This window comes from Burkholderia sp. 10_S31 (assembly GCF_056930375.1).
In genome coordinates, this window is the sequence record NZ_JBXOWK010000001.1 from 850,440 (window position 1) to 963,211 (window position 112,772).

Sequence of the window (112,772 nt, forward strand, 5' to 3'; positions counted from 1 at the left end):
GTCGAGCACGACATCGTGCGTGCGCAGGCCCGCTGCGCGTACCGCCGCGTCGAGCGCGGCGGCGATCGCCGGATCGGTATCGGCGAGCACGTGCGCGACCGTGCAGCCGGCAACGGGCGCTGCCGCACGCGCCGGATCGAAGTCCGGTGCGATGGCGGCCATCACGGCCGCGAGCGTGCGGACGTCGCGCGCGAACGGCCCGACGCAATCGAGCGTGGTGTCGGCAGGCGCGACGCCGCTCCGCGATACGCGGCCGAACGTCGGCTTCAGCCCGACCACGCCGCAGCAGGCGGCCGGCCCGCGAATCGAGCCGCCGGTGTCGGTGCCGAGCGCGGCGTCGACGACGCCGAGCCCGACGAGCGACGCCGACCCGCTCGACGAGCCGCCCGGAATGCGCGTCGGGTCCTGCGGATTGACCGGCGTACCGGTGGTGTCGTTGATGCCGGTCATGCCGAACGCGAGCTCGTGCATGTTCGCCTTGCCGGCGATCTGCCAGCCGGCGTCGAGCAGCAGGCGGACCACGTCCGCGTGCTGCGCGGCGGGCGGCGCGTCGGCGAGCGCGCGGCTGGCCGCGCGGGTCGGATGGCCGGCGATGTCGATCGTGTCCTTGATCGCGATCGTCGGGCCCGGGCCGCCCAGCGTGAAGGTATCGATGAAGCCTGTCATGGTGCGATGGCGTGCGAGCGGAGTGAAAGGGTTCAGGATTGCGGCGCGGCGGCGAGCGGCCACGGGCCGTCGAGCACGCGCTCGGTGCGGAAATGACGGATCAGCCAGGTCGTGCCGTCGTCGGCTGGCGCGAAGTCGACGGTCAGCCGCGCGGCGATCAGCTCGGCCGCGCCGTCCGCGTAGCGCGATGCTTGCAGCATGATCCAGCGGCCGCATGCGCTCGCATGATCGGCGCCGACGTCGATCGACTCCGACGTCAGGAAATGCAGGTTCGCCGCGAAATGCGGATCGGGCGGCAGATAGCGGCGCAGCATCGCGACGATCGCCTCCGTGCCCTCGAGGCGGCCGAACTTGCGCGCGTACTGCGGGCCGATGCCTTCCCACACCGCGTCGGCCGTGAACAGCGCAGCGAGCGCCGGGCCGTCGCCGGCATCCTCGGGCACGTCGCACAGCGCCATGTAGCGCGTGATCGTCGCGCGCACCGCGCGTTCGGCGTCGAGCGTCGCCACGCGCCGCTCAAGCGCTTCGAGCGCCGTGATCAAGCGCGAAGAATCGGGGCCGGTCATCGCGCGCCTCACGCTGCGGGCTTCGCGGCCGGCGGCACGGTCAGCGCGCGGCCGACCCGCGCCTCGATCTTGCCGTAGCGCCACAGGTTGTATTCGCCGACGGGCGTCGTGCGGTACAGATTGCAGACCGCGACCGTCGTGTCGAAGTCGGCGACGTCGGCCATGATGTAGAACGTCCACGGCGCGCCGTCGGCCTGGCCGACGACGAGGCGGTCGTCATCCATCACGCCGAGCACGCGCACGCCGGGCATCGCCTCGACGGCGGCGAGCATCGCGCCGTACGCTTGCCACACTTCGCCGATCTTCTCGCGCGGCAGGTCGAAGAAGTTTTGCGACACGCCGCAGCAGAACAGCACGCGCAGCGGCAGCGGATTCGAATCGGACATGACAGGTTCTCCTGAAGAATGCGTTGAGCGGCGTCGAAGCGAATCGACGCGGATTACAGATAGCCGGGAAACGGCGTGACGCCGGTAAACACCGCGCCCGCGCCGTCGAAGTTGCCTTCGCCGAGAAACGCGTGCTGCGTGACGACCATCGCGTCGCGCAAGAGGCGCTGCAGCGGATGCGTGCGATAGATCGCGGCCGTGCCGCCGAGGCGGTACGCGCGCTCGACGACGCTCGCGCCTTCGCGCGCGATATGCGTGGCGGCGAGCCTCAGCAGGCTGACCTGCTCGGGCGTCACGGGGTTCCCGGCGAGGATCGATTGCCAGACCGAGTCGGTCGCGTCGTAGAAGAACGCGCGCGCCGAGCGCAGCTGCGCCTCGGCCTTCGCGAGCTCGATGCGGAAATACGCGCGATCGGCGAGGCGCGGTGCGCCGGTAGTCGTCTGGCGGCCGCCCGACATCCGGTTCGCGGCGTCGAGCGCCGCGCGGGCCAGCCCGAGGTTGACCACGGCGAGCACCTGCGCCGCATACGCGACGGTCGGATAGCGGTACAGCGGCTCGTCGACGGTCGCCTCGCCGCCGCGCACGAAGGTCCACGCCTCGGGCACGAAGCGGTCGTCGACGCGCAGGTCGTGGCTGCCCGTGCCCTGCATGCCGACCACGCTCCAGTTCTCGACGATCTCGACGTCAGCGGCACGGAACACGGCCGTGCGCGGCTTGTTCGGCGCGGCATCCTGCGCGCCGGGCACCGCGATGCCGACGCCGAGCCAGTCGGCGCCCTTGCAGCCGCTCGCGAACTTCCACGTGCCGGTCACGCGCCAGCCGCCGGGTGCCGCCTGCGCCGGCTGCACGGGGAACAGCCCGCCCGCGAACACCTGGTCGGGGCCGCTCGCGTACAGTTCGGCCTGCGTGGCGAGCGGCAGCGCGGCGAGATAGGCGTTGGCCGAGCCGAAGCTCGCGACCCACGCGGCCGACCCGTCGGCGGTCGCGATCCGCTCGATCATGTCGAGGAACGCAGTCGGCGCGAGCGCATCGCCGCCGAACCGGCGCGGCGTGCCCGCGCGATAGATGCCGGCTTCCTTGAACAGCGCGATCACGTCGCGCGGCACGTGCGACAGGCGGTCGAATTCGTCGCGGCGCGCGGCGACGGTCTCGATCACCGCGTCGAGGGGCGACACCCGCGCGGCCACGTCGCGGACCGCATGCGGCGAGGGGGGCGCGGCGTCGATGGCGAGGGCGGCGTTGGGCATGGCTGTCTCCTGGGGATGGGGTTCGATTGCGGGAATGGACACTGCATGGACCTAGTCTAGAAACGCCGAAAACACGCAGCAATTGGTGCGTAGGGCCGTGCGACTGGTGACGTTCCGTGCCGGACTAAAGAAATCTTCAGATGCGGGCGGCGCGCGCCGGTGCTATGTTGGGTTTCCGGCCGCGCGATGCCGCGCGACCTTATCCGAAGACGATCATGAGTTTTCCCGACGAAGACGATTTCCACCGGCTGCTCGACGCGTTGACCACCTGCGTGCTGCTGCACGACGCGCATACCAAGGCGATCGTGTGGGCGAACCGCGCCGCGTGCATCGCGCTCGGCTTTTCCGTCGAGGAGCTGCTGCCGCTGAAGGCGCCGGACATGACGCGTCCCGAACCGAAATACCGCCGCGAAATCGCGGTGAGCGCGTGGGATCGCGCGCTCGTCGACGGGCCGCAGGTGTACGAGTGGTGCTACCGCTCGCGCACGGGCGTCGACATGCTGTCGGAGGCGACCGCCACCTATGTGCCGCTGCGCGGGCGCGACGTCGTGATGGTGCAGTTCCGCGACATCAGCGCGGAAGAGGCGGTGCGCCAGCAACTGCGCCGCTACGAGGCACGGCTGCGCGAGTTCATGCAGGATCTCGACGAAGGGATCGCGGTCGTGACGCCGCACGGCGGCGTGCAGTTCATCAGCGAGTCGGGCCGTCGCGTGCTCGGGCTCGCGCCGGACGAAGCGCTCGGCGAGGTGCTCGACTATTGCAGCGCGGCCGACCGCGACCGGCTCGTCGCGCAACTGCGCGATGCGCCGTCCGCGTGCCCGTCCGAGCCGCAGCGTTACCGGATCGTGCGGCGCGACGGTTCGACGTGCTGGCTGCGCATCCTGTGCCGGCAGGTCGAGATCGAAGGTGATCTCGACGGGCTGCTCGTGCAGTTTCGCGACGTGAGCGACGAAGTCGCGATCGAGGATGCGCGACAAGCGCAGGCGCGGATGCTCGAATACGCGGGCCGCTACAACGCGATGGGCGAGATGGCGAGCGTGATCGCGCACGAGTTGAGCCAGCCGCTCGCGGCCGTGCGCAACTTCATCGAGGGCGCGGTGCAGCGGTTGAATGGGCGCGGCGCCGTCGACGATGCGATCTGGGGGCTGCGCAGCGCGGACCGGCAGGCCGAGCATGCGGCGCTGATCATCAAGAGCGTGCGCGAGTTCATCGTGAAGCGCGAGCCGGTCGTCGCGCTCGCCGACCTGCGCGAGATCCTCGCCGACGTCGCATATTTCATCGAGCTGCGCGCGAAGGAGGCGGGCGTGACGGTCGCGATCGTGCAGGCCGATGCGCCGCTGCCGATCCGCTGCGAGCGCGTGCTGATCGGGCAGGTGATGCTCAACCTCGCCTTCAACGCGATCGAGGCATTCGCCGGCTGCGAGCGCGCGCCATGCACGCTGACGCTCGGCACCGCGAATGTCGACGGGCACGCGGAACTGCGCGCGATCGACAACGGCCCCGGTATCGCCGAAGGTGCGCATGACCGGCTGTTCGACGGCTTTTCGTCGTCGAAGGCGGGCGGCAACGGGATCGGGCTGTCGCTGTGCAAGAGCATCGTCACGCGCCACGGCGGCCGTATCGGCGCGAGCCCGGCCGAAGGCGGCGGGCTCGACTGCCGCGTGACGCTGCCGCTCGCCGGCGCAGCGCACGCATAGCCGCTGCGTTGCGTCGCGGCCGCCAGGGGCATCACTGACATCACGGCAGGGCGGCGGCGCACGATGGAGCGACGCCCGGCCCATGATCAGCGCCCCAGCGCCCGCGCGGTCTGGCCGCCGATCCCGAAATCGGTGTTCGGGATGTCCTTGATGATCACGCGCGTCGCCTGCAACGGCGCATCGAGCACGGTCGCGGCGGCGTCGGAAAGTGCCGCGATCAACGCGCGCTTCTGCTCGTCGGTGCGGCCGGCGATCAGGATCGCGACGATCACCGGCAGCGACGGCGGTGCACCATCGGCCGCCGTGCGGCCGCCGAGACCGATATGCGTCGCCGGCAATTCGGTGAGCAGCACGCGCACCGATTCGATCGGCGCGCCGATCGCGTCGACGGTCGCGTGGCTGAGCCGTGCGATCAGTTCGGCCTTGCGTGCGGCGTCATGGCCGGCCGGCAGGAAAACTTCGAGTGTGGGCATGGTCGTCGGGAAAGGTGAAGGTGACCGGCTCACCGTTGCGCCGGCGACGGTGAACCGGTGACTGCTTACAGGTGAAGGTGACCGGCTCACCGTTGCGCCGGCGACGGCGAACCGGTGGCCGCTTACAGGTGAAGGTGACTGGTTCACCGTTCCGCTGGCGGCGGCGAACCGGCGATCGCTTACAGCAGGAAGCCGATCGCGCTGAGCGCTTCGGTCGAGTCGATCAGGCGCACGACCTTCTCGGCGATCCGCATCTCGCCTTCGGCATCGACGTGCAGCTTGTGCGTGACGTCGGCCGCGAACAGCGTCGCGACGCCGCGTTTGTATGCGACGACGACCTGCGCGGATTTCAGCTCGACGGTGCCGGCACTGCCGCTTTCCAGCGTGAAGCGCGACACGGTGCGCACCGTGCGCGCCGCGTCGGTCGCCGACGCCGAGTAGCCGGACACCATCCGCTGCACGCGCTTCTCGCGCATGTCCCGATCGTCGAACACGTAGTTCAGCGTCGCGGCGAAATCGGTCGCATCGGGATCGATCGGCACCACGTAGTGACCGGCCGGTTCCCACAGGTCGAGCCACCCGCGATAGTCGCGGCGGTCGAGCATCTCGGCTTCGCGCCACACGAATTCGACCGCGCGGGCGAAGGTCTGCTCGGAAAAAAGGGCGTTGCGGTCGTCCATCACTGTTGCTCCATCACTTTTCGCCATTGCTGGTAGGCCTCGCGCATGCCCGTCTCGTCGGTCGCATGCGCGGTCTTTTCGCCGTTCGCGGCGGTCGTCTCGCGGTTCAGCCCGCGATTCACGAGGATCGGCACGTCGGGGCCCGCATGCGCGCCGCGCTGCACGCGCTCCCATGCTTCCGCGTCGTCGGGGCTGCCGAAGCCGAACGGGCCCTGGAAGTGCTCGTGGATGCGCAGCCGCTCGCGATTCGCTTCGTCCGGGCCGCCGTCCATCGCGAGCGCGACGTGGCGAATCTCGGTTTCGTTCGCGGAGATCGGCCGCAGCACGCGGAAGAACGCCATCGACAGCGCGAGGTTCGGGAACAGGTTCAGGTTGAAGCCGACACCCATCAGCGAACGCACGATGCGGCGCACTTCTTCCGGCGTGTGGCGCTCGGCGAGCTTCGCCGCGAGCGGCGCGAAGCGCTCGGGCAGCGGCGCGCCGTCGTCTTCATCGAGATCGATCAGTTCGGGCATCAGCACCGCGAGGCTGTGGCCGTTGCCGAGCCCGCGGCAGAACGCGTCCTCGCTCGTCATGAAGCTCGTGATCGCGGCGGCCGTCTCGTCGTCGATCGACTTCATCCACGACTTGTGCACGACCGGGAAGTGATAGAGGTCGGTCGTGTTCTCGAGCTGGATCTTCCAGTTGCCCTTGAACTTGAACTTGTGCTCGCCGTTCGCCTTGATCGGGTAGCCGGCGCCCTGTTTCATGAACAGGTCGATCCACGGCTTCGCGCCGCCGAGGAAATCCTCGAGCGGTTCGATGGCGTCGTTGAAGCTTGCGAAGATCAGCCCCTGGTACACGCCGACGCGCAGCTTCACGAGCGGCAGGTCGCCTTTCTCGCACACGCCTTCGTAGCCGTCGCCGTACGGCAGCGCGCGCAGCGTGCCGTCGAGCGCGTACGACCAGCTGTGATACGGGCACGTGAAGCCCTTCGCGTTGCCCTTGTGCGATTCGCACACGGTCGCGCCACGATGGCGGCAGCGGTTCTGCAGCACGTTGATCTCGCCGGTCTTGTCGCGCACGACGATCACCGGCTGGCGGCCGATCGTCGTCGTGATGAAGTCGCCCGGGTTCGGCAGCTCGCTTTCGTGCGCGACCCAGATCCAGGTGCGGTAGAAGATGCGGTCGAGCTCGGCCTCGAACAGCGCGGGGTCGTGATACATCGCGGGCGCGATGCGGTCGGGCTGCGCGAAGCCGTGCAACGCGCGGGTGTCGATCGTCTGGTAGGGAATGTCGCTCATCGTCGTCGTGGGGAAAGAGTCGCGAAATCGGGCCGCGCCGTGCGCAGCGTCGGAAGACCAGTCTCGTCTTTCGCTACATATTCGTCAAATTGATCTAAAATTGATGGTCAAATAAATATGGCAAATGATGGAGGTCACGATGACATCGGTCGATCATCTCGATCTGAACCTGTTGCGCGTATTCCAGGCGATCGTCGAGGAACGCAGCCTGACGAAGGCCGGCGAGCGGCTCGCGCTGTCGCAGCCGGCCGTCAGCTATTCGCTCGGGCGGCTGCGCACGCTGTTCGACGATCCGCTGTTCGTGCGCACGCGCGCGGGCATGCAGCCGACGCCGGTCGCGCTCGAACTCGCGGGCATCGTCGGCAAGGCGCTCGACATGGTGCGCGTGGCGCTGCGTTACGCGGAGCGCTTCGATCCGGCCACCAGCACGCGCACGTTCCGGTTGTCGCTGTCGGATGCGGGCGAGATGGCGTACTTGCCGGCGATCTGCCAGGCGCTGCGCGAGCGTGCACCGCGCGTGACGCTGAGCGTGCAGCCGCTGCCGGTGGAGGAGATCGAGGAAGCGTTGCGCGCGAGCCGGCTGGATTTCGCGATCGGCAACCTGCCCGAGCTGATGCCGCGCACGCGCCACCAGGTGCTGTTCGAGGAAACCTACGTGTGCATGACGGGCCGCCGGCGCGGGCTGCCGAGCGGCGCCGCGCTGAGCCTCGACCAGTTCGTGCGCGCCGCGCACGTCAACGTGAAATCGGTCGAGCACAGTCACCACGCGCTCGACGATGCGTTGCGCGCGCAGGGCGTTGGCCGCAACATCGCGCTCGAAGTGCCGCACTTCGTCGCGCTGCCGAGCGTGCTGTCGGTCACCGATCTCTATGCGACGCTGCCGAAGCGGCTCGCGCAGATTCTGAACCGCGATAACGGGTTCCGGCTTTACGACCTGCCCGTCACGCTGCCGCCCGCGCCGGTGACGATGCACTGGCACGAGCATTTCCACGAAGACGAGGGCAACGCGTGGATGCGCGCGCTGCTCGCCGAGATCGTCGAGCGGTTCGACGCGTGACGGCTGCGCGGTGCGCGGCGCGTGGCGGGCGGCGGGCGCGTGGCGGGCGCGCGTGCCGGAATGTCAGTACATCGATGCATCCGGCGTATCGACGCATCGGCGTATCGACACATCGACACATCGACACATCGACACATCGACACATCGACACATTGACACATCCGACACATCCGACACATCCGACACATCCGACACATCCGACACATCAAAGATCGAGGACGAGCACCGCCGAGCGCGCACGCGACACGCAGCAGCAGATCACCGTGTTGCTCGCACGCTCGGCTTTGCTGAGGCAGTGATCGCGATGATCGGGCTCGCCGTCGAGCACCGGCACCATGCAGGTGCCGCACACGCCTTCGCCGCATGACGTATCGACCTCGATGCCGATTTGCGCGAGCGCATCGACGATCGACGTGTCGGGCGCGACGCGCACCGATTGGCCGCTGCGCTGCAGGCGCACTTCGAAGCCTTCCGCCGGGGCGGCATCCGCGGCGGCGTCGGCCGCGGCCGGTTCCGCCGCGAAGCGTTCGAGATGAATCGCGTCCTCGGGAATCCGAGTTGCCGCCGCGGCGACGACGGCATCCATGAACGGACCGGGGCCGCACGTATAGACGTGCGCTTTCGAGTCGATCGCCTCGACGCAGCGGCCGAGTTCGGCCGCAAGCGCATCGGGGTCGATCCCGTAATGAAACGTCACGTGCGACGCGAACGGTTCTGCAGACAGCTCGTCGACGAAGGCCGCATGTTCACGGCTGCGCGCGAAGTAGTGCAACCGATAGCGCGCGCCGCGCTGCTCGAGCGCATACGCCATCGACAGCAGCGGCGTGATGCCGATCCCGGCTGCGACCAGCACATGCTCGCTCGCCTCATCCGTCAGACGAAACAGGTTGCGCGGCGCGCCGATCGACAGCTCGGCGCCGACGCGCACGTCGTCGTGCAGCGAGCGCGAGCCGCCGCGCGACTGCGCTTCCTTCTTCACCGCGAACAGATAGCTGCCGCGCTCGTCGGGGCGGCCGCACAGCGAGTATTGCCGCGTGACGCCGGATGGCGCGGTGACGTCGATATGGGCGCCCGGTTCGTACGCATCGAACGGCTGGCCGTCGACGCGCGAGACCCGGAAACAGCGGATGTCCTGCGCCGCGTCGATCAGCGCGTCGATCCGGACCTGGTGGCGGTTCGCTTGCATGGGGTGTTCCGTGGGGTAGGGAGAAAACCGGCGCGGCTGATGCCGCGCCGTCATGCAACCGAGAATAGGGATGGGCATCGCATAAATCAAATCGATTAAAAAGCGATGCTTGAATCAGTGGGATGGATGATGGTCGAGCGACCGATTACGCTCGATGTTCAGCGGACGGCGATCGCGTTGCCTGCCTCGGCCGCCTGCGGCGCGGCTACCGACGCATGGCCACGTTCGCGATCGAGGCTGTAGCGATAGTGCCGGCATCCGACCGCCAGCAGCAGCGCGGCGAGCGTGGCTGCCGCGACGTTGACGATCGACATCGAATGACCGACCGCCGCCGGCACGCCGAACACGCGATCGGTAAGCAGCGCGACGACGGTCGTGCCGATGCCGAGCGCGATGAGGTTCGACACGAGCAGGAACAGCGCGGAGATCTGCGCGCGCATCTGGTTCGGCGCGAGCGTCTGCATCGCGGCGGTCGACGTCGGCATCGGGAACGACGCGAAGAACATCGCGACGACGAGCATCGCGAGCGACGCCGGCAGGCTGTCGAGCTGCGTGAACAGCGTCGCGGGAATCACCATGCACGCGGCGCCGATCGCGCCGGCACGCATCGGCGCATCGGTGCGGCCGCGGCGCAGCAGCCAGTCGTTGAGCCAGCCGCCGCAGAACACGCCGGCCGTATTCGCGACGAGCAGCACGATGCCAAGCGTGTAGCCGGCTTCGACGGCGGTCATCCCGAAGCGGCGGATATAGAACGCGGGCGTCCAGCTCAGCAGGCAGTACAGCGTCATCGCATAGAACGAGAAGCCGAGGTAGTGGCACGCGAAGGTCGCGCGATGCGTGCCGACGAAGCGCAACGAGTCGCGCATCGACACGCGCCGCACGGTGCCCGAGCGATCCTGCGCGAGCCCCTTGCGCTGCGGGTCGCGCACGGTCGCCGCGAACAGCAGCGCGACGAGAATCCCCGGCAGCCCGACGATCAGGAACGTGACCTGCCAGGCGTGCACCTGCCCGACGACCGGCAGCGTGAATGCGCTCGCATGCTTGAGCAGCGCGATCACGTAGCCGCCGATCAGGAACGCGACACCGCCGCCGATGAACGAGCCGAGCGAATACACGGCAATCGCGCGGCCGAGCTTCTCCTTCGGGAAGTAGTCGGCGAGCATCGAATACGCGCCGGGCGACAGCGCGGCCTCGCCGACGCCGACGCCCATCCGCGCGATGAACATCTGCACGAACTGCTGGCTGAGCCCGCACGCGGCGGTCGCGACGCTCCACAGCGCGATGCCGAGCGAGATGATGCGCGGGCGGGCGTAGCGGTCGGCGAGATACGCGACGGGCAGCCCCATCACCGCGTAGAACAGCGAGAACGCGAAGCCGTTGAGCAGGCTGAACTGCGTGTCGGTGAGATGCAGGTCGCGCTTGATCGGTTCGATCATCAGGACGAGCACCTGGCGATCGACGAACGAAAAGACATACGCGAGCATGCAGATGACGACGACATACCATTCGTACGTATAGCGCTTGCCGTCGGCAGCGCGGGCCGTGGGTGCGGACATGCGGATTCTCCAGGAGCGGGCGGTGAAAAAGCGCGGCGTGGGCCTCGCGGGCCGGGCGCCGTCGCGGCGCGAAAGCGTGCGGGTGACACGATCGGAGATGCAGCGTAGTCGGCCAAATTCGGCCGCCATAGCCGGAGTGACAGCCGCGCCACACGGACATTTACCGACCCGGATAAAGAAAACACCGAGGCCGTGCGCACGGGCCGCCGCGCAACGTGCGTGCGGCGGGGCGCGCGCGCATCATGCGGCACATCTATAAGCGTTATAGAGCGGATTGCGTCGACGTCCGAAATTGTCGTTCCTAGACTCGGCCAGTTTTTGATCGGCAGCGTTCGCACGGGATGGCGAACGCGCTTCACATCAAGCGGCGCGATGCCGACAGGCGCCGCAATCTCTACGGGACGACCAAGATGAACCATCCGAACGGGCGGGCCGACCGGCTTGCCGCACCGCTTGCCACGCTGGCTGCCGCGGTTCTTGCGTGCGCATCGCTGCCGGCTGCCGCGCAATCGAGCGTGACGCTCTACGGCCGCGTCGATACCGCGATCGAGTACGCGAACGCCGGGCCGAACCATGTGACGCGCATGGGCAGCGGCAACCTGTGGGCATCGCAGTGGGGGTTGAAGGGCGTCGAGGATCTCGGCGGCGGCTACGCGACGATCTTCAAGCTCGAGGACGGCTTCAACGCGGCGAGCGGCGCGCTGTCGAACAGCAGCGCGCTGTTCGGCCGCGAGGCGTGGGTCGGCATCACCGGGCCATTCGGCGGCGTGCAGTTCGGCGAGCTCTACACGATCGTGCACACCACGCTCGTCACGTACAGCCTGCCGGGCCTCGGCGCGGGCCTCGCATGGGGCAACGCGACGAACAACTTCGTCGGGCCCGCGTTCCTGCGCGTGCGCAACTCGATGCGCTACACGTCGCCGCGTTATGCGGGCTTCATGCTGCGTGCGATGGCCGCGCGCGGCACCAACGGCGCGGCCGGCCAGCCGGCGACGCTCGGCGACACGTATGGCGCGGGGCTCAACTATGTACGCGGCGGGTTGTCGGTCGACGTCGACTACATGCAGCAGAAGTTCAGCCCGGTCGCCGCGTCCGCGCTCGGCGACACGAGCCCGGCCGCGAACGGCAACTACACGGTCGGCGCGATCTCGTACGACTTCAACGTCGTGAAGGTCGCCGCGCTGTACATGCGGCATCGCGGCGGCCCGGACGTCGCGGCGGCGATCGACAGCCAGAGCGCGTATCCGCACAGCGACACGATGGAACTCAGCGCGACGGTGCCGATCGGACGCGCATCGCTGCTGCTGAGCATCGGCCATTACCGGAAGGTCGCCGACAGCGACGGCAACGCCGATTCGTACGGCATCCGCTTCGACTATCCGCTGTCGAAACGCACGGTGCTGTACACGGGCGCCGCGATGGTGCGCAACGGCGCGCATGCGCGCTTCGTCGTCAACGGCGCGGCGGGTGGCGGCGTCGCGGTCGCCAAACCCGGCGCGACCGCCAGCTCGATCGTCGCGGGCATCCTCACGTCGTTCTGATCGCCGACGGTTGCCCCTGTCCGCCCGCGCCGCTACGCGCAGGCGGGCGGTTGTGGCGCGAGCCATGCGTCGAACGGCGCCTGCCGGCCGATATCGAACAACTCCAGCAGCAGCGCACGCAACCACCGGTGGCCCGGGTCCGCATCGAAGCGCCGGTGCCAGTACGCATTGACCGCCCATTCGCCGGCACCGGCGATCTCGTACAGTGCACACGGCTGCCGCGCGGCGAACGTGATCGCGATCGTTTCCGGCAGGATCAGCGCGTAATCGCCTTGTTCGAGCAAGGCCGGCACCACCATGAAGTCGGGCAGCGCCGCACGCACGCGCGGCATCAGCCCGTGCCGCGCCAGCAATTGCATCGACTGCGGATGCGCCGTCACCGCAACGAAGCGCAACGTGTCCGGCGCGTCGCTGTCGAGCACGAAATCGTCGGGCAGCGCGATGCGCTGCGCGGTGCGGCGCGGCATCAGCAGCACGCAGCGCTCGTGCAGCAGCGCGGTGCGCTGGAAATGGCTCGACGCGTCCGCGAAATGCCCGAGCGCGAAATCGATGCGGCCCGATTCGAGCGCGACGTTGAGCTGGCATTCGTCGACGTGCAGCGTCTCGATCACCGCGCCCGGTGCGCGCCGGTCGAATGCCGCGAGCAACGTCGGCAGGAACGCGCTCGCCGCGAAGTCGCTCATGTGCAGCCGGAACACGCGCTGCGTGCTGTCCGGCGCGAACCGCGAGCCTTCGTCGAGCACGTCCTGCAGGATCGCGAGGGCCTTGTCGACCGACACGGCGAGCCGCTGCGCGCGCGGCGTCGGCTCGACGCCGGTGCCGGTGCGCACGAACAGCGCGTCGCGGAACATCAGCCGCAATCGGCCGAGCGCGTAGCTGACCGACGGCTGCGTGACACCGAGCCGCAACGCCGCTCGGCCGACATGCCGTTCCGTATAGACCGCGCGAAACGTCTTCAACAGGTTCAGGTCGAGGTCCTGCACGCGCAGGCCGTCGGGTGCGTCCGCGTCGTGCGGCGCGGCTTCGTTGCGGGCCGGCGGCCGGCCGGTGGCGGAGTGCGTCATCGTGCTTGCCTCGCGGTGACGGAAGGCGCGTGGCCGTAACGCCGCGCGTAGGCCTTCGCGAAATGGCCGAAGCCGTGAATGCCGTGCGCGATCAGCACGTCGGTCACGCTGCGTGCGTCGCCGCGTTGCAGCGCGGCGTGCACCGCGGCCAGCCGGCGCTCGCGCACGTAGGCGGCCGGCGTGGTGTTCAGGAACGCGCGAAACGCGTGCTGCAGCGTGCGCGGCGCGACGCCCGCGACGGCCGCCAGCGCGGCGAGCGCGAGCGGGTCACCCAGATGCGCGTCGACGTGGTCGCATGCACGGCGCACGTGCGCCGGCAGCGGTGGCGTGCCGCGCGCGAGCGCATCGCTGTACGAATGCGGCAGGTGCGTGAGCAGCAGCGACATCAGCCATGCCGTGAGATCGGCGCCGAACGTCGTCGCCGACGCGCCGATGTGCGGCTGCGCGCCGAGCCGGCACAGGTATTCGAAGGTCGGCTGCACGAGCGCGGTGCCCGCGCCGTTGCCGCCGGCGGCGAGATCGAAGTGCAGCGGCCGCGTGAGCGTCGCGTGCAGCATGTCCTGCAGCTTGCGTTCGAGTGCGCCGCGTTCGAGCCGCAGCACCAGGTTGCGGCAATCGGGACTCGTGCTCAGGCGGCTCGCGAGCGCCGGCGACGATACGGTCAGTTCCCCGGGGCCCGCACGCGCGACCCCATGGCCGGCCCGCAGCTCGCACGCACCCGACAGCGTCAGCCGGAACAGGAAATGATCGGCATCGTCGCCGAAATCGATGCGCGTTTCGCGGCCGTAGCAGAGCTCGAGCAGCGCGCCGCGATGCAGCGGCACCTCGTACAGCTCCGCGTGAAACGGATCGCGGCCGCGCGCGGCCATCCGGTGCGGCCCGAGCCGGTGCGCGACCGCGCGTTCGACTTCGTCGGGCGCATGCAGCGTGCCGAGCCGGTTCGGCGCATGTCGGGAGAGCGCGATATCCATGGGGTGGCCTCGTGTCGGATGCGTGGGCGCGGCGCGATGCGTGTCGCCGCGATTGCGTTGCGCGAACGGGCGTGCCGTTGCGCGTTTCGAAGCGACGCGATGCGCGCCGCCCCGTAATCTCGGAACCACTCACTCACCAGGAGACAACGATGAAGGTATGTGTACTGGGCGGCGGCCACGGCTGCCATGCGGCCGCGATCGACCTGTTCGAGAAGGGCCACGACGTGACGTGGTGGCGGCGCGACCGCGAACCGCATGCGCGGCTGCGCGAGCTCGGCGCGTTGGACGTGACCGACTATCGCGGCAAGCGCACGGTGCCGCTCGGCGACGCGCCCGGCGCGGTCCGCCTGACCGACGATCTCGCGGCCGCGCTGCGCGGCGCGCGGCTCGTCGTGGTGCCGCTGCCGGCCGTTTCGCACGACGCGCTCGCCGCGCAGGTCGCGCCGCTGCTCGAGGACGGCCAGGTCGTGTTCCTGCCGCCCGGCACGTTCGGCAGCTTCGTGTTCGCGCGCGCGGCGGCCGACGCCGGCAACCGTGCGCGCGTCGCGTACGCCGAGACGGGCACGCTGCCGTACCTGGTGCGCAAGCATGGCGAGAACGCGGTCGTGATCAGCGCGTATGCGACGCGTCTGCCGACCGGTGTGTTTCCCGCGAACGCTGCCGGCTGGGCGTTCGACGTGCTGCGCGCGGGCTATCCGTCGGTCGAGCCAGTCGAGGACGCACTGTCCGGCGCGCTGATGAATGCGGGCCCGGTGATCCACCCGCCGCTGATCCTGATGAACGCCGGGCCGCTCGAACACTTCGACGCGTGGGACATCCACAACGAGGGCACGCAACCGTCGATCCGCCGCGTGACGAACGCGCTCGACGCCGAACGCATCGCCGTGCGCGAAGCGCTCGGCTACCGCGCGCCGCATTTTCCGCTCGCGGACCACTACGCGACCGACGGCGACGAATGGATGTACGGGCGCGGCGCACACGGCAAGCTGACCGACAGCGGCGACTGGCGCGAGAAGATCGATTTGCGCACGCATCGCTACATGCTCGAGGACACCCGGCTCGGGCTGTCGTTCATCGTGTCGTGCGGACGTTGGGCGAACGTGCCGACGCCCGTTGCGCAGGGGCTGCTGAGCGTTGCGTCGGCGGTGACCGGCCGTGATCTGTATGCGCAAGGGCGCACGCTGGACGGGCTCGGCCTTGCCGCCTTGTCGCGCGAGGCGATGCGCACGCTGCTCGATGCGGGGTACGCAGCATGACGTCCGCCATCGACGTGACGCGCGTGCACGTGCTCGGCGCAGGACGCATGGGGCAGGGGATCGCGCTCGTCTTTGCATTCGCGGGCCTCGACGTGACGCTGATCGACTTCAAGCCGCGCGACGCACAAGGATGGCGTGCGTTCGAGGATCGCACGCGCGGAGAGATCCTGCGGCCGCTGCATGCGCAGGTCGCGCTCGGGCGTATCGACGGCGCGCAGGCCGAGGCCGTCGTCGCGCGTATCGCGCTGGTCGCGCGCGACGGTGCGGCGGACGCCGTGCGCGACGCCGGCATCGTGTTCGAAGCGCTGCCCGAAGTGCTCGATGCGAAGGCCGACGCGTTGCGCTGGCTGGGCGCGCATGTAGATGCGTGCGCAACTATCTCGTCGACGACATCGACGTTTGTCATTACCGAGCTGCAGCGCCACGTCGCGCATCCTGAACGGATGCTGAACGCGCACTGGCTGAACCCGGCGCTGCTGATGCCGCTCGTCGAGATCAGCCGCAGCGATGCGACCGATCAGCGGGTCGTCGATGCACTGGCCGCGCTGCTCGAACGCGTCGGCAAGAAGCCGGTGATCTGCGGGCCCGCGCCCGGCTACATCGTGCCGCGCATCCAGGCGCTCGCGATGAACGAGGCCGCGCGCATGGTGGAAGAGGGCGTCGCGAGCGCCGAGGATATCGACACCGCGATCCGCACCGGCTTTGGCCCGCGCTTCGCGGTGCTCGGGCTGCTCGAGTTCATCGACTGGGGCGGTTGCGACATCCTGTACTACGCGTCGACGTATCTCGCCGGCGAGATCGGCCCGCGCTTTGCGCCCGCCGACAGCGTCGTGCGCAACATGGAGGCCGGGCGCGACGGCGTGCGCACGGGGGCCGGCTTCCACGACTATGCGGATGTCGACGTCGCCGCGTACATGCGGCAGCGGCTCGGCGAGTTCGGGCGCCTGCTCGATCATCTGGGGCTGGCGCCGGTATTCGACGGCGCGCGGGAGCGGGCATCGGGTATGTAGCCGTCGCGGCAGGGCCGCGCGGGCGCCGGCCGGTGCGGGCAGGGTGAGGATGCCCGCGCCGCACGGCGCGCTGCTGCATCGGCCACAGCAGGCGGGCGGACGTGGCCCGACCTGCGTGCGGGCGCGCCGCACGCTCACGCCCCGTCGCCGTGCGAATCGCCAGCCCGCACGATGCGCGTTTCGCGCATCGCGCATAGCGTCGCGACCGTCACGAGGCCGAGCGCAACGAGGAACAGCGACACTGGCCACGACGCGTTGTAGTGCGCGAGCAGCGCGGTCGCGATCAGCGGCGACATCCCGCCCGCGAAGATCGACGCGACTTCATGACCGAGCGCGACGCCCGAATAGCGCACCTCGGTGCTGAACAGCTCGCCGACCAGCGCGGGCAGCGTGCCGATCATCGCGCCGTGGCTCACCGCGGTGCCGACCGTCAGCGCGAGCCACACGAGCGGCGTCGCGCGCGTGTCGAGCAGCCAGAAGAACGGGAATGCACACGCGACGAGGCTCAGCGCGCCGATCAGGTACACGGGCTTGCGGCCGATCCGGTCGGACAGCCGGCCCCACGCGAGCATCGCACCCATTTCGACGATCATCGCGATCATCACGCCGGTCAGCATCACGCCGTTCGGGATGCCGACGTATTTGCCGTAGACGAGCGAGAACGCGAGGAAGATGTAGGCGCCGCCGTTTTCGGCGACGCGCAGCCCCATCGCGAGCAGGATCTCTTTCGGATGGCGGCGGATGCATTCGACGATCGGCAGATGCGTATGCGCACCGCGCTTGCCGGCCTGCTCGAAGTCGCGGCTTTCCGGCAGATGGCGACGGATATAGATGCCGATCGCGAAGATGAGGATGCTCGCGAGGAACGGCAGCCGCCAGCCCCAGGTGCGGAACGCGTCGTCCGGCAGCGCCTGCGCGGCGAGAAACGCGGCCGACGACAGCACGAAGCCGCCGCCCACACCAAGCTGGCTCCACGCCGCGTAGTAGCCGCGCTGCTCCGGCGGCGCGTTCTCGCTGATCATCAGCACGCCGCCGCCCCATTCGCCGCCGGACGCGATGCCCTGCAGCAGCCGCAGCACGACGAGCGCCGCCGGTGCCCACAGGCCGACCTGCGCGTAGGTCGGCAGCAGGCCGATCGCGAACGTCGACGCACCCATGATCAGCAGTGTCCACACGAGCGACGCCTTGCGCCCGTAGCGGTCGCCGACATGGCCGAACACGATCCCGCCGAGCGGCCGCGCGACGAAGCCGAGTGCGAACGCCGCGAACGCGGCGAGACTGCCCGCGAGCGGCGATGCGCCGGGCGGGAAGAACACGTGGCCGAACACGAGCGCGGCGGCCGTGCCGTACACGAAGAAGTCGTACCACTCCATCGCGTTGCCGGCGACGGAGGCGATGACGATCCGGCGAAGCTGCCGGTCGGCGAGCGGCCGGGCGGCGCTCGGGGATTGCACGGTGTCGGTCGGGTACATGGCGGACTCTGAAGGGGGGGCGGGCGCGTGCCGTCTTCGTCGCTACGCATGCGGCACTGCGGGCTAGTGTTGTCGGTGCAGCCGGCCCCGGTCAAATCCGCAGAAAAAGGGGAGTGTCATCACTCCCGTTGATGATGGGTGCGTACCCGCCTCACGATCAAGATCGGAAAAATCGTATTCATCCCATAGGCGACGCTGCATTTCCGCGTTATCAATCTCGTTCCACGTGAGATGCGAGATCACTGATGAAGAATGGACAAGGCCATGAAATGGTCCGCCTGGGGGACCAAACCGACCACGACGGCGAAGTCATCGAATGCGCGAACGACCTGAAACATCTTGGAATCGGCGTGGCGCTGGACGGCCATGGCGTTCGTTATCCGAAATGTGGTGGCGTTTTTCCGCTGTTGGCGAGCGGTCCAAGCACGCACCGTGGCCGCCTGGTCGGATATCGCGGCGACAAAACCGGCTGCGGTGCAATCGTCATTGGCCAGCGAACGGCGAGGGCAGAGTAAATGGAGATTTTTACCCAGGCCCGAACGCTGTCCATCTCCGGCGCGGCGTTACCCACCTACGGCATGGATGCGCTGTCGGTCTTTGTTCCAGTTCGGTTGCAAGGCATCGAAACCATTGGCCGTCTCGATGCATGCCGTTACCTCGTCACGTTGCGCACCGACGACGCCTATGCGTTCTCGCCGAGTCGCACGGCCGATCTCGATCTGGACAAGATGGTCGGCACGGAAGTGACGGTGTCGATCCAGCTAGAAGGCAAAGGGCGGTTCATTTCGGGGCTGGCCGGCGCCGCCGGACTTGGCAACATCGGCGCGGGCACGCGCGAGATCACCGGGCTGGTCGAAGCGGCCCGGATCGCCGGTCAGGATCGCGACTCGATTCTGTACGAACTGGAACTGCGGCCGTGGCTCTATCGCGCGACACTGACGCAGGACTGTCGCCTGTTTCAGGACATGACCGTCGTTGAAATCACCGACGCGGTGCTCTCGAAATATCCCTATCCCGTCGATCAGCGTCTCGGTGCATTTCGGGGTGTGTACCCGAAACGCGACGTGCAGCGGCAGGCGTTTGAATCGGACTGGGCGTTCCTGCAACGCCTTTGGGAAGAATGGGGAATCTGGTGGTGGTTCGAGCACGACGGTGGCCATCATCGTCTGGTTCTGTGCGACACGATGGGTGGCCATCATCCGCACGGTGCGGCGTACGAGACGCTGCGCTATCTGCCGCCCGATGGTCAGCATATCGACGAGGAACACATTCACACGCTGTCCGTGACCAGCCGCCTGACGCCCGGACGCGTGACCGTGACGGATTACGACTACACGCGCCCGCGCGCCGATCTGGCGACCACGGCGGAAAACCCTCGCCCGACCGCCAGCGCCGACGGCGAGCTATACGGTTGGGGCGATTACAGTCAGCCGCTCGCGGGTGCGCAAGGGCTCACGGGCCAGCCGAACGATACGGCTCGTGAATCGCACCACTTCGCAAACGTTCAACTTGAGGCGCAGCGTTGCTCGGGGCGGCGCGCGAACGGGAAAGGGAATCTGCGTGGCCTGACGGTCGGATACACCTTTACGTTGACCGGCTATCCGCAGCAGGCGGCAAACCGTGAATACCTCGTTGTTTCGTGTGCGCTCGATATCGAGGAAGTCGCGGGGCGGACCGGCGGCGCGCAGACGTATCGCGTCGATGCGCAGTTCGAACTGTTGCCGACGAACGAACCGTTCCGACTGGTACGCAGCGTCCGCAAGCCCGTCCTGAGCGGGCCTGAGAAAGCAACGGTCGTCGGCCCCGCCGGGCAGGAAATCTGGACCGACCAATACGGTCGCGTGAAGGTGCAGTTCGAATGGGATCGGCAGGGCCGGCACGACGAGCATTCGGGTATCTGGCTGCGCGTGCTGTCGCCGTGCCAAGGCGTGGACATGGGCGCGACGTTCCTGCCGCGTATCGGCCATGAAGTGGCCGTGTCGCATTACTACGGCGACCCGGATTTGCCGGTGATTATCGGCAGTGCCGTCAACGCGTTCCGCCAGCCCGTGCTGGACCTGCCGCACAATCATGCGCTGTCGGTGCTGCGCGGCAAGGAGCTTCACGGCACTGCATCCGGCCATCTCGCGATCGACGATACGCGGGAACAAATCCAGACGCAGATTGCGAGCGATGCCGGTACGTCGCAACTCAGTCTCGGCAACATCCGGCGCATTACGCGAAAAAAGGGGCGTGCGGATGCACGCGGCAAAGGCTTCGACCTTCGCACCGACGATTGGGGCGTGGTGCGAGCGTTGAAGGGTTTGCTTGTGTCGACGGACGGTCAACCGGGCGGTCCTGGCCACGCGAAGGACGCCAAAGAGGCCGTCGGCCGGCTGACGCAGGCGCGCGAACTGCAGGAAAGCCTGACGAATTTGGCGCAACAGCACGACGCACAACAACGTGATGCGGACCAGAGCGACGTCACCCGTGCGATCAAGGCGCGTAACGATGCGATTCGGGGAACACCGTCCGGCGGCGCGGATGACTTCCCGGAGCTGACGGAACCGGACATTGTGATGGCCGGGCCGGCGGGGATCAGTTTCGCGGCCGAGCGTAGCGCCCATATCGCGAGCGGAGAGGATGTGGCGGTCACGAGCGGCCGGCATGTCGGGATCGCCGTGGGGCGTTCGCTGTTCGCGAGCGTGTCGAATGCGTTCTCGCTGTTTGTGCACAAGGCAGGCATGGCACTCGTTGCCGCCGCGGGGAAAGTACGGATCGAGGCGCAGACCGATGGTATGGACGTGACCGCCAAGAGGGCAATCCATATCACAAGCATGACTGACAGTATCCACCTGCATGCGGCAGAGGAAATCGTGCTGCACGCCGGCAGTACGGAGGTTCGCATCAGCGATCAGGGTTACGTGGTGCGGACGGCCGGCGAACATACGATCTTTGCAGGCAGTCACCAGACAGACGAAGCGCAGGTGCGACCGATGCGCCTGCCGGTCACGCCCGACAATCCGGGGCAGTATGCGGCGCACTTCGTGCTGTTGGAGCATGACAGCGGGTTTGCACTGCCGAACCAGCCGTACCGGATCACGCTCGACAACGGACGCGTGATAGAGGGCGTGAGCAACGAGCTGGGCGAAACGGATGTGGTGACGAGCCATGACATCGCGTTCGGCACGGTGGAGCTGCTGGCGGCGAGCGATCCGGACAAGGTGATTGCGGTGAACCGGGCCGCCATCGTGCGCGATAACACGACGCCATACACCGCCAGGGCGCCGAACGCCGACAAACGCACCACAACGATCAAGGGCAAGAAGGTCAGCACGCCGGAACAGGGGGCGACGTCCGCGAGTCAGCCGGCCGCGTTCGCGAGCTGCGACCCGCTCAACTTCGGATTGCGCTTCCATCACTTCATCGACGGGGCTAAACACGGCGATACGCCTCCGGACATGCCGGTGCGCCGGGATGTCGAGTATCCGGTGACAAAGGCCTATGCGGCGGCGATTAAGAAGGCACTCACTGGGATCGAGTGGGGCAAGTTCAATACGTTGAGCGGCGAGATATCGGACGAGGCAAAAGAGAGTATCGCTCTCGCGGTTGGCAATGTATTGAATACCGCCCTTGCGGCGGGGCCGTTTGGATTGCCACGAGGTTCTTCAGGTGACCGGATGAGATCAAATGCTGCGACTCCCACGATCGATATTGTTAATGCAACGGAAGGCGCAGCCAGATACAACATGCGCCCGGATGTCAGTGCGTCATTTGTTGGCAGATACTGGGTAATAGCTATCCAGGAGAGAGAAGTCGCGAAAATCGTTACATCATCGAATAATGCGACTGCCTTGGACGGCACCCTGAAGGCCTTCGCGGACCTGCTTTATCACGAAGCGCGACATTGCCAGCAAACATTCTGGATGATGGCCTTGCTTCAACAACATCCGAGCGACTATGTAATCTTCTCTCAGGCAATAAAAGTATATAAGGCTGACTCTCCAAAGGAGATTTTTGAGGTCTCAGAGAAGGCGAAAATTCCCGATGATGTACGGGTTGCCGCCGGACTTCATCGTATGTTGGTTTTCCATTATTACTGGATGATTTCGTACATGCAAAATCAGACGGGCGGAGCCTATGTGAAACCCGATGTGCCAATTGCACAGGCCGAGGTGTGCAAGCTGTTGAGAGTGTCGCCAGAAATGGCGACCAAGATGGTGAATTTCGAAGATGGATACCGGAGCCAGTTACATGAAGAAGATGCTTATGCGTGTGCGGAAGTGGTGCAAGCCTATTGGGACCGTCCTGATCGTGCTTTCGTGCGCAACCCCGGTACATGCACAGGAGGATACGATGCTTCACTTCAAGCCATTGGGGGAGGGATTTGAAATGCAGACGACCGACGAAGAGCAGCGTATCATGCTGCGCACCATCCTTAAAACAGCAATGGCGATCCTGCGCGATGATGCACCATACGATCCTGAGCATATTGTCTTCGGAACAAATTACACAACATGGACGCACCATCCGGCAAAAGGGTTTCTTTATAAATACAAAAATCGTGCGCTGCGCGGGACGAAGATTGAATTTTCCACTGGCGACGATCCAGAGGACTACAGTGATGATCGCGATAAGGTGAAAATTGTTCCGGCTGGGGTAAGAATTGTCGTTGACACAAGGGTTGCCAATCTACCTGACACGGAAATCAAGTCGCTTCTCCAGTTAGAGGACTATTGGGTTGACTCTCGAGGGAATCGCGAATATGGAAATGAAATGAGGGGGCGCACCCCCAGTGCTCCCAATTTGCAGTCCTTTCGCTATCGCTCGAAAGACGTTCCAGGGAGTAAGTTTCCAATCGATGTCGATCTTGGTTACATAAATCCGGTGGATGGATCACTTCCGCAGCAATTGTGGATAGTCGAGATAAGCCGCATATACAAGATTTTGACACCGGAGGAACGCGAACAGCGCCGTTTGGAAGAGCAACAAGCGAAGCGCCACAAATACGGGCTGATGAATCTGTGTACGGGCATGCTGTGCCCTGAAACGGGGATCTGGCAGGGATACACCAGGACTTCCAGTTCGGATGTTCATATGATCCGGAAGGGACATGAATTCCCCGATGTCCGCACGCTGACCCCTCGCGAGCAAGCGGAGCGAAACCAGTACACGAACTTGTTTGAGCCGGGTCAGTGGATGTGGGTGAAGGAATACGTGGAGCCGGAGTGGATGAAGGAAGGCTGACCTGGAAATTGCGGCATGGGCGGCGGGGCTTCCGACAACGATCTCGCGTTGCCGGACGTCCCCGCCCACCCTCCTTTCTTTGCGCAAATCGACATTTCACCGAAAATTCCGGCGGGTTGAAGTGTACAAGGGCAACACGCAGGAAGATGTCTTCAATGCGGCCCAAAATACCGTCATCCCAGACGAGGCGCGAGTGACTGCGGGACTGCACCGCATGTTGATATTTCACTATTCCTGGATGATTTCGTACATACAAAATCAACCGGGCGGAGCCTATATGAAACCCGATGTGCCAATTGCACAGACCGAGGTGTGCAAGCTGTTGAGAGTGTCGCCAGAAATGGCGACCAAGATGGTGAATTTCGAAGAAGGTTACCGGAGCCAGTTACATGAGGAAGATGCTTATGCGTGTGCGGAGGTGGTGCAAGCCTATTGGGACTGCCCTGATCGTGCTTTCGTGCGTAATCCCGGCACATGCACAGGAGAATACGATGCTTCACTTAACGCCATTGGGGGAGGGATTTGAAATGCAGACGACCGACGAAGAGCAGCGCGTCATGCTGCGCACCATCCTTAGAACAGCAATGGCGATCTTGCGCGATGACGCGCCATACGATCCTGAAAATATTGTCTTTGGAAAAAATTACACAACTTGGACGCATCCTCCCGCAAAAGGGTATCTTTATAAATACAAAAATCGTGCGCTGCGCGGGACGAAGATTGAATTTTCCACTGGCGACGATCCGGAGGACTACAGTGATGATCGCGATAAGGTGAAAATTGTTCCGGCTGGGGTAAGAATTGTCGTTGACACACGGGTTGCCAATCTACCCGACACGGAAATCAAGTCGCTTCTCCAGTTAGAGGACTATTGGGTTGACTCTCGAGGGAATCGTCGATATGGGAATGAAATAAGGACGCGCACCCCCGATGCTCCCAACTTGCAGTCCTTTCGCTATCGCTCAAAAGACGTTCCAGGGAGTAAGTTTCCAATCGATGTCGATCTTGGTTACATAAATCCGGTGGATGGATCACTTCCGCAGCAATTGTGGATAGTCGAGATAAGCCGCATATACAAGATTTTGACACCGGAGGAACGCGAACAGCGCCGCTTGGAAGAGCAACAAGCGAAGCGCCACAAATACGGGCTGATGAATCTGTGTACGGGCATGTTGTGCCCTGAAACGGGGATCTGGCAGGGATACACCAGGACTTCCAGTTCGGATGTTCATATGATCCGGAAGGGACATGAATTCCCCGATGTCCGCACGCTGACCCCTCGCGAGCAAGCGGAGCGAAACCAGTACACGAACTTGTTTGAGCCGGGTCAGTGGATGTGGGTGAAGGAATACGTGGAGCCGGAGTGGACGAAGGAAGGCTGACCTGGAAATTGCAGCATGGCCAGCCCGGCCGTATGCCCACGCGAGCGCTCGGCCGCGGATCACGCGTGTAGTCGTGTTCGCTGGACGGGTCATGGATGTTCGACCTGAAGCCGAGCGCGATCTCAACGCATCCCGGTGTATTGCTTCTGGCTTTCACGCAATGTGGCAGCGCGCTCAGCGACACGTCGCTCAACGCCCTGCCACGTGGCGACGCAAACCGGAGGTGCCTTTGCGGTGCTGGCGCGGCCGCCGAGAGCGATAAAGGAGCCTAGTTCGACCTCGTTGCTGCCGTCCGCGTCTGCCACGCCGCCCGTACGCCGTCTCCCGTCACCGCTCGATCTGCCGGTTCCAGCGCGTATCCCACTGCGCGCGCCGCGCGTTGATTGCCGTCCAGTCGACTACCGTCACCTTGCGCACGAGATCGTCGATGTTGCCGAGGCTTTGCTGCATCGCGGCGGGCATCTTCGCGAGGCGGTTAGTCGGGATCTGCTTGCCGGCGTCAGCCGCCTTCGTCTGCGCGGGCGCAGACAGCAGGAACTGCGCGAGCTTCTGCGCCAGCTGCGGATCCGGGTTGTTCGCCACCACGCACAGATCGACGAGCAACAGTACCGGGCCTTCCTTCGGGTTCGCATACGCGACCGGAATGCCCTTGTCCTGCAGGTCGCCGACACCGGTCGGCGTCAGCGGGAACAGGCCGGCTTCGCCCGTCTGCACCATCTCGGAGATCTTCGCCGAGTTCGGAATGTACTCGACGACGTTCGGCCCCACCGTGCTCGCCCACTTGCTGAAGCCGGGCTCGACGTTCTGTTCGTTGCCGCCGAGCAGCCGGTTGATCGCGAGGAAGCCGTGCAGCCCGAACGTGCTGCTCGACGCGGATTGGAACACGACCTTTCCCTTGTATTTCGGATCGGCGAAATCCATCCACGACGTCGGCGGCGCCCAGCCCTTGTCCGCGAACAGCTTCTTGTTGTACGCGATGCCGGTCATCCCGAGCTGCACGCCCGCGCCGACGTCGTCCTTCATCCGCGCGAACGGATACAGCTCCTTCAGGACCGGCGAATCGTCGAGCTTCTGGCACACGCCGAGGCTGACCGCACGCGCCATCACGCCGTCGTCGAGAAACGCGACGTGGATCTGCGGCTTGTTGCGGTTCGCGAGCAGCTTCGCGAGCACGTCCGACGACGTGCCGGGCACGACGACGACCTTCACGTTGTTCGCCTTCTCGAAGTCGGGCAGCACCTGGCTCGTATAGGCCTTCTCCATCGGCCCGCCGTTCATGCCGACGTAGATCGTCTTCGTTTGCGCAAATGCGGGCGCGCCGGCGCCTGCGATGCAGAGGGCGGCAGCCGCCGCGATCGTTCCGAGCAGTTTCATCGTTGGGTCTCCTCTTGACGGAAAGGGGCGGTCGGCGTGGCTCGCGGTGCGAAGCGGCCGATCGAGAATGCATCGAGTGGCGTGGCGGTTGCGCCGGCCGTGACGAGGTCGGCGAGCACCTCGCCGACGCCCGGCGCGAGCAGGAAGCCGCCGCCGGAAAAACCGAACGCATGCAGCAGGTTCGGCGTGGTGCGGCTCGCACCGATGATCGGGTTGTGGTCGGGCGTGCAGCCTTCGACGCCGCTCCACGTGCGGATCAGCAGCGCGTCGCGCAAGGCGGGCAGCAGCGCGCATGCATCGCGCATCACCGCGCGCGTCGTGTCGACCGACGGCTGGCCGAACTCGCCGTCGCCGCGTCCGCGCCCGCCGCCGATCACGCAGTTGCCGCGCGCGACCTGCCGCGCGTACACGCCGCCGCCGTAGACGCCGAGGTTGTGCGTGATGAACGGCGGCAGCGGTTCGGTCACCCACATGTTCGGGTAGATCGGCTCCATCGGCACGGCTTCGCCGAAGCGTTCGGCGATCGTGTTCGCCCATGCGCCGGCCGAGTTGATCAGCCACGTCGCGGTGCATGCGCGGCCGCTTGCAAGGATGTGAAAGCACGTGCCGTCGTGATGGACGTCGTCGACCGGCGTGTGTTCGAAGACGTCGGCGCCTGCCGCGCGCGCTGCACGCGCGAACGCGGGCGACACGATGCGCGGGTTCGCGTGTCCGTCGGTCGCGCACAGCGAGCCGCCGAGTGCCGCGCGGCCGAGCCACGGATAGCGGCGGCGGAATGCGTCGCCGCGCATCACCTGCAGCGGCAGGCCGTGCTCGCCGGCGAGCGTCGCGTACGCATCGAGCGCATCGAGATCGGCTTCGCTGCGTGCGAGCCGCAGATGGCCCGACACGACGAACTCGCCGTCGATGCCGATCAGCTCGGGCAGGCGATCCCAGATGCGCCGCGCGCGCAGCGCGAGCGGCAACTGTTCGGCGGTGCGGCCCTGGCAGCGCACGCCGCCGTAGTTCACGCCGCTCGCCTGCGCACCGCAGTCGCGGCGCTCGAACAGTGCGACGCGCAACCCGTGCCGCGTCAACGCCAGCGCGGCCGACGCGCCGACGAGGCCGCCGCCGACGATCGCGACATCGTAGTGACGGATCTCACTCATCGCGCGCCTCGTCGGGAATCGCCGCGACGTCGTCGCCCGCGAGCGCGGCGGAGATCGGGAACGGCTTCACAGGTGGTTGCGCGCGCAACCTGCCGACGTCCGCCAGCGGGCGACCGGTTTCGGCGGCGAGTACGAGCGCGGTCGCGTCGCCGCACATGCGGCCCTGGCAGCGGCCCATCCCGGCGCGCGTCAGCGCCTTCAGCCGGTTCATTTCGGTGGCCTCGCCGCCGCGGATGCAGCGCCGCAGCGTGCCCGCGTCGATCTCCTCGCAGCGGCACACGATCGTGTCGTCCGGGCAGCCTGCGACGAGCTCGGACGGCGGCGCGAACGCCGCTTCGAGGCCCGCGCGGAATGCGCCGAGCCGGGCAAGCGTGCGTTCCAGCGCCGCCGCATCGGGTTTGCCGGCCGACGATGGCGATCGCGTCACGACGCCTGCGTCGTCGAGCAGCGCGAGCGCCGCGCGCCGGCCCGATGCTTCGGCCGCGTCGGCACCCGCGATGCCGGCGCCGTCGCCCGCAACGTAGATGCCGCGCGCCGACGTGCGGCCGGCCGCGTCGCGTTCCGGCAGCCATGCATGATTGAGCGGATCGAATCGGAACCGGCAACCGGCGAGATCGGCAAGCTGCGTTTCGGAACGCAGCCCGAAGCCGAGGCCAAGCGCATCGCAGTCGATCATCCGCGGCGGCGCGTCGCCGCCGCCCGCATGCCACGCGAGCCCCGTGACGTGCCGCTCGCCGAGCACGCGTTCGAGCGTGACGCCAGTTTCGATCGCGACGCCGTGCGCGCGCAGCCAGCCGATATAGTAGAGCCCCTTCGCGAACGTGGACGGCATGCGCAGCAGCGCGGGAGCGGCCGCCGCCTGCCGGCGCAGCGGGCTCGTGTCGAGCACGGCCGCGACCCGCGCGCCAGCCTTCGCGTACTGATACGCGACGAGATACAGCAACGGTCCCGTGCCCGCGAACACGATGCGGCTGCCGATCGCGCAGCCCTGCGACTTCAGCGCGACCTGCGCGCCGCCGAGCGTATAGACGCCTGCAAGCGTCCAGCCCGGCACCGGCAGCATGCGATCGGTCGCGCCGCTTGCGACGATCAGGTGCGAGAACGGCACGGTCGTTTCGCGGCCGTCCTGCAGTGTGTCGACGCGGCCCGCGCCGCATGCCCACGCGAGCGTATTCGGCCGGTAGTCGACATGCGGCAGCAGCGCGGCCATCGTCCGGTGCACGGCGTCCGCCTTCGCGGCTTCGAACCCGTACAGCACGCGTTTGCCGCGGGCGAACGCGCCGTCGGCCGGCGGCTGCCGGTAGATCTGCCCGCCCCAGCGCGCGTTCTCGTCGATCACGACGGGGCGCAGCCCCGCGTCGACCAGCGCCTCGGCCGCGCGCACGCCGGCCGGCCCGGCGCCGACGATGACCGGTTGCAGTGCGACGTTCGTCATCGCGTGTCTCCCGTCGCCGCCTGCGGCACGCCCGTGAGAATCCGCATGCCTTCGGTGATCGGCGTCGAGCATGCGCGCACGCGTGCGCCGGCCTCGGTGCGCACCCAGCAATCCTGGCACGCGCCGATCAGGCAGAAGCCCGCGCGCGGCGCGCCGCTGAATTCGCTCACGCGCACGCGGCGTTGCGCGACGAGGATCGCGGTGAGCACGGTGTCGCCGGCGAGCGCCTGCGCGGGTCGGCCGTCGAGCGTGAACGCGACGGCGGCGCGCTCGCGTTCGGCGACGCGCACGAACTGCGCGCCGTCGTCCGCGGTATCGATTGAAGGTGAAGTCGACATCAGTGTTGGCCGATCAGGATGCGGTTCAGGCCGTACACGCGATCGAGCAGCAGCATCGCGCCGGCGGTGATGAAGATGACGAGCGCCGATACCGACGCCATCATCGGATCGATCGATTCGGTCGCGTACATGTACATGCGCACCGGCAGCGTGACCGTCTGCGGCGACGTGACGAAGATCGACATCGTCAGCTCGTCGAAGCTGTTGATGAACGCGAGCAGCCAGCCGCCGGTGATGCCGGGCACGATCATCGGCAGCGTGATGCGGCGGAACGTCGTCCACGGATCGGCGCCGAGCGAGCACGCCGCTTGCTCGACGCTGCGGTCGAGGCCGGCGACGGAGGCGAGCACGAGCCGCATCACGAACGGCGTGATGACGATCATGTGCGCGAGCACCAGCCACGCGAACGAGCCGGTCGCGCCGATCAGCGCGAAGAAGCGCAGCAGCGCGATACCGAGCACGAGGCCGGGAATCACGAGCGGCGACAGCAGCAGGCCGTTCAGGAACGCGCGGCCGGGAAATGTCGCGCGGCCGATCGCGAGCCCGGCCGGCAAGGCGATCGCAAGCGACAGCGTCGCCGACGCGAACGCGAGCTTCACGCTGTTGGCGAACGCGGTGACGAAGTCGGGATAGTCGAGGATCGCGCGGAACCAGCGCAGCGACAGCCCGTGCGTCGGCAGCGTCAGCGTTTCGTCGGGCGTGAACGCGACGAGCACGACGATCACGAGCGGCGCGAGCACGAACAGGATCACGAGCGTATGGAACGCAAGGGCGAAGGGGCCGTTCTTTCTCATCGGGAAGCGCCTCCGAGGCTGCGCGCGTAGCGGCGTTCGAGCACGCGGTAGTAGGTGAGCATCACGACGAGGTTCGCGACCAGCAGCAGCACCGCGATCGTCGCGCCGAGCGGCCAGTTCAGCGAGCCGAGGAATTCGTCGTAGACGGCGGTCGCCGCGACCTTCAACCGGCGTCCGCCGAGCAGGCCCGGAATCGCGAACGCGCTCGCCGACAGCCCGAACACCATCAGGCTGCCCGACAGCACGCCCGGCATCAGCTGCGGCACCACGATGCGGCGCAGCGTCGTGAACGGCGATGCGCCGAGCGACAGCGCCGCGTGTTCGGTCTGCGGATCGAGCCGCTGCAGCGCGGTCCACACGGGAATCACCATGAACGGCAGCATCACGTGCACCAGCGCGATCACGATCGCGAACGTCGTGTATTCGAGCTTGTACGGCCCGAGGCCGACGAGGCCGAGCGCCTGGTTCACGAGCCCGCTCGTGTTCAGCAGCATGCTCCAGCCGAACGCGCGCACGACGACCGACACGAGCAGCGGCGCGAGGATCGCGAGCAGGAACAGCGAGCGCCACGGGTCGCGCATTTTCGACAGCACGTACGCTTCGGGCGTGCCGATCGCGACGCAGATCGCGGTGGTCAGCGCGGCGATGCCGAACGTGCGCGCGAAGATCGTATGGAAGTACGACGAGCCGAGCACTTCCGCGTAGTTGCCCAGCTGGAACGCGGCGATCGGGCCGGTGGCCGGGTCGAAGCGATAGAACGTGAGCGCGAAGGTCATCGCGAGCGGCACGAGCACGAGCGCGGCGAACAGCGCGAACGCGGGCGCGCACATCAGCCACAGCGGCGCATGCGCACGCCACGTTGCACGCAGCGCGCGACCACTGGTGGCGCGGGGCGGCGCGGTATCGACCGAGGCCGTGGCCGAAGCGGCGGCTCCGGCCGATTGCGCGAGCGTGGCAGGCGCGCCGTCGGTCGAGAGCGGGCGGGTAGGCTGTCCCATTCAGGCCTCCCGGCGCATCACGCGCACGGCGTCGCTGTGCCAGTCGACGCCGACCGGCGCGCCTTCCGCGAGCGGCTCCGCGCCTTCGTTCTGGCAACACACGAGCACTTCGCCGAGCGCGCTGTCGACGCGGTACAGCCACTGGCTGCCGAGGAAGAAGCGGCTCGTGACGGTCGCGGCGAAGCGGCCGGCGCCCGGCGCGCACAGCCGCAGCTTCTCGGGGCGGATGCAGATCGACACGGCGTCGCCGATACGCACGTCGCGCTCGCGCGCCGGCAGGTGAGCGGTGCGGCCAGTCTCCTTGAGATCGTGGCCGAGGTCGATGCGGATCGCGTCGCCGTCGTGCGCGACGATCGTGCCGGGCAGCAGGTTCGCCTTGCCGATGAACTGCGACACGAAGTGGTTCTCGGGACGTTCGTACGCGCGGTATGGCGTATCGGTCTGCGTGATGCGGCCGGCTTCCATCACGACCACGCGATCGCTGATCGACAGCGCTTCCGACTGGTCGTGCGTGACCATGATCGTCGTCGTGCCGATCTTGCGCTGGATCGCGCGCAGTTCGAACTGCATTTCCTCGCGCAGCTTCGCGTCGAGATTCGACATCGGCTCGTCGAGCAGCAGCACCGGCGGTTCGATCACGACCGCGCGCGCGATCGCGACGCGCTGCCGCTGGCCGCCCGACAGTTCGCGCGGAAAGCGGTGCGCGAGCGCATCGAGCCGCACGAGCGCGAGCGCCGCGCGGATGCGCTCGGCGCGCTCGGCCTTGTCGACGCCGCGCATGTCGAGGCCGAAGCCGACGTTCTCCGCGACGCTCATGTGCGGAAACAGCGCATAGCTCTGGAACACGATGCCGAGCCCGCGGCGGTTCGGCTTCATGTGCGTGATGTCCTGCCCGTCGAGCGCGATGCGCCCGCGCGTGACGTCGACGAAGCCGGCGATCATCTGCAGCGTCGTGGTCTTGCCGCAGCCCGACGGCCCGAGCAGCGACACGAATTCGCCTTGTTCGACCGACAGGTTGACGTCGGCGACGGCGGTGAGCTCGCCGAACGATTTCGTCAGATTCGTAAGCGTGAGAAACGACATGGGGAGCTCCGGGTTCGCGCACCGGATGGCCGATGCGTCATTGACGCGGACTCTAGCCAGCCATATTTCGGAGCGTCAATTTGGAATTCTGCTCAACGAGAGGAATTTTCGAAAAATTTCGATGAGCGGAATTGATTGGCAAACCAAAGGCAAATCGTTCCGCTGGATGAAGGGCGGTCGGGTTGTGAAAAGCCCGCGTCAATCCCGTGCACACCCGATGTCCGAAGCCTTTCGGCGGGACGACAATGGCGGCTGCCCTATTCCGTTCAATGAAATTTTCGAGGAGAGTCGGCATGCAGGAACCCCGATCGCCCGGAACATCGCCAGCCGCGCGCGTGCCGCACCCGGACGAAGAGGCTGCCGACCCGGCCGGCGCGCCGGGCACCGGCATGCTGCAGCGTGCGTTCGCGATCCTGCGCGCGTTGGCCGGCATGCAGCAGGATGGCGTGCGCGTCACGCACCTTGCGAAAGCCGTCGGCCTCACGCAGGGCACCGCGCACCGGATCCTGCAATCGCTGATTGCCGAAGGGATGGTCGAGCAGGACGAACAGTCGAAGCTGTACCGGCTGAGCGTCGACTTCTTCGCACTCGCCGCGCTGGCCGGCAATCCGAGCAGCATGCGCACGCTGTGCCGGCCCGCGCTGCTGCGGCTCTGTGCGAGTCTCGGCGAGACGATCTTCCTGCTGGTGAAGAGCGGCTTCGACGCGGTATGCCTCGACCTGTGCGAAGGGCCGTTCCCGATCCGCTCGTTTACCGGCGACATCGGTGGGCGCATCGCGCTCGGCGTCGGGCAGGGCAGCCTCGCGATCCTCGCGTTCCTGCCGGAGGCCGAGCGCGAGGAAGTGATCCGCTTCAACGTGCCGCGCATTCGCGGGTACGGCGTGCTCGACGAGGTGTACCTGCGCACCGAGATCGAACGCGTGCGCCAGCTCGGCTACGCGGGCCGCAACAGCGGCGTGCTCGACGGGATGGCGGGCGTCGCGGTGCCGATCCTCGACCGCACCGGTTATCCGGTCGGCGCGTTGAGCGTTGGCACGCTGGCATCGCGCCTGGGCGACGACCGGATGCCGATGGTCGTCGAACTGCTCAGGCGCCAGGCCGACGCGATCGGCCCGCGCACGAACCCGTTCGACGCCGCGTTGCGGCGGCCGATGCACGGTCTATCCGGGAAAACCGCATAGACGCCGCGCGCGTCGCCATTTCGTCAGCTTGCTTGCGCGAGCCTTTCACGTCAGATCAAAGCGCGCGTTGTCCGGCGGACTCGCGCGCTTTCGTTTTTCTTGCAACGGCACACGCGGCCGACTCGTTTCCTCTCCATTCGATTTTCAACTGCCGGCCAGTTGAACATTTCATTTCTTGATGCAATTGCGGCTGGATACCATCCAGCGACTGTCTATACAACCCGATCGGGCGCATGGGCAGCATCGACAAAACACAACATCGACAAGCAGGTTTGGAGAGGAGATGACGGAGATGGTGCGAATGATGGGCAGGAAGACGGGCGTCGCGTGCATGAGCGCGGCCATTGCGATGGCGTGCGCCGGCGCCGCGCACGCGCAGTCGACGGTGACGCTGTACGGGATCGTCGACGCCGGCGTGACCTACACGAACAACGCGAAGGGCCATGCGCTGTGGCAGTTCACGGGCGGCAACGAATCGGGCCCGCGCTGGGGCTTGATCGGCTCCGAGGATCTCGGCGGCGGCCTGAAGGCGAACTTCCGGCTCGAGAACGGCTTCAACGTCGCGAACGGCGCGCTCGGACAGGGCGGCCGGATGTTCGGCCGTTCCGCATGGGTCGGCCTGAGCGGCGCGAACTGGGGCGCGGTGACGCTCGGCCGCCAGTACAACTCGACGCAGGACATCCTCGGCTCGCTGCAGATGAGCAGCTTCCTCGCGCAGTACTCGACGCACCCGCTCGACAACGACGACATCAACAACACGTTCCGCACCAACAACGCGGTGAAATACGTGTCGCCGACGATCGCGGGCCTGCAGGCGAACCTCGTTTACGGCTTCTCCAACTCGACCGGCTTCGCGAACGACAACAGCTGGAGCGCGGGCGTCACGTATGCGAACGGGCCGCTGAACGCCGGTGCCGCCTATGCGCGCGTGAATCATCCGGCAGTCAGCACGAGCGGCGCGGTTGCTTCGGATAACTACTATCCGGCGTCGGCATCGGTGTTCGGTGCGAGCCTCGGGAACGCGATCCGCCAGCAGATCTGGGGCGCGGGCGGCAGCTACGCGATCGGGCCGGCGACGCTCGGGCTGCTGTACACGGGCTCGAACTTCGGCCAGGCGACGGGCGGTGCGCTGCGCTTCAGCAACTACGAAGGCAGCCTGCGCTACATGATCACGCCCGCGCTGATGGCCGCGGCCGGCTACACGTATACGAAGGTCGCGCGCGACGGCGACGGCGGTCACTACCAGCAGGTGTCGGCCGGCGCGCAGTACCTGCTGTCGAAGCGCACCGACGTGTACGTGAACGGCTTCTACCAGAAGGCGTCGTCGGGCGTCGGTCACGCGTGGATCGACGGTACCGACGGCCCGTCGTCGACGACGTCGCAGGTCGCGGTGGTGGTCGGCATTCGCGAGAAGTTCTGATGTTCCGACGCGTTCGCGCGTCTTCCGGAGGAGACGAGATGAAATTCAAACTGTTGCTGGCGGCGTTGCCGTTCGTCGGGATGTACACCGGCGGCTCGATCGCCGAGGTGCGGCCGCTGCTGTTCGGCCTGCCGTTCCTGCTCGTATGGAACCTGATCTGGATGGCGGCGACCGCCGCGATCCTCGCGATCCTGTTCCACCTCGACGAGCGCGACGCCGCCCGCGACGGCCGCACGGGAGACGCGCGATGAACGCATCGATCATCATCATCGCGGCGTTCGCCGTGTTCGCGCTTGCAATCGGCGTGATGGCGCGGCGCGGCCGCAAGCTCACGCTCGAGCAGTGGGCGGTCGGCGGGCGCGGCTTCGGCTCGCTGCTCACGTTCCTGCTGATGGCCGGCGAGGCGTTCTCGACGTTCTCGTTCCTCGGCGCGAGCGGCTGGACCTACAGCAAGGGCGTGCCCGCGTTCTACATCCTGTCGTACGGCTGCCTCGCGTTCGTGATCGGCTACTGGATGCTGCCCGCGGTGTGGCGCTATGCCAAGGAACGCGGGCTCGTGTCGTTCGCCGACTACTTCGCGTCGAAGTACGACAGCCGCGCGATCGGCGTGCTGGTGTCGGTCGTCGCGGTGTTCGCGATGGTGTCGCTGCTGATGATCCAGTTGCGCGGGCTCGGCGTGATCGTGTCGGAGATGTCGTATGGGCTGATTCCGCAGGCCGCCGCGATCTGGATCGCCGCGACGCTGATGGCAGTCTACATGGTCGTGTCGGGCATCCACGGCTCGGCGAACATCGCGATCGTCAAGGACGTGCTGATCCTCGGCATCGCGATCTTCCTCGGCCTCTACCTGCCGATCCACTACTACGGCGGCCTCGGCGCGATGTTCGCGAAGATCGACGCCGTGCATCCGGAACTGCTTCGCATGCCGGAGCATGGCTTCAACCTGAGCTGGTACAACTCGACGATCCTGCTGACGTCGCTCGGCTATTACCTGTATCCGCACGGCTTCACCGCGATCTATGTCGCGAAGGACGAACGCGCGCTGCGCCGCAACGTGATCCTGATGCCGCTGTACCAGGTGCTGATCGCGTTCCTGTTCCTCGTCGGCTTCGCTGCCGTGATGACCGTGCACGGGCTCGAAGGCGCGCAGACCGATCTCGCGCTGCTGCGCCTCGTGAAGCAGACGTTCCCGGCGTGGTTCGTCGGCGTCGTCGGCGGCACGGGCCTCTTGACCGCGCTGGTGCCGGGGTCGCTGATCATGCTGAACGCCTCGACGACGATCGCGCGCAACATCTATCGCGAAGGCTTCGCGCCGAACGCGACCGACCGCCAGGTGACGCGCGTCGCGCGGATCGCACTGCCGATCTTCACGCTGGTCGTCGTGTACTTCGTGCTGCGCGGCGGTGCGACCTTCGTCACGCTCGCGATCTTCTCGTCGAGCCTGCTCACGCAGCTCGTGCCGATGCTCGCGTCGAGCTTCCTGAAGCGGCCGTTCGGCACGCGGGAAGGCGCATTCGCGGGGATCGTCGCCGGTGCGATCGTGATCGCGATGACGAACTACTACGGCGTGACGCTCGCCTCGCTGTTCCCCGGCGCATCGAGCACGCTCACGTCGATCAACCCGGGGCTGGTCGCACTTGCCGTGAACGCGGTGGTGTTCATCGCGATCAGCGCGGTGCAGCGCAAGCTGAAGGCGCGGGTGGCGGCGCCGGTCGGCTCCGCGTAACGGCCCATTCGTGTTGCCGCCGTCGAGCCGCCGGGCTGCTGCCCGGCGGTTTTTCCGTTCGGTGGCACCCGAACCATTTCGCATGACAACAGGACACCAATCGATGACTACCGAGGACAGAGCCGACGACCGGCGTGAAGCAATCGATACGCTGATCGCCAACGGCTGCGTGATCACGATGGACCCGCAGCGCCGCGTGATCGAGAACGGGGCGGTCGCCGTGAAGGGCGATCGCATCGTCGCCGTCGGCGATACCGCCGAGCTGCACGCGCGTTATCGTGCTGCGCGCACGATCGACGCACGCCGCAAGGCCGTGCTGCCGGGCCTGATCGATGCGCATGCGCACGCGGGCCATGCGATGCTGCGCACGATCGGCGGCGCGGATGGCGATGCGTGGTCGGCCGCGGCCGAGACGATCTACACGCGCGCGTCCGACGAGGCGTTCTGGGAAACCGAATCGCACCTCGCGGCGCTCGAGCGGCTGAAGGCCGGCGTGACGACGGGCGTGTCGCTGCTCGGCGGCGGTAACTCGATCATGCGCGTCGACGATCCCGTCTACGCGCGGCGCCATTGCGACGCGGTCGTGCGCACCGGCACGCGCTCGATCGTGGCCGTCGGCCCGTCACGGCCGCCCGCGCCGCGCGCCTACACGCGCCACACGCCGGACGGCAGCGAGACGCGCGACATCGATTTCGACACGATGTACGACGTGTGCGGGCGCATCGTCGACGAATGCCACGGCGATGCCGACGGCCGGATCCGGATCGCGCTCACGCTGCCCGTGTATGGCCCCGAGCATGATCCGGAACTCGCACAGTACGAGCGCGCGTTCCGCGACCAGGCGGCGCGCTACGGCGCGCTGGCGCGCGAGCGCGGCCTCACGTTCACGCAGGACGGCCATCGCGCCGGCACGCTTGCGTTCGCTCATCGCGAACTCGGGCTGCTCGGCCCGACGTCGTTCATGTCGCACAGCATCGACCTGACCGACGACGACATCGCCGCGTGCGTGGAAACCGGCACCGCGATCGTCCACAACCCGAGCGCGATCATGTCGATCATCGGCCGCTGCCCGGTGCCCGAGCTGATCGATGCGGGCGTGACCGTCGCGATCGCATCGGACGGCGCGGCGCCCGATCGCGGCTACGACATGTTCCGTCACATGTGGCAGTGCATGCACTACCATCGCCGCCACTTCCGCGACCCGGAGGTGCTGCCGCACGGCAAGGTGCTGGAGATGGTGACGATCGATGCGGCGAAGGCGCTGTCGCTCGATCGCGAGCTCGGTTCGCTCGAAGCCGGCAAGCTCGCCGACGTCATCCTCGTCGACCTGTTCCGCCCGCACATGATGCCGATGAACATGCCCGTGTATCGCGTGACGTGTTTCGCGAATGCGGCCGACGTCTGCATGACGATGGTCGGCGGGCGGGTGCTGATGGAGGATCGTCGCGTGCTGTCGGTCGACGAGCACGAGATCCTCGAGCGTGTAATGACCGTCGCGCAGACGATGATCGAGCGCAGCGGGTTGCGTCGCCTGCTCGACGAGCCGAAGACGCTCTGGGGCCGCAGCCGCTATTGAGCGACGGGTTTACCGCGTGCGGCCGGCCGATGGGCCGGCCGCCATCACGCCACGGCCGCTTCACCAACCCGGAATTGCGCGACGGCATCGCTGAGCCGCGTGCTCTGATCCTCGAGCGACAGCGCCGCGGCAGCCGCTTCCTCGACCAGCGCGGCGTTGCGCTGCATCGTCTGCTCCATCTGGATCACGGCGGCATTCACCTGCTCGATGCCGGAGGTCTGCTCGTCAAATGCGATGCTGGTCTCGTTCATGATTGCATTCACGCGTTCGACCGCGGTGACGAGTTCGGTCATCGCGGAACCGGCGAGCGCGACGAGACCGCTGCCGTCTTCGACGCGCTGCGTCGAGTTGCCGATGAGCTCGCGGATTTCCTTCGCCGCCGATGCGCAGCGCTGCGCGAGCCCGCGCACCTCGGTCGCGACCACCGCGAAGCCGCGCCCCTGTTCGCCCGCGCGCGCGGCTTCGACCGCGGCGTTCAACGCGAGGATGTTGGTCTGAAACGCGATGCTCTCGATCACGCCGACGATGCCGGAGATCCGTGCGGAGCTGTGCGAAATCGCCGACATCGTTTCGACGACGCGCTGCATCGCATCGCCGCCTCTCGATGCGATACCGGCCGCACCTTCCGCGTAGGTGCGTGCATCGCGCGCGTTGTCCGCGTTCTGGCGGACGGTTGCCGTCAACTGCTCCACGCTGGCCGCGGCCTGCTGCAGCGACACGGCCTGCTGTTCCGTGCGCGCGGACAGGTCGACGTTGCCGCTCGCGATCGTGCGGACGTCGCCGACGATCGTCTCCGTGCTGGTGCGCACCTGGGTCACGGTTTCGACGAGGCCGTCCTGCATCTGCTTCAGCGCGTTCAGCAGGTACGCCATCTCGTTCTTGCCGGGAATGACGACCGTGCCGGTCAGGTCGCCTTTCGAAATCCTGTCGAAGTGGTCGACGGCGAGATGGATCGGCTCGATGATCGCCTTCGCGAGCACGCGCTGCGCGAGGAACCCGACGATCAGCGCGAACAGGGCGACTGCCGCCATCGCCCACACGATCCGTTGGAAGCGTGCGCCGGCCGCGTCGTAGCGCGCCTTCTGGCGCGCGACCTGGAACGATTCGAGCGCGTCGATCGCGTCCTGGTAAGCCGTGAACAGAGCCGGCGGCGCGGTGCGGTGCGTGTCGAGGAAGTCGAATGCGTTGTCGTGATCGAGTTGCGACATCGCTTTCAGGAACACCTGGTCGAGCAGCGTGCGGCGGCGGTTTTGCAGCGTGTCGAACAGGGCCTGCTCGTCCGCGTCGCGCGCGTGCAGGCGCGTGTATGCGTCGAGTTCGTCGTTGCTCTGCTTGAGGAGCGTGTGGAGCTGCGCGATTTCCGCCTTCGCGGGCTGGCCGGCGCTGATGATCTGCGCGACGTCGCTCACGCGCTCGCGCAGCACGAGCATGCGCTCCGAGCTGGTTTTCAGATGAAGCAGCGACGCGGTGTCGTCGCGGTACATCGCTTCGAGCGAACTGTTGCCGGCATAGAGCGCGGCGATGCACGCGCCGACGACCAGTACGAGTAGCGCCGTATAGCCGGCGATGGTCGCGACGAGTCCGCCGCGGATGGTGAGTTTTCGCATGACGTTTCCTTGCCGGCGGCCCGAAGGGCGGACGACGGCGGATAGGGATTCCGGATCACGAACGACGACGGGCACCGCGGCGCAATGCGGGGTGCCGGGATTGCGAACGGGTTAACGGCAGGATTGGCGGCGTACTTTTATCCGCATGCGACGTAAATCAGGCAGATTCCGACAGGACGGGCCGGGAAAACGGATGCGTCGCCGCGGGAAACGGCGCGTCGATCGGGATTCACCCGAATCGTCCGCGCAGCCGGCTATCCGCTATTCGCCTTTCGCCAGTCGCGACCGGATCTCGTCGACCGACAGGTCGCTCTGATGCGTGGCGATTTGCCAGGTATTTCCCCACGGATCCCTGACCATCGCCCGCCTGTCGCCGTACGGCAAGTCGGCCGGGATTTCGAGCGAAGTCGCGTGCGCGGCGATCGCGCGCCGGTAGGTCGAATCGGTATCGTCGACATAGACATAGAGGAACGCCGGCATCGGATCGCGCAACCCGTCGTCGCCGCTCACCATCACGACGGAATCGCCGATCCGGATTTCGGCAGGCAGCCCTGAGCGGAATTCGCCCTGCGCGAGAAACACCGTCTTGATGAAGCCAACGAGATCTTTCGGATCGCTTGCGATGATGCGGGGCGTGACGGTATGCCATCCATCGGGCTGAAACTTGACCATGTCGAACGACCTCCGGGAGCGACTGGCGCGGGCAGGGTATTGTCCTCCGGGACCGGACGATGCGCATCCGCGGAATCAAGGGCCACGAACGATTGGCTCCCGATCCGGTCTGATGCTGGCGTCGCCGGACATATCGGGTCCGGTCAGTCAGGAGCAACATGATGCTGATCGTTTTCTTTCTGGTTGCGCTTTTCGCGATCGTTGTGACCATGTCCCGCGGCGTGGCCCGCCGGGCAGACGCGAAACTTCGCGCGCGATTCGACGCGGAAGGCCCGCGCGGCGAGGTGTCGCGCCAGTTGATGCGCGATGCGGGATACGGCGTCTGAGTGGCTGCATCCGTTGCAAGCTGCCTGATTGCAAGGCCGTCGCAAGCCTGGGACGGTGCAGATCGACGAAGGTGCATTCCGCCGTGCGCGATGCGCCTTTCCTTGCGTTGACGGGTGGCTGCAACGTGCGTTATCCGCCGGGCACCACGGATATCGAACGCGCGCGTTCACGCGCATGCGGGTCCGCCGTGCCGTCGCGTGCCGGCCCGAAGCCGCGGCACCGTCGATGCCGATGGTTGATCGCCGGTGTACATGCTAGGATTTCCATCAAACAACTTCGGAGACTGCCATGCCGTTCATCTGCGAAAACGTTGAATGCCGTGCCGTGCTGGCTCGAGGGCAGGTCAGGTCCCGTCAGGAAGACGCGGGCTGGTGCTTCTACTGTCCAGACTGCAACGCCAGGAACGAATTGAAGGATATCGGCGGCGCGGGCGGCCCTGTCGAGCTGGTTCAGCCTGAACGATCCGGTCTTCCGCACAAGGTCGTCGCGACGGCCCGGCCACTGGAAGACGGCAGATATGCGGCGCAGTTGCGCGTTCAGCGTGCGCTCGCGGTGAAAGGAACGTACGCGGCCGAAGAGCACTGGGAAGAGCTCGGCGTCTTCCCCGACGCGCAAGAGGCCGTCGCGCATGCGAAGTCCTTCGCGACGGACTTGCTGCAGCGAGCGGCGTAATCACCGATACGATCGATGGTGCAGCCGTGCCGCGGGCAATGCCACTGCATTTGCCTGCCGGCCGGCGCGCTTGTCGATCCTGTTCCGGCGCAATGAATGCGCGCCCCTGTAGCGCCGCACGTTCGTGCGGCTCGAGGGCGTTGCCACGGTTGCCTGAAACGAAGAAGCGGCGTCGCGCACGACGCCCCTTTGCATGGCCCGCCCGCGTCCGTCAGTTGTAAATATCGAACGAGAAGTACTTCTTCGCGATTCGCTGATACGTGCCGTCCTGAATCAGGCTCGCGAGCGCCTGGTTGATCTGCGTGCGCAGTGCGTCGTCATCCTTGCGCACGCCGATCGCGGAGCCGACGCCAAGCGTCTTCGGATCATGCAGCGGCGGCCCCGCGAACTCGAAGTTCGCGCCCTTCGCGGTCTTCAGGAAGCCGAGATCGGCCTGCACCGACGACTGCAGTGATGCGTCGAGGCGGCCGGAAATCAGGTCCTGATAGACGAGGTCCTGTGTCTGGTACGTGCGCACGATTACACCCTTCGGTTCCCAGTACGTGCGCGCATAGGTCTCCTGCGTCGACCCCTGCTCGACGCCGACGCTCTTGCCGGCCAGCGACTCGGCCGTCGGCTGCAGGGTCGAGCCGCGCCGCGCGACGAGGCGCGGCGGCACATTGTTGATCTTGTCGGTGAACGCGATCTGCGCGAGGCGCTTCTCGGTCACGCTCATCGACGACAGCACGCCGTCGAACTTGCGCGCCTTCAGCGCCGGAATCATCCCGTCGAACGCATTCTCGACCCACACGCAGCGCACCTTCATGCGTTCGCAGATCGCGTTGCCGAGATCGATGTCGAAGCCGACGAGCTTGCCGTCCGGCGCGAGCGATTCGAATGGTGCATAGCTGGGATCGACGCCGAGGCGCAGGACGGCCGGGTCTTTCGCGGCGGCGGCGCCTGCCGTCAGCGCGAGCGCGACGGCAATGACGAGCTTTTTCATGACTGTCTCCATGATTGATGTCGTGGGTGGTGAAGCGAATGTGCGGCCGGCAGGCGTGACGGCCCGCGCCCGGCCATGCGCGGGCGGCGTGGACGATCGCCGGAAGATGCCGGCGGGCGTTCCGATCAGGGAATCGGGCGAGTCAGCGCGCGGCGCCGGTGATGCGCGCCATGCTGCGCCGGTAGCCGGCGGGCGAGAACGCGGCGTTCAACGCGGCCATCGACGCGATCACGCCGATATGCATCCACCACGCGATCGCGAAGCCGCCACCCGCGTCGCGCAGCCAGCCGATCAGCCAGGGGCTTGCGGCGACGGTCAGGAAGCCGACGCCCTGCACGAACGCGGCGAGCGCGCCCGCGAGTCGCGCGTCGGGCAGATGGTCGAGCGTGACGATCAGGCTCATCGAGAAGAAGCCGCCGAGCCCGAGGCCGACGGTCGCGACCCACAGCCACGGCGCGAGCGCGGGCATCGTCGCGAAGCCGACGAAGCCGGCCGCCTGCAACGCGAGCGTGAGCCACAGCACCGGGCGGCGATCGTGCGACCGTTTCGCGAGCATCGGCATCGCGAGCGCACCGGCTGCCTGGAACAGCGCCATCCACGCGAGCAGGTTGCCGCTCGCCTGCGGGCTCATGCCGACGCTGCGATAGAACGCGGGCAGCCAGGCGACGAGGCTCGCGTAGCCGCTGTTGCTGAGGCCGAAGAACAGCGCGAGCAGCCATGCGCGGGCGACCCGCGCGAACGCGGTGACGGGCGCCGATGCCGCCGCCGCATGCACCGCGTCGCGCGGTGCCTTCGCGCGCCACAGCGCGAGCGTGACGAGTGCGGGCACGGCCCATACCGACAGCGACAGATGCCAGCCGCCGTGCGCGGCGAGCCACGGGCTCGCGACCGCGCCGAACGCGCCGCCGCCGACCAGCGCGGCCGAATACAGGCCCATCGCGAGCGGCAGGCGGTCGACGAACCAGCGCTTTGCGAGGCCCGGCGCGAGCGACTGGACCACCGCGACGCCCGCGCCCGCGACGATCGCGGTGACGACCAGCCCGGTGCTGCTGCCGGCCCACAGGCGCGCTGTGCAACCCGCGGCGATGAGCGCCAGCGCGGCGATCAGTGCGCGCTGCTCGCCCACACGCCGCGCGAGCCCGACGCCGATGCCGGCGACGACGCCCATCAGCACGAACGGCAGCGTGGTCAGCAGCGCGGCCGCGCGGAAACCGAGGCCGGTGTCGGCGCGCACGAGATCGAGCACGGGGCCGAACGCGGTCAGGAACGGACGCAGGTTGAGGCCGGCCAGCACCAGCAGCGCGAGCGCGCCATAGGACACGGAAGCCGCATGCGGGCGGGGAACGGCTTGTGCGGTGCCGGGGTCGGTCATCGGAATGCTCCAGGGGGGGCCGGTGGCCCTGTGATGCGATGCCGAAAGGGTAAAGGCCCGCCTGCCCGGGGGAAAATTAAATATTCGACTGGGTATCAGTGCGGAATGCGATGGCGCGGTGTTCCGCCGTTGACGGTCGGCGCACCCGTCGCGCCAATGCTCAGACGGTCACGACGATCTTGCCGACCTGCGCACCGGCTTCCATGTACCGATGGGCTTCGGCGATGTCGTCGAACGCGAACGTGCGATCGATCGACGGCTTCAGCGCGCCGGCCGCGAGCACGTCGACGATGAAGCGCTTCGCGCGTTCGAGCCGCTGCGCGTCGCCGCGCTCGAGCCCGCCGAGCTCGATCAGCGCGCCCCATGCGGTGACGAACATCATCCACGTGGCCGCGGCTTCCTCGAACGACAGGTTCGCCGGATGCCGGACGAGCGCATGCGCGCGCCCGCCGTCCTTCAATCGACCGGATGCAGATCCTGCAGCAATGTCGGCACGAGCTCCGACACGGTCGGGTGGATATGCATCGCACGACTGATCGTCGTGTACGGCGCGCCGGCGGCCATCACGTCGAGCAGCCCGTGCACGACCTCGTCGCCGGTCACGCCGAGGATCGACGCACCGAGAATCGCATGGCTGTCCGCATCGATGATCACCTTCATGAAACCCTGGCTCTCGCCTTTCTCCACCGCGCGTCCGACGCGCGTCATCGGCCGCGTGCCGACCAGCAGCCGGCGACCGGTCTGCTTCGCTTCCGCGAGCGTCATGCCGACGCGGCCGAGCGGTGGATCGATGTACATCGCATAGGCGGTGATGCGGTCGGACACCTTGCGCGGATCGTCGTCGAGCAGGTTCGCCGCGACGATCTCGTAGTCGTTGTACGCAGTGTGCGTGAACGCGCCGCGCCCGTTGCAGTCGCCGAGCGCCCAGATGCCGGGCACGTTGGTGCGCAACTGGTCGTCGACCGTGATGTAGCCGCGCGAGTCGGTCGCGACACCGGCCTGTTCGAGCCCGAGATCGTCGGTGTTCGGCACGCGGCCGACCGCGAGCAGCAGGTGCGACCCCGCGACCTCGCGGCCGCCGCCCGCGCAGTCGAGGCCGACCACGATACCGTCGCCGTCGCGCCGCGCATTCAGGCAGTTCGCATCGAGCTGCACGTCGATGCCTTCGTTCGCGAGAATCTCGCGCACGGCCTGCGACACGTCCTCGTCCTCGCGATGGATCAGGCGCGAACCTTTCTCGACGATCGTGACCTTCGAGCCGAAACGACGGTACATCTGGCCGAATTCGAGCCCGACGTAGCTGCCGCCGATGATCACCAGATGCTCGGGCAGGAAGTCGACGTCCATCATCGTCGAGTTGGTCAGGTACGGCACCGAATCGAGGCCGGGCATCTTCGGGATCTGCGCGCGGCCGCCGACGTTGATGAAGATACGGTCGGCCTCGAGCAGGTCGTCGCCCACGCGCACCGCGTCGGGGCGCTCGAATCGGGCATGACCCTGAAACACGGTCGTGTTGTCGAGCCCGCGCACCCATTGTTCGACGCCCTGGTTCGAGCGGCCGGAGATCCGGTCCTTGCGCGCCTTCACGGCCTTCATGTCGACGCTGACGGGGCCGACCGACACGCCGTATTCTTGCGCGCGCCGCGCGAGCTGCGCGGCGTATGCGCTTGCGATCAGCGTCTTGGTCGGAATGCAGCCGGTGTTCACGCAGGTGCCGCCGAAGCGGCCGCGTTCGACGATCGCGACTTTCAGGCCGGTGCCTGCGAGCCGCGCGGCGAGCGGCGGCCCGGCTTGGCCCGTGCCGATGACGATCGCGTCGAAGTGTTGCGTCATGACGTCCTCCTGCGCTGGTTCAACGTGGGAAGGGGGACGCGCAAGCCGCATGCCGCGCCGGCGCGCGCCCCGAACAGCGACGAGCGTTTATGGTAGACCGGTTGGCGGGGGCGTGGGAGTCGCATGGATGCGCGAGAGGCGGAACCTCGTGCATTCACGGTCGGGAGGGTCGCTGCCCGCCGCGGGACAATGCGGTCCCCTTGATGTGTCCCTGCATCGAGTGCCCGCGACAGGAAGGGCCGAGGGCCGGCGGCGCATCAGCGCTTCGACCGCCCGGCGCGCTTGCGCTCCGGTGCCGCCTTGCCGACGTCGACGGGCACAAACGGCGCTTCGAAGTGCTTGACGAGAAAGTCGATGAACGCGCGGGCACGCGTCGATTCGTTGCGTTGCCCGGGGTAGTACACGAACAGGTCGGCGGACGGCAGGACGACGTCGGGCAGCACGAGACGCAGTCTGCCGCTCTGGATGTATTTGGCGAGATCCCACTCCGAGCGGATCAGGATGCCATGACCGTCGAGCGCCCAGCGCAGCACGATGTCGCCGTCGTTGCTGGATAGCGAGCCGCTCACCTTCAGCGCCTCGAGATGATCCTCCTGCATGAAGCGCCACACGCCGAACGCATCGTCGTTCTGCGTGTGGATGATGCAGCGGTGATGTGCGAGATCCTCCTTGCACTGCGGCACACCGTTGCGCTCCAGATACTTCGGCGACGCACACAGGAACCGGCGATTGCTCATCAGGCGGCGCGCCCTCAAGCGCTGGTCCGGCAACTCGCCGAAGCGGATGGCCATGTCGAATGCGCCTTCGACCAGGTCGACCGGGCGATCGGTGACCACGAACTGGACATCGACGTTCGGATAGCGCTTCGCGAATTCCGACACCAGCGGCGCGATGGTCGTTCGCCCGAAACCGAGCGTCGCATTGATGCGCAGCCGCCCGTGCGGGTCCGCGGGCGTGCCCGCGATCGCGTCCTCCATCTCGCGCACCTGGTCGAGAATCTGCGTGGCGTACCGCGCATACATCTCGCCTTCCGGCGTCAGGCTGACGCTGCGGGTGGTCCGGTTGACCAGCCGCTTGCCGAAGCGGTCTTCGAGAATGCCGAGCCGCTTGGTTGCCGCGGGAGGCGTGATCCCGAGCGAGCGGGCCGCGCCCGACAGGCTTTTCAGTTTGGCGAGCTGGACGAAGAACTCGAAATCGGAGGTCGAATCAGTTCTCACTTTTGGTAAAAAATGAAATGAATTGAGGTGAATTATAGGGCGCACTCCGCAGACTATGCTCCGTCTCGTTGCAGCAACGTGCATGCAATCGAAATAGCCCGCAAACGTGTCAGTCCAGGAGACGCCGCCATGAGAATCGTCGAGATTCGCGAACAAACCGTACCGATCAGCTCCCCGATCCGCAACGCCTATATCGACTTCAGCAAGATGACGTTGAGCCTCGTCGCCGTGATCACCGACGTGATCCGCGACGGCAAGCCGGTCGTCGGCTACGGCTTCAATTCGAACGGCCGCTACGGCCAGGGCAAGCTCATGCGCGAGCGCTTCATCCCGCGCATTCTCGAAGCCGACCCCGATTCGCTCGTCAACGATGCCGGCGACAATCTCGACCCGCACAAGATCTGGGCGACGATGTTCACCAACGAGAAGCCGGGCGGCCATGGCGAGCGCTCGGTCGCGATCGGCACGATCGACATGGCGGTGTGGGATGCGGTGGCCAAGATCGAGGGCAAGCCCCTGTTCCAGCTGCTGGCGGACCGCTACGGAGAAGGCCGGCCGAATCGCAGGATCTTCGTCTATGCGGCGGGCGGCTACTACTACCCGGGCCAGGATCACGAGAAGCTGAAGGACGAGATGCGCAGCTACATCGACCGCGGTTACACGGTCGTGAAGAAGAAGATCGGCGGCGCATCGCTCGACGAAGACCTGCGCCGCATCGACGCGATCCTCAGCGTGCTCGGCGATGGCCAGAAACTCGCCGTCGACGCCAACGGCCGCTTCGATCTCGACACCGCGATCCGGTATGCGAAGGCGCTCTCGCAATACGACCTGTTCTGGTACGAGGAGCCGGGCGATCCGCTCGACTTCGAGCTGCAGGCGACGCTGCGCAATTACTACGACAAGCCGATGGCGACCGGCGAGGACCTGTTCTCGATGCAGGACGCCCGCAATCTGATCCGCTACGGCGGCATGCGCGCCGACCGCGACTGGCTGCAGTTCGACTGTGCGTTGAGCTACGGTCTCGTCGAGTATCTGCGCACGCTCGACATGCTGCGCCAGCACGGCTGGTCGCCAAGCCGCTGCATTCCGCACGGCGGTCACCAGATGTCGCTCAATATCGCGGCCGGCCTCGGCCTCGGCGGCAACGAGTCGTACCCGGACCTGTTCCAGCCGTACGGCGGCTTCCCCGACGGCGTGAAGGTCGACAACGGCTACATCACGATGCCGGACCTGCCGGGCATCGGCTTCGAAGGCAAGGCCGACCTGTACGCGGAAATGCGCAAGCTGTCCGCATAAGCGGTGCAGGCACGGTGCGCCGGCCGCTCGACGGCGCACCGCATCACATCACACAACAATCAGTCGGGCAGGCGGAACCGGTGTTTGCGTTCGGGGCGATGGGCTGCATCGCCGGCACGCGGGCGCTTTCCGAAAACAGGACGTCATGCACAGGAGACAAACATGCTGGCATCACGCATTCGCAGAACGCTTTCCAAACTCTACGTCCAGGTGTTGATCGGCATCGTCGCCGGCATCCTCGTCGGACACTTCTACCCGGATATCGGCGCCCAGCTCAAGCCGCTCGGCGACCTGTTCATCAAGCTGATCCGGATGCTGCTCGCGCCGATCATCTTTGCGTCGGTCGTGGTCGGCATCGCGCGCATGACCGATCTTCATGAGGCCGGCCGGGTCGGCGTCAAGGCCGTGCTGTATTTCGAAGCCGCGTCCACCGTCGCGCTCGTGGTCGGGATGGTGGTCGTGAACCTGATCCGGCCGGGCAGCGGGATGAACGCCGATCCGGCGAAGATCGACAGTGCCGCGATCGCCAGCTACACGCATGCGGCGCAGCATCACGGCACGCTCGATTTCCTGATGAGCATCGTGCCGGGCAGTGTCGTCGGGGCTTTTGCGAACGGCGAGATACTTCCCATCATCTTCTTCTCGGTCATCTTCGCGATCGCGCTCGCCAAGCTCGGCCCGAGGACCGCGCCGCTCGTGGACATGCTGGACATGTTCCTGCAGGGGATGTTCGGGGTCGTGCGCATTGTGATGGTTGTCGCGCCCGCCGGCGCATTCGGCGGGATGGCGTTCACCATCGCCAAGTACGGCATCGGCACGCTCGCGCAGTTCGGACAACTGATGCTATGCCTGTACCTCACGTCGATCCTGTTCGTCGCCGTGGCGCTCGGCCTCGTCATGCGCATGTGCGGGTTGTCGCTGTGGAAATACCTGCGTTATATCCGGGACGAGATCCTGATTACGCTCGGCACGGCGTCGACGGAAGCCGTGCTCCCGCAGATGCTGCTCAAGATGGAGCGCATGGGCTGCTCGCGTCCGGTCGTCGGGATGGTGCTGCCCACCGGCTATACCTTCAATGCCGACGGCACCGCGATCTACCTGACGATGGCGTCGCTGTTCATCGCGCAGGCATTCAATATCCATCTGTCGATCTGGGATCAGCTCCTGCTGCTCGGCGTGCTGCTGCTGACGTCGAAGGGCTCGGCGGGCGTCGCGGGCGCGGGTTTCGTCGCGCTCGCGGCAACCTTGTCGACCATGCATCAGGTGCCCGTATCGGGCCTCGTCCTGCTGCTCGGCGTCGATCGCTTCCTGAACGAAGCGCGCGCCGTGACCAACCTGATCGGCAACGGCGTGGCAACGGTGGTGGTGGCTCGCTGGGAAGGGGCGCTGGACATGGACAGGGCACGCGCCGTGCTCGACCGTCGCGCCGGCCTGGAGTCGATCGTCGCGGACGAACACGACGCGGGCCCGCCGGCGCCGGAGCGACACGCGCAGGCGAGCGCGCCGGGCATGCAATCGAATTTGCGCTAGTCGCGGCGTGTCAGGAACACGGACACGCGCATGACGAAACCTGCGCATGCTTGCCGTGCGCGGGTTTCATTCCTTGCGTTTCCACCGGCTCAACGAAACCGGCTTGCGCGGATCGGCCCGCACCGCGCTGACGACATCGGGCTTGTCGGGATCGAGCGGAAACGATTCGGTGTAGATCCGGCTGGAAAACACCCAACCCTGCGTGCGCGGGTCGTAGCGGAACGTGACGTAGTCGCTCCAGTGCTGTCCGCATGCGACGTCGTTCTGCACCGTGAAATAGCGTCCCTTCACCGCGATCCCGCCGTCGGCGGCATCTTGCGGATCGAACGGATCGCACTGCAGCGCATCGTTCGCACGCAGCACGACGCCGTCGTTGCGCGCGGCGAGCCGATAGGTATGGTCGGCCTGTTCCTCGTAGACGAGGAGCGGCCGCGGCGACGGCTGTTCGCGCGTATCGGTCGCGCGATGCACGACGACGAGCAGGCTGTGCAGCCCGTTGCCGAGTGGCGGGCCTGGCTGCGCGACGAACGGCCGATAGCCGGCCGGCAACTGCGCGGCGATCGATGGCGGCAGCAGCGGCGCCGCCTGCGCGTGGCAGCACCACGCGGCGAACAGCGGAACGAGGGCACGACAAACCGCCCCGGCCGGCGTGCGCATCGCGCCGATCACAGATCGCGCCCGAGAAACTCGGTACCGGGCACCGGGTTGAACGTTACCGGCGGCGCGGGTGTGAAGCCGAGCGAACCATACAGTTGCCTTGCGGCGACGAATTCGGGCAGCACGTCGAGACACATCCGCGCATAGCCGGCCGCCTGCGCATCGCGCAGCAGCCGTTCGACGAGCTGGCGGCCGACGTTCAGCCCGCGCGCTTCGGGACGCACGTACACGCGCTTCATCTCGCACGTCGCCGCGTCGATTTCGCGAAACGCCGCGCAGCCGACCGCGCGCTCGCCGTGCCACGCGAGCAGCAATTGCCCGCGCGGTGCCGCGTACTTGCCCGGCAGTGCGGCGAGTTCGGGCTCGTAGTCCTGGAACGCGAGGCTGACGGTGGGGCTCGCGATGTACTTGCGGAAGATCGCTTCGACGACGGCGGCATCGTCGGGATAGCGGGCGGCGCGGATCTCGATCATGGCGGGTGGCGCGGGAGGGCGGGAACGGCAGCCAGCATAGCAGCGCGCGGGTGCTTTCGGCGGCCCGCGAAGCGTGCCAGAATCATCGCCTTCACCGTCGGAATTCGACACAAGACGACACGCAGGACACGCAGGCGCCGGCGCTTCGGCGTCGCTGACCAAGGAGACTTCGATGACTGCATCGGCTGCCGTACTCGCCATTCTGGCCGCGCTGTGGCTCGGCGCGATGATTCCGGGCCCGAGTTTCGTGCTGGTCGCCCGCAATTCGATCGGCCTGTCGCGCCGCGACGGACTCGCGACCGCGCTCGGCATGGGCGTTGGCGGGATCGCGTTCGGCGGCGTCGCGCTCGCCGGGCTCTATACGCTGTTGCAGGCGGTCGAATGGCTGTATGTGGGGCTCAAGCTGGCGGGCGGCGCGTACCTGATCTACATGGCGTCGAAGATCTGGCGCGGCGCCGACCGGCCGATCGCGATGGACGACCCGCAGGGCGTCGCCGCCGGCAGCGCGCGCAAGTCGTTCTGGACGGGCCTCACGACCCAGCTGAGCAACCCGAAGACGGCGATCTGGTACGGCAGCATCTTCGCGGCGCTGTTACCGCAGCATCCGCCGCTGTGGTGCTACCTGGCGCTGCCGCCGCTCGTGTTCGGCGTCGAATTCGGCTGGTACACGATCGTCGCGCTGTGTTTCTCGACCCGCCGGCCGCGCGAACTCTACCTGCGCGGAAAGAAGTGGGTCGACCGCGTCGCGGCCGGCGCGATCACGCTGCTCGGGCTGCGGCTGATCCTGAACGCGCCGAAGGCGGGGATCTGACGACGGGCGGTGTCGCCGGGGCGCACCGCCGTGTCATGCCTGGCGGGCATGCGGCCACGGCTGGTCATTCCGGCGGGTGACGGCCCAGCCCGATCCACCCGACCCATCCGACCCACCCGACCCACCCGACCCACCCGACCCACCCGACCCACCCGACCCACCCGACCCACCCGACCCACCCGACCCGCGTCCTGCAACCCCCGACCCGCGCCAAGCGCGCGTCACACCGCCGGAAACCGTTCGATCAGCGCCGCGAACCGCGCTTCATCCGGAAACGCCGTCACTTCATACCGCACCGGCCGGTGCGCGGTGGCCGTCATCAGGTCGCCGCATGCGTCCCGCAGCACGGCCATCGGCACGTGCGCCGACTGTCGCGTCGCTTCACGGTACAGCACGACGATGTCCGTCTCGGGCAGCAGCGTCGGCACGCCGTCGCTCCATACGCCGACGCTGAACAGCTCGCCGTTCTGCCGCCGGTACACGGTGTACGTTGCCACGAAGATGTCGGTGCCGTCCCGCTTGTGCAGGCCGTCCAGCAGCGTCCGCTGATCCTGGTAATCACCGGCGAGTTCGTCCACGCGCAGCGCGTGCAGCTTCGCCTCCAGCCCCGCCGGGATGAAATTCCGCCACGCGGCGCCGTCCCAGCGCAGCATCAGCGGCGGCAGCGGACGCGGTTGCGCGCGCGCCTGTTCGGCGAGTTCGACCATCGTCGCGAGCCCGGCCGCGTTGCGCTCGCCGGTGAGCAGCAGCACGGCGCGGTTCGGCGTCATCACGACCGGTGCGCCGGAGATCGGCTGGCGGTGCAGCAGGTCGGTCAGCAGCAGCCGCGCCGCGTCGTAGTAGTCGCCGAACTGCGACAGGAACACGCCGTCGCGCAACGCGGCCCATGGCGCCGACGACGCGCCGCGCAGGTTGTCGATCGCGATGTCGCACGCGTCGTCGAAGCTGACGCCCCATTCGGCGAGCCGTGCGCTCGTCAACCGCGCGACGCTGAATTCGCCGTCGTACGCGATGCCGATCTCGAGGTTCTCGCACAGCGGCCGGAACGCCACCTCCGACGCGCCGGGCTGTCCGGCCAACTGCAGCGCGACCGCGCCGCGCTCGGTCGCGCTGCGGATCACGGGGCGCAGCCGCGCGCGGACGTCCGCGAAGTTCGCCGGAATCTCGTGCTGCATCATCGCGTTCGCCTGGCGCTTCAGCGTCGCTTCGCGCTCGGCCGGTGTCGCGGCCGCGTAGTCGCGGAACAGGTTGTGCAGGTTGATGATGTTCGACGGGACATCGGCTTGCACGAGACGGCCCTTGTCGTCCTCGTGAAGCCACTCGCGCGTGTCGCCGGTCGCGCGCAGCGCGGCGATCAGGCGTTCGGCGAAGTCCTGCCGCGTGGGTGGCTTGCTGAAGCGCTCGCGCAGGCGCGCGACGAAGTCTGAAAGCATCGTGTGCGGTCGGGCGGGCCCGCCTGTCATTGGTCTGTCGTTGTCATGGGCGGCGGCACCCGTTTCCCGGGGCGCCGCCTGCGGCCCGCGGATATCGGCCGGATATCCGTTGCGCGTCCGGCGGCCCGCGCGCCGGCTGCGTGGCGGCGCGGGTCCGCATCGGGTGCGAATCGCGTGGCGGGTGTCGCGATGGTACCGCACGTCCGTGACGGCGTCGTACGCGGGCGACCGTGGCCGGCTGGTGCGGGTCGGAGCGGGGCGGCGTCGGCCGGGGCGCCCCTGGAGCGACCCTGGAGTGACCTCGGAGCGACCTCGGAGCGACCTCGGAGCGACCTCGGAGCGACCCCGGAGCGACCCCGGAGCGACCCCGGAGCGACCCCGGAGCGACCCCGGAGCGACCCCGGAGCGACCCCGGAGCGACCCCGGAGCGACCTCGGAGCGACCTCGGAGCGATCCCGGAGCGACCCCGGAGCGACCTCGGAGCGACCCCGGAGCGACCCCGGAGCGACCCCGGAGCGACCCCGGAGCGACCCCGGAGCGACCCCGAGGCGCCCCCGAGGCAGCACCAGGCAGCCCCAAGGCAGCCCGGGCAGGCGGCCGGGCGCATCGCCGGGGCCGCGCGGGCGCTGTCCGCGATCCCGGCGATCGGCCCGCGAGCCTTGTGCGGCGGGCGTTCGCGCCGGTTGCGCGGCGTGCCGGGGTGGGCCGCTAGCCCGATTCTGGCGGTCGACCTCCCGACGACGTGTAAACTGCTGCCTTTTTTGACGGTTTGCAGCATGGTGCAAGCTCCCCCGCGCCCGACACTGAGCGGCCCGACGCTCGTCCGGCTGCTCGCGCGCCTGACCGATGCCGACGTCGCGGAATCCCGGCAGACGCTGTCGGACCGCCTGAGCCAGTGGCTCGGCTGGACCGACGCGATCACGTTGTCGTCCGCGCTGAATGCGAACCCGCCCGGCGTCGCGGCCGGCGTGCGCGGTTACGACGCCGAGCGCGACTGCGCGCGCGTGCGCCACGACCTCGCGCAGGCGATCACGGCCGCCCACCGCCCACCCACGCGGCGGCGCCCCGGCGAGATGCCGCCGCCGCCCGCCGACACGGCCGATTTCGCGGACTTCCGCCAGAGCTGCCTGTCCCTGCAGCAGGAGATGGAGACCGCGATCGGCCAGTTGCGCGGCCGCCTGCGGGTCGCGCTCGCCGCGCGCTCGTCCGGCATGGCGCGGCTCGCGACGCTCGACGCGATCATGGAGCGCGTGCTCGGCGCGCGCGAGCGCAGCCTGCTGTCCGCCGTGCCCGCGCTGCTCGCCACGCGCTTCGAGCGGCTGCGCGACACGGAACGGCAGGCGCTGGCCGACGCGCAAGCGGCGGCCGATGCCGGTGCCGAGGGCGATGCGCCGTCCGCCGCGGCGATCGTGCCCGGCACGTGGCTCGACACGTTCCGCGACGAGATGCGAAGCATCCTGCTCGCGGAACTCGAAGTCCGGTTTCAAACGGTAGACGGGCTGCTTGCGGCCCTTCGTACCTGCTAATCGATACGCTATGTCCAGAATTCGTCTTGATCTCGTTGTCTTCATCGCCGGTCTGCTCGCAGTGTGCTGGATCGGTGTCGGCTATGTCGCGTCGAACCCGCTCGCGACGGCCGTCACGTTGCTGATCGGCGCGTGCTACGTCGCCGGTGCATGGGAACTGCTGCGCTACCGGCAGGCGACCGCCACGCTGTCGCGCGCGGTGGCTGGCTTGACCGAGCCGCCAGCGAAGCTCGACACGTGGCTCGATACGCTGCCCCCGGGCCTGCGCGCCGCCGTGCGTGCGCGTGTCGACGGTGCGCGCGTTGCACTGCCGGGCCCGGCGCTCACGCCGTATCTCGTCGGCCTGCTCGTGCTGCTCGGCATGCTCGGCACGCTGCTGGGGATGGTCGTGACGCTGAAGGGCACGGGCGCCGCGCTCGAAAGCGCGACCGACCTCGACGCGATCCGCGCATCGCTGATCGCACCGGTGAAGGGCCTCGGCTTCGCGTTCGGCACGTCGATCGCGGGCGTCGCGACGTCGGCGATGCTCGGCCTCCTGTCCGCGCTCGTGCGCCGCGAACGGATCGACGCAGGCCAGCAGCTCGACGCGAAGATCGCGACGACGCTGCGCGTGCACTCGTCCGCGCACCAGCGCGACGAATCGTTCCGGCTGCTGCAGCGCCAGGCCGATGTGATGCCGGCGCTGGTCGACCGGCTGCAGACGATGATGACGACGCTCGAGGCGCGCAGCGTCGCGCTGCACGATCGCCAGATCGAGAGCCAGCAGGCGTTCTTCGATCGAACCGAGCGCGCGTATGCGGGCCTGGCATCGAACGTCGGCGACGCGCTGAAGGAGAGTGCCGTCGAGAGCGCGCGTGTGGCCGGTGCCGCGCTGCAGCCGGTCGTCGCGGCGACGATGACGGGGCTCGCGCAGGAGATGGCCGCGCTGCGCGACACCGTGACGGGGGCCGTGCAGCGTCAGCTCGACGGGCTGACGGACGGCTTCGAGAAGACCACCGGAGACGTGACGGCCGTATGGAACCGCGCGCTCGACGAGCAGCGCCGCGCGGGCGACGCCGTCGCGCAGCAGTTGCAGACGACGCTCGGCCAGTTCACCGACACCTTCGCGCAGCGTTCGACGGACCTGCTCGACGGCGTCGCGACGCGCCTCGAATCGACCGAAAGCCGCCTGTCCGACGCATGGCGCGACGCACTCGCGCGCCAGGAACAGGTCGGCGAGACGCTGGCCGGCCAGCATGCGCAGGCGCTCGGCGAGGCCGCCGCGACGTTCGAGCGGCATTCGGGCGCGGCGCTTGCCGCGATGCGCGAGTCGCATACGGGGCTGCAGACGCAGCTGGCTGCGCGCGACGAGGAACGCCTGTCGGCGTGGAATGCTTCGCTCGCCGCGATGGCCACGAAGCTCGGCGATGAATGGCAGCGTGCGGGTGCGCACAGCGCGGGCCGTCAGCAGGAAATCTGCGACGCACTCGCGCAGACGACGCGCGACCTGACCGCGCAAGCGTCCACGTTCGAACAACGCTCGAACGACCTGCTGTCGACGATCCGCGATTCGCACGCGGGGCTGCAGACGCAGCTGGCTGCGCGCGACGAGGAACGCCTGTCGGCGTGGAATGCTTCGCTCGCCGCGATGGCCACGAAGCTCGGCGACGAATGGCAGCGTGCGGGCGTGCATAGCGCGGGCCGTCAGCAGGAAATCTGCGACGCACTCGCACAGACGACGCGCGACCTGACCGCGCAAGCGTCCACATTCGAACAACGCTCGAATGATCTGCTGTCGACGATCCGCGATTCGCATACGGGCCTGCAGACGCAACTGGCCGCACGCGACGAAGAACGCCTGTCCGCGTGGAACGACTCGCTCGCCACGATGGCGACGAAGCTCGGCGACGAATGGCAACGTGCAGGCGTGCACAGCGCGGGCCGTCAGCAGGAAATCTGCGACGCACTCGCACAGACGACGCGCGACCTGACCGCACAGGCGTCCACGTTCGGACAACGTTCGAACGACCTGCTGTCGACGATCCGCGATTCGCACGCGGGGCTGCAGACGCAACTGGCCGCACGCGACGAAGAACGCCTGTCCGCGTGGAACGACTCGCTCGCCACGATGGCCACGAAGCTCGGCGACGAATGGCAACGCGCAGGCGTGCATAGCGCGGGCCGTCAGCAGGAAATCTGCGACGCACTCGCACAGACGACGCGCGATCTGACCGCACAGGCGTCCACGTTCGAACAACGTTCGAACGACCTGCTGTCGACGATCCGCGATTCGCATGCGGGCTTGCAGACGCAACTGGCCGCGCGCGATGAAGAGCGCCTGTCCGCATGGAACGACTCGCTTGCCGCAATGGCTGCCGCGCTACGCGACGAATGGGCGCAGACGAGCGCACAGGCCGCGACGCGCCAGCAGGACATCTGCGACACGCTGGCCCGCACCGCGAACGACATCACCGCACAGGCGCAGGTGCACGCAAGCGACACGATCAACGAAATCTCGCGCCTCGTGCAGGCTGCATCGGAAGCGCCGAAGGCCGCGGCCGACGTCGTCGCCGAGCTGCGCCAGCGCCTGTCCGACAGCATGGTGCGCGACACCGCGATGCTCGAGGAGCGCAGCCGCCTGCTCGCGACGCTCGAGACGCTGCTCGGCGCGGTCAACCACGCATCGACCGAACAGCGCACCGCGATCGACGCGCTCGTCAGCACGTCGGCCGACCTGCTCGATCGTGTCGGCGCACGCTTCAACGACACCGTCGATGCCGAAACGCGCAAGCTCGATTCGGTGGCCGCGCAAGTCACGGCGGGCGCCGTCGAGGTCGCGAGCCTCGGCGATGCATTCGGTGCGGCCGTGCAGGTATTCGGCGAATCGAACGACAAGCTGCTGAACCATCTGCAACGCATCGAGGCCGCGCTGGAGAAATCGCTCGCGCGCAGCGACGAGCAGCTCGAGTACTACGTCGCGCAGGCGCGCGAGGTGATCGACCTGAGCATGATGTCGCAGAAGCAGATCGTCGAAGACCTGCAGCAGATCGCCGGACGGCGGGCATCGGTCGGAGCGTGACGCATGCATGACGAAATCGACGACGGCGCGCCGGCCGCGCCGGTGTGGCCCGCGTTCGCCGACCTGATGTCGGTGCTGCTCGGCGCGTTCGTGCTGATTCTCGTCGGCGTGATCGGCATGCAGTTGCAGCTCACGTCGAAGCTCGAGGAAGCGGTGCGCGCGCGCCAGCAGGAAGCGCAACAGCGCAAGTCGCTCGAGGAGGCGCTCGCCGGGCCGCTCGCGGCCGGCCGCGTGACGCTCGTGAACGGCCGGATCGGCATCAGCGGCAACGTGCTGTTCGCACTGAACTCCGATCAGCTGCAGCCCGAGGGCCGCGATCTGCTGAGGACGCTGGCCGGGCCGCTGGCCGCCTACCTGAAGACGCGCGACGAGATCCTGATGATCAGCGGCTTTGCCGACGACCAGCAGGTGCGCGCGGGCAACCGCCTGTTCACGGACAACTGGGAACTGTCGGCCAAGCGCGCGCTGACGGTTACGCGTGCGCTGATCGACGCCGGCGTGCCGGCGCCGTCGGTGTTCGCGGCCGCGTTCGGCTCCGAGCAGCCGGTCAGTTCGAATGCGGACGACGAAGGTCGCGCGAAGAACCGTCGCGTGGAGATCGCGCCGGTGCCGCGCAAGACCGCATCGAGCGGAGGGAAGGCGAAGTGACCGGTGACGCGACGCATGTGCGCGCGACGCTCGACGCGTGGCGCGAGCAGGGCGCCGACCGGCTCGACCCGGTGCGCTTTCATCGGCTCGACGCGCTCGAGAAGCGCGCGGCCGCGCTCGACGGCGACGCGCGCGCGTTGCTCGATGCGCGGCTCGCGACGCTGCTGGAAGGTTTTGCTCGGATCGTCGCGCGAGCCGGCGAAGCGGTTGCCGCGAGCGCGCCCGACGCGCCGGCTCGCAGCCTGCTCGGCGGGCTCGTCGCGCAGCTCGCGCGCGATGCGCAGGCCGACCGGCGCGGCGTCGATCCCGAGCTGATCGACTATTTCCGCACGATGTGGTCGAAGGTCCGCACGGAGCAGCAGTACCGGCAGTCGCTCGACCAGGTGCCGCGCAACGCGGGGCCGCTCAATTCGAACAGCCTCGTGCATCGGTCGCTCGCGACGATGCGCGAACTGTCGCCGGAATACCTGCAGCAATTCATGTCGTACATCGATGCGCTGGCGTGGCTCGAGGATCTGGCCGGCGGCGGCGCGCAGCCGGAGAAGGAAGCGCCGCGCGCGAAGGCCGCGAAACTGGCGAAGCCGGCGAAGAAGACCACGCGCACCAAGGCGCGATAACGCATGCTTTCAGCCGCGCCGGTCGTCGTCTAGCGGTTCGGCGCCTGCGCGTCGATCGCCCCGCGCAGCGCGAGCAACGCATCGGTCAGCGCCGTTGCGAATGGCGGATGCGCGGCGATGCCCGCCGCATCGAGCTGGCTGCCGAGGATCGGCAGCGTGATCGACGCGCGCTCGACGATGCACGCCGACATCACCGACAGCGTTTCCCGCAGCGCCGCGTCCGCATGCGTTGCGCGCGGCGACGCGTTCAATACCGCGACCGGCTTGTACACCACGGCTTCGCATCCCACGACCCAGTCCAGCGCGTTCTTCATCACGCCCGTCACGCCGTGTGCGTATTCCGGGCTCGCGATCAGCACGCCGTCCGCCGCGTTCAGCCGCTCGATCAGGTCGCGCACCGCGGCCGGCGACGGATATTCGGCGTCGGGATTGAACAGCGGAAATTCACCGAGACGATCGAAGCGCGTGATGCGCATTGCGCGCGGCGCGACGCGTGCCGCCGCATCCAGCAGCGCCGCGTTGTACGACTGCGCACGCAGGCTACCGCACAGCGCGACGATGTCGATGCGGCGTTCGGAATCGGTTTGGGGTTCGGTAGCCATCGAGGAGCGTGTCGGCAAGGGGCTTGCGCGGCGGCGTCGCGCGGATCCGATGGATTATCGCATCGGGCATCGGGCATCGGGTGCCGGGTGCCGGGCCGGCGTCGCGCACATCGTGCACGGCCGGCCGACCGTCGCTGCCTCACCCCGCCTGCCGCGCCCCGAACGCCTGCTTGATCCGCGCGAACAGCCCGTGCTGCGCGATCCATTCCGCATATGCGCGATAGTCCGGATCGCGCATCAGATGCCGTTCTTCCGTCTTCGCCCGCGTGTAGTAGATCAGGTTGACCGCGACGAGCCCCGCGCAGTGCATGAGCCCGACCTGCCAGCCGAGCGGCTCGACGAACGGCACCGACACCATCCAGTACGACAGGTTCTTCGTGATGTACGCCGGATGCTTCGTAAAACGATACGGGCCCGACGTAATGATCCCGCGATTCGTGAGGTTCGAGAAACGCAGTCCGAACGAGATCGTCGACAGCGCGTAGGTCATCAGCAGCAGGATGATCACCGCGCCCCAGATCACGCGCAGCGTCGGCGCGGACAACAGCCAGTTGTCCCAGAACAGCGAGCCTTCGTAACGGATGTAGTTGTTCGAGAACAGCGACCAGAACGGCTGGTAGCACATCAGCGCGGCGACCCAGCCGAGCGTGGTCGGCTCGACGGTGCGCACATGGCTGTCGAGGATGCGGAACGTGCACAGGTAGCCGACGGTGCCGAACATCAGGTCCATCGTGAACGACAGGTCGTACAGGAACACGAAGGTCGCGATCGTCATCGGCGCGTTCATCGCGTGCGTGAGCGACGCGCTCAGGTGATCGGCGTCCTTCGACAGGTAGACCGTCATCAGCGGCAGGAAGAACGCCTTCACGCCCCAGCCGGCGAGCATCTCGCGCACGGGCTGCCAGCTCGCGGGCTGCTCGCGACGGAACAGGAAGCGGCCCCACAGCAGGTACGCGTCGTCGGTCTCGCGCTGGTGGCGATCCATCCACGCGAAGTAGAACGGCGCGGCGACGATCACGTACGGCGCGAGCGAGCGCAGCAGCGACCAGAACGGCAGGTAGAACGCGCCGTGATATTCGGGCAGCAGCCAGTAGATCATGCCGATGCCGGCGTAGATCGACGTCAGCGCGCCGAGCCGCGTCGCGACGCGAGCAAGCCCGAGCGGGCGCACGGCCTGCCGCGACAGGCCCGCGCTCGGGCGCAGGTAGACGCGCGAGATGAAGATTTCGTGCAGCGCGATCGTGCCGATGATCGCGAGGCTGGCGACGACCGCGCGCGTGGCGGCGTCGAGGGTCGGCTGGTCGCGCGTGATCCACAGCGCGAAGAGACCGGCCGCGATGCCGAGCAGGCCGGCGCGGAATGGCGTGGCGGAACGAGGCGGGCGGGCCTGGACCGCGGCGATGCCGTCGAGTGTGGAATTCATGATCGGATCCTCGTCGGGATGAGGGCCGGCGCCCCCGCTTGGCGGGTGGCGCCGGCCGTCGGCCGGGCTTTGGATTGGTATGTGCCCGGCCATTGGCCTGTGGTTCTGATAGGTGAAGCGTTACTTCTTCGGGGTGGCGCCGAGCAGGCCGCCGAGCAGGTTCGTCACCGGCGCGAGCAGGTTGTTTGTGCTGCCCGCCGCACCGGTCGAGCTGCCGGTCAGGCCGGCCGTGACGGTACCGCTGCCGGACGGCGTCGTCACCGTGCCGGCCGCGCCGCTCGGGCTGGCCGTGCCGACCGCGCCGAGCGTGCCGGCCGCCGACGTCAGCGAGCCCGTCAGCGTGCCGACCGGGCCGTTCGTCAGCGCGCCGCCGAGGTTGCCGGTCAGGCTGCCGCCCGGCGTCGTGACCGTGCCGGTGAGGCTTGTGCCGAGCGGCGTCAGCGAGTTGACGAGACCGGTGACCGGTGCGAGCAGGCCGCCGACGCCCGAGCCGCTGGTGCCACTCGTACCGCTCGTACCGAGGCCGCCGAGCGCACCCGTCACCGTGCCGAGCAGGCCCGTGACCGGCGCGAGCGGGCCGCCGCTGGTGCCACTGGTACCGCTGGTGCCGCCCGTGCCGCTCGAACTGCTGCCGCCGCCGAGGCCGCCCGTCAGCGTGCCGAGCAGGCCGGTAATCGGGGCGAGCGGGTTGGTGCCGCTGCTGGAACTGCCGCTGGACAGCAGGCCGCCGCCCGACGCCACCGTGTTGCCGAGCTGGGACACGCTGCCGCCGGCGCTCGTGCCGACCGGGTTGCCGGTCGTGCTGCCGACCTGCGAACCGGCGAGGCCGAGGCCGCTGCCGAGCGTGCTCAGCAGGCCGCTGAGCGGGGCGCCGAGCATGGTTGCGCCGCCGAGCGTCTGCGTGGCGCCAGGCGTCGTGACACCGCCGGTCAGCGTGTTCGTGATCGGATTGATCACGCTGCCGAGCTGCGTCTCGATCTGCTGCACCGGCGCGCTGTTCAGCGCCGTGTTCAGCGCCGATGCGGTCGAATTGACCGCGGTGCCGGCCGTATTGACGAGACTGCCGACCAGGGTCGTCGCCGGCGCGAGCGGCGACAGCGGACCGGTGCCGAGGCTCGTCACTGCATCGCCGAGGTTGTTGACCGCGCCGCCGGCGCCGGTCAGCAGGCCGGTGGTCGACGTGAGCGTCGGGCCGAGCGGGTTCGGCGACACGCCGATCGAGCCGAGGCCGGCCGCGACGCCGCTGCCGAGCGACTGCACGCCGCTGCCGAGGCTCGTGACCGCGTTGCCGATGCTGGTGGCCGTCGTCGGGTTAGTGCCGGGGACCTGCACGCTGCCGACCTGCGTACCGCCGTTCACGACCGTCGTGCCCAGTCCCGTGACGAGCGTGCCGGTTTGCTGCAGGACGTTGCCGAGCGGGGTGACGCCGGTGCCGGAAGTGCCCGACGTACCGGAGGTGCCTGACGTACCGGAGGTGCCTGACGTACCGGAGGTGCCTGACGTACCGGAGGTGCCTGACGTACCGGAGGTGCCTGACGTACCGGAGGTGCCTGACGTACCGGAGGTGCCTGACGTACCGGAGGTGCCTGACGTACCGGAGGTGCCTGACGTACCGGAGGTGCCTGACGTACCGGAGGTGCCTGACGTACCGGAGGTGCCTGACGTACCGGAGGTGCCTGACGTACCGGAGGTGCCTGACGTACCGGAGGTGCCTGACGTACCGGAGGTGCCTGACGTACCGGAGGTGCCTGACGTACCGGAGGTGCCTGACGTACCGGAGGTGCCTGACGTGCCGGAGGTGCCTGACGTACCGGAAGTACCCGACGTGCCGGAAGTACCCGACGTGCCGGAGGTGCCTGACGTACCGGAAGTGCCCGACGTACCGGAGGTGCCTGACGTGCCGGAGGTGCCTGACGTACCGGAAGTACCCGACGTGCCGGAGGTGCCTGACGTACCGGAAGTGCCCGACGTACCGGAGGTGCCTGACGTGCCGGAAGTGCCTGACGTGCCCGACGTACCGGAAGTGCCCGACGTACCGGAAGTGCCCGACGTACCGGAAGTGCCCGACGTACCGGAAGTGCCCGACGTACCGGAGGTGCCTGACGTACCTGACGTACCGGAAGTACCCGACGTACCGGAAGTGCCGGAAGTACCGGAAGTGCCAGAGGTACCCGACGTACCGGAACTGCCCGACGAACCCGAAGTCCCCGAACTACCGCCGCCTGACGTACCCGACGAGCCGCCGCCCGACGTCCCGGAAGTCCCCGAAGTGCCGGACGTTCCCGACGTGCTCGGCTTGATCGACGGGGTGACCGGTCCGTCGACCGAGCCGCAACCGTACAGTGTGACGAGCGACAGGACGGCCAGCGATACCGTCGTTTTCTTGAAGTAATGATGCATGGTGGCCTCGACATTGGAAATGTGTCCCGGCCACATCTGCAAATTCCGCGCCATGACATTTCCCGCGCAACGCCCCCGCGTTTTGTTGCGGGAATCGGGAATATCGGCGCGATTTAAACGGAGGAATGGCGGTTTCGCGAGACGGGCGTGCCAGGTGGGCTCGGTGCGACCGCTGCGATGTTCCCGTAAGGTGCCGTAACGCGCGGCCGGATGTTACGTAGCGTTCGACTCGGCGTCACGCCGATGGCGGCAAACCGAGCGCCGCATCTTTGACGAAAGGTCCGGACGCGCTGAACATGACGCGAACCCACCTGGCCGCGGGCGACGCCGAAGCGGCCACGACTTCAGACAGGACACGGACATGAGCGAACAGGACAGGGAACAGGGCAAGGCACGACGCACCGACGTGATGGGCGAGGCGTTCGTCGAGCGCGCGATGCGCGACCTCGACGGCTTTTCGCGTCCGCTGCAGAACTGGCTGAACGAACACGCGTGGGGCAGCACCTGGCGGCGCGACGGAATCGACCTGAAGACGCGCAGCCTCTGCACCTGCGCGATGCTGGCGGCGCTCGGCCGCAGCACGGAGCTGAAGGGCCACGTGCGGGGCGCGCTCAACAACGGCGCGAGTCTCGTCGAGATCCGCGAGGTGCTGCTGCACAGCGCGCTGTATGCTGGCGCGCCGGCCGCGGTGGAGGCATTCCGCAGCGCGCGCGAGGTGATCGCGGAACTCGGGCTGTCGCTGCCCGACGACGAAGCCTGACCGGCGCACCGTGATCGGCGGCCGTACCGCGACCCCGGGGCGCCGCTATCCTCAGCGCGGCCGCCCCGTCCACCCGACGACGATCAGTGCTCGACGTGCGCACCCTGCGCCGGCGCATCGACCGGCGCGGCGGCGACGTCGAGCAACCAGTCCGCCGTCGCGTCCGGAATCGTGACCGGCAGCATGTGCCCGCCTTCGACGACTGTCAGCCGCACGCGCGCCGACTTCTTCGCCAGCGCCTCGCCGTGCGCGCGCCAGTTCAGGATCGGATCGGCGCGGCCGTACAGCACGTCGACCGGCAGCGACAGGTCCGCATAGCGGCGCTCCATCGCGGGCAGGTCGACGGGCGCCGACAGCAGGTCCGTCGCCGTCGCGTAGAACACGTGCGGGCGCAGCACGAGCAATCCGCCGCCCTTTACCGCGAAGTCGCGCGGCACGGCTTCCGGCGCGAACACCTGGCTGACGGCCTTGCGGCCGGTCAGGATCGTCAGCGGGACCGCGAAGGTCCACGATACGAAGCGGCGTACCAGCGGCGACGGCAGCATCAGCGGCCTGAACGGCGCCGGCGGCTCGGTCTGCTCGTGCGACAGCGGCGCGATCAGCGCGAGCCGGCTCACGCGCTCCGGATGGTTGAGGCCGACCGCGAGCGCGATCGCGCCGCCGAGCGAGTGGCCGACGAGCACCGGGCGCTCAAGCTTCAGCGCGTCGATGAACGCGGCGATCGTGCGGGCCTGCGCGAACACGTTCGCCTGCGAACTGGCGCCGCGCAGCGAGCGGCCGGCGCCGGGCCGGTCGACGAGGATCACCCGATGATGCTGCGCGAGCCGGGTGAGCGGCAGGTACGCGAAGTTGCGCCACTGCCCGGCGAGCCCGTGTACGAACACGAGCGGCGGCCCGCTGCCGTACTCGACGTAGTGGATGCGATCGCCGCCGATGTCGACGAAGCGGCCTTCGGGCGGAAACGCGCGCGTGACGCGGCGCGCGATGTAGCCGGAAAACAGCGCGAGCGCGGCGAGCACCGCGACGACGCCGAGCAGCACGTTCTGGATCAGGTGAAGCGTATGGCTCATGTCGGCCTCAACGGGTTTCGAGTACGGGTTCGGCGACCGGCGCGGCGGCCGGGCCGGCTTGCGCGCGGCGTTCGAACCGCATCGCCGAATCGGCGAGCCCGCTGAACTTCAGCGACGCGAGATCGAGCACGTAGTTCTGGTGGAATTTCCAGGGCTTGCGGTGCCCCTGCCTCGGCAGGATGCCGGTCGCGCGCTGGATGTAGCCCGAGCTCAGGTTCACCGCCGGCACGTCGCCGAGATCGCCGGCGCCGAGCCGCGGCACGCAGGTGTCGTAGCCGTTCGCGCGCATGTGGTTGAGCAGCCGGCACACGTAGCGCGCGATCAGCTCGGCCTTCAGCGTCCACGACGCGTTCGTGTAACCGAACGACGACGCGAGATTCGGCACGTCGCTGTACATCATTCCTTTATAGGACACGGTCTGCGGCAGGTCGACCGCGCGGCCGTCCACCGTGACGCGCGCGCCGCCGAGCATCTTCACCTTCAGCCCGGTCGCGGTGACGATCACGTCCGCGTCGAGCTGCTGGCCGCTCTTCAGCCGCAGGCCGGTCGGCGTGAAACGCTCGATCTCGTCGGTGACGATCGACGCGCGGCCCGCGCGGATCGACTTGAACAGGTCGCCGTTCGGCACGAGGCACACGCGCTGATCCCACGGCATGTAGCGCGGGGTCAGATGCTTCGCGACGTCGAAGCCGGGGCCGAGCTGCCGGCCGGCCGCGCGGATGATGAACTGCTTCGTCCGCTCGGGCTTGCGGCGCGACACGTTGTACAGGTACATCGTCAGCAGCACGTTCTTCACGCGCACGAGCCGGTGCGCGAGCCGCGACGGCAGCACGCGGCGCAACGCGTTCGCGATCCGGTCGCGCGCGGGCAGCGACACGATGTAGGTCGGCGAGCGCTGCAGCATCGTCACGTGCTGCGCATCGGTCGCCATCGACGGCACCAGCGTGACGGCCGTCGCGCCGCTGCCGATCACGACGACGCGCCGGTTTGCGTACGACAGGTCCTTCGGCCATTGCTGCGGATGCACGACGCGGCCTTCGAACGATTCCATGCCGGCCCAGTCGGGCAGGTAGCCGCCATCGTAGTCGTAATAGCCGCTGCACATATAGAGGAAGCGGCACGTGTAGACGAGCGTGTCGAGCGCGCCGTCCCGCGTGCGCTCGATGCGCACCGTCCAGCGCGCGCGGTTCGAATCCCAGTCGGCCGCGACCACCTTCTGGCCGTAGCGGATCGTCTTGTCGATGCCGTACGCGCGTGCGGTATCGCGGATGTAGTCGAGGATCGTCTGGCCATCCGAGATTGCCTTGTCGCTGTGCCACGGGCGGAAGCTGTAGCCGAGCGTGAACATGTCGGAATCCGAACGGATGCCGGGATAGCGGAACAGGTCCCAGGTACCGCCGATCGCATCGCGCGCCTCGACGATCGCGACGCTCGCATGCGGGCAGCGCTTCTTCAGGTGGTACGCGGCGCCGATGCCGGACAGGCCGGCGCCGACGATCAGCACGTCGAGGTCGCGGCTGTCGCCGCAGGCGGACGGCGCGTCGCGCCGGTCGGTCGTCGTCGAGGTCATGCGGGATCCTTGGTCGGCGTGGTCGGGAGCGCGGCCGCAGGGTGCGCGCGTTCTCCCGCGGGGACGTCCTTCGTGCGGAGATTGCGGGCGCGTGCGCGGCGCACGTGCCGCAGGATCAGCCGCTGGTAGCCGGCGCCGAGCAGGCGCGCGATCTTGTCGAGGCGGCGCGCATCGGTGCCGACCAGCACACGGCGCGCATTGCGCTCGACGCCGGCGAGAATCTGCCGCGCGGCATCGTCGGCCGTCGTCGCGTTGATCAGGCGGTTCGCCTGGCGGCGGTGGGTCGCTTCGTCCTGGCCGGTGAGCGCGCGGATGCTGGTGTCGACGCGGCTCGCGTCGACGATGTTGGTCGCGACGCCGCCCGGATGCACGCAGGTCGCACTGACCGGCGCGCCGTCGAGTTCGAGTTCCATCCGCAGTGCCTCGGTGAAGCCGCGCACCGCGAACTTGGTCGCGTTGTATGCGCTTTGCGTCGGCATCGCGATGAGCCCGAACAGGCTCGACGTGTTGATCACGTGCCCGTCGCCCGACGCGCGCAAATGCGGCAGGAACGCCTGCGTGCCGTGCACGACGCCCCAGAAGTTGATGCCGACGATCCATTCGAGATCGGCGAGACGCGCGGTCTCGGCGCTCGCGGCCAGCGACACGCCCGCGTTGTTGAAGACCAGGTTGACCTTGCCGTGTTCGGCGCGCACGAAATCGGCCCATGCGAACACCGCGTCGCGGTCGGCGACGTCGAGCCGCCGCGTGCTCGTGCGCACGCCGTGCTGCGCGCACGCGGCCGCCGTGTCGGCGAGCCCGACATCGTTGACGTCGGCGAGCGCGACCTCGCAGCCGCGCCGCGCGAGCTCGACCGCGAGGCTGCGGCCCATGCCCGAACCGGCGCCCGTGATCGCGGCGACCTTGCCGGAAAAACCCTTCATCGTCGTTCCTCCCGTTCCGCTTGCGCTGCGCCGACGGCGCGCTTATTGTGGTGTTGTTCGTCACCACTTTAGTTTTCGGGTGTCCTGATGTCAAATAGCGAAATGGAGAAAGCACTCGAAACGGAAAAACGGGGGCGGGCGTACGGCGGTGTCGCGCCCGAGGTACGGGCCGCCGAGCGGCGCGACGCGCTGATCCGCGCGGCGACGCGCGTATTCGGCACGGTCGGCTTCCGCAAGGCGACCGTGCGGTCGATCTGCCAGGAGGCGAGGCTCAACGACCGCTATTTCTATGCGGCGTTCGACAGTACCGAGGAACTGCTGCGCTGCACCTACCTGCATCACGCGCAGCAACTGCACGACGCGGTCGCGCGGGCGGTGGCCGAGCGCGGTGGCGACCTGCGAGAGCGCATCGACATGGGGCTCGCGGCGTTCTTCGGCTTCCTGCGCGACCCGTGCGCGGCGCGCGTGCTGTTGCTCGAGGTGATGGGCGTGAGCGCGGATACCGACATGACGTACCAGCGGATGCTGATCGACTTCGGCAAGCTGATCATGGCGCTCGGCGCGGCGCGCGAGGCCGTGACACCCGCGGAGCGGACCGAGCAGCGGCTCGTCGGGCTCGCGCTGGTCGGTGCGATGACGAACGTCGGCGCGGCGTGGCTGCTCACCGGGTATCGCGATCCGGAGGCGCAGATGGTCGCGAGTTGCAGGAAGGTGCTGCTGGGAACGTTGCGGGAAGAGGGATAACTCAGGGATACGCGGATGGCGGGAGCCGGAATGAAGGGTCCGAAGCCGGCCGGGCGCATATCGCGATGTTGATTCGAGTCTCGCCTTGGCGAATTCTCGCGCAATCCGTATTGGTAATTATCGGGTATGGATCGGTATTAACAAGGCGCAGAATTTCACGAAACTTTCATTATGGATATTTCTGTGGGATTGCTGGATTGTAAATATCGTCGATCGGAATTTTAAATTAAAAATGAAGACGCAACGTCAATGAAAATTGACGTTGCGCCATGATTGCGCGCGGAACGTGTCGCGCTGGCGGGACGCGAGATTACGAGCCCGTGTATCCGCCTCGGGTCCAGCCTTCGCCATCCCAGCACCACTCGGTCGTCGAACCTCCGCTGGTTGCGTACACGCGGATGTGGACCGCGCTTCCGACCAGCCAGCACGTTGCCGACACGTTGTCGCCGGCCTGGTTGAATGCACCGGTGTACCAGTTCGAACCGTCGTAGCAGCGCTCGGTGATCTTGTTGCCGTTGGCCGTGTAGACGCGGATCGACGGCGTGCTTCCCCATGAAATTGCTGCGGTTTGCATGTTCAAACTCCTTGATTGTAATAAAGCGGAGAATTGAAGCGCTTCGGTAAACGCAATTCGGCGTATTACCGGGAATAAGGTTAGTGGAAAATCTCGAAAATCAATATGAGATTTTTTGTGAATAAATGGTGCAATTGATTCGGCATGAGAAAAGCCGGTGAGGCCGGCTTTGAAGCGCGTCACGACATCACGCACCGGATCCGCGTCCGGCGTGTTCCGCGATCGGGGGTTCAGCGCGCCGCTGCCGCCGGCCCCGTTTCCCCGATCCTCGCCTTCATCGCATCGATGAACGCGCGCACCTTCGGCGACGGCAGCCGCGTCGACGGATACACCGCGTGAATCCCGGCCCGCGCCGAGCGCCAGGCGGGCAGCAGCCGCACGAGCCGGCCGGCCGCGACGTCCTCCGCGATCGAGAAATCCGTCAGGAGCCCGAAGCCGCCGCCCGCGAGCGCGATCGCGCGGCATGCCGTCGCGGTGTTCGACACGACCGGCGCGACGCAACGCACCGACGCGTGGCCGCCGCGCGCATCGTCGAGTTCGAGCGAATGCGGGCGTGAGAGCGTCGACAGCATCACGAACGGCAGCGCGGCGAGCCCGTCAGGATCGCGCGGCAGGCCGTGCCGCGCGACGAACGCAGGGCTCGCGACCAGCCACTTCTCGTATTCGCCGAGCTGCACCGCGCGATAGTTCGAATCCGCGAGGCGGCCGATGCGGATCGCGACGTCGAGATTGTCCGCGACGAGATCGACGATGCGGTCGTTCGCGACCAGTTCGACGTCGAGCCCGGGATGCGCGTCGCGCAGCGCGACGATGGCCGGCGCGACGACCAGCGCACCGTAGTCGATCGGCACGCTCACGCGCAGCGTGCCGCGCAGCGGCCCGGCGTCGGACGACACCGCGTCGAGCGCGGTCTCGGTCGCGCGCACGATGTCGCGGCACGCGTCGTAGAACGCGCGCCCCGCATCGGTCACGCTCAGCCGGCGCGTGGTGCGCACCAGCAGGTTCGCGCCGATCTCGGATTCGAGGCGCTGCATGTGCGTGCTGACGACCGTCTTCGCGAGGCCGAGCCGTTCGGCCGCGGCCGTCAGCGAGCCGGCATCGACCACCGCGACGAAGATCGCCAGCCGGTTCAGGTTCACGTCGCGCAGATCGGCCATCGTCGATTGTCCTATGAGGGCGGATAATGTTTCAGCGATTATCCGTCTTCTGGATGCGAACCGCGAGCGCTACGCTGGGGGCTGGTCGTCGCCGATTCCCGGCGGCGCGAGATCCAGGAGCCTTTTCATGCCAGCCGCCAGCAAGCCCGTCCGTCCGGTTCGTGTCTATTCGTTCCCGCTGTCCGGGCACGCGCATCGCGTCCGGCTGTTCCTGTCGCTGCTCGGGCTGCCGTTCGACGTCGTCGACGTCGACCTCGCTGCCGGCGCGCAGCGCGAGCCCGCGTTCCTCGCGCTCAATCCGCTCGGCCAGGTGCCCGTGATCGACGACGACGGCACCGTGCTCGCCGATTCGAACGCGATCCTCGCCTATCTCGCGAAGCGCTACGGCGACGCGCACTGGCTGCCCGACGATGCGGCAGGCGCGGCGACCGTGCAGCGCTGGCTGTCGTACGCGGCCGGGCCGATTGCATCGGGGCCGGCGGCCGCGCGGCTCGTCACCGTGTTCGGCGCACCGCTCGATCACGACGCGGCCAAGCGCACGGCCGCGAAGGTGCTCGCCGCGATCGACGGCGAACTCGCCGGCAAGCCGTTCGCCGCGGGCGCGCAGCCGACGATCGCCGATATCGCCGCCTACACGTACATCGCGCATGCGCCGGAAGGCGGCGTGTCGCTCGAACCGTATCCGCACGTGCGTGCGTGGCTCGCGCGCGTCGAGGCGCTGCCCGGCTTCGTCGGCATGCAGTCGACCCGTGCCGGCCTGCTTGCTACCTGACGCTGCGCGGCCAGGACACGCCTTTACCGGGAGAACACGATGACCGCGCCGACCGCCACCGTACCGGGCTGGGAACTCGACGTTGCACCGTTTCATGCGGGCGAGCTCGCCGTGCAGCGGCGCGTGGGCGTGACCGAGGCCGCGGGCGCGGCCGGCCGGCGCGGGATCCGTCGCTTCATGCCGGACCAGCACCGGACGTTTTTTGCGCAACTGCCGTTTTTCGTGCTCGGCGGCGTCGACGTGCACGGCCAGCCGTGGGCGACGCTGCGGGTCGGGATGCCTGGCTTCGTGACGGCGCCGGACGCGCGCACGCTGCGCATCGACGGCGATGCGCTGCCCGGCGATCCGCTGGCTGGTGCGTGGCAGCCGGGTGCGCCGCTCGGCGGGCTCGGCATCGAGTTCGACACGCGCCGGCGCAATCGTGTGAACGGCGTCGTGCGTGCGGTCGATGGCGACGCGCTGACGATCGCGGTCGCGCAGAGCTTCGGCAACTGCGCGAAGTACATCCAGGGCCGCAAGCCCACGTTCGTGCCGCGTGAAGGCGATGCGTCCGACGAGGCCGAGGTGTCGGACCGGTTGAGCGATGCGGACCGCGCGCTGCTCGCGCAGGCCGATACGTTCTTCGTCGCGAGCGCGAACACGTCGACTGGTGCGGGTGCCGCGCGCGGCGCCGACGTGTCGCATCGCGGCGGCATGCCGGGCTTCGTGCGCGTCGACGACGCGCGCACGCTGACGACGCCGGATTTCAGCGGCAACCGCTTCTTCAACACGCTCGGCAACCTGCAGCACGATCCGCGCGCCGGGCTGCTGTTCGTCGATTTCGACAGCGGCGACCTGCTGTATGTCGCCGCGGATGCGGAGATCGTGTGGGACGGGCCGCTCGTCGCGTCGTTCGACGGCGCGCAGCGGGTCGTGCGGTTTCATGTGCGCGAAGTGCGGCGCACGCGGGGCGTGCTGCCGTTCCGGTGGTCGACGGTCGAGCGGGCGCCGCAGTTTGCGGCGATGGCGGTGGATTCGGCTGTCGCGGCTGTGCCGGCGGCATCTGCATCCACATCGACATCGCCCGCCATCTGGCGCCCGCTGCGCATCGCGAAGATCGTCGACGAAGCGCGCGCGATCCGCTCGTTTCATTTCGAACCGGCGGACGGCGGCGCGTTGCCGGCCTACGAAGCCGGACAGCATCTGACGCTGCGCGTCGCGCTGCCGGACAGCGATGCGCCGGCGATCCGCAGCTACACGCTGTCCGATGCGCCCGGCGCGTCGCATTACCGCATCACCGTGAAGCGCGAAGGACGTGTATCGGCCTGGCTGCACGACCACGCGCGTGCCGGGATGGCGCTCGATGCGCAGATGCCGCGCGGCCGCTTCATGTTCGACGTTGCGAGCCCGCGTCCGGCCGTGCTGGTGTCGGCCGGCATCGGCATCACGCCGATGTTCGCGATGCTGCGCCGCGCGCTGGCCGATGACGCACCGTCGCGCCGCGTGGTGTTCGTGCACGGCGCGCGCGACACGGTTGACCGACCGTTTGCGGCGGAACTGACGCGCATCGCGGACGCCGACGCACGCGTATCGCTGCACTGGTTCGACAGCCGGCCGCAACGCGACGGCGCGGCGCGACCGGGCCGCATCGACGTCGCGCAACTGAAGCGCATCCTGCCGTTCGACGACTACGATTTCTACCTGTGCGGGCCGTCCGCGTTCATGCGCGATTTGTACGACGGATTGCGCGCGTTGAACGTGCCGGACGAGCGTATCCGCTTCGAGGCGTTCGGACCGTCGAGTGTCGTGCGCAGTGCGACCCGCGCGAGCAGAGCACCGTCGGCTGCAAGCGTACCCGTCGTATTCCGCCGCACGGGGCGCGAGGTTGCATGGACGCCCGCCGACGGCACGCTGCTCGAATTTGCAGAAGGCCAGGGCGTGGCGGTGCCGTCCGAATGCCGGTCCGGGTCGTGCGGCACGTGCGCGACGCGCGTGCTGTCCGGCGCGGTTGACTACATGCAGGCGTACGACGCAGCGGTCGAACCCGGCTGCGCGCTACTGTGCGTCGCGCGGCCCGCAGACGGTACAGCGGAGCCGCTCGTGCTCGACCGCTGACGCGCGTGCGACAACCGTGCGACATGCCGTCGCACAACGCGTGCTGCGCAAAAACCGCACGCAACTGCTTCTTTTTCCGGAGGCCTGTCGGATCGACGATAGCGTCAACCGATAGAGAAAAGGAGCAACACCATGAAACTGTTCAGCATGATCCGCCTGGTTCTGTGGAGTTTCTTCGGCGTACGTAACAGCAAGGCGCACGCATCCGATCTCGCGAACGTCAACTTCACGCTGCTGCCGTTCGTCGCGATCGTGCTCGCGGTGCTGGTCGGTGCGGTGATCTACGGCGTCGTTCATCTGGTCGTCGATCCGACGGTGACGATGCAGGGGTTCTGAGCATCCGCTGAACCGTGCGGGTCGTCATGCCCGCTTTCCGTCTCCCGCCTTCCGCGTCCCGTTTCGGCCGATCCCTCGGCTGCCAGCCCCGCCCGGGGTAAAATGCGCGCCACGCCGCGCTGTCGCGCGCGACGGGCATTCCGCCATTCCGACGAACGGCGCACGCAGATGCCCGGCGCCCGCGCCGCGGCGTTCGAAGCGTCCCCCGCATGACAAGACCACGCGAGGCCGCCGGCCGCCCGACACGCACCCGATCCACGGATCGGCGGCCGCGTCGGCGCCCGGTGCGTCACCGGCATCCGATGTCCCATCCTGCGCTTTCCCGATCGATCGGCCCGCTTGCGGCCCGATCGTCTGATTCGTTTGATGAATGTCGTGTCGACCTAAGTGCTCGGCAGTTCGCCGAGCCCGTCGCGGGTCCGTGCGCGAGGTCGCGCTTCGCAGCTGCGTAACGCGTAACGCGTTTCCAGCGTTTCCAGCGTTTCCAGCGTTTCGAGGGTTTCGAGGGTTTCGAGGGTTTCGAGGGTTTCGACAGGGTCGAGTGGCGAGTTTTTCCATCCAGAACAATGACGGTAAATAGAACAACAGCGTCGCCTGCACGGCGGCGGCGCGCGAAGGTCGGGCTTGGCGTCGGTCTCGGCATCACGCTTTTCGCGGCGCAGGCCGCCGCGGCACCGGGCGACGCACCGGCGTCGGACGCCGATGCGGCCGGCAGCGCGACGCTGCCGGCGATCACGGTCAGCGGCGAGCGCGGCGGCGCGTTTCGCGCGCGCGAAGCGTCGGTCGCGGGGCTCGACGACGCACCGCTGCGCGACACGCCGGCCTCCGTCAGCGTCGTCACGCGCGCGCAGATCGACGATCAGCAGGCAAAGCGCCTGAGCGACGTGGTGCGCAACGACGCATCGGTCGTCAACGACTATGCGCCCGTCGGCTATTTCGAAGGCTTCGCGATCCGCGGCTTTCCGGTCGATCTCGCGAGCGCGATCCGGATCGACGGGTTGACGGTGTCCGGCGAGCAGAACGTGCCGCTCGAGAACAAGGAGCGTGTCGAGATCCTGAAGGGGCTGGCCGGCATCGACAGCGGCGTGGTCGCGCCGGGCGGCGTGATCAACTTCGTGACGAAGCGCTCGGCGAACGTCGCGAGCGTGACGACCGGCGTCGACAGCCGCGGCTCGACGTCGGCGGCCGTCGATCTAGGCCGCCGCTTCGGCCCCGACAATCAGTTCGGCTTCCGGATCAATGCCGCGAAGGAGAACATGCACTCTTACATCGACGGCACGAACGGACGGCGCACGTTCGGCTCGATCGCCGCCGACTGGGACATCAGCCCGCGCACGAGCCTGCAGCTCAATGCGGAATTCCAGCAGTGGATCCAGCGCTCCGCGCCCGGCTACCAGCTGCTCGGCGGCACCGTCGTGCCGTCCGTCAACACGACGTCGAAGGCGCTCGGCACGCAGCCGTGGGCGAAGCCGGTGACGACCGACGCGCTGAACCTGAACGCGCGCTTCGACTACCAGTTCAACGACGACTGGAAGGCCTACATCGCCGCGGGCCGCAGCCGCACGATGATCGACGACAACAGCGCGTTCGCGTACGGCTGCTATTACGCGGCGAGCTGCGCGGCGGGCACGACGTCGCCGTTCTTCTTCGGCGCGAACGGCGACTACGACGTGTACGATTTCCGTAGCCCCGGCGAATACCGCCGCAACGACGATCTGCGCGCGGTGACGACGGGCAAGTTTGCAACAGGCCCGCTGCGCCACGAGCTGACGCTCGGCGTGAGCGTGCAGCGCCGCGCCGTGCACATGGCGAACGCCGTATACGACTACGTCGGCAGCGAGAACATCTACGGGCCCGACGTCGCGTTCGCGCCGTCGCCGAACACGGCCGGGCCGTCGTATCCGCAGCTCGATTCATGGCAGTACGGCGTGTTCGGGCTCGACCGCGTCAGCATCGGCGAGCACTGGCAGGTGCTCGCGGGCGGCAAGGAAGTGCTGCTGCGCCAGCGTAGCTGGAGCAGCCTCGACGTCGACGCGACGCATACCGACCGCTCGGTGTTCCTGCCACAGGTTGCGCTCGTCTACAAGCCGGTGAACGTGCTGTCGCTGTATGCGTCGTACAGCAAGGCGCTGTCGCTCGGCGACCAGGCGCCGGTGCGCGCGACCAACGCGTATGCGTTCCTGCCGCCGGTCGAATCGCATCAGTTCGAGCTCGGCGCGAAATACGACTGGCTCGATCGGCTGAGCCTCACGGCCGCCGTGTTCTCGATCAGCAAGCCGTTCCAGTTCGCCGACCCGGACGCATCGGGCACGAGTTACACGTTCGTGCAGCGCGGCACGCAGCGCCATCAGGGGATCGAGCTCGGTGCGGCCGGACGCGTGACCGAGCGGCTCGGGCTGACGGCCAGCGTCGCGGCGATTCGCGCCCGTGCGTACGATTCGGGTTCGCCGGCATACGAAGGACACCAGATCATCAACGTGCCGGCGCTGCGCGCGTCGCTGTACGCGGATTACGCGGTGCCGGGCGTCGCGGGCCTGAACATGCTCGGCGGCGTCGAGTACAGCGCGGGCCGCAACGCGAACGAAGAGGGCACCGCGCGCGTGCCGTCGTGGTTCGTGTTCAATCTCGGCGCGCGCTATACGACGAAGATCGCGGGCCATCGCACGGTGCTGCGCGTGTCGGTGGACAACTTGTTCAACAAGTTCTACTGGCGTGACGCGGGCGAGCAGCAGGGCGACGCGTACCTGTTCCCGGGCGCGCCGCGCACCGCGCGCGTGTCGTTGACCTATGATTTCTGATCGTCCGGACCCGGCCGCATGATGCGCGGCCCCGGCAGCCAACCAGGAGAGTACAGACGATGTCCCCACTCGAAATCGCCGGCGTGACCGTCAGCGCCCTCGCGATCTGGCTGACCGCGAAGCGGCGCATGCTGTGCTGGCCGGTCGGGCTTGCGTCGGTCGCGCTGTACGGCTGGATCTTCTTCGACGCGAAGCTGTATTCCGACATGCTGCTGCAGGGCGCGTTCGCGGTGCTGCAGGTGTACGGCTGGCGCCGCTGGATCGCGCAGCGTACGCTCGAGGCGAGCGGCGGCGCGGCACCGCAAGGCGACGTCGCACCCGTCACCGGCGTGCGGCCGCGCCAGATGCTGCCTGACCTGATCGCGGCAGTTATCGGCAGCGCGCTGCTCGGCGGGATGATGGCGCGCTGGACCGATGCGGCGCTGCCGTTCGTCGATGCGTCGCTGACCGCGTTCAGCCTCGTCGCGCAATACTGGACCGCACGGCGCTACATCGCGTCGTGGGGGCTGTGGATCGTCGTGAACGTCGTGTACGTCGGGATGTTCGTGTTCAAGGAACTGTATCTGACGGCCGGACTCTATGCGCTGTTCATCGCGCTCGCCGTCGTCGGCTGGCGCGACTGGAGCCGGACCGCCGACGCGCTGCGCGCGAGCGCGAGCCCGGCGGGCTGATTCGCGGCCGATTCAACTACGGAGCTACGTCGTTCATGTCATTTCCACTCGAGCCGGATGCGCCGGCATCGCGTGACGCCGCGCAGGCGCGCGAGGTCGCGCCGCCGCAGTTCAGCGTCGACGGCGAACAGGCCGAACGCGACTGGCCGCTGATGACGCGCGACGAGGTCGCGGCCGTGCTCGCGCGGATCGACGGCGCCGGCGCGCCCGCGCGCCTCACGTGGCACAGCCCGCGGCCGTTCTCGGCGGCCGTGCTGGCGCGCACGACCGACGAGCGCGCGCTGTTCGTCAAGCGTCATCACGTGAGCCTGCGCGACGTCGCCGGGCTCGAGGAAGAGCATCGCTTCATCGCGCATCTGCGCGCGCACGGCGTGCCGGTGGCGGACGTGCTCGCCGGTCGCGACGGCGCAACCGCGTTCGCATCCGGCGACTGGACGTATGAAGTGCACGTGGTCGCGCCGGGTGTCGACGTGTATCGCGGCGTGATGTCGTGGAAGCCGTTCACGCATCCTTCGCATGCGTATGCGGCCGGCCGCGCGCTGGCCGAGCTGCATCGCGCGTCGGCCGGCTACGATGCGCCGGCGCGGCCGGTGCGCCCGCTGCTGTCGAGTTTTCGCGTGCTGTCGTCGAGCGATCTAGCCGGTGCGCTCGAACGCTGGGTCACGGCGCAACCGTTGCTCGTCAAGGCGCTCGGTGCGCGCGACTGGCGCGGCGACGTCGCGAACGTCATCGGCCCGCATCACGCGCGCCTCGTGCCGCTGTTGCCTGCGTTGCCGCCGCTGTGGACGCATGGCGACTGGCATGCGTCGAACCTGCTGTGGACCGACGCCGGGCCCGGTGCGCAGGTGCGGACCGTGCTCGACTTCGGTTTGTCGGATCGTACCTGCGCGGTGATGGATCTCGCACTCGCGATCGAGCGCAACACGGTCGACTGGATGGCGCCGGCCGCTGCGCGCCGTGTCGAGTACGAACAGATCGCGGCGCTGCTCGACGGCTACGAGTCGCTCGAACCGCTGAGCGACGATGCGTATGCGGCGCTGGTCGCGATGCTGCCGATCGCGCATACGGAGTTCGCGCTGTCGGAGGTCGCGTATTTCGGTTGTATCGTCAACGCGCCCGATATCGTCGACGTGGCGTACGACGGTTATCTGATCGGGCATGCGCAATGGTTCGGCGAACGCGACGGGCGGCAACTGCTCGACTGGCTCGAGTTGCGCATGCGGACCAAGCGCGGGACCAGTTGAGCCGCGAATCGCTTCATTGTATGAATGACCCGTAGCGACGCGATGCCGCTACGGGGCAGCGTTATCGGATTGCGTTCGAAGTAGGCATAACGCGAGGATCGTTGCAGAGGTATCCGCATCCCCGTTCGCAAAGCGGGACTAGCTGGATTGCAATCTGGTGCAGGTCCAGATCGCCGTTACCATTGCGTGCCATGTCCTCAGTGAACGTCAGCTTGTTGATCCAGATGGCATTCTCGTCGATACCTAACTGCTTCAAATAGCTTTTAACATCGTTCGCACGTGCGTCTATGAGACGATCGCGATTTCGCTCTCCGATGTAGGCTCCGGCAACGACATCCGCTCCGATCGTCGCGCCAGGCCACTTTCTTGCTTCGATCATCATATCTGCGACACGCAGCCGGTCCTGGTTTGAAAGTTCAGTCGCGTTGAACGGAAGTGATGTTTCCATAAACTGCATGACGGTACACGCGACCGATAGCGGCGAAATCATCATAAGTATAAGCGGAACAGCAAATCGAGCGACTGTGCCCTGCGAATGAATTGTCGAATTCACCATAATTTTCTGTCGAAATGGGCTACGTAAGCAGCCAGACTGTCAGCGTTCCGGATAGCGAATTCCGGATGACTTCTGACCCAGTATTGCAGACCGGTTCCTTGTCCGTACATCAAATCGTCAGAGTCGAACACGTCGGTGTAATGCGTGCATTCGTGAATGATCGTCTTGAGCTTGCATGCTGTCCATAAGTCCGCATCAGGAAGCGTGCAGAAATGCGGATAGATGGTGATGATTCGTCTTGCGGAATCGGGCTTGCAGACAGCAGCATCGGTGTTGCCATCGTCAGGGAATACCGTGCAGGTTATATTTCTGCCGGTCTGTTCGTCCCAGCGAATCACGTTTTCGGGTTTCAACTCGCGAGTGGCGGTCAAGAGCCTTGGAAGACCGGTTTCCAGCGCTCCACGGACATTTTGATCTGCTCGACCGAACCACGTTGCCACGCGTTCTCTTTCGTTTCTGTCCCACCGTGACAATCCCTCAATGCGGTCTAGAATCAATTGCGCCGCAGCGTCCCTCAACCGAACAAATAGCGCCCTGAATTCCTTGTTCGACATAATTGGGCAGATGCGGGCAAGGTCAAGTTCGACTTCGTGTATGGATCCCGGAATCGTGTTCGTTCGCCCGGTTGTTACAAGGATCCATTCGTCTTCGTCGATATGATCGTTCATTGAATGTTTGATATTTAAAAAGGAATGCATAACGATCATGTTTTTGTTGAGTGAAGTCTATTAGACATGTTCGAAAATTTCATCATGAACAATTCATGACCGACACTCGATCGTGAGAGGCGCCGTGCGGCGATGGGTGTCGTGAAGACGCATCATGTCGATGCGCCGGTAGATGACGGAATTGTCATATTCGCCTCATGTTCACACTGCGCCCGATCCGTAGCATCGGTTGCGATCCGTTATCGCAGAACCGAACATGCTCAAGCTCACCCTCGCCGTGGCCGTCGTCTTCGCGACGGCCGCGACGGCCCATGCGCAGTCGCCGCAGGTCGCGACGCCTGCTGCGTCCGGTGGCGCGGCGCCGCGCGTTGCACCGCCATCCGACGTCCCATCGTTCCCGTCGCTGACGCTGTCCGACGCACTCGCGGCCGCCGCCCGCAACAACCCGGCGCTGCGCGGTGCACGCGCTGACCTCGACGCATCGGCCGGCGCGCTGATGCAGGCCGGCGCGCGTCCCAATCCTGAAGTGTCGTTCCTGCAGGAAGGCTTCAGCCGCGCGGAGCGCACGTCGACCGCGCTGATCAACCAGACCATCGAACTCGGCGGCAAGCGCCGCGCGCGGCTCGACGTCGCGTCGTACGGCCGCGAGGCCGCGAACGCGTCGCTCGACGAGCAGGGCGCCGCCGTGCGCGCGGACGTGATCGCCGCGTTCTACGGACTGCTCGCCGCGCAACGCCAGCTCCAGGTCACCGAGGAATCGGCCGCGATCGCCGCGCGCTCCGCGGATCTCGCGGGTCGCCGCGCGCAGGCCGGCAAGGTGTCGCCGGTCGAGGCGACCAAGGCGCAGGTCGCGGCGGCCGGCGTGCAGATCGAGGTGATGACTGCGCGCGGCCGGGCCGACGTCGCGCGCGAAAAGCTGAACGCAGCGATGGGCGAAGCGGGCAGCGGCCGGCGCGTCGCGCTCGGCGATCTGGAAACGGTGCCCGCGGTCGAGCCGCTGTCCACGCTCGCCGCGCAGCTCGACGACGCACCGCTCGCCCGCGCCGCGCGTGCGGAGATGCTGCGCGCGAACGCGGCCGTGTCGCTCGAACGCGCGCGGCGCATCCCCGACGTGACGGTCGGCGCGGGCGTGAAGCGGGTGACGACCGGCGGCGTGCCGGACAACCAGGCGGTGGTCGGCGTGTCGATCCCGATCCCGCTGTTCGACACCAACAAGGGCGCGCTGCTCGAAGCGGCGCACAAGGCCGAGCGCGCGAACGCCGATCTCGAGCGCGAGCGTACGCGGTTGCGGCTCGCGCTCACGCAGGCGTATGCGGATTTCGACGCGGCCGCGCAGGAAGCGCGGCGGCTGAAGACCGACATCCTGCCCGGCGCGCGGCTCGCGCTCGACGCGATGTCGCGCGGCTACGAGCTCGGCAAGTTCAGTTTCCTCGATGTGCTCGATGCGCAGCGCACGCTGTTCCAGGGGCAATCGCAATACGTGCGCGCGCTCGCCGACGCGCATGCGGCACGCGCCGACATCGGCCGGCTCGTCGGCACGCCGCTCGCGGCCGTCGCGCAATAGCCGCGCTTCTCACCTGAAGGATCGTCATGTCACGCAGCAGAATCTTCATCATTGCGGCGGCCGTGCTCGGCGGCGCCGGGATCGTGCTCGGCGCGCTCGCCGTCACGCGAGGCGGCCCGTCCGTGCCCGCGGCCGGAGAAGCCGAACGATCGGCCGACGGCGGCGGCACCGGCTCGCATGGCGGCGTCGTGCTCACGCGCGGCAAGCTGTCCGTCGAAATCGTGATGACGGAAAAGCCCGGCGATGCGCGGCTCGTCGTCTATCCGTTCGTCGACGGCAAGCCGGCCGACAAGGGCGTCGCCGTGTCCGGCACGCTGGTGCGGTACGACCGCTCGCATGAACCCTTGCGTTTCGACGCGGCCGGTCAGAAGTTCGTGTCCGCGCAGTCGATCGCCAAACCCCACGTGTTCGATGCGACGATCGACGTGAAGGCGGCCAATGAAGCCGTGTCGTTCCCGTTCGCCCGCGCGGACGGTGCGATCGCGCTGACCGACGCGCAGTTGCAGACGTCGAAGATCGCGCTCGCGAAGGCCGGCCCCGCGCAGATCGCGACGCCGTTCCAGCTGCCGGGCGAGATCAGGTTCAACGAGGATCGCACCGCGCACGTCGTGCCGCGCGTGGCCGGCATCGTCGAGCAGGTGTCGGTGTCGCTCGGGCAGAACGTCGCGAAGGGGCAGGTGCTGGCCGTGATCGCGAGCACCGATCTCGCGGACCGGCGCAGCGAACTGCTGACGGCCGAACGCCGGCTGTCGGGTGCGCGCGCAACCTACGAACGCGAACGCACGCTGTGGCAGGAGCGCATCTCGGCGGAACAGGACTACCAGCAAGCGCAGGTGCAGCTGCGCGAGGCCGAGATCGCCGTGCAGAACGCGCGGCAGAAGCTGGCTGCGCTGAACGCGCCGGCCGGCGCGGGCGCGCTGAACCGCTACGAGCTGCGCGCGCCGTTCGCCGGAACGATCGTCGAGAAGCATGCGACGCCTGGCGAAGCGATCGCCGCCGACGCGAGCCTGTTCGTGATCTCCGACCTGTCGACGGTGTGGGCCGAGATGGCCGTACCCGCGCAGCGGCTGAACGGCGTGCGCGTCGGCCGCGATGCGACCGTCAGCGCGACCGCGTTCGAATCGCGCTCGAGCGGCCCGATCGCGTATGTCGGCTCTCTGCTCGGCGAACAGACGCGCACCGCGCCCGCCCGCGTCGTGCTGCCGAACCCCGACGGCGTGTGGCGGCCCGGGATGTTCGTGAACGTGTCGGTCGACGCGGGCAGGCAGGCCGTGCCGCTGGCGGTCGCGAGCGACGCGTTGCAGGAGGTTGACGGCGCGCCGTCGGTGTTCGTGCGCTCGCCGAAGGGTTTCGTTGCGCAGGCCGTCGAGACGGGGCGGCGCGACGAGCGCGCGACCGAAGTGCTGAAGGGGCTCAGGCCGGGCCAGGAATACGCGGCATCGAACAGCTTCGTGTTGAAGGCCGAGCTCGGCAAGGGGAGTGCGGAACATGAATGAGCATGACGTGTGCGCCGTTGCGCGATTTGCAGCCCGGTTCCCGGTCCGACCCGCAACGCGCCCGGCCGCCCGGTTTCCGGCCCGCCGCATCGTCGGCCAGGCTGCCCGTCCGGTGCGGTCGACCGTTCCCCGCTTCAAGGAATCCCGCCATGTTTGAGCGCCTGATCCGCTTTGCGATTGCGCACCGCTGGCTCGTGATGCTGGCGATCGCGGCCGTGGCCGCGCTGGGCGTGTTCAGCTACCAGAGGCTACCGATCGACGCGGTGCCCGACATCACGAACGTGCAGGTCCAGATCAACACGGCCGCGCCCGGCTATTCGCCGCTGGAGGCCGAGCAGCGCATCACCTATCCGGTCGAGACCGTGATGGCCGGGTTGCCCGGCCTCGAGCAGACGCGCTCGATTTCGCGCTACGGGCTGTCGCAGGTCACGGTGATCTTCAAGGACGGCACCGACATCTACTTCGCGCGGCAGCTCGTCAACGAGCGCATCCAGGAAGCGAAGGACAAGCTGCCGGCCGGCATCGCGCCGGCGATGGGCCCGACGTCGACAGGCCTCGGCGAGATCTACCTGTGGACCGTCGAGGCCGACGCGGCCGCGCGCAAGCCCGACGGCACGCGCTATACGGCGGCCGACCTGCGCGAACTGCAGGACTGGGTCGTGCGGCCGCAACTGAGAAACGTGCGCGGCGTGACCGAGGTGAACTCGATCGGCGGCTACGTGAAGGAATACCGCGTCGCGCCGAATCCGGCGAAGCTGATGTCGTACGGCTTGACGCTCGCCGACGTCGTGCGTGCGCTCGAACGCAACAATGACAACGTTGGCGCGGGCTACATCGAGAAGCGCGGCGAGCAGTACCTGGTGCGCGTGCCGGGCCAGGCACGCACCGTCGACGACATCGCGAACATCGTGCTGACCAACGTCGGCGGCGTGCCGGTGCGGATGAAGGAGGTCGGGCAGGTCGACATCGGCCGCGAGCTGCGCACTGGCGCCGCGACGTCGAACGGCGAGGAGGTCGTGCTCGGCACGGTGTTCATGCTGATGGGCGAGAACAGCCGCTCGGTCGCGAAGGCCGTCGCCGCGAAGATGGCCGACGTGAACCGCACGCTGCCGGCCGGCGTGAAGGCGATTCCCGTCTACGACCGCACCGTGCTCGTCGAGAAGGCCGTCGCGACGGTGAAGAAGAACCTGCTCGAAGGCGCGATCCTCGTGATCGCCGTGCTGTTCCTGTTCCTCGGCAACATCCGCGCGGCGCTGATCACCGCGCTCGTGATCCCGCTGTCGATGCTGATGACGTTCACCGGCATGGTCAACGCGAAGGTCAGCGCGAACCTGATGAGCCTCGGCGCGCTCGACTTCGGGATCATCGTCGACGGTGCGGTCGTGATCGTCGAGAACTGCGTGCGGCGGCTCGCGCATGCGCAGGCCGTCGCCGGCCGGCCGCTGACGCGCGACGAGCGCTTTGCGGAAGTGTTCGGCGCGTCGCAGGAGGCGCGCCGCGCGCTGATCTTCGGGCAACTGATCATCATGGTCGTGTACCTGCCGATCTTCGCGCTCACCGGCGTCGAAGGGAAGATGTTCCATCCGATGGCCGTGACCGTCGTGATGGCGCTCGCGGCCGCGATGGTGTTGACAGTCACGTTCATCCCGGCCGCGGTCGCGCTGTTCATCGGCGAGCGCGTCGAGGAGAAGGAAAACCGGCTGATGGGCTGGGCGCGGCGCGCGTACGAGCCGGTGCTCGCCACGTTCATGACGCGCCCCGCGCGCGTGATGCTTGGCGCCGGCGCGATCGTGCTGGTCACGCTCGGCCTCGCGACGCGGCTCGGCAGCGAGTTCATCCCGAGCCTGAACGAGGGCGATCTCGCGGTCGCCGCGCTGCGGATTCCGGGCACGAGCCTGTCGCAGTCGGTCGAGATGCAGAAGTCGATCGAGAAGACGCTGAAGGCGCGCTTCCCGGAAATCGAGCGTGTGTTCGCGCGCACCGGCACGGCCGAGATCGCGGCCGACCCGATGCCGCCGAACCTGTCGGACGGCTACATCATGCTGAAGCCGTCCGACCAGTGGCCCGACCCGAACAAGCCGCGCGACGAGCTCGTGCGCGAGATCGAGGCGGCGCTCGCGGAACTGCCGGGCAACGCGTACGAGTTCTCGCAGCCGATCCAGCTGCGCTTCAACGAGTTGATCTCGGGCGTGCGCAGCGATGTCGCGGTGAAGATCTTCGGCGACGACATGGCCGTGCTGAACCAGACCGGCGAGCAGATCGCGGCCGCGCTGCAGAAGGTGCCGGGCGCATCCGAAGTGAAGGTCGAGCAGACCACCGGCCTGCCGGTGCTGGCCGTCAACCTCGACCGCGACAAGCTCGCGCGCTACGGCGTGACGGTCGCCGACCTGCAGGACACGGTGGCCGCGGCCGTCGGCGGTCAGAAGGCCGGCACGCTGTTCCAGGGCGACCGCCGCTTCGACATCGTCGTGCGGTTGCCGGACGAGCTGCGCTCGGACATCGAGGCGATCAAGCGGCTGCCGATCGCGCTGCCCGCGCCGGCCGCCGGCGCCAGCGCGCCGCTCGCGCAGGCGCCGTACGTGCCGCTCGCGGAGCTCGCGACGATCGACGTCGCGCCGGGTCCGAACCAGATCAGCCGCGAGGACGGCAAGCGGCGCGTCGTCGTCAGCGCGAACGTGCGCGGCCGCGACGTCGGCTCGTTCGTCGCCGACGCACGCGAGCAGCTGCAGCAGGACGTGCGCGTGCCGGCCGGCTACTGGGTGTCGTGGGGCGGCCAGTTCGAGCAGCTGCAGAGCGCGAGCGAGCGTCTGAAGCTTGTCGTGCCGCTCGCGCTGTTCATGGTGTTCGTGCTGTTGTTCGTGATGTTCAACAACGTGAAGGACGGCTTGCTGGTCTTCACCGGCATTCCGTTCGCGCTGAGCGGCGGCGTGGTGTCGCTGTGGCTGCGCGGGATTCCGCTGTCGATCACCGCGGCGGTCGGCTTCATCGCGCTGTCCGGCGTGGCCGTGCTCAACGGGCTCGTGATGATCTCGTTCATCCGCAACCTGCGCGACGACGGGATGCCGCTCGACGCGGCGGTGCGCGAAGGCGCGCTCACGCGGCTGCGGCCCGTGCTGATGACCGCGCTCGTCGCGTCGCTGGGCTTCCTGCCGATGGCGTTCGCGACCGGCACCGGCGCCGAGGTGCAGCGCCCGCTCGCGACGGTCGTGATCGGCGGTATCCTGTCGTCCACGGCGCTGACGCTGCTGGTGCTGCCGGTGCTGTACCGCGTGAGCCACTCGGTGTCGTGGCGCGCGGTGTTGCGCGGCGGGGGCGGCGCGAGTGTGTTGCGCCGGCTGGGTTTCTTCAAGGGTAATGCGTGATGCGAATTCTGATTGTCGAGGATGAACCGAAAACGGGCGCGTATCTGCGCAAGGGCTTGACCGAGGCCGGCTATGTCGTCGACTGGGTGGAGGACGGCATCACGGGGCAGCACCAGGCCGAGACCGAGGAGTACGACCTGCTCGTGCTCGACGTGATGCTGCCGGGGCAGGACGGCTGGACGCTGTTGCAGAACCTGCGGCGCAGCAAGTCGACACCCGTGCTGTTTCTCACCGCGCGCGACGACGTCGGCGATCGCGTGAAGGGGCTGGAGCTCGGCGCCGACGACTATCTTGCGAAGCCGTTCGATTTCGTCGAGCTGACCGCGCGCATCAAGTCGATCCTGCGGCGCGGCCAGCCGCGCGATTCGAACACGCTGCGCGTGGCCGATCTCGAACTCGACCTCACGCGGCGCAAGGCCACGCGGCAGCGCGACACGATCCTGTTGACCGCGAAGGAGTTCGCGCTGCTGTGGCTGCTGATGCGTCGCGAGGGCGAGATCCTGCCGCGCGCGACGATCGCGTCGCAGGTGTGGGACATGAACTTCAACAGCGACACGAACGTCGTCGATTCAGCGATCCGGAGGCTGCGCTCGAAGATCGACGACGCGTACGAACCGAAGCTGATCCACACCGTGCGCGGGATGGGCTACGTACTCGAAGCGCGCGACGGCGCGGCGAAGTGATCGCGCACCTGCTGCCGCGCACGCTGCGCGGACGCCTGACCGCGCTGATCGTCCTGTCGACGTCGGTGATCCTCGCATCGAGCGGCGTCGCGCTGTACGAGGCGCTGAGCAATCGCATCCGGACGACGGCGGCCGAGCAGATGGCCGGCATTTCCGCCGCGCTGGGTACGCACCTGTCCGAAGCGCGTTCGACGGCCGACGTCGCGCGCAACACCGATATCTGGATCGACCAGTTGCATGGGCATCCGAACATGGATCTCGCGATCTACGATGCGACCGGCACGCGCATCGTCGGCACGCCGGGGTTTCGCACCTATGCGCCGCTGCTGTCGACGGACGCCGGCCGCATTCCGGTGTTTGTCGCGCCGCCACGTGCGCGGCATCAGTATCGGGTGATGACCGTGCCGCTTGCCGGCGCAGGTGCGCCCGTCGTGCGCGTCGCGGTGCAGTACGACCGCAGCGCCGATGTGCTGCTGCTGCGCACGCATGCGTACACGATCGTCGTGATCGAGGTGTTCGGCGTCGTGCTCGCGGCCGTGATCGCATACGGCATCGCGGCGCTCGGGCTGAGCCCGCTGCGGCGTTTCGCGGCGCGGGCCGAGCAGATGTCGACGAGCCGGCTTGCCCATCCGCTGCCGGAACTCGATACGTCCGGCGAGCTGAAGGAGCTGGAGCACGCGTTCAACGGGATGCTCGCACGCCTGAACGAATCGTTTACGCGGCTGAGCCAGTTCTCGTCGAATCTCGCACACGACATGCGCACGCCGCTCACGAACCTGCAGGCGGCCGCGCAGGTCGTGCTGTCGCAGCCGCGCAGCGCGGATGAATACCGGTACGTGATCGAGTCGAGCATCGACGAGTATCAGCGCTTGTCGCGGATGATCGAGGACATGCTGTTTCTCGCGCGCTCGGAGCAGGCCGGCACGTCGATCGACGTGCGGCGTCTCGATGCGGCCGAGCAAGCGTCGCGTGTCGCCGGCTACTACGAGCCCCTTGCCGAGGATGCGGGCGTGTCCGTGAAGGTCGACGGCTATGCGTGGGTCGATGCGGACCTCATGCTGTACCAGCGCGCGTTGAGCAACCTGCTGTCCAATGCGCTGGCTTACGCACCGCGCGGCAGCGTCGTGACGATCGACTGTTCGGAGCAGGGCGGCGTGACGACGATCGCCGTATCGGATACGGGGCCGGGCATTGATGCACAGCATGTCGAGCGGATTTTCGAGCGCTTCTATCGCGTCGATCCGTCGCGGCACAATTCGGCATCGGGGACGGGGCTCGGCCTCGCGATCGTCCGGTCGATCATGGACAACCACGGCGGCGAATGCGGCGTCGACAGCGACCCTGGCCGGCGCACGACATTCTGGCTGCGCTTTCCGTCGCGTCCGCCGGGCGCGCCGAAGGCCGTGCCGGCAGCCCATGCGTGAGATCGCAGCAATCAGACACGGCGGCACGTTCGCTGCGGCAAGGCGGCGCGCGGCATGCTGCCCGCGATCGCGGGGCAGCGCACGCGCGTGACCGGCATCAGCGGGCCGCGAGGCTGTCGTGATTGTCGGCCTGCGGCGCCTTCTCGCCGGCATGCACCGACATCCCGTGAAGCGCCTTGTTGCGCGCGACGATGTCGCCGGTCGGCGGATACTGCGTCTTGCTCGTCGGCACCACGCCGTCGTGCTGCGCCTGCTTCAGTTCGTTGATGACTTCGGTGCGGGTCTTGCCCGGCGTTTGCGCGAAGGCGGCTTGCGCGGCGATGCCGAACGACAGCGTGGCGGTGACGAACAGGGCTGCGAGTTTTGCGGTTTTCATGGTGCTCTCCTTGTTGAGGCCGCCGGGTGGCGATCCATGGACCCAGTATGCGAAAACAGCCCGGCGTGACCGTGATCGGCAGATGACAAGTGCGTCAGATTGCGCGGCGACGCGCGTGACGCAATCGTCATGTTCGGGTCATGCATGCGACGGAGCCAGAACGGAACATGCAGTCAACCCGCAGCGGATGTGTCGGCCGTCATGCCGCTGATATCCGAGCCGGCTGCTGGCTTGTGCATCGTTCGCCGCGAGCGTCTCGACAGCGGACCGTCCCATCACGACTCTTTCATTCGTTCTCCAAGTGAATCGCCTGTCTGTTCGCTCGTCGCTCGTCGTCATGCTGTTCGTCCCGCTCGTTGCAGGCTGCGCGTCCATGCCCCCGGGCTGCGGACCGGTCGCATGGACCGATGCGGCGCAAGCACAGCCCGTTGCCGCCGCATTGATTCCCGGCGAGCAAATCGACTACGCTGGGCATCGCTGCGGCAATCCGAACCTGTACGTGAAGGCACATCCGTGCCTGTTCCCGCGGCGCAACGTCGCGCGCTGAATGCCGTGGGCGCAAAAAAAGGCCCGGCACTTCACGTGTCCGGGCCTAACGCGTGTTCGTGCCGTGCGGCAACGAATCGCTTGCGTGGGTGGTAACGGGCATTGCCCGTCACGTTGTCGATCGTATCGAAGTGACCCGTCGCGCAGCTGATTGAAACATGAAACTTTTGTCATGCAGCGGCGGGCCGGTCGCGAACGGTGTTTTGGGCACTTCGCGCGCTTCGATGCCGCCGGTGAAGTGCCGGATGACGCTCGAGGCTTTCGGGCCCGGCGCGCGTCAGCGCGGGTTGTCGGTCGAACCGGCCGTGCGATACAGCCTCGGCCATTGATCCTGGAACAGCCCGTTGCAGGCGCCGTGCATCGCGACGTCGTTCAGCACGAAGCGCCGGCCGTCGAACACCCACGACGCGCTCGACCCGCAATCGCCGGCGCCGCGCACGCGGTCGAGGCTCGACAGCATCGCATGCGCGGGATCGTAGCTTGCCTCGGTCAGCTGGTTCGCGAACGATGCCGGATCGAGCCCCGCGCTCGCGTGCTCGCCGAAATTCAGCGGCGTCGGCGCGTACGGCGCGGTGCGATGCACGCGATACCAGAGATCCGTATGGTTGTATGCGCTGCTCGTCTGGCACGGGATCGACACGATCGCGTCGGTGGCCGAGATCGCGATGGCCGACGCCGTCTTGCGGCGATCGTGTGCCGACATTTCGTCACCGGCATCGGCCGCGCAACGCTTCACGTTTCCTTCGAATCTGTCGAACACCGCGCCGACGAGCGGACGTTGTTCGGCGGGCGTGAGGTCGGCCACACGCGGTGCGGGAACGGGCGCGGGCGGCAACGCCGGCGCGGCGGGCACCGACGACGCGGGCCGCGTGCCCTTGCGCAGCAGCGCGGTGACCGTGCCGATGCGGCCCTGCGTATCGTCGATCAGCAGCAGCGCGGCATTGAGGCCCGACAACGAGACGCGCGGTGTCTGCGCGGCGGCCGGGTCGCCGAAGCTGACCATCCGCGCGTTGTGCGACAGGGTCAGCCACGTATCGACGGTCGTCGGGTCGGTGGTGCGGATGCGGAATGGATAGACGTCGTCGTCTTCGTCGCCGGCCCCGGCGACGGCGTGCCACTCGGCCGGCACCGCGTCGAACGGCTGGCCGTCCGCGCGCGCGGTGCGCAGGTCGAGCGGTGCCGATGCGAAGATTTCCAGCGACGGCCGCGCATCGGGGCCCGCGTCGCGCGTGAGCCGCACGATCATGCTGGTGCGCGTGTCGTCGATGTCGTCGTTGCCGCCTTCGGCGACGCAGCGGTTCGCGTTGTCGCAAACGACCGACCAGTTCTTGAAGTCGCGCGCGACCGAATGCTGCGCGGGATCGCGAGCGGCGGCGGAGAGCGACGTGGTGAGCAGGGTGAGGGCGACAGCAAGCGGGAGATGACGAAACATGACGGTTCGTATCGGCAATGACGGGGCGAAGGGCGGATGTCCGGCTGCAAGCGCATCGTAAGCGCGCGATGCGGATCGCGCGGCCGGACGGCATCGAGTATACCGCCGCTGCGGTGACGATTCGTGTGACGATGGTCGAATGCAGGGGACGTGTCAGGAATTTCGTGTGCTGAGGTCGGTTAAAAAATCTCAGCTGATGGCGGCAGTGAATCGCTCGCCGAACAGAATGGCGAACTGATTGACTGCTTGCCGCCAAGTGATAGGCGGCATCTTCCAATCCTTTTCGATGTTGCGCAAGGCGAGAAACAGCAGTTTGCTGGCGGCTTCGTCGCTCGGGAAGTGGCCGCGATTCTTCACGATCTTGCGCAACTGCATGTGCATGCTCTCGATGGCGTTGGTCGTATATACGATTCGACGCACCTCGGGCGGATAGGCGAAGAAGGGAATCACCTGCTCCCATTGGCGCTGCCACATGGCCGCGACGGTAGGGAATTTGCGGCCCCACTCGCTCTGCGCAAAGGCATCCAGTGCCGCTGCTGCCGCCTCGGCCGTGGCGGCCTGGTAGATCGGCTTGATTGCGGCAGCCAGCGGCTTGCGGTCCTTCCAACTCGCCAGATTCAGCGAATTTCGGATCAGATGCACGATGCAGGTCTGAATTTGGGCCGCCGGATAGACCGCCTCGATCGCCTCGGGGAAACCGCGCAAGCCGTCGACCACCGCGATCAGAATGTCGTGCAAGCCGCGATTCTTCAGCTCGTTGAAGACCTTCAGCCAGAACTTGGCGCCTTCGGTTTGCTCGATCCACAGACCCAGCACTTCCTTGCGGCCGTCGGCGCGAATACCCAGCGCCAGATAGACCGCCTTGTTCTTGACCGTGCCTTCGTCGCGAATCTTTAGCCGCAGCGCGTCGAAGTACACGATCGGATACATGGCCTCGAGCGGGCGTTGCTGCCACTGCTCGACGTCGGCCAGCACCTCGTCGGTGACCGTCGAAATCAGATCGGGCGACACCTGCAGTCCGTACATTTCCAGCAGATGGCCCTGAATCTCGCGAACGCTCATGCCGCGCGCATACATGCTGATGACATGATCGTCGAAGCCGGGCAGCCGGCGTTGATACTTGCCGACCAATTGCGGCTCGAACGTCGCCTGCCGATCGCGCGGAATATCCAGCTTCAGTTCGCCGTTGGGTGTCAGGACCGTCTTGGGGCTCGTGCCGTTGCGGTGATTGCCGGCCTTGCCTTGCTCGGTCTCGGCTTCCAGATGGTGGCTCAACTCGGCCGCGAGCATGCGCTCGGCCAGCTGCTTCTTGAGCTGGCCGGCCAAACCCGATTCGCCGAGGATCGACTCGGCATCCTTGCCCTGCACCTGGGCAAGCAACTGATCGATCAGCTCATCGGGAAACAGCTTCGGCGCCTTCGGGTTCTTGCTCTTCTTGGTCACGGTTGCATCGGTCATAGGACGTTATTTCCGTTATCGTCTCATGACCTCGGCACACTAAAAATCTGACAGGCTCAATGCAGGCCGATACGGAAACGACGCGATGCATGAGGGCATCGCGCCGTTGGCGTGTCGGCGGGTATCGATGATTCGACTGCGTGACGCCCGCTATCCTTTCACGCACACCACCTGACGCAGCGTGTGAACCACTTCGACGAGGCTGCGCTGTGCCGCCATCACCGCATCGATGTCCTTGTAGGCCATCGGGATTTCATCGACGACGCCCGCGTCCTTCCGGCATTCGATGCCGCGCGTCGCGCTCACCTGGTCGTCGACCGTGAAGCGGCGCTTCGCCTCGGTCCGGCTCATCGAGCGGCCGGCGCCGTGGCTGCACGAGCAGAAGCTCTCCGGATTGCCGAGCCCGCGCACGATGAAGCTCTTCGCGCCCATCGAGCCCGGAATGATCCCGAGCTGCCCCTTCTGCGCGGACACCGCGCCCTTGCGAGTCACGAGCACGTCCTCGCCGAAGTGGCGTTCGCGCTGCACGTAGTTGTGGTGGCAGTTCACCGCGTGCTCGTCGACCGAAAACGGCTTCGCGATCACGCCGCGCGCCGCGCCGATCACCGCGTCCATCATGGCCTGCCGGTTGCGGCGCGCGTAGTCCTGCGCCCAGCCGACCGCTTCGACGTAATCGTCGAAGTGCCGGCTGCCCTCGGTGAAGTACGCCAGGTTGCGATCCGGCAGGTTCGCGATGTGCTGCCGCATGTCGGCCTGCGCGAGTTCGATGAACAGGCTGCCGATCGCATTGCCGACGCCGCGCGAGCCGCTGTGCAGCATGAACCACACGTGGCCCGCTTCGTCGATGCACACCTCGATGAAGTGGTTGCCCGTGCCGAGCGTGCCCAGATGCGCGTAGTGGTTCGTCTTTTCCAGCTTCGGATACTTGTCGACGATTCGCTGAAAACCCGGCAGCAGCGACTTCCACGACTCGGTCACGGCGGCCGGCGCGCGATCGCCCCATGCGCCCGGATCGCGGCGGCCCGGCACGCGGCCGTGCGGCACCGCGCGTTCGATCGCGCCGCGCAGCCCGCCGAGCGAGTCCGGCAGGTCCGCTGCCGTGAGCGTCGTGCGCGCGGCCATCATCCCGCAGCCGATGTCGACGCCGACCGCGGCCGGGATGATCGCGCCCTTCGTCGGGATCACGCTGCCGATCGTCGAGCCCTTGCCGAGGTGGACGTCCGGCATCACCGCGACGTGCCTGAAGATGAACGGCATCTGCGCGGTGTTGCGCAACTGCGTGCGCGCGTCGTCCTCGACCGCGACGCCCTGGGTCCACATCTTCACCGGCTTGCCGTTCGCCAGTTCCATTACCTGAAAATCATCGTTGCTCATTTGCTTCACCATTCGTTCATTCGTCCGGCGCGGCACGCGTGCGCCGCGCCGGGTCATGTCATGCATGCATCAGGCGCCCTTGATGCTGACGAGTCCGTTCAGCACCGGGTCGAGGCCGCCGAACACCGAGATGCGGTCGATCCGTTCCGCGACGCGCCCGAATCAGCCGCGCGTGTTCGTTCTTTTTCACCACATGACGCTTCCACATATTCTTGTCCTTTTCTTCAAGGACCGCCGGGCGGCGAGGGTACGTCGGGCGGATGCGTCGACGCGGTGTTCGGTACGCGGGCGGCGGACCTCGACCTGTTCGACCGCGCGCAGCTCGAGCGCGTGCTCGACGTGTGCCGCGTGTCGGCGAGTGTGTCGGAGGCCGGCCGCACGCTGTTCGAGGTATCGCGGCAGAACAAGAAGCAGCCGAACGATGCGGACCGGCTACGCAAGTATCTGGCGCGCTTCGGGCTCGATTGGGAGGGGGCGGCAGGCGCTGCGGCGCGAGGTAGTCGCGCGGCACGGCATTCAACCGCTCACGCGCGGCGGATCGCGATGATCTCGGCACTGAATGCGTCGTCGAACGGCGCGACTCGCCGGTCGACGTACCAGTCGACCGACGGGAAACCGGCCGCCGCCACGCGCGCGTGCGGGTCGGCATGGAGGATTTTTCCGGCTGGCGCGGCGCCGGACGTCATGCGAAACGCGCGCGTCAGCGCTGTTGCACCGCGACGCGCAGCCCGAGCGCGATGAAGATCGAGCCGATGATCTTCCCCTGCCAGCGCGTGAGCCATGCAAGCCGCTTCACGAGGCGGCCGAGCGGGCGGATCGAGCATGCGATCAGCGTCGTGTAGAGCGAGCTGAGCACGACGAAGATCAGCCCGAGCACCGCGAACTGCACGAATGTCGAGCCGCGTTCCGGATGCACGAACTGCGGCATGAACGCGAGGAAGAACAGCGCGGTCTTCGGGTTCAGCACTTCGGCGGGAATCGCCTGCAGGTACGCCTTCAGCGGCGTGACGGCCGACACCTTCGGCAGCGACGGATCGGACGGCCTGTCGAGCAGCGCGCGCACGCCAAGGTAGATCAGATAGGCGGCGCCGACCAGCTTCACGACGTTGAACGCGAGCGCCGACGTCATCAGCAGCGCCGACAGCCCGACTGCTGCGAACAGCGTATGCACGAAATCGCCGCTCGCGACGCCGAGCCCGGTCAGGATGCCGGTCTTGCGACCGCCCTGCACGGTGCGGCTCAGCACGAGGAGCACGGCGGGGCCGGGGATCAGGAACAGGCCTAGAACGACGGCGGTGAAGGTGGTCAGCGTGGTCAGGTCGAACATGGCGGCTCCGGCAAGATTGGCGCGGCGGCGGGGGATCGACGCATTGTATTCGGTTCGGCGCGCGGCCGCCGACGCCGGCCGGGATCCGCGCAGCCGCGCCGGGGCCGTTCTGGTATAAGCACGAAAGGCCGCACGGGCACGCCGTCCGGCCCGTGGTACGGGAGAAAATGCAAATATTCTGGCGTTCTTTGCGAAAAATCGCCGAAATATTGGCATTGTGCCGATCGGCCGATTCAGTGCCGGACGCGGTTTGCACGGGACGCGCCGTGTCACTTCGCCCTGCAGTACGCATTGGGGCTCATCCGCCCACACCGCGTCACCCGCCCAGTTCCCCCGCCAGAAAATCCACGAACGCACGTATGCGCGCGGACATCTGATGCCGCTGCGCATACACCGCGTAGATATCCGCGCTCGGCGTCTCGTAGTCGGGCAGCACGACGACGAGGCGCCCGTCGGCCAGGTAGTCGCGGATATCCCACTCGGCACGCATCAGGATCCCGTGCCCGTCGAGCGCCCACTTCACCGCGATCTCGCCGTCGTTCGTCGTGAGATTGCCGTTGATCCGCACGGCTTCCGTGTTGCGCGTCGCGCCGCGTCCGCTCGTCAGCCGCCAGATCCCGTAGCCTTCGTCGCCCTGGCGAATGCCGATGCAGTTGTGCCGCGTCAGCTCGTGCGGCGTGCCGGGCGTCCCGTGCCGCGCGAGATAGGCGGGCGCCGCGCACAGCAGCCGGCGGTTCGCTGCGAGCCGCCGCGCGACCACGCGCGTGTCGGGCGGCTCGCCGAAGCGGACGCACACGTCGAACGCGTCGTCGGTGAGCGGCGGCGGCATCACCGACAGCTGCAACTGCACCGACACCTCCGGATAGCGCGCGACAAAGCGCGAGATCGCCGGGCCGACGTGGCTGCGCCCGAAGCCGAGCGTCGCGTTCACGCGCAGCAGTCCCTTCGGCCGCTGCTTCGCGCTGCCGAGCAGTTCGCCCAGCTCGTCCATCTGATCGAGGATCCGGCGCGCGTAGTCGAGATACACGTCGCCCTCGGGTGTCAGCATCATGCGCCGCGTCGTGCGGTTGACGAGCGTCACGCCCGCGCGGCGCTCCATCTGCGTGAGCCGCTTGCTGACGGCCGCCGCGGTCAGCCCGAGTTCGCGCGCGGCCGCGCTCAGGCTGCCGGATGCGGCCAGCGTCGAGAAGAAGCCGAGATCGGCCGGCTGGACGGGATCCGCCATGACGAGATTCATGAACTGAAGTTAAAGATGCTTTGAGTCTAGCACCGGTTCCCGCACTTCTGGTTCGGTAAAGTGCCTGCACGCTTACGATCAATCGAGGATGTGCGCATGAAGACCTACCGTATCGCAACGATTCCCGGCGACGGGATCGGCAAGGAAGTGGTGCCTGCGGCCAAGCAGGTGCTGGAAGCGCTGGCCCGCGGCAGCGACCGCTTCGCGTTCGAGTTCGAGGATTTCGACTGGGGCGCCGATTACTACCGCCGGCACGGTGCGATGATGCCGGCCGACGGCCTCGACGCGCTGCGCGGCAAGGACGCGATCCTGTTCGGCTCGGCGGGCGACCCCGACGTGCCCGACCACGTGACGCTGTGGGGCCTGCGCCTGAAGATCTGCCAGGGCTTCGACCAGTACGCTAACGTGCGCCCGACGCGCATCCTGCCCGGCATCGACGCGCCGCTGAAGCGCTGCGGGCCGGACGACCTGAACTGGGTGATCGTGCGCGAGAACTCGGAGGGCGAATACGCGGGCGTCGGCGGCCGCGTGCACCAGGGTCATCCGATCGAGGCCGCGACCGACGTGTCGATCCTCACGCGTGCCGGCGTCGAACGTATCATGCGCTTCGCGTTCCGGCTCGCGCAGTCGCGTCCGCGCAAGCTGCTGACCGTCATCACGAAGAGCAACGCGCAGCGTCACGCGATGGTGATGTGGGACGAGATCGCGAAGCAGGTCGCGCAGGAATTCCCCGACGTCACCTGGGACAAGGAACTCGTCGATGCCGCGACCGCGCGCATGGTGAACCGCCCGGCGTCGCTCGACACGATCGTCGCGACCAACCTGCATGCGGACATCCTCAGCGATCTCGCCGCCGCGCTCGCCGGCAGCCTCGGCATCGCGCCGACCGGCAACATCGATCCCGAGCGCCGCTATCCGTCGATGTTCGAGCCGATCCACGGCTCCGCGTTCGACATCATGGGCAAGGGCCTCGCGAATCCGGTCGGCACGTTCTGGTCGGTCGTGATGCTGCTCGAGCATCTCGGCGAGACGGACGCCGCCGCACGCGTGATGCAGGCGATCGAGGCCGTCACGGCCGACCCGTCGCTGCATACGCGCGACCTCGGCGGCAGCGCGACGACCGCGCAGGTGACGGCCGCCGTCTGCGAACGCGTCGCGAACGCGGCGGTCGCGGCCTGACGGCAACGAGGGCGGTGACGGCCGCGCGCGTGCGCAGTCGTTCACCGTCGATATACCGCACCTCGGCATTTCCCGCCCGCGACTCGCGCGTTCGACGCGAGCCGGGCGCCGGCACGCACGTTTCGTCGTGATGCCGGCCGACACCCACCGGGCACGCGCGGACAGCGCACGGCTCGACCTCGAAGGAGGAGACACATGCAAGTGGATCTGGAAACCCGCGTCGCGCGGAAACTGATGTGGCGCATCATTCCGTTTGTGATGCTGCTTTACTTCGTCAGCTTTCTCGATCGCGTCAACGTCGGCTTCGCGGCGATGACGATGAACAAGGCGATCGGCCTGTCGCCGACCGCGTTCGGGTTCGGCGGCGGCCTGTTCTTCATCGGCTACTTTCTGTTCGAAGTGCCGAGCAACCTGATTCTCCATCGTGTCGGCGCCCGCATCTGGATCGCGCGCGTGATGATCACGTGGGGCATCGTGTCGGCGGCGTCCGCGTTCGCGGCCGGGCCGACGAGCTTCTACGTGCTGCGCTTCCTGCTCGGCATGGCGGAAGCCGGATTCTTCCCCGGCATCATCCTGTACCTGAGCCTGTGGTTTCCCGCGAAGCAGCGCGCGGTGGCCGCCGCGTGGTTCATGGCCGCCGCGCCGATCTCGACGGCGATCGGCTCGCCGCTGTCGGGCGCGATCATGCAGATGCCGCCGATGTTCGGGCTTGCCGACTGGCAGATGCTGTATATCGTCGAGGCGCTGCCCGCGGTCCTGCTCGGCTTCGTCGTGCTGAAGTGCCTGACCGATGCGCCGTCGAAGGCCGCGTGGCTGAAGGCGGACGAGCGCGACTGGCTGATCGCGAAGCTGAAGTCCGAGGCCGACGCGCGGCACACGCATGCGGGGCATACGGCGGGCGCGTGGCAGGCGCTGCGCGACCCGCGCGTGCTGGCGCTCGCGCTGATCTACTTCGGCACGTCGGCAGGGCTCTATACGCTCGGCCTGTGGGCGCCGCTGATGGTCAGGCAGTTCGGCTTCAGCGCGCTGCAGACGGGCCTGCTGACCGGCATCCCGAGCATCGCCGCGGTCGTCGCGATGATCGTCTGGGCGCGGCATTCGGATCGCATCGGCGAGCGCACGTGGCACGTCGTGATTCCGTGCGTGCTGGCCTGCATCGGCTTCGTGTTCGCGGGGCAGGCGAGCACCGCGCTCCTGACCGTGCTCGCGCTGGTCGTCGTCAACATCGGGATCAGTGCCGCGAAGGCGCCGCTATGGGCGATGCCGAGCGCATTCCTGTCGGGCGCCGGCGCGGCCGCGGGGATCGCGATGATCAATTCGATCGGCAACCTCGGCGGTTTCGTCGGGCCGTTCGCGATCGGCTGGCTCAAGCATGCGACGGGCGGGTATGCGGCCGGGCTGTACGTGGTGGCGGGCACGCTCGCGGTATCGGCGATCGTCACGCTGATGCTGAGCCGCAAGGGGGCGCGCGAGCAGGTCGTGTCGGGGGTGCGGCAGCATCATTGAAGGCGGCGCGCGGCCAAGGCCGCGGTGTCAACGTGAGGGAAGCGCCGCGCGGCGTACGATTTCCGCCGCGCACGCATCGGCCGACGCCTTCGACGTATCGACGAAGCAATCGCTGAACGCGCGCGCCGCATACCCTTCCCGGTACATCTCGGCGACACGTTGCCGCTCCCAGTCCGTCAGCGCGCGCGTGCCGCGATCCGACGCCGCGACCGCTTCGGGCGGCGCGAGCGTTGCGACGAACAGCCGCGCGTCGCGCGCATCGCAGGCCGCGCGCAGCCGGTCGAATTCCGCTGCGCCGATCGGATAGGCGATCACCAGATAACGCTCGCGCGCGTTCGCGATCTGCCTGACGAGGCGCTCCAGCGCGATCGTCCATTGCACGTCGAACGGGGCGTCTTCGGGCGCGTCGTGATCGTCGCCGTCGATGAAGCGGGCATCGGGCAGCACGCGGGCGAGTGCGTGACCGATCGTCGTCTTGCCGCTGTTGATCGGGCCGTTCACGTGAATGACGGTGACGGAAGTCATGAGCCGGGTCGGACGTCGAGCGACTCGCAGCTTGCCATGATTGCCGCAGCGTTGCAGCGCCGTTTGCGCGCGACGCGGCGTGATGCGATAGCGGGGGAAAGCAGGAAGGGGGAAGCGGAGGGGGAACGGCAGGCCGTGCACGCAACGTCGCATACACGGCCTGCCCGGCCGGGGCGCGTATCGGCTACGCGCCCCGGCTCGAACGAAACGGCTTACTGCTCGCCGTCGCCCTTGATCTGCGGCAGCGCCGACGCTTCACCCGGCGTCAGCAGGCCGACTTGCGAATACACGCGCAGCTTGTCGCGCGTATCGGTGATGTCGAGGTTGCGCATCGTCAGCTGGCCGATCCGGTCGCGCGGCGAGAACGTCGAAGCCACCTTCTCCATCGACAGGCGTTCCGGCTGGTACGTGAGGTTCGGCGACTTCGTGCTCAGGATCGAGTAGTCGTTGCCGCGGCGCAGTTCGATCTTCACTTCGCCGGTGATCGCGCGTGCGACCCAGCGCTGCGCCGTTTCGCGCAGCATGATCGCCTGCGGGTCGAACCAGCGGCCCTGGTACAGCAGGCGGCCGAGACGGCGGCCGTTCTCGCGGTATTGCTCGATCGTGTCTTCGTTGTGGATGCCGGTGACGAGACGCTCGTACGCGATGTACAGCAGCGCGAGGCCCGGGGCTTCATAGATGCCGCGGCTCTTCGCCTCGATGATGCGGTTCTCGATCTGGTCGCTCATGCCGAGGCCGTGGCGGCCGCCGATGCGGTTCGCTTCGAGCAGCAATTCGACCGGGTCCTTGAACTCGACGCCGTTCAGCGCGACCGGCTGGCCGGCTTCGAAGCGCACCGTCACTTCCTCGGCGGCGATCTTCACGTCGTCGCGCCAGAACGCGACGCCCATGATCGGGTTCACGATCTTGATGCCGCTTTCGAGGCTTTCGAGATCCTTTGCTTCGTGCGTCGCGCCGAGCAGGTTCGAGTCGGTCGAATACGCCTTCTCGGCCGACATCTTGTACGCGAAACCGGCCTGGTTCATGAATTCCGACATTTCGGCACGGCCGCCGAGTTCGTCGATGAACGTCTGGTCGAGCCACGGCTTGTAGATCTTCAGATCCGGGTTCACGAGCAGGCCGTAGCGGTAGAAACGCTCGATGTCGTTGCCCTTGTACGTGCTGCCGTCGCCCCAGATGTTGACGCCGTCTTCCTTCATCGCGGCGACGAGCATCGTGCCCGTCACGGCGCGGCCGATCGGCGTCGTGTTGAAGTACGTGACGCCGGCCGTCGTGATGTGGAACGCGCCGCTTTGCAGCGCGGCGATGCCTTCGGCGACGAGCTGCGCGCGGCAGTCGATCAGGCGGGCGCCGGCTGCGCCGTATTCGATCGCGCGTTTCGGGATCGCGTCGTAATCGTCTTCGTCGGGCTGGCCGAGGTTCGCCGTGTATGCGTACGGGACGGCGCCCTTCAGTTTCATCCAGTGCAGCGCGGCGCTGGTGTCCAGGCCGCCGGAGAAGGCGATACCGACCTTCTGGCCGGTCGGGAGGCTTTCGAGAATCGTGCTCATAGGAAGAATTACCGTGGATTGAAGCCGGTGAGATCGTATTTCGCGGAATATGCGAGTATCGGCTGTCCGGGAAGTTGGGGCAAGACCTGATTTTCGTGCCAATGCGTCGTCGGGCCTGTCGCGGCGGGCCTGGCGGGCGGTTAACCGGCCGGAGAATCCGCCGCGAACCGGCCCCGAAAGGCGGTCGAAACCGGCGGGAACGCGCCGGCAAGCCACCCCTGTTTCCAGGGCCGGATCGGCCGCGAGGCGCGGCCGACCTCGTCAGAATGCCGGCTGGCCTATTCGAAAGGAATATGAAATATTTCCCGGCCTCTTCCGGAATCGCAGACTTTCAGATATTCCACGCCTGCGCGGTATCGAGCAGTTTCTCGCGCAACTGATCCACTTCGCCGGCCAGCTTGGCTGTGATCGACACGTAGCCCGACCACTGCGGCGGCGCGTCGTGCGGCGGCTCGGCCGGCCGGCGGCGCGGCGCGAGCCGGCTCGGCGTGCCGAACTTGAGCGCGCGGCTCGCACCGACGAGCGTGTCGCGGATGCGACGGTTCACGGCCTTCATCCCGGTTCGCATGTATTCGCGGGCGGCGAGGTCGTCACGGGCGGGCACCGTGCTCGACAGGATCTCCAGGTAGCCGATGCACAGGCGCAGGCTGCGCTGGATCGCCTCGAGATGGGTGACCGAGATCTCGCATTCCTTCGACACCGACGGCATCAGCGAACGCAGCTGCACCAGCAGCGCGCTTAGCGCGGCCATTTCCTTCAGGTGCGCGTCGTCGCTCACGTGGCGGTCGCCCGCGAGCCGCGCGTGCACGGCCGCGCACGCGCGCAGCGCGTCGGCGAGCTTGTAGCGCCACGAGTAGGTCGCATAGAGCGGCAGCGCGAACGAGAACGCCAGCGCGATCGCAATCCCGGTCAGCACGTTCACCGCGCGCCACAGGCCATCGACGATCTCGTTGTCGCCGTGTCCGGCGACGATCACCATCGTGATCGCCGACAGCAGCGCGATGTAGCCGGCCTTGCCGATCGCGTGATACGCGCAGAACCCGCACGCGACTGCCATCAGCAGATAGATCGCGAGCGGCGCGTGCAGGACGGAATACAGCAGGATCAGCCCGAGCCCCGCGAGCGCGCCGATCGACGTGCCGAGCGCGCGCTCGGCCGCCTTCTTGCGGATGTTGCCGTGGTGCTGCAGCCCGCCGACGACGATCAGCACGGTGATCGTCGACCATTCGCCGTGCGGCACGCGCAGGCCGGTGGACAAGCCGATCGACACGAGGATCGCGAGCGCGACGCGCGCCGCATGGATCAGCTTCGCGTGCCGGTAGCGGCGGTACGGGTCCAGCAGTGGACGGAGCGCGTGGCGCAGGAGCGGTGGCAGTCGGGCAGGGAGCTGGGCGGTCATGACGAAGCGGGGATGGCCGGAATTCGCGCGGGCGGCCTGCGCGGGCCGGCGCCGCGCCGCACGCGCAGCTGACGTAACGCTAGCCGAACGCGCGCGGGCTGTCCACGCCGAGGCGAGGCGAGGCGAGGCGGCGCGGCCGCCTGCCGCCGCGTCACGCGTCGGCCGGGCTCGCCTCGGCGTTCGACACGCGATTGCGGCCGCCCGACTTCGCGCGGTACAGCGCCTCGTCGGCCAGCCGCAGCAGCGTCGCGGCGTTCACGCGCCCGCCGGCGGCGGTCGCGGTGCCGATGCTCGCCGTCACGTGCCCGTACGGGCTGCGGTCGTGCGCGATGGCGAGCCCGGCGATCGCGCGGCGGATCGCTTCGGCGACAGTCGCCGCACCGCGCGCATCGGTATCGGGCAGCGTGACGACGAATTCCTCGCCGCCGTAGCGCGCGACGTGGTCGCTGTCGCGGCGCAGGCAGCGCGACGCGGCTTGCGCGACGCGGCGCAGCACGTCGTCGCCGGCGAGGTGGCCGTAGTAGTCGTTGAACGCCTTGAAATGATCGACGTCGACGAACAGCACCGACAGCGGGCGGCCGCTGCGCGACGCGCGCTGCGCTTCCTTCGCGAGCACCGCGTCGAACGTACCGCGGTTGTCGAGGCCGGTCAGCGAATCGGTGTACGCGAGCTGGTACAGCTTCGACTCGGCGACTTGCCGGCGCTTGAGTTCGCGCGACAGCGCGAGCGACCCTCCGGCGACGAATGCGGTAAACAGGCCCATCAGCACGACGGTCCAGATCGTGCGATTGCGCCACGACGCGTAGATGTCGATCTCGGCGGGTGCGACGTCGACGACGAGCGGCAGATTCGCGAGATGCTTGTAAACATAGATGCGGCGCACGCCGTCGATCGCGCCGACGCCCGTCAGCACGCCTTCGCTGCGGCGCTGCGCCTCGATGAAGAGCGGGGCGTCGTGAAGGTCGAGGCCGACCACGCGCGCATCGTACGGCAGGCGGGACACGAGCGTGCCGTTGTCCTCGACGACCGCCGCGCTGCCGTGCTTGCCGACCGCGAGGCCGTCGAGCAGCGCGCGGAAGTAGTCGATGCTGAGCGTCCCCACGACGATTCCGCCGAAGCGGCCGTCGGCCAGCGTGATCCGGCGGCTGAGCGCGATCGTCAGGGCACCGCCGCGCAGCCGGGACGCATAGGGCCGGCTGATATAGAGACCCTGCACGAGCCGGTTGCGATGCACGGTGAAATACTCGCGATCGGCGAAATTGCCTTGCCGCGGTGGCGATTCGGCCGAATCGATCACGATATTGCCGTGCGGATCCATCACGAAAATGGCGCCGAGATACGCGCCGGTCGCGGCGCGGTCGAACAGCAGCCGGTGACGCTGGCGCGGCGGCAATGCCATCAGTTCAGGATCGGCGAGACCGTCGACGACGTTTTGCAGCGACAGATCATACAGTTCGATATTGCGGGAAATATCGCGCTCGATCAGCAGCATCAGGTTGCGCGCATTTTCGACCGCGTGGTCATGCGCGTCGTGGCGTGCCTCGATCAAAAGCGACGTGGAGAGCCCCCAACTGAACAGAAGCAGCACGATACCCGCGACGAGCACGCCGCGGGGCGACAGAATGCGTGCCACGGCCGATGCCGTATGGCGGCGCAACGCAGCGAGCAGCGGGTGTGGCTTCATCCTCGGGGGTGGCGGGGCGGCGGATATTCGCGTCGTCGGCGGTTCCGACGCGCTGATTATTTCGAATTAATCGGCATTATCTCGCGAATTCCCGAATTTGGCCGCGAGATGCAAAACATGCATGCACACGTGGCGATTCGGAACGATTACGCCTCGTTACCATATATGTTCGATTTGATTTGAATCAATTATGGGGCTGCTTTTGTCTGATCATTACCGTATATGGCGATCGATCTGTGGTTTTAATGCGGCATTGCCGGAACGATTGCGTATCGGCTGACCGGGTATCGCGGAATAACCGTGCTGCGTTCATGTCTTTTTGACGCGGTGCCCGGCTGTGCCGGCATGTCGCTGCCCCATGCCGCATCCAACTCGTTGATTCTGCGGGGTCCGTCCGCGTTGGCGCGGGCGTTCGGACCGGCGCTGCCCCCATGGCGAATCAGGTAGAATCCGCGCTTCGCCGCTGGCGCCCGGCGCGCAACGCGTATCGGGGCCGCATCGAATGCATCGCAGGTGGCGCACCGCGCCCCGATTCCGCATGCGCCGGCTCCGGATGCCGGCCCGCTCAACGTTCGTCTCGTTTATGTCCGCAATTCCGAATTCCGACCCACCCGGTTCGTCCGCGAACCCACCCAAGCTTCATCGCGCGCTCAAGGCGCGCCACCTGACGATGATCGCCATCGGCGGCTCGATCGGCACGGGCCTGTTCGTCGCGTCCGGCGCGTCGATTTCCCAGGCCGGCCCCGGCGGCGCGATGGTCGCGTACATGCTGATCGGCCTGATGGTCTACTTCCTGATGACGAGCCTCGGCGAAATGGCCGCGTTCATGCCGGTATCGGGCTCGTTCGCGACCTACGGCGCGAAATACGTCGACGAAGGCTTCGGCTTCGCGCTCGGCTGGAACTACTGGTACAACTGGGCCGTGACGATCGCGGTCGAGCTCGTCGCCGCGCAGCTCGTGATGCACTACTGGTTCCCGAACGTGCCGGGCGTGTGGTGGAGCGCCGCGTTCCTCGGCGTGATGTTCCTGCTCAACGCGCTGACCGTGCGCGGCTTTGGCGAGGCCGAATACTGGTTCGCGCTGATCAAGGTCGTTACCGTGCTCGCATTCATCGGCGTTGGCCTGCTGATGATCTTCGGCATTCTGAAGGGCGCGCCGGGCAACGGCTGGGGCAACCTGACGATCGGCGACGCGCCGTTCGCGGGCGGCCTGCCGGCGCTGATGGGCGTCGCGATGATCGCGGGCTTCTCGTTCCAGGGCACCGAGCTGATCGGCGTCGCGGCCGGCGAGTCGGAGAACCCGCGCACGACGATCCCGCGCGCGGTGCGTCAGGTGTTCTGGCGCATTCTGCTGTTCTACGTGCTGGCGATCTTCGTGATCGGCGTGCTGATTCCCTATACCGACCCGAGCCTGTTGAAGAGCGATGTGACCGACATCGGCATGAGCCCGTTTACGCTCGTGTTCCGCCACGCGGGCCTCGCGTTCGCGGCCGGCGTGATGAACGCGGTGATCCTGACGGCCGTGCTGTCGGCCGGCAATTCGGGCATGTACGCGTCGACACGGATGCTCTACAACCTCGCGACGGAAGGCCGCGCGCCGAAGCTGTTCGCGAAGCTCTCGCCGGGCGGCGTGCCGCGCAACGCGCTGTACGCGACGACGGCTGTCGGCGCGCTGTGCTTCTTCACGTCGCTGTATGGCGACAAGACGGTGTACCTGTGGCTGCTGAACACGTCGGGCATGACCGGCTTCATCGCGTGGCTCGGCATCGCGATCAGCCACTACCGGTTCCGCAAGGGCTACGTGACGCAGGGCTACGCGATCGACCAGTTGCCGTACCAGTCGAAGTGGTTCCCGTTCGGCCCGATCTTCGCGTTCGTGCTGTGCCTCGTGATCGCGCTGGGGCAGGACTATCAGGCGTTCCTCGCGAACCGGATCGACTGGGCGGGCGTGGCCGCGACCTACGTCGGCATTCCGCTGTTCCTCGTCGTGTGGCTCGGCTACCGGTTCCTGAACAAGAGCCGCTTCGTGCGCTACGAGGACATGGAAATCAAGCCGTGGGTCGCCGCGAACCGCGGCGCGCAGACGCAGATGCAGCGCGTGGCGAACCGCGAAACCGCCGGCTGATGCCGTGCGGCCGGCCGCCGCGTGATGCGCAGCGAAAACGGGAAGCCCGCGGGCTTCCCGTTTTTTTTGTCGGCTTTGCCCTGCACGGGGTCAAAGCCGGTTATATTTCCCGACCCTACCGGGCCACGGCCCGGCCGGCGCGACGAGCGCGGCGCGGATCGGGCATCCGGCGCGCGCCTGTTGCGGCGGCCGGCGGCGCCCGGCGTTTCCATCGTTCCGCCGCGGCCGGCACGGCCCGCGGCGCGCGCAACCCAGAGGAATCCATGAGCGCATCACCCGCCGAGCGGAAGGCCGGACCCGTTTCCATCGTGCGAATCGAAGCCGCGATCAACGCGTGGCGCGAAGTGTATCCGCCGGCGCCGGACGGCGAGGACGGCTATGCGCTCGACGCCGGCAGCAACTGCCTGGCCGAGCTGTACGGCACGATGATCTGCTATCGGCTGCCGGACGTGCCGCTCGATTCGCTGAGCGACGCGCAGCGCGATGCGCTGTACGCAACCGAGGCATGACGCGCGGTCGAGGCGATGCCGCGATGCGGCGTCGATGAAGAAACGGGAAGCCTGTCGGCTTCCCGTTTTGCTTTGCGCGGTACCGGACGCGGACCCGGACGCGCGACGCTGCTCGCGCCGGTATCGGCGCCGGCTGAGGTATCGTCATGGGAGCGGGGCAGGCGATCACGGGGCGACCACAGCGTGGGCGACCGGCGCGGGACGTGTCCGCGCAGGGCCGAATGAACGTCCGCTGCCTGTCCGGGAGGGTTCGAAAATGGAGTTGAGACACCTCCGCTACTTCGTCGCGGTTGCCGAGGAGCGGAATTTCACGCGCGCGGCCGAGCGCCTGCACATTGCGCAGCCGCCGCTCAGCCGGCAGATCCAGCAGCTTGAGGAGGCGCTCGGCGTGCCGCTGTTCGAGCGCAACGCGCGGCCGTTGAAGCTGACCGACGCGGGGCGGTTCTTCTATTCGCACGCGGTGCAGTTGCTCGCGCAGACGACCGAGCTCGAATCGATGACGAAGCGGGTCGGCAAGATCGAGCGCAGCATGTCGGTCGGTTTCGTCGGCTCGACGCTGTACGGGATGCTGCCGAAGATCATCCGGCGCTTTCGCAGCGAGTATCCGGCTGTCGAGCTGAGCCTGCACGAGATGTCGACGATGGACCAGATCAAGGCGCTGAAGGAAGGGCGCATCGACGTCGGGTTCGGGCGCATCCGTCACGAGGATCCGAGCGTGCGGCGCGTCGTGCTGCGCGAGGAACGGATGATCGTCGCGCTGCCGGTCGGTCATGTGCTCGACGGCGCGAAGCCCGTGCTGTCGTTGCACGATCTCGTCAACGATACGCTGATCATCTTCCCGAAGGCGCCGCGGCCGAGCTATGCGGACCAGGTGCTCGCGGCATTCCACGACCGCGCGCTGCAGCCGCGACGCATCTACGAGACGCGCGAGTTGCAGATCGCGCTCGGGCTCGTCGCGATGGGCGAGGGTGTGTCGGTCGTGCCGCACAGCGTGTACGGCCTGAAGCGCGATGACATCAGCTACAAGCCGCTCGACGACCCGAACCTCGTGTCGCCGATCATCATGAGCATGCGGATGCTCGACGAATCGGAGGACATCCGTGCGATGCAGGCGCTGATCTACCGGCTCTACGACGAGTCGCAGATGGAGTATCTGCCGCCACAGCCCGAATGAATGCGAGGGCGGTGGGGGCTTGCTTGACGCCGTGCGCGTCGCCGGGCCACCATCGTCGGCATTCGATGCGGCATGCCCCCGTGCGGCCGCCTTCATGCAGACGACGACACACACATGACTGAAATCGTGACCGAGGAGACCTGGGTCGAGACGCCGCAAGGGCGTCTCTTCGCGACGCGCTGGCGCGGTGCGCCGGCACTGCAAACGGCCGTGCCTGAGCCGACCGCGCCTGAGCTGGCCGCGCCTGAGCCGGCCGCGCCCATCGTGCTGCTGCACGATTCGCTCGGCTGCGTCGAACTATGGCGCGACTTCCCCGCGCAACTCGCGCGCACCACCCGACGCGACGTGATCGCGTACGACCGGCTGGGCTTCGGCCGCTCCGATCGCCATCCGGGGCACCTCGCCACGACGTTCGTGCGCGACGAGGCCGATCACGGATTTCATGCGCTGCTCGAACGGTTCGGCATCGATGCATTCGTCGCGTTCGGGCACAGCGTCGGCGGCGGCATGGCGGTCGGATGCGCGGCCGCGTATCCGGCGCGTTGCCGCGCGCTGGTGACGGTCGCCGCGCAGGCGTTCGTCGAGGATCGCACGCGCGATGGCATTCGCGACGCGGCGCAGCAGTTCGATGCACCCGGCCAGCTCGACCGGCTCGCACGCTATCACGGTGACAAAGCCGAATGGGTGCTGCGTGCGTGGGTCGATACGTGGCTGTCGCCGGCGTTTCGCGACTGGAGCCTCGACGACGAACTGCCGCGCGTGCGCTGCGCGACGCTTGCGATTCACGGCGAGCAGGACGAATACGGGTCGGACGTGCATCCGAAGCGGATCGCCGCGCGTGTCGCGGGGCCGTCGTCGTTCCTGCTGCTCGATGGATGCGGGCACATGCCGCATCGCGAGCGGACCAACGACGTACTCGGGGCCGTCGCGACGTTGCTGCGCGACGCGCTCGCCTGAGCGCCCGAACTTGATGCGACCGGCGGGCCGAGCCCGCCGGCGCTCGGAACCTCAGAACGACAGCTGGATCGCGAGATCGATCGCGAGCAGCGCGATCGAGCAGCCGATGCCGAGGACCACGTTCGGCAGGCGGTGCTCGAAATCGCGATGGTCGCGGCGCATCGCGGCGCCGAGCAGGAAGATCGCCTCGACGACGATCTGCAGCCCGACGAACAGCAGCATCAGCAGATACTCGTAACCCATCTGCTTGAACGCGGCGAATTGCATCCCGTGATCGCGGATCCATTGGCCGACGCGCAGCAGTTCGTAAACGAACAGCAAGGCGGGAAACAGGTAGCTGATGAAATACGTCGGCGCGGTGGCGTGCCGTAGTTCGAGGTGGAAGTGCTGATGCGTGGTAGCCATCACGAAGCCCTCCTTGCAACGCATGATTGCGGTCGCGACGGCGGCGCAACGACGTGCGGACTAGGGGATTGCCCGATGCATCGTGCGCGGCCGTACGACACCAGCATACTGCTGCGCAGGAAATTTGGCATCCCGTCCGTGCGTGCGTTGTAAAAATCCCGTGCATCGCGCGACGCAATCGGCGGTCCGCGCGCGCCACGCGATGCGTCGGCAGGCCGCGTGTCGCCCGTCGTGCCGGGCGGCAGCCATTCCAGATGGCGTTCCAGATCGCCGGCCAGCGCGCGCAGCGCGCTATGAATTGCGTCAGCGCACGGGGCACGTTCGATGCGGACGCACCTTCGTGCCCGAGCGTCGCCTGCGCGGCCGTGAACGCCTGCCGCGCGGCAGCCAGCGTGCCGCGCGCATGCGGCGCGAGTTCGGTATCGAGTGGCGCGAACAGTGCGGCGGTGTTCGCGAGCGCCGCGTTTGCGCGCATGCCCGCGCGATCGAGCGGCGATCGGAGCGTATTGCGGCGATGTCGGCAATTTGTACGCGAAGCACGTCGAGCGTAGCGGGCACGGTCGGCCGAGCGATCGGTCATCGCTCGGGCGGCTCCGAGTACCTGACGGGCCGCAGTGGCCGCTCACGGCTTTGCCTGCGCGCCTTCGACGAACAGCTTCGCGACTGCTTGGAATTCCCGCTTCAGCGACAACCCCGGCACGCTCAGCCAGCGCAGCATCGCCGCGAGATACAGGTGATGAAACCAGGTCGCGAGCTGATCGGCGGCCAGCGCCGGATTCAGTTCGCCCGCCTGCTGGCCGGCCGCGATCAACTGCTGCCACACGAGTGCGACGTCGCCGCCGTTCTCCTTTCCGCTTTCCGTTTGCGCCGCACCGATGCTGAGGAGTCGATGTCGCAGGTACGCGAGCAGGTACACCGGATGCTGTTCGCACCATGCGGCCGACGCATCGAGCACGCAGGCGATTCGCGATGCGAAGGTTTTCCGTCTCGCGACGTCGCGCTGCAGATGTGCGAGGTCGCGCGCGAGTTCGCGTTCGAGCCAGTGCGCGAGCACGGCTTCCTTCGTCGGGAAGTGGTTGTACAGCGTGCGTTTCGCGACGTCGGCCTGCGCGGCGATTTGCTCCATCGTGACGGCGTCGTAGCCGTGCGCATCGAACAGGTGTGCGCCGGTGTCGGCGAGATGCGCGAGCATCTGGATGCGCTTGCGTGCGCGGCGGCCCGGATCGTCGGTCGTTGTCGGCATGGCTCGGGGATTGACGGAAAGTGCACGAATTACATTAGTATACGACGTGCACTTTTATGAATCCACTCGTTTGCAGCGTGCACGAGGAGTCATGCATGAAGCTCGTCATAGCCACTTACGGCACCGAAGGCGACACGCGCCCGCTCGCTGCGCTCGGCCGCGCGCTGCTGGATGCCGGTCACGAAGTCCGGCTGCTGGCCGATGTCGCGACGCTCGGTTCGGCCGCCGCGCTCGGCGTGCCGTCCGAGCCGTTGTCCGGCGATATCCGCGCGGCGATCGCGCCGGATGGCCCATTGTCCGATGCGGTGCGCGGGCGCGGTGGCTTCAACGACACGTCGAGAGCGCTCGCGGCGATCGCGAATGCGAACACCGCTGCATGGATGCGCGAAGTCGCGCGCGCATCGGCCGGTTGCGATGCGATCCTCGTGTTGGGGCTGGCGTCGTTCGTCGGGCTGTCGGTCGCCGAGTATCGCGGCGTGCCGGCGATCGGCACGGGGATGATCCCGATCACGCCGACCGCGGCGTTCGCGTCGCCGTTCCTGCCGCCCGGCAAGGTGCCGCGCTGGCTCAATCGCGCCAGCCACCGGTTCGTGAATGCGCTGCTGTGGCAGGCGTTCAGGAAGGCGACCAATGCGGCGCGCGCCGGCGTGTGCGGCCTGCGGCCGCGTCGGCGCGTGTGGACCGATCATCCGATGCTGTACGGCGTGTCTCCCGTGCTGCTGTCCGAGCCGGCCGACTGGCCGTCGAACGCGCTGGCATGCGGTCAGTGGCGCATCGATGCGCGGGCGTGGACGCCGCCGCCCGCGCTCTCGGCCTTTATCGAAGCGGGCGATCCGCCCGTGTATATCGGTTTCGGCAGCATGGCCGGATTCGACCGGGCCGCGATGGCCGACGCGCTGGCGCGGGCGCTCGACGGCCGGCGCGCGTTGTTCCAGCCGGGCTGGAGCGGCATCGATGCGTCGATGCTGCCGGCGCATGTGCACGCGATCGGCGAGACGCCGCACGACTGGTTGTTTCCGCGTGTATCGATGGCGATCCACCACGGCGGATCGGGCACCACGCATTCGGCCGCGCGGGCGGGTATTCCGTCGGTCGTCGTGCCGTTCGCGGGCGACCAGTTCTTCTGGGCGAACCGGCTGCAGCGGCTCGGCGTCGCGGATGCGCGGGTGGCGGGACGGCGGATGGATGCCGCCGCGCTCGCCGGCGCGATGGCATTCGCGGCGCGTGCCGACACGAAAGCGCGTGCCGCCGAACTCGGTGCGCGGATCGCGCGGGAGGACGGGTTGCGTGTCGCAGTCGATGCGATCGAGCGTTGGGGCCGGCCCGGCGCGCGCTGATCGTGCCGCGGGCCGGTGTCGGCGTCAGAAATGCCCGGTGAACCGGTAGCGGCTGCCCGGGTGCCACAGATTCGCGACCGACGCGACCATCCCCTGCGACCACGTACGCCGATGCAGCAGCAGGCAGGGCTCGCGTTCATCCATCGACAGGTGGCGGCGCGTTTGCGCATCGGGCATCGCGGCCTCGATCCGGTATTCGACCCGCTGCAGCGGCGCGACGCGCGTCAGGTACTGGTTCGGCGTCGTCGTCGTGAAGTCCTGCAGCGCGTATTCGGGCGCGCAGGCCGGATTGACCCAGCGTTCCTCGAGCTGCACGGGCGTGTCGTTCTCGAAGTGCAGCACGCGCGAATGGAAGATCGGGCTGCCCGTGTCGAGCTGCAGCTCGTCGGCGAGCTTCGCGTCGGCGATCGCCGCGCCGACCTCCAGCACCTGCGCACGGTATCCATGGCCGCGCGCGGCGACTTCATCCGAGATGCTGCGGATCGCGACCAGCGTCGATTCGTATTTCGGCGAAGCGACGTAGGTGCCGGAGCCGCGCGTGCGCGTGAGCACCTGCTCGGCCGTCAGCTCGCGCAGCGCGCGGTTGACGGTCATTCGCGCGACGTTGAATTCACGCGCGAGCTCGTTCTCCGACGGCACCTGGTCGCCTTCCGCCCACTCGCCCGCATGGATGCGCGCGAGGATGAAGTCCTTGATTTCCTGATAGATCGGTGTGGTCATTGCGTTGCTGTTCAAGAGGCAGCGGCCGCGTGCCGTCGCAGACCGGCCTTGGTGCGGTGTCCCGGCGCAGTGTACCGGGTTCGACGCCGCGCGGGCCCGACCGGGGGCCGTTGATTGGGGTTATTCCGGCGTGCGTACGGCCGAAGGGGCGCGGGCTCGCATGGCCGGATCGGCGGCGGCCGTCGCGCCGGAGAGGGCGGCAAGCGAAAAAGTATAGACAAATAATGGTGCGCCGGCGGTGCGCTGAACTCCCGATGAAAGCAATACTTTATCTGCATGTAATGTGTAGCGAATTGAAATATAAGGGAAATTCGCTCATGGAAACAATCCGCCGACAATTAGAGATAAACACGGATTGCCGACGGTGGCATGGAAAAGGCAAAGTTGTATGTACAACTTGGAGCGTCGTCGGACGGACGGCTTCCGGGTTGGAAGGGTTCGCGGCGGCGTCGCCCGACGGGACCCGTGCCAGTTCGCCTATTACAGGAACGCCATGAAGAAACTCGCGCTCAGTATTGCCCTTGCCTGCATCGCGGTCGGTGCCCACGCCAAGGATTGGACGACGATCCGGTTCGGCGTCGACGCCAGCTATCCGCCGTTCGAATCGAAGGACACAAGCGGCAAGGTCGTCGGCTTCGACGTCGATCTCGGCAACGAGATCTGCGCCCGCCTGAAGGCGAAATGCGTGTGGATCGAGAACGACTTCGACGGGATGATCCCGGCCCTGAAGGCGAAGAAGTTCGACGGCGTGCTGTCGTCGATGTCGATGACGCCGGCGCGCGCCGAGCAGATCGCGTTCTCCGACAAGCTGTTCAACACGCCGACGCGCCTCGTCGCGAAGAAGGGTTCGAACCTGCTGCCGACGGCCGAATCGCTGAAGGGCAAGTCGGTCGGCGTCGAGCAGGGCACGATCCAGGAAACCTACGCGAAGACCTACTGGGCGCCGAAGGGCGTGCAGGTCGTGCCGTACCAGAACCAGGACGGCGTGTACCAGGACCTGATGTCCGGCCGCCTCGACGCCGCGCTGCAGGATGCGGTGCAGGCCGATATCGGCTTCCTGAAGACGCCGCGCGGCGCGAACTTCGACTTCGCCGGCAAGGATATCGACGATCCGAAGACGCTCGGCAACGGCGCCGGCATCGGGCTGCGCAAGGACGATGCCGACCTGAAGGCGAAGATCGACCACGCGATCGCCGACATCATCAAGGACGGCACGTACAAGAAGATCGAGAAGAAGTACTTCGCGTTCGACGTCTACGGCGGCTGACCCTCCATGCGGCGCGCATCGGCTGTGG

98 protein-coding genes and 2 pseudogenes (1 of these 100 only partly in view) are annotated in these 112,772 nt (G+C 67.4%); 47 read left to right on the forward strand and 53 right to left on the reverse strand.

The genetic code is table 11. From position 1 onward, the window contains the following. The 4 genes in view from AC1Z3W_RS03915 to AC1Z3W_RS03930 are tightly spaced (at most 53 nt apart) and all read right to left on the reverse strand, a layout consistent with a single transcriptional unit that may run on beyond the window. Positions 1–666, reverse strand: the 5' portion of a protein-coding gene (locus tag AC1Z3W_RS03915; RefSeq protein WP_483507077.1) for an amidase. It extends 459 nt beyond the left edge of the window; 666 of the gene's 1,125 nt are visible here — the first part of the coding sequence; its start codon is at positions 664–666; the stop codon falls past the left edge of the window. Positions 667–698: 32 nt separating this feature from the next. Then, a complete protein-coding gene (locus tag AC1Z3W_RS03920) occupies positions 699–1,232 on the reverse strand; it encodes a nuclear transport factor 2 family protein (protein ID WP_057925846.1) in 534 nt (177 codons plus the stop codon). Positions 1,233–1,240: 8 nt separating this feature from the next. Next, positions 1,241–1,618 carry a hypothetical protein gene (locus AC1Z3W_RS03925; RefSeq protein WP_011356094.1) on the reverse strand — a complete coding sequence of 126 codons (378 nt, stop codon included), beginning with the start codon at positions 1,616–1,618 and terminating at the stop codon, positions 1,241–1,243. Positions 1,619–1,671: 53 nt separating this feature from the next. After that, a complete protein-coding gene (locus AC1Z3W_RS03930) occupies positions 1,672–2,865 on the reverse strand; it encodes an acyl-CoA dehydrogenase family protein (protein WP_483507078.1) in 1,194 nt (397 codons plus the stop codon). Between the two features lie 140 nt (positions 2,866–3,005). Between AC1Z3W_RS03930 and AC1Z3W_RS03935 the strand changes: the two genes are divergently transcribed. Beyond that, positions 3,006–4,562: an ATP-binding protein gene (locus AC1Z3W_RS03935; protein ID WP_175826305.1), complete on the forward strand. Its 1,557-nt coding sequence runs from the start codon at positions 3,006–3,008 to the stop codon at positions 4,560–4,562. An 86-nt stretch (positions 4,563–4,648) separates the two neighbouring features. Here the strand turns inward: AC1Z3W_RS03935 and AC1Z3W_RS03940 are convergent, their stop codons facing one another. The 3 genes from AC1Z3W_RS03940 to AC1Z3W_RS03950 all read right to left on the reverse strand — a co-directional run bounded on the left by AC1Z3W_RS03940 (position 4,649) and on the right by AC1Z3W_RS03950 (position 6,998). Continuing rightward, positions 4,649–5,035, reverse strand: coding sequence for a tautomerase family protein (locus AC1Z3W_RS03940; RefSeq protein ID WP_483507079.1), 387 nt, complete (start codon positions 5,033–5,035; stop codon positions 4,649–4,651). Between the two features lie 179 nt (positions 5,036–5,214). After that, entirely contained in the window at positions 5,215–5,718 is a 504-nt protein-coding gene (locus AC1Z3W_RS03945; RefSeq protein WP_124835312.1) for an aromatic-ring-hydroxylating dioxygenase subunit beta, read from the reverse strand. Continuing rightward, positions 5,715–6,998: an aromatic ring-hydroxylating oxygenase subunit alpha gene (locus AC1Z3W_RS03950; protein ID WP_483507080.1), complete on the reverse strand. Its 1,284-nt coding sequence runs from the start codon at positions 6,996–6,998 to the stop codon at positions 5,715–5,717. Before AC1Z3W_RS03950 ends, AC1Z3W_RS03945 begins: the two co-directional genes overlap by 4 nt. Positions 6,999–7,137: 139 nt before the next feature. On the opposite strand from AC1Z3W_RS03950, the gene AC1Z3W_RS03955 reads away from it, so the two are divergent. Further along, positions 7,138–8,055, forward strand: coding sequence for a LysR family transcriptional regulator (locus AC1Z3W_RS03955; RefSeq protein WP_175826307.1), 918 nt, complete (start codon positions 7,138–7,140; stop codon positions 8,053–8,055). 205 nt (positions 8,056–8,260) lie between these two features. Here the strand turns inward: AC1Z3W_RS03955 and AC1Z3W_RS03960 are convergent, their stop codons facing one another. Together AC1Z3W_RS03960 and AC1Z3W_RS03965 are read right to left on the reverse strand one after the other, a co-directional pair. Next, complete coding sequence (locus tag AC1Z3W_RS03960; RefSeq protein ID WP_124835306.1) at positions 8,261–9,241, reverse strand: PDR/VanB family oxidoreductase; 981 nt, start codon at positions 9,239–9,241, stop codon at positions 8,261–8,263. Between the two features lie 158 nt (positions 9,242–9,399). Further along, the gene (locus AC1Z3W_RS03965; RefSeq protein WP_483507081.1) at positions 9,400–10,797 is read right to left on the reverse strand and encodes a spinster family MFS transporter; all 1,398 of its coding nucleotides are present in this window, start codon (positions 10,795–10,797) and stop codon (positions 9,400–9,402) included. Between the two features lie 410 nt (positions 10,798–11,207). Here AC1Z3W_RS03965 and AC1Z3W_RS03970 point away from each other — a divergent pair, with 410 nt between their 5' ends. Beyond that, positions 11,208–12,338 carry a porin gene (locus AC1Z3W_RS03970; RefSeq protein ID WP_483507082.1) on the forward strand — a complete coding sequence of 377 codons (1,131 nt, stop codon included), beginning with the start codon at positions 11,208–11,210 and terminating at the stop codon, positions 12,336–12,338. 32 nt (positions 12,339–12,370) lie between these two features. On the opposite strand, the gene AC1Z3W_RS03975 is transcribed toward AC1Z3W_RS03970, so the two are convergent. Together AC1Z3W_RS03975 and AC1Z3W_RS03980 are read right to left on the reverse strand one after the other, a co-directional pair. After that, entirely contained in the window at positions 12,371–13,402 is a 1,032-nt protein-coding gene (locus tag AC1Z3W_RS03975; protein WP_175826309.1) for a LysR family transcriptional regulator, read from the reverse strand. Next, positions 13,399–14,373, reverse strand: a complete 975-nt coding sequence (locus AC1Z3W_RS03980; protein WP_483507083.1) for an AraC family transcriptional regulator — start codon at positions 14,371–14,373, stop codon at positions 13,399–13,401. Before AC1Z3W_RS03980 ends, AC1Z3W_RS03975 begins: the two co-directional genes overlap by 4 nt. A gap of 149 nt (positions 14,374–14,522) precedes the next feature. On the opposite strand from AC1Z3W_RS03980, the gene AC1Z3W_RS03985 reads away from it, so the two are divergent. Together AC1Z3W_RS03985 and AC1Z3W_RS03990 are read left to right on the forward strand one after the other, a co-directional pair. Then, complete coding sequence (locus AC1Z3W_RS03985) at positions 14,523–15,629, forward strand: NAD/NADP octopine/nopaline dehydrogenase family protein (protein ID WP_483507084.1); 1,107 nt, start codon at positions 14,523–14,525, stop codon at positions 15,627–15,629. Beyond that, a complete protein-coding gene (locus AC1Z3W_RS03990; protein WP_483507085.1) occupies positions 15,626–16,639 on the forward strand; it encodes a 3-hydroxybutyryl-CoA dehydrogenase in 1,014 nt (337 codons plus the stop codon). Before AC1Z3W_RS03985 ends, AC1Z3W_RS03990 begins: the two co-directional genes overlap by 4 nt. A gap of 134 nt (positions 16,640–16,773) precedes the next feature. Here AC1Z3W_RS03990 and AC1Z3W_RS03995 read toward each other — a convergent pair whose 3' ends face one another. Next, a complete protein-coding gene (locus AC1Z3W_RS03995; RefSeq protein WP_483507086.1) occupies positions 16,774–18,111 on the reverse strand; it encodes an MFS transporter in 1,338 nt (445 codons plus the stop codon). Positions 18,112–18,356: 245 nt separating this feature from the next. On the opposite strand from AC1Z3W_RS03995, the gene AC1Z3W_RS04000 reads away from it, so the two are divergent. The 5 genes from AC1Z3W_RS04000 (at position 18,357) to AC1Z3W_RS04020 (ending at position 24,719) form a co-directional block, all read left to right on the forward strand. Then, positions 18,357–18,626, forward strand: coding sequence for a PAAR domain-containing protein (locus AC1Z3W_RS04000; RefSeq protein WP_175826313.1), 270 nt, complete (start codon positions 18,357–18,359; stop codon positions 18,624–18,626). After that, entirely contained in the window at positions 18,627–22,481 is a 3,855-nt protein-coding gene (locus AC1Z3W_RS04005) for a type VI secretion system Vgr family protein (RefSeq protein ID WP_483507087.1), read from the forward strand. After that, entirely contained in the window at positions 22,447–23,337 is an 891-nt protein-coding gene (locus AC1Z3W_RS04010) for a hypothetical protein (protein WP_483507088.1), read from the forward strand. Before AC1Z3W_RS04005 ends, AC1Z3W_RS04010 begins: the two co-directional genes overlap by 35 nt. A gap of 121 nt (positions 23,338–23,458) precedes the next feature. Next, positions 23,459–23,863, forward strand: coding sequence for a hypothetical protein (locus tag AC1Z3W_RS04015; RefSeq protein WP_242431791.1), 405 nt, complete (start codon positions 23,459–23,461; stop codon positions 23,861–23,863). Beyond that, positions 23,829–24,719 carry a hypothetical protein gene (locus AC1Z3W_RS04020; RefSeq protein WP_483507089.1) on the forward strand — a complete coding sequence of 297 codons (891 nt, stop codon included), beginning with the start codon at positions 23,829–23,831 and terminating at the stop codon, positions 24,717–24,719. The genes AC1Z3W_RS04015 and AC1Z3W_RS04020 overlap by 35 nt, the downstream gene beginning before the upstream one ends. A 327-nt stretch (positions 24,720–25,046) precedes the next feature. On the opposite strand, the gene AC1Z3W_RS04025 is transcribed toward AC1Z3W_RS04020, so the two are convergent. Genes AC1Z3W_RS04025 through AC1Z3W_RS04055 form a run of 7 tightly spaced genes read right to left on the reverse strand, consistent with a single transcriptional unit; the run spans position 25,047 to position 31,889 of the window. Then, entirely contained in the window at positions 25,047–26,093 is a 1,047-nt protein-coding gene (locus tag AC1Z3W_RS04025) for an ABC transporter substrate-binding protein (protein ID WP_057925830.1), read from the reverse strand. After that, on the reverse strand, positions 26,090–27,241 hold the full coding sequence (locus AC1Z3W_RS04030) for an NAD(P)/FAD-dependent oxidoreductase (protein WP_175827271.1): 1,152 nt from the start codon (positions 27,239–27,241) through the stop codon (positions 26,090–26,092). The genes AC1Z3W_RS04025 and AC1Z3W_RS04030 overlap by 4 nt, the downstream gene beginning before the upstream one ends. Next, complete coding sequence (locus AC1Z3W_RS04035; protein WP_483507090.1) at positions 27,234–28,676, reverse strand: FAD/NAD(P)-dependent oxidoreductase; 1,443 nt, start codon at positions 28,674–28,676, stop codon at positions 27,234–27,236. The genes AC1Z3W_RS04030 and AC1Z3W_RS04035 overlap by 8 nt, the downstream gene beginning before the upstream one ends. Then, positions 28,673–29,014 carry a (2Fe-2S)-binding protein gene (locus tag AC1Z3W_RS04040; protein WP_124835617.1) on the reverse strand — a complete coding sequence of 114 codons (342 nt, stop codon included), beginning with the start codon at positions 29,012–29,014 and terminating at the stop codon, positions 28,673–28,675. Before AC1Z3W_RS04040 ends, AC1Z3W_RS04035 begins: the two co-directional genes overlap by 4 nt. Beyond that, positions 29,014–29,808 carry an ABC transporter permease gene (locus tag AC1Z3W_RS04045; protein ID WP_057925826.1) on the reverse strand — a complete coding sequence of 265 codons (795 nt, stop codon included), beginning with the start codon at positions 29,806–29,808 and terminating at the stop codon, positions 29,014–29,016. Before AC1Z3W_RS04045 ends, AC1Z3W_RS04040 begins: the two co-directional genes overlap by 1 nt. Further along, entirely contained in the window at positions 29,805–30,806 is a 1,002-nt protein-coding gene (locus AC1Z3W_RS04050) for an ABC transporter permease (protein WP_483507091.1), read from the reverse strand. Before AC1Z3W_RS04050 ends, AC1Z3W_RS04045 begins: the two co-directional genes overlap by 4 nt. Then, on the reverse strand, positions 30,807–31,889 hold the full coding sequence (locus tag AC1Z3W_RS04055; protein ID WP_483507092.1) for an ABC transporter ATP-binding protein: 1,083 nt from the start codon (positions 31,887–31,889) through the stop codon (positions 30,807–30,809). 293 nt (positions 31,890–32,182) lie between these two features. On the opposite strand from AC1Z3W_RS04055, the gene AC1Z3W_RS04060 reads away from it, so the two are divergent. From AC1Z3W_RS04060 to AC1Z3W_RS04080, 5 genes are all read left to right on the forward strand, one after another. Further along, on the forward strand, positions 32,183–33,070 hold the full coding sequence (locus AC1Z3W_RS04060) for an IclR family transcriptional regulator (protein ID WP_057925823.1): 888 nt from the start codon (positions 32,183–32,185) through the stop codon (positions 33,068–33,070). 292 nt (positions 33,071–33,362) lie between these two features. Then, positions 33,363–34,490: a porin gene (locus AC1Z3W_RS04065; RefSeq protein ID WP_483507826.1), complete on the forward strand. Its 1,128-nt coding sequence runs from the start codon at positions 33,363–33,365 to the stop codon at positions 34,488–34,490. Between the two features lie 38 nt (positions 34,491–34,528). Continuing rightward, positions 34,529–34,741, forward strand: a complete 213-nt coding sequence (locus tag AC1Z3W_RS04070) for a DUF3311 domain-containing protein (protein WP_014900269.1) — start codon at positions 34,529–34,531, stop codon at positions 34,739–34,741. Next, positions 34,738–36,216 (forward strand): sodium:solute symporter family protein, encoded by a 1,479-nt coding sequence (locus AC1Z3W_RS04075; RefSeq protein ID WP_057925822.1) that lies wholly within the window; start codon positions 34,738–34,740, stop codon positions 36,214–36,216. Before AC1Z3W_RS04070 ends, AC1Z3W_RS04075 begins: the two co-directional genes overlap by 4 nt. Before the next feature lie 103 nt (positions 36,217–36,319). Then, a complete protein-coding gene (locus AC1Z3W_RS04080) occupies positions 36,320–37,792 on the forward strand; it encodes an amidohydrolase family protein (protein WP_483507093.1) in 1,473 nt (490 codons plus the stop codon). 44 nt (positions 37,793–37,836) lie between these two features. On the opposite strand, the gene AC1Z3W_RS04085 is transcribed toward AC1Z3W_RS04080, so the two are convergent. Further along, positions 37,837–39,399 (reverse strand): methyl-accepting chemotaxis protein, encoded by a 1,563-nt coding sequence (locus AC1Z3W_RS04085; protein WP_175827277.1) that lies wholly within the window; start codon positions 39,397–39,399, stop codon positions 37,837–37,839. Between the two features lie 261 nt (positions 39,400–39,660). Next, complete coding sequence (locus AC1Z3W_RS04090) at positions 39,661–40,071, reverse strand: VOC family protein (protein ID WP_483507094.1); 411 nt, start codon at positions 40,069–40,071, stop codon at positions 39,661–39,663. A gap of 158 nt (positions 40,072–40,229) precedes the next feature. Here AC1Z3W_RS04090 and AC1Z3W_RS04095 point away from each other — a divergent pair, with 158 nt between their 5' ends. Both AC1Z3W_RS04095 and AC1Z3W_RS04100 read left to right on the forward strand, forming a co-directional pair. After that, positions 40,230–40,397, forward strand: coding sequence for a hypothetical protein (locus AC1Z3W_RS04095; RefSeq protein ID WP_160327443.1), 168 nt, complete (start codon positions 40,230–40,232; stop codon positions 40,395–40,397). A gap of 289 nt (positions 40,398–40,686) precedes the next feature. Next, complete coding sequence (locus tag AC1Z3W_RS04100) at positions 40,687–41,070, forward strand: hypothetical protein (RefSeq protein ID WP_057925818.1); 384 nt, start codon at positions 40,687–40,689, stop codon at positions 41,068–41,070. Between the two features lie 211 nt (positions 41,071–41,281). On the opposite strand, the gene AC1Z3W_RS04105 is transcribed toward AC1Z3W_RS04100, so the two are convergent. The 5 genes and pseudogenes from AC1Z3W_RS04105 to AC1Z3W_RS04125 all read right to left on the reverse strand — a co-directional run bounded on the left by AC1Z3W_RS04105 (position 41,282) and on the right by AC1Z3W_RS04125 (position 46,474). After that, complete coding sequence (locus AC1Z3W_RS04105) at positions 41,282–42,052, reverse strand: ABC transporter substrate-binding protein (protein ID WP_483507095.1); 771 nt, start codon at positions 42,050–42,052, stop codon at positions 41,282–41,284. Between the two features lie 142 nt (positions 42,053–42,194). After that, positions 42,195–43,424, reverse strand: a complete 1,230-nt coding sequence (locus AC1Z3W_RS04110; protein ID WP_483507096.1) for a cyanate transporter — start codon at positions 43,422–43,424, stop codon at positions 42,195–42,197. Between the two features lie 160 nt (positions 43,425–43,584). Next, positions 43,585–43,866 (reverse strand): annotated as a pseudogene (locus AC1Z3W_RS04115) (zinc-binding dehydrogenase); the annotation flags it as partial. A gap of 14 nt (positions 43,867–43,880) precedes the next feature. Continuing rightward, the gene (locus tag AC1Z3W_RS04120) at positions 43,881–45,257 is read right to left on the reverse strand and encodes an FAD-containing oxidoreductase (protein ID WP_175827280.1); all 1,377 of its coding nucleotides are present in this window, start codon (positions 45,255–45,257) and stop codon (positions 43,881–43,883) included. Between the two features lie 257 nt (positions 45,258–45,514). Further along, a complete protein-coding gene (locus tag AC1Z3W_RS04125) occupies positions 45,515–46,474 on the reverse strand; it encodes a LysR family transcriptional regulator (protein WP_057925814.1) in 960 nt (319 codons plus the stop codon). 129 nt (positions 46,475–46,603) lie between these two features. Between AC1Z3W_RS04125 and AC1Z3W_RS04130 the strand changes: the two genes are divergently transcribed. Beyond that, entirely contained in the window at positions 46,604–47,770 is a 1,167-nt protein-coding gene (locus tag AC1Z3W_RS04130; protein ID WP_057925813.1) for a mandelate racemase/muconate lactonizing enzyme family protein, read from the forward strand. A gap of 162 nt (positions 47,771–47,932) precedes the next feature. Then, the gene (gene dctA, locus AC1Z3W_RS04135) at positions 47,933–49,300 is read left to right on the forward strand and encodes a C4-dicarboxylate transporter DctA (protein WP_175827281.1); all 1,368 of its coding nucleotides are present in this window, start codon (positions 47,933–47,935) and stop codon (positions 49,298–49,300) included. A 66-nt stretch (positions 49,301–49,366) separates the two neighbouring features. On the opposite strand, the gene AC1Z3W_RS04140 is transcribed toward dctA, so the two are convergent. Then, positions 49,367–49,957, reverse strand: a complete 591-nt coding sequence (locus AC1Z3W_RS04140) for a hypothetical protein (protein ID WP_483507097.1) — start codon at positions 49,955–49,957, stop codon at positions 49,367–49,369. Positions 49,958–49,965: 8 nt separating this feature from the next. Continuing rightward, entirely contained in the window at positions 49,966–50,430 is a 465-nt protein-coding gene (locus AC1Z3W_RS04145) for a GNAT family N-acetyltransferase (protein ID WP_057925811.1), read from the reverse strand. Positions 50,431–50,602: 172 nt separating this feature from the next. On the opposite strand from AC1Z3W_RS04145, the gene AC1Z3W_RS04150 reads away from it, so the two are divergent. After that, positions 50,603–51,241: a LysE family translocator gene (locus tag AC1Z3W_RS04150; RefSeq protein WP_057925810.1), complete on the forward strand. Its 639-nt coding sequence runs from the start codon at positions 50,603–50,605 to the stop codon at positions 51,239–51,241. Positions 51,242–51,462: 221 nt separating this feature from the next. Here the strand turns inward: AC1Z3W_RS04150 and AC1Z3W_RS04155 are convergent, their stop codons facing one another. After that, positions 51,463–52,674: a DUF1444 domain-containing protein gene (locus tag AC1Z3W_RS04155; RefSeq protein WP_124835625.1), complete on the reverse strand. Its 1,212-nt coding sequence runs from the start codon at positions 52,672–52,674 to the stop codon at positions 51,463–51,465. 776 nt (positions 52,675–53,450) lie between these two features. Here AC1Z3W_RS04155 and AC1Z3W_RS04160 point away from each other — a divergent pair. The 4 genes from AC1Z3W_RS04160 to AC1Z3W_RS04175 are packed head-to-tail and all read left to right on the forward strand — an operon-like array spanning position 53,451 to position 58,523. After that, positions 53,451–54,200, forward strand: a complete 750-nt coding sequence (locus AC1Z3W_RS04160) for a DUF3348 domain-containing protein (protein ID WP_175827282.1) — start codon at positions 53,451–53,453, stop codon at positions 54,198–54,200. Between the two features lie 10 nt (positions 54,201–54,210). Further along, the gene (locus AC1Z3W_RS04165; RefSeq protein ID WP_483507098.1) at positions 54,211–57,258 is read left to right on the forward strand and encodes a DUF802 domain-containing protein; all 3,048 of its coding nucleotides are present in this window, start codon (positions 54,211–54,213) and stop codon (positions 57,256–57,258) included. 3 nt (positions 57,259–57,261) lie between these two features. Next, positions 57,262–57,906 carry an OmpA family protein gene (locus AC1Z3W_RS04170; RefSeq protein ID WP_057925806.1) on the forward strand — a complete coding sequence of 215 codons (645 nt, stop codon included), beginning with the start codon at positions 57,262–57,264 and terminating at the stop codon, positions 57,904–57,906. Beyond that, on the forward strand, positions 57,903–58,523 hold the full coding sequence (locus AC1Z3W_RS04175) for a DUF2894 domain-containing protein (protein ID WP_483507099.1): 621 nt from the start codon (positions 57,903–57,905) through the stop codon (positions 58,521–58,523). The genes AC1Z3W_RS04170 and AC1Z3W_RS04175 overlap by 4 nt, the downstream gene beginning before the upstream one ends. A 29-nt stretch (positions 58,524–58,552) precedes the next feature. On the opposite strand, the gene AC1Z3W_RS04180 is transcribed toward AC1Z3W_RS04175, so the two are convergent. From AC1Z3W_RS04180 to AC1Z3W_RS04190, 3 genes are all read right to left on the reverse strand, one after another. Continuing rightward, a complete protein-coding gene (locus AC1Z3W_RS04180; RefSeq protein ID WP_124835629.1) occupies positions 58,553–59,125 on the reverse strand; it encodes an NADPH-dependent FMN reductase in 573 nt (190 codons plus the stop codon). 139 nt (positions 59,126–59,264) lie between these two features. Continuing rightward, positions 59,265–60,548, reverse strand: coding sequence for an isoprenylcysteine carboxylmethyltransferase family protein (locus tag AC1Z3W_RS04185; protein WP_057925803.1), 1,284 nt, complete (start codon positions 60,546–60,548; stop codon positions 59,265–59,267). Positions 60,549–60,668: 120 nt separating this feature from the next. Beyond that, a complete protein-coding gene (locus AC1Z3W_RS04190) occupies positions 60,669–62,948 on the reverse strand; it encodes a collagen-like triple helix repeat-containing protein (protein ID WP_483507100.1) in 2,280 nt (759 codons plus the stop codon). 361 nt (positions 62,949–63,309) lie between these two features. Between AC1Z3W_RS04190 and AC1Z3W_RS04195 the strand changes: the two genes are divergently transcribed. Continuing rightward, positions 63,310–63,708, forward strand: a complete 399-nt coding sequence (locus AC1Z3W_RS04195; protein WP_057925801.1) for a carboxymuconolactone decarboxylase family protein — start codon at positions 63,310–63,312, stop codon at positions 63,706–63,708. An 83-nt stretch (positions 63,709–63,791) separates the two neighbouring features. Here AC1Z3W_RS04195 and AC1Z3W_RS04200 read toward each other — a convergent pair whose 3' ends face one another. Genes AC1Z3W_RS04200 through AC1Z3W_RS04210 form a run of 3 tightly spaced genes read right to left on the reverse strand, consistent with a single transcriptional unit; the run spans position 63,792 to position 67,271 of the window. Beyond that, complete coding sequence (locus AC1Z3W_RS04200; protein WP_483507101.1) at positions 63,792–64,778, reverse strand: alpha/beta fold hydrolase; 987 nt, start codon at positions 64,776–64,778, stop codon at positions 63,792–63,794. 7 nt (positions 64,779–64,785) lie between these two features. Next, positions 64,786–66,348: a flavin-containing monooxygenase gene (locus AC1Z3W_RS04205; RefSeq protein ID WP_483507102.1), complete on the reverse strand. Its 1,563-nt coding sequence runs from the start codon at positions 66,346–66,348 to the stop codon at positions 64,786–64,788. Further along, positions 66,345–67,271 carry an SDR family NAD(P)-dependent oxidoreductase gene (locus AC1Z3W_RS04210; protein ID WP_483507103.1) on the reverse strand — a complete coding sequence of 309 codons (927 nt, stop codon included), beginning with the start codon at positions 67,269–67,271 and terminating at the stop codon, positions 66,345–66,347. The genes AC1Z3W_RS04205 and AC1Z3W_RS04210 overlap by 4 nt, the downstream gene beginning before the upstream one ends. Positions 67,272–67,358: 87 nt before the next feature. Here AC1Z3W_RS04210 and AC1Z3W_RS04215 point away from each other — a divergent pair, with 87 nt between their 5' ends. After that, positions 67,359–68,015 (forward strand): TetR/AcrR family transcriptional regulator, encoded by a 657-nt coding sequence (locus tag AC1Z3W_RS04215; RefSeq protein ID WP_483507104.1) that lies wholly within the window; start codon positions 67,359–67,361, stop codon positions 68,013–68,015. A gap of 310 nt (positions 68,016–68,325) precedes the next feature. Here AC1Z3W_RS04215 and AC1Z3W_RS04220 read toward each other — a convergent pair whose 3' ends face one another. Both AC1Z3W_RS04220 and AC1Z3W_RS04225 read right to left on the reverse strand, forming a co-directional pair. Beyond that, on the reverse strand, positions 68,326–68,589 hold the full coding sequence (locus AC1Z3W_RS04220) for a fucose-binding lectin (protein WP_057925796.1): 264 nt from the start codon (positions 68,587–68,589) through the stop codon (positions 68,326–68,328). A 230-nt stretch (positions 68,590–68,819) separates the two neighbouring features. Continuing rightward, entirely contained in the window at positions 68,820–69,746 is a 927-nt protein-coding gene (locus tag AC1Z3W_RS04225) for a LysR family transcriptional regulator (RefSeq protein WP_057925795.1), read from the reverse strand. A gap of 127 nt (positions 69,747–69,873) precedes the next feature. Here AC1Z3W_RS04225 and AC1Z3W_RS04230 point away from each other — a divergent pair, with 127 nt between their 5' ends. The 6 genes from AC1Z3W_RS04230 (at position 69,874) to AC1Z3W_RS04255 (ending at position 77,661) form a co-directional block, all read left to right on the forward strand. Then, positions 69,874–70,518 (forward strand): glutathione S-transferase family protein, encoded by a 645-nt coding sequence (locus tag AC1Z3W_RS04230; protein ID WP_483507105.1) that lies wholly within the window; start codon positions 69,874–69,876, stop codon positions 70,516–70,518. Positions 70,519–70,557: 39 nt separating this feature from the next. Beyond that, on the forward strand, positions 70,558–72,612 hold the full coding sequence (locus AC1Z3W_RS04235) for a pyridoxamine 5'-phosphate oxidase family protein (protein ID WP_483507106.1): 2,055 nt from the start codon (positions 70,558–70,560) through the stop codon (positions 72,610–72,612). Between the two features lie 132 nt (positions 72,613–72,744). Next, a complete protein-coding gene (locus AC1Z3W_RS04240) occupies positions 72,745–72,948 on the forward strand; it encodes a DUF2970 domain-containing protein (RefSeq protein ID WP_006750787.1) in 204 nt (67 codons plus the stop codon). Between the two features lie 566 nt (positions 72,949–73,514). Continuing rightward, positions 73,515–75,746, forward strand: coding sequence for a TonB-dependent siderophore receptor (locus AC1Z3W_RS04245; protein WP_483507107.1), 2,232 nt, complete (start codon positions 73,515–73,517; stop codon positions 75,744–75,746). A 59-nt stretch (positions 75,747–75,805) separates the two neighbouring features. Then, complete coding sequence (gene pnuC, locus AC1Z3W_RS04250; protein ID WP_057925791.1) at positions 75,806–76,417, forward strand: nicotinamide riboside transporter PnuC; 612 nt, start codon at positions 75,806–75,808, stop codon at positions 76,415–76,417. A 35-nt stretch (positions 76,418–76,452) separates the two neighbouring features. After that, positions 76,453–77,661, forward strand: a complete 1,209-nt coding sequence (locus AC1Z3W_RS04255; protein ID WP_483507108.1) for a phosphotransferase enzyme family protein — start codon at positions 76,453–76,455, stop codon at positions 77,659–77,661. 61 nt (positions 77,662–77,722) lie between these two features. On the opposite strand, the gene AC1Z3W_RS04260 is transcribed toward AC1Z3W_RS04255, so the two are convergent. Continuing rightward, positions 77,723–78,118, reverse strand: coding sequence for a hypothetical protein (locus tag AC1Z3W_RS04260; RefSeq protein ID WP_483507109.1), 396 nt, complete (start codon positions 78,116–78,118; stop codon positions 77,723–77,725). Between the two features lie 92 nt (positions 78,119–78,210). After that, positions 78,211–78,885 (reverse strand): M35 family metalloendopeptidase, encoded by a 675-nt coding sequence (locus tag AC1Z3W_RS04265; protein ID WP_483507110.1) that lies wholly within the window; start codon positions 78,883–78,885, stop codon positions 78,211–78,213. Positions 78,886–79,141: 256 nt separating this feature from the next. Here AC1Z3W_RS04265 and AC1Z3W_RS04270 point away from each other — a divergent pair, with 256 nt between their 5' ends. The 5 genes from AC1Z3W_RS04270 (at position 79,142) to AC1Z3W_RS04290 (ending at position 87,414) form a co-directional block, all read left to right on the forward strand. Further along, positions 79,142–80,449: a TolC family protein gene (locus AC1Z3W_RS04270; RefSeq protein WP_483507111.1), complete on the forward strand. Its 1,308-nt coding sequence runs from the start codon at positions 79,142–79,144 to the stop codon at positions 80,447–80,449. A 26-nt stretch (positions 80,450–80,475) separates the two neighbouring features. Beyond that, positions 80,476–81,945, forward strand: coding sequence for an efflux RND transporter periplasmic adaptor subunit (locus AC1Z3W_RS04275; RefSeq protein ID WP_483507112.1), 1,470 nt, complete (start codon positions 80,476–80,478; stop codon positions 81,943–81,945). Positions 81,946–82,094: 149 nt separating this feature from the next. Further along, complete coding sequence (locus AC1Z3W_RS04280) at positions 82,095–85,307, forward strand: efflux RND transporter permease subunit (RefSeq protein WP_483507113.1); 3,213 nt, start codon at positions 82,095–82,097, stop codon at positions 85,305–85,307. Next, positions 85,307–85,990: a heavy metal response regulator transcription factor IrlR gene (gene irlR / locus AC1Z3W_RS04285; RefSeq protein WP_057925785.1), complete on the forward strand. Its 684-nt coding sequence runs from the start codon at positions 85,307–85,309 to the stop codon at positions 85,988–85,990. Before AC1Z3W_RS04280 ends, irlR begins: the two co-directional genes overlap by 1 nt. Continuing rightward, positions 85,987–87,414 (forward strand): heavy metal sensor histidine kinase, encoded by a 1,428-nt coding sequence (locus tag AC1Z3W_RS04290; protein WP_175826625.1) that lies wholly within the window; start codon positions 85,987–85,989, stop codon positions 87,412–87,414. The genes irlR and AC1Z3W_RS04290 overlap by 4 nt, the downstream gene beginning before the upstream one ends. Positions 87,415–87,511: 97 nt before the next feature. Here AC1Z3W_RS04290 and AC1Z3W_RS04295 read toward each other — a convergent pair whose 3' ends face one another. Beyond that, positions 87,512–87,790, reverse strand: a complete 279-nt coding sequence (locus AC1Z3W_RS04295) for a DUF4148 domain-containing protein (protein ID WP_124832527.1) — start codon at positions 87,788–87,790, stop codon at positions 87,512–87,514. 301 nt (positions 87,791–88,091) lie between these two features. On the opposite strand from AC1Z3W_RS04295, the gene AC1Z3W_RS04300 reads away from it, so the two are divergent. Beyond that, positions 88,092–88,337, forward strand: a complete 246-nt coding sequence (locus tag AC1Z3W_RS04300) for a hypothetical protein (protein WP_483507114.1) — start codon at positions 88,092–88,094, stop codon at positions 88,335–88,337. A gap of 276 nt (positions 88,338–88,613) precedes the next feature. Here AC1Z3W_RS04300 and AC1Z3W_RS04305 read toward each other — a convergent pair whose 3' ends face one another. The 3 genes from AC1Z3W_RS04305 to AC1Z3W_RS04315 all read right to left on the reverse strand — a co-directional run bounded on the left by AC1Z3W_RS04305 (position 88,614) and on the right by AC1Z3W_RS04315 (position 92,600). Continuing rightward, on the reverse strand, positions 88,614–89,768 hold the full coding sequence (locus tag AC1Z3W_RS04305; protein WP_124832525.1) for a DUF1176 domain-containing protein: 1,155 nt from the start codon (positions 89,766–89,768) through the stop codon (positions 88,614–88,616). 189 nt (positions 89,769–89,957) lie between these two features. Next, entirely contained in the window at positions 89,958–91,226 is a 1,269-nt protein-coding gene (locus AC1Z3W_RS04310; protein WP_483507115.1) for an IS256 family transposase, read from the reverse strand. Between the two features lie 150 nt (positions 91,227–91,376). Next, positions 91,377–92,600: an RtcB family protein gene (locus AC1Z3W_RS04315; protein ID WP_057925969.1), complete on the reverse strand. Its 1,224-nt coding sequence runs from the start codon at positions 92,598–92,600 to the stop codon at positions 91,377–91,379. 258 nt (positions 92,601–92,858) lie between these two features. Here AC1Z3W_RS04315 and AC1Z3W_RS04320 point away from each other — a divergent pair. Beyond that, positions 92,859–93,086: pseudogene (locus AC1Z3W_RS04320) on the forward strand (sigma 54-dependent transcriptional regulator); the annotation flags it as partial. 38 nt (positions 93,087–93,124) lie between these two features. Here AC1Z3W_RS04320 and AC1Z3W_RS04325 read toward each other — a convergent pair. From AC1Z3W_RS04325 to AC1Z3W_RS04335, 3 genes are all read right to left on the reverse strand, one after another. Next, positions 93,125–93,286, reverse strand: coding sequence for a hypothetical protein (locus AC1Z3W_RS04325; protein ID WP_409364290.1), 162 nt, complete (start codon positions 93,284–93,286; stop codon positions 93,125–93,127). A 14-nt stretch (positions 93,287–93,300) separates the two neighbouring features. Next, a complete protein-coding gene (locus AC1Z3W_RS04330; RefSeq protein WP_057925779.1) occupies positions 93,301–93,927 on the reverse strand; it encodes a LysE family translocator in 627 nt (208 codons plus the stop codon). A gap of 316 nt (positions 93,928–94,243) precedes the next feature. After that, positions 94,244–95,152 (reverse strand): LysR substrate-binding domain-containing protein, encoded by a 909-nt coding sequence (locus AC1Z3W_RS04335; protein ID WP_057925968.1) that lies wholly within the window; start codon positions 95,150–95,152, stop codon positions 94,244–94,246. Between the two features lie 108 nt (positions 95,153–95,260). Here AC1Z3W_RS04335 and AC1Z3W_RS04340 point away from each other — a divergent pair, with 108 nt between their 5' ends. Both AC1Z3W_RS04340 and AC1Z3W_RS04345 read left to right on the forward strand, forming a co-directional pair. Then, positions 95,261–96,343, forward strand: coding sequence for a tartrate dehydrogenase (locus tag AC1Z3W_RS04340; RefSeq protein ID WP_057925778.1), 1,083 nt, complete (start codon positions 95,261–95,263; stop codon positions 96,341–96,343). Between the two features lie 195 nt (positions 96,344–96,538). Further along, entirely contained in the window at positions 96,539–97,849 is a 1,311-nt protein-coding gene (locus AC1Z3W_RS04345) for an MFS transporter (protein ID WP_483507116.1), read from the forward strand. A gap of 27 nt (positions 97,850–97,876) precedes the next feature. Here the strand turns inward: AC1Z3W_RS04345 and AC1Z3W_RS04350 are convergent, their stop codons facing one another. From AC1Z3W_RS04350 to AC1Z3W_RS04365, 4 genes are all read right to left on the reverse strand, one after another. Then, complete coding sequence (locus AC1Z3W_RS04350) at positions 97,877–98,374, reverse strand: shikimate kinase (protein WP_483507117.1); 498 nt, start codon at positions 98,372–98,374, stop codon at positions 97,877–97,879. 212 nt (positions 98,375–98,586) lie between these two features. After that, the gene (gene argG / locus AC1Z3W_RS04355; RefSeq protein ID WP_057925775.1) at positions 98,587–99,924 is read right to left on the reverse strand and encodes an argininosuccinate synthase; all 1,338 of its coding nucleotides are present in this window, start codon (positions 99,922–99,924) and stop codon (positions 98,587–98,589) included. Between the two features lie 331 nt (positions 99,925–100,255). Next, positions 100,256–101,323 (reverse strand): FUSC family protein, encoded by a 1,068-nt coding sequence (locus AC1Z3W_RS04360; protein WP_057925774.1) that lies wholly within the window; start codon positions 101,321–101,323, stop codon positions 100,256–100,258. Positions 101,324–101,474: 151 nt separating this feature from the next. After that, complete coding sequence (locus AC1Z3W_RS04365) at positions 101,475–103,007, reverse strand: GGDEF domain-containing protein (RefSeq protein ID WP_057925773.1); 1,533 nt, start codon at positions 103,005–103,007, stop codon at positions 101,475–101,477. A gap of 583 nt (positions 103,008–103,590) precedes the next feature. Here AC1Z3W_RS04365 and AC1Z3W_RS04370 point away from each other — a divergent pair. The 4 genes from AC1Z3W_RS04370 to AC1Z3W_RS04385 all read left to right on the forward strand — a co-directional run bounded on the left by AC1Z3W_RS04370 (position 103,591) and on the right by AC1Z3W_RS04385 (position 107,772). Then, positions 103,591–105,132 carry an amino acid permease gene (locus tag AC1Z3W_RS04370; protein ID WP_483507118.1) on the forward strand — a complete coding sequence of 514 codons (1,542 nt, stop codon included), beginning with the start codon at positions 103,591–103,593 and terminating at the stop codon, positions 105,130–105,132. 263 nt (positions 105,133–105,395) lie between these two features. After that, positions 105,396–105,641, forward strand: coding sequence for a DUF3717 domain-containing protein (locus AC1Z3W_RS04375; protein WP_044848083.1), 246 nt, complete (start codon positions 105,396–105,398; stop codon positions 105,639–105,641). 256 nt (positions 105,642–105,897) lie between these two features. Next, the gene (locus tag AC1Z3W_RS04380) at positions 105,898–106,815 is read left to right on the forward strand and encodes a LysR family transcriptional regulator (protein ID WP_012365478.1); all 918 of its coding nucleotides are present in this window, start codon (positions 105,898–105,900) and stop codon (positions 106,813–106,815) included. Between the two features lie 114 nt (positions 106,816–106,929). Further along, positions 106,930–107,772, forward strand: coding sequence for an alpha/beta fold hydrolase (locus tag AC1Z3W_RS04385; protein WP_124832520.1), 843 nt, complete (start codon positions 106,930–106,932; stop codon positions 107,770–107,772). 51 nt (positions 107,773–107,823) lie between these two features. Here the strand turns inward: AC1Z3W_RS04385 and AC1Z3W_RS04390 are convergent, their stop codons facing one another. Both AC1Z3W_RS04390 and AC1Z3W_RS04395 read right to left on the reverse strand, forming a co-directional pair. Continuing rightward, positions 107,824–108,177: a hypothetical protein gene (locus AC1Z3W_RS04390; RefSeq protein WP_057925770.1), complete on the reverse strand. Its 354-nt coding sequence runs from the start codon at positions 108,175–108,177 to the stop codon at positions 107,824–107,826. Between the two features lie 622 nt (positions 108,178–108,799). Further along, positions 108,800–109,420: a TetR/AcrR family transcriptional regulator gene (locus tag AC1Z3W_RS04395; protein WP_124832518.1), complete on the reverse strand. Its 621-nt coding sequence runs from the start codon at positions 109,418–109,420 to the stop codon at positions 108,800–108,802. Positions 109,421–109,515: 95 nt separating this feature from the next. On the opposite strand from AC1Z3W_RS04395, the gene AC1Z3W_RS04400 reads away from it, so the two are divergent. After that, a complete protein-coding gene (locus AC1Z3W_RS04400; RefSeq protein ID WP_483507119.1) occupies positions 109,516–110,757 on the forward strand; it encodes a glycosyltransferase in 1,242 nt (413 codons plus the stop codon). A gap of 24 nt (positions 110,758–110,781) precedes the next feature. Here AC1Z3W_RS04400 and hutC read toward each other — a convergent pair whose 3' ends face one another. Beyond that, entirely contained in the window at positions 110,782–111,477 is a 696-nt protein-coding gene (gene hutC, locus AC1Z3W_RS04405) for a histidine utilization repressor (protein WP_057925766.1), read from the reverse strand. Positions 111,478–111,970: 493 nt separating this feature from the next. On the opposite strand from hutC, the gene AC1Z3W_RS04410 reads away from it, so the two are divergent. After that, a complete protein-coding gene (locus AC1Z3W_RS04410) occupies positions 111,971–112,744 on the forward strand; it encodes an ABC transporter substrate-binding protein (RefSeq protein ID WP_057925765.1) in 774 nt (257 codons plus the stop codon). Positions 112,745–112,772: the final 28 nt, after the last annotated feature.

What these genes read in the sequence shown, in the direction of transcription:
- AC1Z3W_RS03920 (WP_057925846.1), bottom strand. Translation starts at nt 1,232, where the DNA reads ATGACCGGCCCCGATTCTTCGCGCTTGATCACGGCGCTCGAAGCGCTT.
- AC1Z3W_RS03925 (WP_011356094.1), bottom strand. Translation starts at nt 1,618, where the DNA reads ATGTCCGATTCGAATCCGCTGCCGCTGCGCGTGCTGTTCTGCTGCGGC.
- AC1Z3W_RS03930 (WP_483507078.1), bottom strand. Translation starts at nt 2,865, where the DNA reads ATGCCCAACGCCGCCCTCGCCATCGACGCCGCGCCCCCCTCGCCGCAT.
- AC1Z3W_RS03935 (WP_175826305.1), top strand. Translation starts at nt 3,006, where the DNA reads ATGCGGGCGGCGCGCGCCGGTGCTATGTTGGGTTTCCGGCCGCGCGAT.
- AC1Z3W_RS03940 (WP_483507079.1), bottom strand. Translation starts at nt 5,035, where the DNA reads ATGCCCACACTCGAAGTTTTCCTGCCGGCCGGCCATGACGCCGCACGC.
- AC1Z3W_RS03950 (WP_483507080.1), bottom strand. Translation starts at nt 6,998, where the DNA reads ATGAGCGACATTCCCTACCAGACGATCGACACCCGCGCGTTGCACGGC.
- AC1Z3W_RS03955 (WP_175826307.1), top strand. Translation starts at nt 7,138, where the DNA reads ATGACATCGGTCGATCATCTCGATCTGAACCTGTTGCGCGTATTCCAG.
- AC1Z3W_RS03960 (WP_124835306.1), bottom strand. Translation starts at nt 9,241, where the DNA reads ATGCAAGCGAACCGCCACCAGGTCCGGATCGACGCGCTGATCGACGCG.
- AC1Z3W_RS03965 (WP_483507081.1), bottom strand. Translation starts at nt 10,797, where the DNA reads ATGTCCGCACCCACGGCCCGCGCTGCCGACGGCAAGCGCTATACGTAC.
- AC1Z3W_RS03970 (WP_483507082.1), top strand. Translation starts at nt 11,208, where the DNA reads ATGAACCATCCGAACGGGCGGGCCGACCGGCTTGCCGCACCGCTTGCC.
- AC1Z3W_RS03975 (WP_175826309.1), bottom strand. Translation starts at nt 13,402, where the DNA reads ATGACGCACTCCGCCACCGGCCGGCCGCCGGCCCGCAACGAAGCCGCG.
- AC1Z3W_RS03980 (WP_483507083.1), bottom strand. Translation starts at nt 14,373, where the DNA reads ATGGATATCGCGCTCTCCCGACATGCGCCGAACCGGCTCGGCACGCTG.
- AC1Z3W_RS03985 (WP_483507084.1), top strand. Translation starts at nt 14,523, where the DNA reads ATGAAGGTATGTGTACTGGGCGGCGGCCACGGCTGCCATGCGGCCGCG.
- AC1Z3W_RS03990 (WP_483507085.1), top strand. Translation starts at nt 15,626, where the DNA reads ATGACGTCCGCCATCGACGTGACGCGCGTGCACGTGCTCGGCGCAGGA.
- AC1Z3W_RS03995 (WP_483507086.1), bottom strand. Translation starts at nt 18,111, where the DNA reads ATGTACCCGACCGACACCGTGCAATCCCCGAGCGCCGCCCGGCCGCTC.
- AC1Z3W_RS04000 (WP_175826313.1), top strand. Translation starts at nt 18,357, where the DNA reads ATGAAGAATGGACAAGGCCATGAAATGGTCCGCCTGGGGGACCAAACC.
- AC1Z3W_RS04005 (WP_483507087.1), top strand. Translation starts at nt 18,627, where the DNA reads ATGGAGATTTTTACCCAGGCCCGAACGCTGTCCATCTCCGGCGCGGCG.
- AC1Z3W_RS04010 (WP_483507088.1), top strand. Translation starts at nt 22,447, where the DNA reads ATGCTTCACTTCAAGCCATTGGGGGAGGGATTTGAAATGCAGACGACC.
- AC1Z3W_RS04020 (WP_483507089.1), top strand. Translation starts at nt 23,829, where the DNA reads ATGCTTCACTTAACGCCATTGGGGGAGGGATTTGAAATGCAGACGACC.
- AC1Z3W_RS04025 (WP_057925830.1), bottom strand. Translation starts at nt 26,093, where the DNA reads ATGAAACTGCTCGGAACGATCGCGGCGGCTGCCGCCCTCTGCATCGCA.
- AC1Z3W_RS04030 (WP_175827271.1), bottom strand. Translation starts at nt 27,241, where the DNA reads ATGAGTGAGATCCGTCACTACGATGTCGCGATCGTCGGCGGCGGCCTC.
- AC1Z3W_RS04035 (WP_483507090.1), bottom strand. Translation starts at nt 28,676, where the DNA reads ATGACGAACGTCGCACTGCAACCGGTCATCGTCGGCGCCGGGCCGGCC.
- AC1Z3W_RS04040 (WP_124835617.1), bottom strand. Translation starts at nt 29,014, where the DNA reads ATGTCGACTTCACCTTCAATCGATACCGCGGACGACGGCGCGCAGTTC.
- AC1Z3W_RS04045 (WP_057925826.1), bottom strand. Translation starts at nt 29,808, where the DNA reads ATGAGAAAGAACGGCCCCTTCGCCCTTGCGTTCCATACGCTCGTGATC.
- AC1Z3W_RS04050 (WP_483507091.1), bottom strand. Translation starts at nt 30,806, where the DNA reads ATGGGACAGCCTACCCGCCCGCTCTCGACCGACGGCGCGCCTGCCACG.
- AC1Z3W_RS04055 (WP_483507092.1), bottom strand. Translation starts at nt 31,889, where the DNA reads ATGTCGTTTCTCACGCTTACGAATCTGACGAAATCGTTCGGCGAGCTC.
- AC1Z3W_RS04060 (WP_057925823.1), top strand. Translation starts at nt 32,183, where the DNA reads ATGCAGGAACCCCGATCGCCCGGAACATCGCCAGCCGCGCGCGTGCCG.
- AC1Z3W_RS04065 (WP_483507826.1), top strand. Translation starts at nt 33,363, where the DNA reads ATGGTGCGAATGATGGGCAGGAAGACGGGCGTCGCGTGCATGAGCGCG.
- AC1Z3W_RS04070 (WP_014900269.1), top strand. Translation starts at nt 34,529, where the DNA reads ATGAAATTCAAACTGTTGCTGGCGGCGTTGCCGTTCGTCGGGATGTAC.
- AC1Z3W_RS04075 (WP_057925822.1), top strand. Translation starts at nt 34,738, where the DNA reads ATGAACGCATCGATCATCATCATCGCGGCGTTCGCCGTGTTCGCGCTT.
- AC1Z3W_RS04080 (WP_483507093.1), top strand. Translation starts at nt 36,320, where the DNA reads ATGACTACCGAGGACAGAGCCGACGACCGGCGTGAAGCAATCGATACG.
- AC1Z3W_RS04085 (WP_175827277.1), bottom strand. Translation starts at nt 39,399, where the DNA reads ATGCGAAAACTCACCATCCGCGGCGGACTCGTCGCGACCATCGCCGGC.
- AC1Z3W_RS04090 (WP_483507094.1), bottom strand. Translation starts at nt 40,071, where the DNA reads ATGGTCAAGTTTCAGCCCGATGGATGGCATACCGTCACGCCCCGCATC.
- AC1Z3W_RS04095 (WP_160327443.1), top strand. Translation starts at nt 40,230, where the DNA reads ATGATGCTGATCGTTTTCTTTCTGGTTGCGCTTTTCGCGATCGTTGTG.
- AC1Z3W_RS04100 (WP_057925818.1), top strand. Translation starts at nt 40,687, where the DNA reads ATGCCGTTCATCTGCGAAAACGTTGAATGCCGTGCCGTGCTGGCTCGA.
- AC1Z3W_RS04105 (WP_483507095.1), bottom strand. Translation starts at nt 42,052, where the DNA reads ATGAAAAAGCTCGTCATTGCCGTCGCGCTCGCGCTGACGGCAGGCGCC.
- AC1Z3W_RS04110 (WP_483507096.1), bottom strand. Translation starts at nt 43,424, where the DNA reads ATGACCGACCCCGGCACCGCACAAGCCGTTCCCCGCCCGCATGCGGCT.
- AC1Z3W_RS04120 (WP_175827280.1), bottom strand. Translation starts at nt 45,257, where the DNA reads ATGACGCAACACTTCGACGCGATCGTCATCGGCACGGGCCAAGCCGGG.
- AC1Z3W_RS04130 (WP_057925813.1), top strand. Translation starts at nt 46,604, where the DNA reads ATGAGAATCGTCGAGATTCGCGAACAAACCGTACCGATCAGCTCCCCG.
- dctA (WP_175827281.1), top strand. Translation starts at nt 47,933, where the DNA reads ATGCTGGCATCACGCATTCGCAGAACGCTTTCCAAACTCTACGTCCAG.
- AC1Z3W_RS04140 (WP_483507097.1), bottom strand. Translation starts at nt 49,957, where the DNA reads ATGCGCACGCCGGCCGGGGCGGTTTGTCGTGCCCTCGTTCCGCTGTTC.
- AC1Z3W_RS04145 (WP_057925811.1), bottom strand. Translation starts at nt 50,430, where the DNA reads ATGATCGAGATCCGCGCCGCCCGCTATCCCGACGATGCCGCCGTCGTC.
- AC1Z3W_RS04150 (WP_057925810.1), top strand. Translation starts at nt 50,603, where the DNA reads ATGACTGCATCGGCTGCCGTACTCGCCATTCTGGCCGCGCTGTGGCTC.
- AC1Z3W_RS04155 (WP_124835625.1), bottom strand. Translation starts at nt 52,674, where the DNA reads ATGCTTTCAGACTTCGTCGCGCGCCTGCGCGAGCGCTTCAGCAAGCCA.
- AC1Z3W_RS04160 (WP_175827282.1), top strand. Translation starts at nt 53,451, where the DNA reads ATGGTGCAAGCTCCCCCGCGCCCGACACTGAGCGGCCCGACGCTCGTC.
- AC1Z3W_RS04165 (WP_483507098.1), top strand. Translation starts at nt 54,211, where the DNA reads ATGTCCAGAATTCGTCTTGATCTCGTTGTCTTCATCGCCGGTCTGCTC.
- AC1Z3W_RS04170 (WP_057925806.1), top strand. Translation starts at nt 57,262, where the DNA reads ATGCATGACGAAATCGACGACGGCGCGCCGGCCGCGCCGGTGTGGCCC.
- AC1Z3W_RS04180 (WP_124835629.1), bottom strand. Translation starts at nt 59,125, where the DNA reads ATGGCTACCGAACCCCAAACCGATTCCGAACGCCGCATCGACATCGTC.
- AC1Z3W_RS04185 (WP_057925803.1), bottom strand. Translation starts at nt 60,548, where the DNA reads ATGAATTCCACACTCGACGGCATCGCCGCGGTCCAGGCCCGCCCGCCT.
- AC1Z3W_RS04190 (WP_483507100.1), bottom strand. Translation starts at nt 62,948, where the DNA reads ATGCATCATTACTTCAAGAAAACGACGGTATCGCTGGCCGTCCTGTCG.
- AC1Z3W_RS04195 (WP_057925801.1), top strand. Translation starts at nt 63,310, where the DNA reads ATGAGCGAACAGGACAGGGAACAGGGCAAGGCACGACGCACCGACGTG.
- AC1Z3W_RS04200 (WP_483507101.1), bottom strand. Translation starts at nt 64,778, where the DNA reads ATGAGCCATACGCTTCACCTGATCCAGAACGTGCTGCTCGGCGTCGTC.
- AC1Z3W_RS04205 (WP_483507102.1), bottom strand. Translation starts at nt 66,348, where the DNA reads ATGACCTCGACGACGACCGACCGGCGCGACGCGCCGTCCGCCTGCGGC.
- AC1Z3W_RS04210 (WP_483507103.1), bottom strand. Translation starts at nt 67,271, where the DNA reads ATGAAGGGTTTTTCCGGCAAGGTCGCCGCGATCACGGGCGCCGGTTCG.
- AC1Z3W_RS04215 (WP_483507104.1), top strand. Translation starts at nt 67,359, where the DNA reads ATGTCAAATAGCGAAATGGAGAAAGCACTCGAAACGGAAAAACGGGGG.
- AC1Z3W_RS04220 (WP_057925796.1), bottom strand. Translation starts at nt 68,589, where the DNA reads ATGCAAACCGCAGCAATTTCATGGGGAAGCACGCCGTCGATCCGCGTC.
- AC1Z3W_RS04225 (WP_057925795.1), bottom strand. Translation starts at nt 69,746, where the DNA reads ATGGCCGATCTGCGCGACGTGAACCTGAACCGGCTGGCGATCTTCGTC.
- AC1Z3W_RS04230 (WP_483507105.1), top strand. Translation starts at nt 69,874, where the DNA reads ATGCCAGCCGCCAGCAAGCCCGTCCGTCCGGTTCGTGTCTATTCGTTC.
- AC1Z3W_RS04235 (WP_483507106.1), top strand. Translation starts at nt 70,558, where the DNA reads ATGACCGCGCCGACCGCCACCGTACCGGGCTGGGAACTCGACGTTGCA.
- AC1Z3W_RS04240 (WP_006750787.1), top strand. Translation starts at nt 72,745, where the DNA reads ATGAAACTGTTCAGCATGATCCGCCTGGTTCTGTGGAGTTTCTTCGGC.
- AC1Z3W_RS04245 (WP_483507107.1), top strand. Translation starts at nt 73,515, where the DNA reads ATGACGGTAAATAGAACAACAGCGTCGCCTGCACGGCGGCGGCGCGCG.
- pnuC (WP_057925791.1), top strand. Translation starts at nt 75,806, where the DNA reads ATGTCCCCACTCGAAATCGCCGGCGTGACCGTCAGCGCCCTCGCGATC.
- AC1Z3W_RS04255 (WP_483507108.1), top strand. Translation starts at nt 76,453, where the DNA reads ATGTCATTTCCACTCGAGCCGGATGCGCCGGCATCGCGTGACGCCGCG.
- AC1Z3W_RS04260 (WP_483507109.1), bottom strand. Translation starts at nt 78,118, where the DNA reads ATGCAGTTTATGGAAACATCACTTCCGTTCAACGCGACTGAACTTTCA.
- AC1Z3W_RS04265 (WP_483507110.1), bottom strand. Translation starts at nt 78,885, where the DNA reads ATGAACGATCATATCGACGAAGACGAATGGATCCTTGTAACAACCGGG.
- AC1Z3W_RS04270 (WP_483507111.1), top strand. Translation starts at nt 79,142, where the DNA reads ATGCTCAAGCTCACCCTCGCCGTGGCCGTCGTCTTCGCGACGGCCGCG.
- AC1Z3W_RS04275 (WP_483507112.1), top strand. Translation starts at nt 80,476, where the DNA reads ATGTCACGCAGCAGAATCTTCATCATTGCGGCGGCCGTGCTCGGCGGC.
- AC1Z3W_RS04280 (WP_483507113.1), top strand. Translation starts at nt 82,095, where the DNA reads ATGTTTGAGCGCCTGATCCGCTTTGCGATTGCGCACCGCTGGCTCGTG.
- irlR (WP_057925785.1), top strand. Translation starts at nt 85,307, where the DNA reads ATGCGAATTCTGATTGTCGAGGATGAACCGAAAACGGGCGCGTATCTG.
- AC1Z3W_RS04295 (WP_124832527.1), bottom strand. Translation starts at nt 87,790, where the DNA reads ATGAAAACCGCAAAACTCGCAGCCCTGTTCGTCACCGCCACGCTGTCG.
- AC1Z3W_RS04305 (WP_124832525.1), bottom strand. Translation starts at nt 89,768, where the DNA reads ATGTTTCGTCATCTCCCGCTTGCTGTCGCCCTCACCCTGCTCACCACG.
- AC1Z3W_RS04310 (WP_483507115.1), bottom strand. Translation starts at nt 91,226, where the DNA reads ATGACCGATGCAACCGTGACCAAGAAGAGCAAGAACCCGAAGGCGCCG.
- AC1Z3W_RS04315 (WP_057925969.1), bottom strand. Translation starts at nt 92,600, where the DNA reads ATGAGCAACGATGATTTTCAGGTAATGGAACTGGCGAACGGCAAGCCG.
- AC1Z3W_RS04325 (WP_409364290.1), bottom strand. Translation starts at nt 93,286, where the DNA reads ATGACGTCCGGCGCCGCGCCAGCCGGAAAAATCCTCCATGCCGACCCG.
- AC1Z3W_RS04330 (WP_057925779.1), bottom strand. Translation starts at nt 93,927, where the DNA reads ATGTTCGACCTGACCACGCTGACCACCTTCACCGCCGTCGTTCTAGGC.
- AC1Z3W_RS04335 (WP_057925968.1), bottom strand. Translation starts at nt 95,152, where the DNA reads ATGGCGGATCCCGTCCAGCCGGCCGATCTCGGCTTCTTCTCGACGCTG.
- AC1Z3W_RS04340 (WP_057925778.1), top strand. Translation starts at nt 95,261, where the DNA reads ATGAAGACCTACCGTATCGCAACGATTCCCGGCGACGGGATCGGCAAG.
- AC1Z3W_RS04345 (WP_483507116.1), top strand. Translation starts at nt 96,539, where the DNA reads ATGCAAGTGGATCTGGAAACCCGCGTCGCGCGGAAACTGATGTGGCGC.
- AC1Z3W_RS04350 (WP_483507117.1), bottom strand. Translation starts at nt 98,374, where the DNA reads ATGACTTCCGTCACCGTCATTCACGTGAACGGCCCGATCAACAGCGGC.
- argG (WP_057925775.1), bottom strand. Translation starts at nt 99,924, where the DNA reads ATGAGCACGATTCTCGAAAGCCTCCCGACCGGCCAGAAGGTCGGTATC.
- AC1Z3W_RS04360 (WP_057925774.1), bottom strand. Translation starts at nt 101,323, where the DNA reads ATGACCGCCCAGCTCCCTGCCCGACTGCCACCGCTCCTGCGCCACGCG.
- AC1Z3W_RS04365 (WP_057925773.1), bottom strand. Translation starts at nt 103,007, where the DNA reads ATGAAGCCACACCCGCTGCTCGCTGCGTTGCGCCGCCATACGGCATCG.
- AC1Z3W_RS04370 (WP_483507118.1), top strand. Translation starts at nt 103,591, where the DNA reads ATGTCCGCAATTCCGAATTCCGACCCACCCGGTTCGTCCGCGAACCCA.
- AC1Z3W_RS04375 (WP_044848083.1), top strand. Translation starts at nt 105,396, where the DNA reads ATGAGCGCATCACCCGCCGAGCGGAAGGCCGGACCCGTTTCCATCGTG.
- AC1Z3W_RS04380 (WP_012365478.1), top strand. Translation starts at nt 105,898, where the DNA reads ATGGAGTTGAGACACCTCCGCTACTTCGTCGCGGTTGCCGAGGAGCGG.
- AC1Z3W_RS04385 (WP_124832520.1), top strand. Translation starts at nt 106,930, where the DNA reads ATGACTGAAATCGTGACCGAGGAGACCTGGGTCGAGACGCCGCAAGGG.
- AC1Z3W_RS04390 (WP_057925770.1), bottom strand. Translation starts at nt 108,177, where the DNA reads ATGGCTACCACGCATCAGCACTTCCACCTCGAACTACGGCACGCCACC.
- AC1Z3W_RS04395 (WP_124832518.1), bottom strand. Translation starts at nt 109,420, where the DNA reads ATGCCGACAACGACCGACGATCCGGGCCGCCGCGCACGCAAGCGCATC.
- AC1Z3W_RS04400 (WP_483507119.1), top strand. Translation starts at nt 109,516, where the DNA reads ATGAAGCTCGTCATAGCCACTTACGGCACCGAAGGCGACACGCGCCCG.
- hutC (WP_057925766.1), bottom strand. Translation starts at nt 111,477, where the DNA reads ATGACCACACCGATCTATCAGGAAATCAAGGACTTCATCCTCGCGCGC.
- AC1Z3W_RS04410 (WP_057925765.1), top strand. Translation starts at nt 111,971, where the DNA reads ATGAAGAAACTCGCGCTCAGTATTGCCCTTGCCTGCATCGCGGTCGGT.